104 protein-coding genes and 1 pseudogene (1 of these 105 running past the window's edge) are annotated in these 115,343 nt (G+C 56.7%); 37 read left to right on the top strand and 68 right to left on the bottom strand.

Features of this window, described 5'->3' with window-relative positions; all coding sequences use genetic code 11:
- From GGE09_RS19810 to GGE09_RS19795, 4 genes are all read right to left on the bottom strand, one after another.
- Positions 1-427 carry the start of a polyamine ABC transporter substrate-binding protein gene (locus GGE09_RS19810; RefSeq protein WP_309747927.1) on the bottom strand. The gene continues 599 nt to the left of window position 1, outside the view, so 427 of the gene's 1,026 nt are visible here — the first part of the coding sequence; its start codon is at positions 425-427; its stop codon lies beyond the left edge, outside the window.
- Between the two features lie 511 nt (positions 428-938).
- Positions 939-1,874, bottom strand: coding sequence for a glyoxylate/hydroxypyruvate reductase A (locus GGE09_RS19805; RefSeq protein WP_309747926.1), 936 nt, complete (start codon positions 1,872-1,874; stop codon positions 939-941).
- Positions 1,871-2,317: a type II 3-dehydroquinate dehydratase gene (locus tag GGE09_RS19800; RefSeq protein ID WP_309747925.1), complete on the bottom strand. Its 447-nt coding sequence runs from the start codon at positions 2,315-2,317 to the stop codon at positions 1,871-1,873. The genes GGE09_RS19805 and GGE09_RS19800 overlap by 4 nt, the downstream gene beginning before the upstream one ends.
- A gap of 102 nt (positions 2,318-2,419) precedes the next feature.
- Positions 2,420-3,673, bottom strand: a complete 1,254-nt coding sequence (locus GGE09_RS19795) for an NAD(P)/FAD-dependent oxidoreductase (RefSeq protein WP_309747924.1) — start codon at positions 3,671-3,673, stop codon at positions 2,420-2,422.
- 78 nt (positions 3,674-3,751) lie between these two features.
- On the opposite strand from GGE09_RS19795, the gene GGE09_RS19790 reads away from it, so the two are divergent.
- Positions 3,752-3,916: a hypothetical protein gene (locus GGE09_RS19790; RefSeq protein WP_309747923.1), complete on the top strand. Its 165-nt coding sequence runs from the start codon at positions 3,752-3,754 to the stop codon at positions 3,914-3,916.
- Positions 3,917-3,969: 53 nt separating this feature from the next.
- Here GGE09_RS19790 and GGE09_RS19785 read toward each other — a convergent pair whose 3' ends face one another.
- From GGE09_RS19785 to GGE09_RS19765, 5 genes are all read right to left on the bottom strand, one after another.
- Positions 3,970-4,785, bottom strand: a complete 816-nt coding sequence (locus tag GGE09_RS19785) for an inositol monophosphatase family protein (protein WP_309747922.1) — start codon at positions 4,783-4,785, stop codon at positions 3,970-3,972.
- A gap of 62 nt (positions 4,786-4,847) precedes the next feature.
- Positions 4,848-5,606 (bottom strand): DeoR/GlpR family DNA-binding transcription regulator, encoded by a 759-nt coding sequence (locus GGE09_RS19780; protein WP_309747921.1) that lies wholly within the window; start codon positions 5,604-5,606, stop codon positions 4,848-4,850.
- A 2-nt stretch (positions 5,607-5,608) separates the two neighbouring features.
- On the bottom strand, positions 5,609-7,300 hold the full coding sequence (locus GGE09_RS19775; RefSeq protein WP_309747920.1) for an ABC transporter permease subunit: 1,692 nt from the start codon (positions 7,298-7,300) through the stop codon (positions 5,609-5,611).
- Positions 7,297-8,325: an ABC transporter ATP-binding protein gene (locus tag GGE09_RS19770; RefSeq protein WP_309747919.1), complete on the bottom strand. Its 1,029-nt coding sequence runs from the start codon at positions 8,323-8,325 to the stop codon at positions 7,297-7,299. The genes GGE09_RS19775 and GGE09_RS19770 overlap by 4 nt, the downstream gene beginning before the upstream one ends.
- A gap of 136 nt (positions 8,326-8,461) precedes the next feature.
- Positions 8,462-9,469, bottom strand: coding sequence for an ABC transporter substrate-binding protein (locus tag GGE09_RS19765; protein WP_309747918.1), 1,008 nt, complete (start codon positions 9,467-9,469; stop codon positions 8,462-8,464).
- Between the two features lie 414 nt (positions 9,470-9,883).
- On the opposite strand from GGE09_RS19765, the gene GGE09_RS19760 reads away from it, so the two are divergent.
- On the top strand, positions 9,884-11,179 hold the full coding sequence (locus GGE09_RS19760) for a hydroxymethylglutaryl-CoA reductase, degradative (RefSeq protein WP_309747917.1): 1,296 nt from the start codon (positions 9,884-9,886) through the stop codon (positions 11,177-11,179).
- Between the two features lie 41 nt (positions 11,180-11,220).
- Here GGE09_RS19760 and GGE09_RS19755 read toward each other — a convergent pair whose 3' ends face one another.
- Positions 11,221-11,934, bottom strand: coding sequence for an aspartate/glutamate racemase family protein (locus tag GGE09_RS19755; protein ID WP_309747916.1), 714 nt, complete (start codon positions 11,932-11,934; stop codon positions 11,221-11,223).
- Complete coding sequence (locus GGE09_RS19750) at positions 11,927-12,859, bottom strand: 3-hydroxyacyl-CoA dehydrogenase NAD-binding domain-containing protein (protein ID WP_309747915.1); 933 nt, start codon at positions 12,857-12,859, stop codon at positions 11,927-11,929. The genes GGE09_RS19755 and GGE09_RS19750 overlap by 8 nt, the downstream gene beginning before the upstream one ends.
- Before the next feature lie 176 nt (positions 12,860-13,035).
- Here GGE09_RS19750 and GGE09_RS19745 point away from each other — a divergent pair, with 176 nt between their 5' ends.
- Together GGE09_RS19745 and GGE09_RS19740 are read left to right on the top strand one after the other, a co-directional pair.
- Positions 13,036-14,412 carry a glutamine synthetase family protein gene (locus GGE09_RS19745; protein WP_309747914.1) on the top strand — a complete coding sequence of 459 codons (1,377 nt, stop codon included), beginning with the start codon at positions 13,036-13,038 and terminating at the stop codon, positions 14,410-14,412.
- A 37-nt stretch (positions 14,413-14,449) separates the two neighbouring features.
- Complete coding sequence (locus GGE09_RS19740) at positions 14,450-15,136, top strand: GntR family transcriptional regulator (protein WP_309747913.1); 687 nt, start codon at positions 14,450-14,452, stop codon at positions 15,134-15,136.
- Between the two features lie 24 nt (positions 15,137-15,160).
- Here the strand turns inward: GGE09_RS19740 and GGE09_RS19735 are convergent, their stop codons facing one another.
- Positions 15,161-15,817, bottom strand: a complete 657-nt coding sequence (locus tag GGE09_RS19735) for a GntR family transcriptional regulator (RefSeq protein WP_309747912.1) — start codon at positions 15,815-15,817, stop codon at positions 15,161-15,163.
- Positions 15,818-15,940: 123 nt separating this feature from the next.
- On the opposite strand from GGE09_RS19735, the gene GGE09_RS19730 reads away from it, so the two are divergent.
- The 8 genes from GGE09_RS19730 to GGE09_RS19695 all read left to right on the top strand — a co-directional run bounded on the left by GGE09_RS19730 (position 15,941) and on the right by GGE09_RS19695 (position 22,719).
- Positions 15,941-16,447, top strand: coding sequence for a TRAP transporter small permease (locus tag GGE09_RS19730; RefSeq protein WP_309747911.1), 507 nt, complete (start codon positions 15,941-15,943; stop codon positions 16,445-16,447).
- A gap of 2 nt (positions 16,448-16,449) precedes the next feature.
- Positions 16,450-17,736, top strand: a complete 1,287-nt coding sequence (locus tag GGE09_RS19725; protein WP_309747910.1) for a TRAP transporter large permease — start codon at positions 16,450-16,452, stop codon at positions 17,734-17,736.
- A 19-nt stretch (positions 17,737-17,755) separates the two neighbouring features.
- Positions 17,756-18,769 (top strand): DctP family TRAP transporter solute-binding subunit, encoded by a 1,014-nt coding sequence (locus GGE09_RS19720; RefSeq protein ID WP_309747909.1) that lies wholly within the window; start codon positions 17,756-17,758, stop codon positions 18,767-18,769.
- Positions 18,770-18,790: 21 nt separating this feature from the next.
- The gene (locus GGE09_RS19715) at positions 18,791-19,810 is read left to right on the top strand and encodes a C-terminal binding protein (protein WP_309747908.1); all 1,020 of its coding nucleotides are present in this window, start codon (positions 18,791-18,793) and stop codon (positions 19,808-19,810) included.
- A 28-nt stretch (positions 19,811-19,838) separates the two neighbouring features.
- Positions 19,839-20,489 (top strand): RraA family protein, encoded by a 651-nt coding sequence (locus tag GGE09_RS19710; RefSeq protein WP_309747907.1) that lies wholly within the window; start codon positions 19,839-19,841, stop codon positions 20,487-20,489.
- 68 nt (positions 20,490-20,557) lie between these two features.
- Positions 20,558-21,475 carry a sugar kinase gene (locus tag GGE09_RS19705; protein ID WP_309747906.1) on the top strand — a complete coding sequence of 306 codons (918 nt, stop codon included), beginning with the start codon at positions 20,558-20,560 and terminating at the stop codon, positions 21,473-21,475.
- 3 nt (positions 21,476-21,478) lie between these two features.
- Positions 21,479-22,183, top strand: a complete 705-nt coding sequence (locus GGE09_RS19700) for an SDR family oxidoreductase (RefSeq protein ID WP_309747905.1) — start codon at positions 21,479-21,481, stop codon at positions 22,181-22,183.
- Between the two features lie 11 nt (positions 22,184-22,194).
- On the top strand, positions 22,195-22,719 hold the full coding sequence (locus tag GGE09_RS19695; RefSeq protein ID WP_309747904.1) for a 2,4'-dihydroxyacetophenone dioxygenase family protein: 525 nt from the start codon (positions 22,195-22,197) through the stop codon (positions 22,717-22,719).
- A 52-nt stretch (positions 22,720-22,771) separates the two neighbouring features.
- On the opposite strand, the gene GGE09_RS19690 is transcribed toward GGE09_RS19695, so the two are convergent.
- The 6 genes from GGE09_RS19690 to GGE09_RS19665 form a co-directional block, all read right to left on the bottom strand.
- Positions 22,772-24,619 (bottom strand): AMP-binding protein, encoded by a 1,848-nt coding sequence (locus tag GGE09_RS19690; RefSeq protein WP_309747903.1) that lies wholly within the window; start codon positions 24,617-24,619, stop codon positions 22,772-22,774.
- A gap of 214 nt (positions 24,620-24,833) precedes the next feature.
- Entirely contained in the window at positions 24,834-26,222 is a 1,389-nt protein-coding gene (gene lpdA, locus GGE09_RS19685; protein ID WP_309747902.1) for a dihydrolipoyl dehydrogenase, read from the bottom strand.
- A complete protein-coding gene (locus GGE09_RS19680) occupies positions 26,215-27,531 on the bottom strand; it encodes a dihydrolipoamide acetyltransferase family protein (protein ID WP_309747901.1) in 1,317 nt (438 codons plus the stop codon). The genes lpdA and GGE09_RS19680 overlap by 8 nt, the downstream gene beginning before the upstream one ends.
- Positions 27,532-27,534: 3 nt before the next feature.
- A complete protein-coding gene (locus GGE09_RS19675; protein WP_309747900.1) occupies positions 27,535-28,548 on the bottom strand; it encodes an alpha-ketoacid dehydrogenase subunit beta in 1,014 nt (337 codons plus the stop codon).
- Position 28,549: 1 nt separating this feature from the next.
- Entirely contained in the window at positions 28,550-29,782 is a 1,233-nt protein-coding gene (locus GGE09_RS19670) for a thiamine pyrophosphate-dependent enzyme (RefSeq protein ID WP_309747899.1), read from the bottom strand.
- Positions 29,775-30,002 carry a hypothetical protein gene (locus tag GGE09_RS19665; RefSeq protein WP_309747898.1) on the bottom strand — a complete coding sequence of 76 codons (228 nt, stop codon included), beginning with the start codon at positions 30,000-30,002 and terminating at the stop codon, positions 29,775-29,777. The genes GGE09_RS19670 and GGE09_RS19665 overlap by 8 nt, the downstream gene beginning before the upstream one ends.
- A gap of 127 nt (positions 30,003-30,129) precedes the next feature.
- Here GGE09_RS19665 and GGE09_RS19660 point away from each other — a divergent pair, with 127 nt between their 5' ends.
- Both GGE09_RS19660 and GGE09_RS19655 read left to right on the top strand, forming a co-directional pair.
- Positions 30,130-30,603 (top strand): Lrp/AsnC family transcriptional regulator, encoded by a 474-nt coding sequence (locus tag GGE09_RS19660; protein WP_309747897.1) that lies wholly within the window; start codon positions 30,130-30,132, stop codon positions 30,601-30,603.
- Positions 30,604-30,846: 243 nt separating this feature from the next.
- A complete protein-coding gene (locus tag GGE09_RS19655; RefSeq protein WP_309747896.1) occupies positions 30,847-32,334 on the top strand; it encodes an aldehyde dehydrogenase family protein in 1,488 nt (495 codons plus the stop codon).
- 22 nt (positions 32,335-32,356) lie between these two features.
- On the opposite strand, the gene GGE09_RS19650 is transcribed toward GGE09_RS19655, so the two are convergent.
- From GGE09_RS19650 to GGE09_RS19625, 6 genes are all read right to left on the bottom strand, one after another.
- The gene (locus GGE09_RS19650; RefSeq protein ID WP_309747895.1) at positions 32,357-33,259 is read right to left on the bottom strand and encodes a LysR family transcriptional regulator; all 903 of its coding nucleotides are present in this window, start codon (positions 33,257-33,259) and stop codon (positions 32,357-32,359) included.
- Positions 33,260-33,324: 65 nt separating this feature from the next.
- Positions 33,325-34,818 (bottom strand): sugar ABC transporter ATP-binding protein, encoded by a 1,494-nt coding sequence (locus GGE09_RS19645; protein WP_309747894.1) that lies wholly within the window; start codon positions 34,816-34,818, stop codon positions 33,325-33,327.
- Positions 34,819-34,821: 3 nt separating this feature from the next.
- Positions 34,822-35,913, bottom strand: coding sequence for a hypothetical protein (locus tag GGE09_RS19640; RefSeq protein ID WP_309747893.1), 1,092 nt, complete (start codon positions 35,911-35,913; stop codon positions 34,822-34,824).
- A complete protein-coding gene (locus GGE09_RS19635) occupies positions 35,910-38,024 on the bottom strand; it encodes an ABC transporter permease subunit (protein ID WP_309747892.1) in 2,115 nt (704 codons plus the stop codon). Before GGE09_RS19635 ends, GGE09_RS19640 begins: the two co-directional genes overlap by 4 nt.
- A gap of 11 nt (positions 38,025-38,035) precedes the next feature.
- On the bottom strand, positions 38,036-39,046 hold the full coding sequence (locus GGE09_RS19630; RefSeq protein ID WP_309747891.1) for a sugar ABC transporter substrate-binding protein: 1,011 nt from the start codon (positions 39,044-39,046) through the stop codon (positions 38,036-38,038).
- Positions 39,047-39,091: 45 nt separating this feature from the next.
- Positions 39,092-40,099: an ABC transporter permease gene (locus GGE09_RS19625; RefSeq protein ID WP_309747890.1), complete on the bottom strand. Its 1,008-nt coding sequence runs from the start codon at positions 40,097-40,099 to the stop codon at positions 39,092-39,094.
- 347 nt (positions 40,100-40,446) lie between these two features.
- On the opposite strand from GGE09_RS19625, the gene GGE09_RS19620 reads away from it, so the two are divergent.
- Positions 40,447-41,325, top strand: coding sequence for an NAD(P)-dependent oxidoreductase (locus GGE09_RS19620; RefSeq protein WP_309747889.1), 879 nt, complete (start codon positions 40,447-40,449; stop codon positions 41,323-41,325).
- A gap of 47 nt (positions 41,326-41,372) precedes the next feature.
- On the opposite strand, the gene GGE09_RS19615 is transcribed toward GGE09_RS19620, so the two are convergent.
- The 7 genes from GGE09_RS19615 to GGE09_RS19585 form a co-directional block, all read right to left on the bottom strand.
- Positions 41,373-42,467, bottom strand: a complete 1,095-nt coding sequence (locus GGE09_RS19615; protein ID WP_309747888.1) for an isocitrate/isopropylmalate dehydrogenase family protein — start codon at positions 42,465-42,467, stop codon at positions 41,373-41,375.
- Positions 42,468-42,711: 244 nt separating this feature from the next.
- Positions 42,712-42,954, bottom strand: coding sequence for a LuxR C-terminal-related transcriptional regulator (locus GGE09_RS19610; RefSeq protein ID WP_309747887.1), 243 nt, complete (start codon positions 42,952-42,954; stop codon positions 42,712-42,714).
- Between the two features lie 222 nt (positions 42,955-43,176).
- Complete coding sequence (locus GGE09_RS19605) at positions 43,177-43,410, bottom strand: hypothetical protein (protein ID WP_309747886.1); 234 nt, start codon at positions 43,408-43,410, stop codon at positions 43,177-43,179.
- A gap of 328 nt (positions 43,411-43,738) precedes the next feature.
- Positions 43,739-45,580: an acetyl-CoA hydrolase/transferase C-terminal domain-containing protein gene (locus GGE09_RS19600; protein ID WP_309747885.1), complete on the bottom strand. Its 1,842-nt coding sequence runs from the start codon at positions 45,578-45,580 to the stop codon at positions 43,739-43,741.
- Entirely contained in the window at positions 45,573-47,648 is a 2,076-nt protein-coding gene (locus GGE09_RS19595; protein ID WP_309747884.1) for a 3-hydroxyacyl-CoA dehydrogenase NAD-binding domain-containing protein, read from the bottom strand. Before GGE09_RS19595 ends, GGE09_RS19600 begins: the two co-directional genes overlap by 8 nt.
- A complete protein-coding gene (locus GGE09_RS19590) occupies positions 47,648-48,943 on the bottom strand; it encodes an acetyl-CoA C-acetyltransferase (protein ID WP_309747883.1) in 1,296 nt (431 codons plus the stop codon). The genes GGE09_RS19595 and GGE09_RS19590 overlap by 1 nt, the downstream gene beginning before the upstream one ends.
- On the bottom strand, positions 48,940-51,186 hold the full coding sequence (locus GGE09_RS19585; protein ID WP_309747882.1) for an acyl-CoA dehydrogenase: 2,247 nt from the start codon (positions 51,184-51,186) through the stop codon (positions 48,940-48,942). The genes GGE09_RS19590 and GGE09_RS19585 overlap by 4 nt, the downstream gene beginning before the upstream one ends.
- Before the next feature lie 321 nt (positions 51,187-51,507).
- Here GGE09_RS19585 and GGE09_RS19580 point away from each other — a divergent pair, with 321 nt between their 5' ends.
- The 9 genes from GGE09_RS19580 to GGE09_RS19540 all read left to right on the top strand — a co-directional run bounded on the left by GGE09_RS19580 (position 51,508) and on the right by GGE09_RS19540 (position 59,679).
- Positions 51,508-52,260: an FCD domain-containing protein gene (locus GGE09_RS19580; protein WP_309747881.1), complete on the top strand. Its 753-nt coding sequence runs from the start codon at positions 51,508-51,510 to the stop codon at positions 52,258-52,260.
- Positions 52,257-53,231 carry a D-erythronate dehydrogenase gene (gene denD / locus GGE09_RS19575; RefSeq protein WP_309747880.1) on the top strand — a complete coding sequence of 325 codons (975 nt, stop codon included), beginning with the start codon at positions 52,257-52,259 and terminating at the stop codon, positions 53,229-53,231. Before GGE09_RS19580 ends, denD begins: the two co-directional genes overlap by 4 nt.
- 74 nt (positions 53,232-53,305) lie before the next feature.
- Entirely contained in the window at positions 53,306-54,277 is a 972-nt protein-coding gene (locus tag GGE09_RS19570) for a TRAP transporter substrate-binding protein (RefSeq protein WP_309747879.1), read from the top strand.
- Between the two features lie 72 nt (positions 54,278-54,349).
- Positions 54,350-54,856: a TRAP transporter small permease gene (locus GGE09_RS19565; protein ID WP_309747878.1), complete on the top strand. Its 507-nt coding sequence runs from the start codon at positions 54,350-54,352 to the stop codon at positions 54,854-54,856.
- Entirely contained in the window at positions 54,853-56,133 is a 1,281-nt protein-coding gene (locus tag GGE09_RS19560; protein WP_309747877.1) for a TRAP transporter large permease, read from the top strand. Before GGE09_RS19565 ends, GGE09_RS19560 begins: the two co-directional genes overlap by 4 nt.
- A gap of 3 nt (positions 56,134-56,136) precedes the next feature.
- Positions 56,137-57,021, top strand: coding sequence for an L-threonate dehydrogenase (ltnD, locus tag GGE09_RS19555; RefSeq protein WP_309747876.1), 885 nt, complete (start codon positions 56,137-56,139; stop codon positions 57,019-57,021).
- Positions 57,021-58,256, top strand: coding sequence for a 3-oxo-tetronate kinase (gene otnK, locus GGE09_RS19550; protein ID WP_309747875.1), 1,236 nt, complete (start codon positions 57,021-57,023; stop codon positions 58,254-58,256). Before ltnD ends, otnK begins: the two co-directional genes overlap by 1 nt.
- Positions 58,256-58,903 carry an aldolase gene (locus tag GGE09_RS19545; RefSeq protein WP_309747874.1) on the top strand — a complete coding sequence of 216 codons (648 nt, stop codon included), beginning with the start codon at positions 58,256-58,258 and terminating at the stop codon, positions 58,901-58,903. Before otnK ends, GGE09_RS19545 begins: the two co-directional genes overlap by 1 nt.
- Positions 58,900-59,679, top strand: a complete 780-nt coding sequence (locus GGE09_RS19540) for a TIM barrel protein (protein ID WP_309747873.1) — start codon at positions 58,900-58,902, stop codon at positions 59,677-59,679. The genes GGE09_RS19545 and GGE09_RS19540 overlap by 4 nt, the downstream gene beginning before the upstream one ends.
- Positions 59,680-59,851: 172 nt before the next feature.
- Here the strand turns inward: GGE09_RS19540 and ribB are convergent.
- The 15 genes and pseudogenes from ribB to GGE09_RS19465 all read right to left on the bottom strand — a co-directional run.
- Positions 59,852-60,475: pseudogene (gene ribB / locus GGE09_RS19535) on the bottom strand (3,4-dihydroxy-2-butanone-4-phosphate synthase); the annotation flags it as partial.
- Positions 60,476-60,602: 127 nt separating this feature from the next.
- Positions 60,603-61,292 (bottom strand): GntR family transcriptional regulator, encoded by a 690-nt coding sequence (locus GGE09_RS19530; RefSeq protein ID WP_309747872.1) that lies wholly within the window; start codon positions 61,290-61,292, stop codon positions 60,603-60,605.
- A 73-nt stretch (positions 61,293-61,365) separates the two neighbouring features.
- Entirely contained in the window at positions 61,366-62,076 is a 711-nt protein-coding gene (locus GGE09_RS19525) for a 4-carboxy-4-hydroxy-2-oxoadipate aldolase/oxaloacetate decarboxylase (RefSeq protein WP_309747871.1), read from the bottom strand.
- A 199-nt stretch (positions 62,077-62,275) separates the two neighbouring features.
- Complete coding sequence (locus tag GGE09_RS19520; protein WP_309747870.1) at positions 62,276-63,685, bottom strand: calcium-binding protein; 1,410 nt, start codon at positions 63,683-63,685, stop codon at positions 62,276-62,278.
- 156 nt (positions 63,686-63,841) lie between these two features.
- Complete coding sequence (locus GGE09_RS19515; protein ID WP_309747869.1) at positions 63,842-64,852, bottom strand: amidohydrolase family protein; 1,011 nt, start codon at positions 64,850-64,852, stop codon at positions 63,842-63,844.
- On the bottom strand, positions 64,849-66,474 hold the full coding sequence (locus GGE09_RS19510) for a GMC family oxidoreductase N-terminal domain-containing protein (protein ID WP_309747868.1): 1,626 nt from the start codon (positions 66,472-66,474) through the stop codon (positions 64,849-64,851). Before GGE09_RS19510 ends, GGE09_RS19515 begins: the two co-directional genes overlap by 4 nt.
- 5 nt (positions 66,475-66,479) lie before the next feature.
- Positions 66,480-67,436, bottom strand: coding sequence for a flavin reductase (locus GGE09_RS19505; RefSeq protein WP_309747867.1), 957 nt, complete (start codon positions 67,434-67,436; stop codon positions 66,480-66,482).
- Positions 67,437-67,503: 67 nt separating this feature from the next.
- Entirely contained in the window at positions 67,504-68,814 is a 1,311-nt protein-coding gene (locus tag GGE09_RS19500) for an NtaA/DmoA family FMN-dependent monooxygenase (protein ID WP_309747866.1), read from the bottom strand.
- 184 nt (positions 68,815-68,998) lie between these two features.
- The gene (locus GGE09_RS19495) at positions 68,999-70,285 is read right to left on the bottom strand and encodes a TRAP transporter large permease (protein WP_309747865.1); all 1,287 of its coding nucleotides are present in this window, start codon (positions 70,283-70,285) and stop codon (positions 68,999-69,001) included.
- Positions 70,282-70,794 (bottom strand): TRAP transporter small permease, encoded by a 513-nt coding sequence (locus tag GGE09_RS19490; RefSeq protein WP_309747938.1) that lies wholly within the window; start codon positions 70,792-70,794, stop codon positions 70,282-70,284. The genes GGE09_RS19495 and GGE09_RS19490 overlap by 4 nt, the downstream gene beginning before the upstream one ends.
- 34 nt (positions 70,795-70,828) lie before the next feature.
- Positions 70,829-71,833: a TRAP transporter substrate-binding protein DctP gene (gene dctP / locus GGE09_RS19485; RefSeq protein WP_309747864.1), complete on the bottom strand. Its 1,005-nt coding sequence runs from the start codon at positions 71,831-71,833 to the stop codon at positions 70,829-70,831.
- Positions 71,834-72,184: 351 nt separating this feature from the next.
- Positions 72,185-73,486 (bottom strand): TRAP transporter large permease, encoded by a 1,302-nt coding sequence (locus tag GGE09_RS19480; protein ID WP_309747863.1) that lies wholly within the window; start codon positions 73,484-73,486, stop codon positions 72,185-72,187.
- Complete coding sequence (locus GGE09_RS19475) at positions 73,479-73,967, bottom strand: TRAP transporter small permease (protein ID WP_309747862.1); 489 nt, start codon at positions 73,965-73,967, stop codon at positions 73,479-73,481. Before GGE09_RS19475 ends, GGE09_RS19480 begins: the two co-directional genes overlap by 8 nt.
- 78 nt (positions 73,968-74,045) lie before the next feature.
- On the bottom strand, positions 74,046-75,089 hold the full coding sequence (locus tag GGE09_RS19470; RefSeq protein ID WP_309747861.1) for a TRAP transporter substrate-binding protein: 1,044 nt from the start codon (positions 75,087-75,089) through the stop codon (positions 74,046-74,048).
- A 42-nt stretch (positions 75,090-75,131) separates the two neighbouring features.
- Positions 75,132-77,483, bottom strand: coding sequence for a cytochrome P450/oxidoreductase (locus GGE09_RS19465; protein ID WP_309747860.1), 2,352 nt, complete (start codon positions 77,481-77,483; stop codon positions 75,132-75,134).
- 173 nt (positions 77,484-77,656) lie between these two features.
- On the opposite strand from GGE09_RS19465, the gene GGE09_RS19460 reads away from it, so the two are divergent.
- Entirely contained in the window at positions 77,657-78,334 is a 678-nt protein-coding gene (locus GGE09_RS19460) for a helix-turn-helix domain-containing protein (RefSeq protein WP_309747859.1), read from the top strand.
- Between the two features lie 306 nt (positions 78,335-78,640).
- Positions 78,641-79,504, top strand: coding sequence for a tyrosine-type recombinase/integrase (locus tag GGE09_RS19455; protein ID WP_309747858.1), 864 nt, complete (start codon positions 78,641-78,643; stop codon positions 79,502-79,504).
- Between the two features lie 159 nt (positions 79,505-79,663).
- On the opposite strand, the gene GGE09_RS19450 is transcribed toward GGE09_RS19455, so the two are convergent.
- Positions 79,664-80,656: a ParB/RepB/Spo0J family partition protein gene (locus GGE09_RS19450; RefSeq protein ID WP_309747857.1), complete on the bottom strand. Its 993-nt coding sequence runs from the start codon at positions 80,654-80,656 to the stop codon at positions 79,664-79,666.
- Positions 80,653-81,840, bottom strand: coding sequence for an AAA family ATPase (locus tag GGE09_RS19445; protein WP_309747856.1), 1,188 nt, complete (start codon positions 81,838-81,840; stop codon positions 80,653-80,655). Before GGE09_RS19445 ends, GGE09_RS19450 begins: the two co-directional genes overlap by 4 nt.
- A gap of 631 nt (positions 81,841-82,471) precedes the next feature.
- Between GGE09_RS19445 and GGE09_RS19440 the strand changes: the two genes are divergently transcribed.
- Positions 82,472-83,506 carry a RepB family plasmid replication initiator protein gene (locus tag GGE09_RS19440; protein WP_309747855.1) on the top strand — a complete coding sequence of 345 codons (1,035 nt, stop codon included), beginning with the start codon at positions 82,472-82,474 and terminating at the stop codon, positions 83,504-83,506.
- A gap of 224 nt (positions 83,507-83,730) precedes the next feature.
- Here the strand turns inward: GGE09_RS19440 and GGE09_RS19435 are convergent, their stop codons facing one another.
- Entirely contained in the window at positions 83,731-84,840 is a 1,110-nt protein-coding gene (locus GGE09_RS19435) for a Do family serine endopeptidase (protein WP_309747854.1), read from the bottom strand.
- A gap of 190 nt (positions 84,841-85,030) precedes the next feature.
- On the opposite strand from GGE09_RS19435, the gene GGE09_RS19430 reads away from it, so the two are divergent.
- Positions 85,031-85,702 (top strand): response regulator transcription factor, encoded by a 672-nt coding sequence (locus GGE09_RS19430; RefSeq protein ID WP_309747853.1) that lies wholly within the window; start codon positions 85,031-85,033, stop codon positions 85,700-85,702.
- A complete protein-coding gene (locus GGE09_RS19425) occupies positions 85,699-87,075 on the top strand; it encodes a HAMP domain-containing sensor histidine kinase (protein ID WP_309747852.1) in 1,377 nt (458 codons plus the stop codon). Before GGE09_RS19430 ends, GGE09_RS19425 begins: the two co-directional genes overlap by 4 nt.
- 9 nt (positions 87,076-87,084) lie before the next feature.
- Here the strand turns inward: GGE09_RS19425 and GGE09_RS19420 are convergent, their stop codons facing one another.
- The 15 genes from GGE09_RS19420 to GGE09_RS19350 all read right to left on the bottom strand — a co-directional run bounded on the left by GGE09_RS19420 (position 87,085) and on the right by GGE09_RS19350 (position 103,472).
- Positions 87,085-87,873, bottom strand: a complete 789-nt coding sequence (locus GGE09_RS19420) for a 3-hydroxybutyrate dehydrogenase (protein WP_309747850.1) — start codon at positions 87,871-87,873, stop codon at positions 87,085-87,087.
- A 31-nt stretch (positions 87,874-87,904) separates the two neighbouring features.
- Positions 87,905-89,107 carry a patatin-like phospholipase family protein gene (locus GGE09_RS19415; RefSeq protein WP_309747849.1) on the bottom strand — a complete coding sequence of 401 codons (1,203 nt, stop codon included), beginning with the start codon at positions 89,105-89,107 and terminating at the stop codon, positions 87,905-87,907.
- A 116-nt stretch (positions 89,108-89,223) separates the two neighbouring features.
- Entirely contained in the window at positions 89,224-90,750 is a 1,527-nt protein-coding gene (locus tag GGE09_RS19410; protein ID WP_309747848.1) for an AMP-binding protein, read from the bottom strand.
- A gap of 4 nt (positions 90,751-90,754) precedes the next feature.
- The gene (locus GGE09_RS19405) at positions 90,755-91,927 is read right to left on the bottom strand and encodes a thiolase domain-containing protein (RefSeq protein WP_309747847.1); all 1,173 of its coding nucleotides are present in this window, start codon (positions 91,925-91,927) and stop codon (positions 90,755-90,757) included.
- An 87-nt stretch (positions 91,928-92,014) separates the two neighbouring features.
- On the bottom strand, positions 92,015-92,782 hold the full coding sequence (locus GGE09_RS19400) for an aldolase/citrate lyase family protein (protein ID WP_309747846.1): 768 nt from the start codon (positions 92,780-92,782) through the stop codon (positions 92,015-92,017).
- Positions 92,782-94,332, bottom strand: coding sequence for a hydantoinase B/oxoprolinase family protein (locus GGE09_RS19395; RefSeq protein ID WP_309747845.1), 1,551 nt, complete (start codon positions 94,330-94,332; stop codon positions 92,782-92,784). The genes GGE09_RS19400 and GGE09_RS19395 overlap by 1 nt, the downstream gene beginning before the upstream one ends.
- On the bottom strand, positions 94,329-96,404 hold the full coding sequence (locus GGE09_RS19390; RefSeq protein WP_309747844.1) for a hydantoinase/oxoprolinase family protein: 2,076 nt from the start codon (positions 96,402-96,404) through the stop codon (positions 94,329-94,331). Before GGE09_RS19390 ends, GGE09_RS19395 begins: the two co-directional genes overlap by 4 nt.
- Positions 96,401-97,186 carry an IclR family transcriptional regulator gene (locus tag GGE09_RS19385; RefSeq protein ID WP_309747843.1) on the bottom strand — a complete coding sequence of 262 codons (786 nt, stop codon included), beginning with the start codon at positions 97,184-97,186 and terminating at the stop codon, positions 96,401-96,403. Before GGE09_RS19385 ends, GGE09_RS19390 begins: the two co-directional genes overlap by 4 nt.
- Entirely contained in the window at positions 97,186-98,466 is a 1,281-nt protein-coding gene (locus tag GGE09_RS19380) for a TRAP transporter large permease (protein ID WP_309747842.1), read from the bottom strand. The genes GGE09_RS19385 and GGE09_RS19380 overlap by 1 nt, the downstream gene beginning before the upstream one ends.
- A complete protein-coding gene (locus tag GGE09_RS19375) occupies positions 98,463-99,035 on the bottom strand; it encodes a TRAP transporter small permease subunit (RefSeq protein WP_309747841.1) in 573 nt (190 codons plus the stop codon). The genes GGE09_RS19380 and GGE09_RS19375 overlap by 4 nt, the downstream gene beginning before the upstream one ends.
- Positions 99,036-99,126: 91 nt before the next feature.
- Complete coding sequence (locus GGE09_RS19370; RefSeq protein WP_309747840.1) at positions 99,127-99,492, bottom strand: cupin domain-containing protein; 366 nt, start codon at positions 99,490-99,492, stop codon at positions 99,127-99,129.
- 4 nt (positions 99,493-99,496) lie between these two features.
- On the bottom strand, positions 99,497-100,474 hold the full coding sequence (locus tag GGE09_RS19365) for a TRAP transporter substrate-binding protein (RefSeq protein WP_309747839.1): 978 nt from the start codon (positions 100,472-100,474) through the stop codon (positions 99,497-99,499).
- Between the two features lie 327 nt (positions 100,475-100,801).
- Positions 100,802-101,602, bottom strand: coding sequence for an arginine deiminase family protein (locus GGE09_RS19360; protein WP_309747838.1), 801 nt, complete (start codon positions 101,600-101,602; stop codon positions 100,802-100,804).
- Complete coding sequence (locus GGE09_RS19355) at positions 101,599-102,786, bottom strand: pyridoxal phosphate-dependent aminotransferase (protein WP_309747837.1); 1,188 nt, start codon at positions 102,784-102,786, stop codon at positions 101,599-101,601. Before GGE09_RS19355 ends, GGE09_RS19360 begins: the two co-directional genes overlap by 4 nt.
- A complete protein-coding gene (locus GGE09_RS19350; protein WP_309747836.1) occupies positions 102,783-103,472 on the bottom strand; it encodes a TetR family transcriptional regulator C-terminal domain-containing protein in 690 nt (229 codons plus the stop codon). The genes GGE09_RS19355 and GGE09_RS19350 overlap by 4 nt, the downstream gene beginning before the upstream one ends.
- 87 nt (positions 103,473-103,559) lie before the next feature.
- Here GGE09_RS19350 and GGE09_RS19345 point away from each other — a divergent pair, with 87 nt between their 5' ends.
- The 4 genes from GGE09_RS19345 to GGE09_RS19330 are packed head-to-tail and all read left to right on the top strand — an operon-like array spanning position 103,560 to position 106,698.
- Complete coding sequence (locus GGE09_RS19345) at positions 103,560-104,360, top strand: ATP-binding cassette domain-containing protein (RefSeq protein WP_309747835.1); 801 nt, start codon at positions 103,560-103,562, stop codon at positions 104,358-104,360.
- Positions 104,361-104,389: 29 nt separating this feature from the next.
- The gene (locus GGE09_RS19340) at positions 104,390-105,163 is read left to right on the top strand and encodes a transporter substrate-binding domain-containing protein (protein ID WP_309747834.1); all 774 of its coding nucleotides are present in this window, start codon (positions 104,390-104,392) and stop codon (positions 105,161-105,163) included.
- Between the two features lie 9 nt (positions 105,164-105,172).
- Entirely contained in the window at positions 105,173-105,928 is a 756-nt protein-coding gene (locus GGE09_RS19335; RefSeq protein ID WP_309747833.1) for an ABC transporter permease subunit, read from the top strand.
- Complete coding sequence (locus GGE09_RS19330; protein WP_405048571.1) at positions 105,880-106,698, top strand: ABC transporter permease; 819 nt, start codon at positions 105,880-105,882, stop codon at positions 106,696-106,698. The genes GGE09_RS19335 and GGE09_RS19330 overlap by 49 nt, the downstream gene beginning before the upstream one ends.
- Positions 106,699-106,707: 9 nt before the next feature.
- Here the strand turns inward: GGE09_RS19330 and GGE09_RS19325 are convergent, their stop codons facing one another.
- From GGE09_RS19325 to GGE09_RS19310, 4 genes are read right to left on the bottom strand one after another with little or no spacing between them, the layout of a single operon-like run.
- The gene (locus GGE09_RS19325; protein WP_309747832.1) at positions 106,708-107,763 is read right to left on the bottom strand and encodes a 4-oxalomesaconate tautomerase; all 1,056 of its coding nucleotides are present in this window, start codon (positions 107,761-107,763) and stop codon (positions 106,708-106,710) included.
- Entirely contained in the window at positions 107,756-108,427 is a 672-nt protein-coding gene (locus GGE09_RS19320; RefSeq protein ID WP_309747831.1) for a 4-carboxy-4-hydroxy-2-oxoadipate aldolase/oxaloacetate decarboxylase, read from the bottom strand. The genes GGE09_RS19325 and GGE09_RS19320 overlap by 8 nt, the downstream gene beginning before the upstream one ends.
- The gene (locus GGE09_RS19315; RefSeq protein WP_309747830.1) at positions 108,424-109,377 is read right to left on the bottom strand and encodes a VOC family protein; all 954 of its coding nucleotides are present in this window, start codon (positions 109,375-109,377) and stop codon (positions 108,424-108,426) included. Before GGE09_RS19315 ends, GGE09_RS19320 begins: the two co-directional genes overlap by 4 nt.
- 19 nt (positions 109,378-109,396) lie before the next feature.
- Positions 109,397-110,128 (bottom strand): PIG-L deacetylase family protein, encoded by a 732-nt coding sequence (locus tag GGE09_RS19310; RefSeq protein ID WP_309747829.1) that lies wholly within the window; start codon positions 110,126-110,128, stop codon positions 109,397-109,399.
- Positions 110,129-110,240: 112 nt separating this feature from the next.
- On the opposite strand from GGE09_RS19310, the gene GGE09_RS19305 reads away from it, so the two are divergent.
- The 4 genes from GGE09_RS19305 (at position 110,241) to GGE09_RS19290 (ending at position 114,624) form a co-directional block, all read left to right on the top strand.
- Complete coding sequence (locus GGE09_RS19305) at positions 110,241-111,470, top strand: LysR family transcriptional regulator (protein WP_309747828.1); 1,230 nt, start codon at positions 110,241-110,243, stop codon at positions 111,468-111,470.
- A gap of 107 nt (positions 111,471-111,577) precedes the next feature.
- Positions 111,578-112,597, top strand: a complete 1,020-nt coding sequence (locus tag GGE09_RS19300; RefSeq protein WP_309747827.1) for a TRAP transporter substrate-binding protein — start codon at positions 111,578-111,580, stop codon at positions 112,595-112,597.
- Positions 112,598-112,656: 59 nt separating this feature from the next.
- On the top strand, positions 112,657-113,274 hold the full coding sequence (locus GGE09_RS19295; RefSeq protein ID WP_309747826.1) for a TRAP transporter small permease subunit: 618 nt from the start codon (positions 112,657-112,659) through the stop codon (positions 113,272-113,274).
- 3 nt (positions 113,275-113,277) lie between these two features.
- Positions 113,278-114,624 carry a TRAP transporter large permease gene (locus GGE09_RS19290; RefSeq protein ID WP_309747825.1) on the top strand — a complete coding sequence of 449 codons (1,347 nt, stop codon included), beginning with the start codon at positions 113,278-113,280 and terminating at the stop codon, positions 114,622-114,624.
- The last annotated feature ends 719 nt before the right edge of the window (positions 114,625-115,343 follow it).

Genomic DNA, 115,343 nt, shown 5'->3' with positions numbered 1-115,343 from the left:
TGTCAAAGGTGATGCCTTCAGGCACCGCATCAGGCAAATAGCCGATGGTATAGACATAGGCCCATGCCCCGATATGCGACGGGCTGATGATCGCCTGATCCACAAGGTTAACCGCATTTGGGATCTTGGACATGTCCAACTCTTCGAACAGCCCGTCATTGTGATACAGCCAGCCGATGTGGGATGTGGTGAAGGTCACGTCACTTTCAGGTGCATCACGGTTCAGTTTGGCTTGGTTCAGACGGTCGATGGTGCCGCCTGTGATGAATTCAACTTCCACACCTGTTTCTTCGGTGAATTTTGTGGCGATGGCTTCGTCGATCAGATCGCGAAAGCTGCCGCCCCAGCTGCTGACGACAAGAGTTTCGGCAAATGCGGCGGGGGCAAACATGCCCAAAGCCGCTGCGGTCAAAAGAAGACGTTTCATTTTGGAATTCCCGTTGGTTGAGGTTTTGTGATGCGGCATTTTTCTAAACGCTCGCCGCTTTGAGCCGGACCTTGAAAGCCGGTCCGTTTGATCTTCCGGTCTGGACGCGGTGTCGCCTTGCGGAAAATTCGAAACAGCCACGTGGCTGTGAACACACAAACATCCGAACCCGTTGAAAAAGCCCTGCTCCGCGCTTGGACATCTCTGCACCAAAGGGTCTTTTGGCCAGCCGCTGCTGCCAGCCGCCCTGCCGAAAACCACCGATGTTTTGGTCCCAAGTTCGAATCATGTCTTTCTCTCGTCCGTCCGTTCATTTGCTGTGTCTTGCTCCAAAGAGTGCCTCAGATGGGCAACATTGGATAATCGCAAATTCCAACTCACTACAAAGGTTTTACCATTTTAACGTGGTTAACCTTATGTTATTTAACACAAAAAACCATATTTCAGCCGCACTGCGGAACCCACCGCAACAGACAATGGCACGGGAATGCTCAATCCCCGTGCACACTGCCTAATAGCCGTGCAGTCGTGAAACCTGATTGATCAGCGCCCCGCCGGACTGCACTGCCTTGATGTTCGCCGCAATCTGCGGCGCTGCAGATTTGGGCAGCGCAACCGATGCCAGATGCGGCGTAATCAGCACACCGGGCAGCGTCCAAAGCGGATGATCCGGCGCCAGCGGCTCGGTTTCAAAAACATCAAGCGTGGCCCCCGACAGATGCCCAGATTGCAGAGCCGCGACCAGCGCATCCTCGTCCACGACCTCTCCGCGTGACGCATTTATAAACGCCGCCCCCGGTTTCATCGCAGCAAAAGCAGCCCCGTCCAGACGCCTGCGGGTATTGGGCGTCAACGGCAACATGCTGACCACAATATCCGCCTGCCCCAGCAGATTTTCCAGCGCATCATCGCCGCAATGCACCGTCACCCCTGCCAGATCGCGGGGCCGCGTTGCCCAGCCGTGGGTGTCAAACCCTTGCCGCGCCACTTCGGTTGCAGCCAACCCACCCAGTTCGCCCAGCCCCAGCACCGCCACAGAAATTTCACTGGCCGCACGGGGATGGCGATAGGCCCATTCCCGCCGCGCTTGCGCCGCTTCGAAATGGGGAATTTCACGGGCATGGCGCAGGGTGGCAAACAGCACAAACCCCGCCATCATCTTACCCATTTCAGGGTCCGACAGACGCGTGATTGGCACATCCGGCAAATCGCCCCGCGCCACCAGCCGATCCACCCCTGCCCCCAGATTGATCACCAGCTCCAGATTGGGAAAACGGTCGAAAAACCCCTCTGGCGGCATCCAGACCAGCGCAAACCGCACCGTGTCGGGATCCGTCACCGCATCGGCATTTTCGATCCGCACATCATCGTCCAGATGGGGGGCCAGCGCATCGCGCCATGTTTCAAACGGATCAGGCCCGCTGTAAAAAACCAAAGTATCGGTCATGCTGCGGGCTCTGCGATTAAGGACTGCATCGCCGCCAGCCCCAGCAAATAACCCTGCAACCCCAAACCCGCAATCACACCCGTTGCCGCTTTGGAAATATAGGAATGGCTGCGAAAGGCTTCACGCTTCCAGATATTGCTCATGTGGCATTCAATGATCGGGCCGTCAAAAGCCAGCAGCGCATCCAGAATAGCGATGGATGTATAGGTCAGCCCCGCCGCATTAATCAGCAAACCGTCACAGCTTAATCGCGCCTCTTGAATCCAGTCGATCAACACGCCTTCATGGTTGGATTGGCGAAACTCCAGCGCAAATCCCAACTCTTTGGCACGCGCCACACAGGCCGCTTCGATTTGGGGAAAACTATCCGCCCCATAGGTGCCTTTGGGGTCTAACCCGTAAAGATTGGCGTTCGGGCCGTTCAGAAACATGACGGTTTTCATGAAATTATCCTTATTGATGATCGAAAATTCCGTCCCACACCAGCGCGGGCATGGAACGGTCAGTCTTGGGTCGGCCAAGCAGCGGCACGACCCCTAGTTGGGTCATTTTTCTTTTTGGTAAGCCACATAATTACGCTGCACCCCGATATGGGTGGCAATGTATTTCGCGTCATACCAAGACCCGTAAATAAACGAAGACGCGCGGTTCGTCAGTTCGGGCAGCCCCAGAAAATACACACCTGTTTCCGCAGAAATCCCGCGTTTGTGAAACGGCATACCTTTGTCATCAAAAGCATCCACATCCAGCCAGCTGAAATCAAACTTGAACCCCGTCGCCCAAATGATCGTGCCCACCTGCGCCTCTTTCAGGTCCAGTTCCAAAATCGGGTCGGTCACACAGCTTGGGTCAGGCTGGATATCCCACGCCTCTGGCTCTGGTGGCAGGTCAATGCCGTTGCGCTCCACATAGGCATCCGCCTCGCGCAGAACATCCAGATAGGCGATATCACCCTCTTTGATGTTTTCAGCCAGATCATTCGCAAAGCTGAGCACACCGTCCTTATAGGACTGGGTAATCCCCAGAACCGTGACCCCTTGATGGCCCATATTGCGAAAATCAATGGTTTTGCCACCGTCATAGCCACTGACCGCAAAGGCCACGTGCTTTTTCTTGGCTTGGGTTTTGATTTCATCCCACTTGCCCAGAACACCCAGCCACCACACGTAATCCCGATCGCGGTAAGACCGTGGGGGGCGGTAGTGTTCGCCAATGGACAGATAGACCTTGCGACCCGCGCGCATCAATTCTTCGGCAATCTGCGAACCCGATGCACCCCCGCCCACAACCAGAACCGCACCTTCGGCCAGTTGATCGGGGTTCTTATAGTTGGACGAATGGATTTGGGTGATGCTGGACTCCTCGGGCACGATATTTGGAAAGGCCGGAACCTGAAACGGCCCAGTCGCTGCCACAACCCGCTGTGCTTCGATCTCGCCTTGGGATGTCTTGGCAATAAATCCGGGGCGCCCTGCACATCGTTGAACCGATTTCACTTCCACATTGGTGCGCACGGGGGCCTTAATCATCTTGGCGTAATCTTCAAAATACTGCGCCATCCGTTCCTTCGGCGGAAAGGTTTCAGGCGCCACATCATCAAATTCAAGACCGGGAAAACGGTCGTGCCACGCAGGGCCGTTGGCCACAAGGGAGTCCCATCGCTCCGATCTCCACCGCTCGGCGATGCGATTGCGCTCAAGCACAAGATGGGGAATCCCCATATCCGTCAAATGCTCGCTCATCGCAATTCCGGCCTGCCCGCCGCCAACAATTAGCGTGTCCGTTTTTTCGGCTGTCATATTCAAGTCCTAGGTTTGGGTGTCACATCCAAGGGATCCGGTCGCCCCACATCACAAGGTTTGCGCGCGGGCACCAGCATGGCTGATCTGAAACATATCTGTGCCAAAACTGCGCGTAACGCTGCCAAGAAGAAAGAAGAATTTTCCGTGGTAGAGAATAGGCAAAACTCGCGTCAAGCCATTCTGAAGCCGCGCAAAGGCACGGTTTTTCCACACAGCGCACCGAAAAACGATCCCCGCTAGACCCGAGTTTTTACCGTTTGGATTTTAAAAAATAAGCCTGCGAACAGAACAGCTTACCCGTTCAGAACCGCCAATAGGGATTGATGCAATTCAGGCGTTGCAGCCGCAACAACCGCCCCGTCAGACGACAGATCCAGCGGATTGCCCTGCCAATCTGTCATAATCCCCCCCGCCGCCGAGATCACAGACGTCAGCGCCAGATAGTCATAGGGTTTCAGATCATAATCCACCACCGCATCAATATGCCCCGCCGCCAACAGCGCATGGGGGTAGCAATCATACCCGAACCGCCGCGTCTTCCCCGCCTTCAGCAACCGAGACAGCCGATCAGGGTGCTCTGCGATCAGCTTTTCACCCTCGTTAATATAAAGCGTACAGTCGTCAATTTCGCGTTGGCCTGAAACATTGATCGGCTCGCCATTACAGGTTGCCCCCTGACCGGGCGAACCACAATACAACTCATCCAGCATCGGCATGGAAATAATCCCCGCCACAGGCAGACCGTTTTGCACATAAGCCAACAGCATCCCAAACAGCGGATTGCCCGAGATAAACGAGCGGGTTCCGTCAATCGGGTCAATCACCCAAAGATTGCCATCCAGCCCACCGTCCACGCCGCTTTCTTCACCAAAAATCCCGTCCATCGGGTATTTGGCGGCGATAGCCTGCTTCAGCTCTTGTTCAATCCGCTGGTCAATGACGGTTACAGGACTTTCGTCCTCTTTGAACTCCACAGCATTATGCTGACGAAAATAGGTGCGGGCTGTCTGGCCAGCAGCCTGCGCAAAGACTGCGCCGTCTGCCAGAATTTGACGCAGACAAATGTCGCCTGACGCGGGGGCGGATGGGGGGGCGGTCGGGGTGGTCATAGCTGGTCTCCTGATCGGGCAAGGCAATTGCGTCGGGGCAACGCCGCTTGCTGCCTTGTGGCTTAGATAACGACGGTCGTATTGGTAGTTTCAAACGGGGCAATCTGGTCAGGTCTCGCCTGACTGTCCGTGACCAGTGTGTCGATCTGCGCGGGTTCACAAAACCGCACACGGCTGGTTTCACCCAGCTTGCTGCGATCACACAAAAGCACCGTTTCACGGGCCTGCGCAACCATGGCGCGGGCCACCTCGGCCTCTTTGAATTCAAACGAAAAAGCACCCTCGGCGGCGTCTACGGCCACAGGTGCGATGAACACCTGATCCACATTGAACCGTGCAATTTCCGACAGGGTCATTTCACCATAGGTCGCAGGCACATCCGATACAATCTGCCCGCCCAGCAGGATCAGATCAATGTCAGACCCCGCCGCGCGGATGGTCTGGGCGATGTCAATGGAATTGGTCACCACCATGATCCCCGACAACTTGGCCAGCACCTCGCCGAACACAGTGGTCGTCGTCCCCGCGTCCACCATAATTGAAGAGCCCACAGAAATCAGTGAAACCGCCTTGCGCGCAATATCCTGTTTGGCACGGTGATGGGCACCCTTGCGGGTTTCAAACGGCGCTTCGCTTTCGCGGTGCGGCAGCACTGCCCCGCCGTGGACACGATCCACCAAGCCGCCGCGCTCCAACTCCAGCAGATCGCGGCGCACCGTTTCGCGTGATACATTCAGCAAATCCGCCAGTTCATTCGCGCTGACCTGCCGGCTGCTTTGCAACAGGGTCAAAATCCGTTGATGGCGTTCCTGTGACCACATGTTCAGCCCCCCACAACCACTTTGGGGGACCGTGACATCAGCTTAAGCCCCAGTTTCATCACGCCCAAGGCCAGACAGACCACCGCCATAACGCAAGTGGAAAACGCTGCCGCCTGTGATGTAAGCCCCGCATCATCCAGACGCATGATCGTCACCGCCGCCACATCCAGCTTGGCCGTGGTCAAAAACACCACCGCAGACAGCGTCACCATGGACCGCATGAACAAAAAGAAGAACACCGCAATCAGCATGGGCGCCACAAACGGGGCCACCACAGTCACCGCCGTTCGGCCATACCCCGCGCCAAGCGTGCTTGCGGCTTCCTCTAACGCAGTGGGAAACTGGCGAAACCCTGTCATCACCGTCAAAAACGCCTGTGTGTGATAGTGATAGAAATTGATCACCGCGATCAGCGTCGCCGTACCATACAGCAGATACAACGGCGTCGCAGTGGAATTGAACGTCAGGATATAGGCCAGCCCCAACACAATGCCCGGCACCGCCGCAGGCATCGCCGCCAGAACCTGAACGGCCTGCGCAATCCCGCCTGAAAGTTTGCGCAGACCCAAAGCCATGATGAAAATCAACACAGTCCCCCCTGCCGCCGCGCCCAGTGAAATGGCGATGGTGATCCAAAGCGAGGCATAGCCCCCCGCCAATGTGATATCAAAATGTTTAAAGGTCAGGTCGTGGTTATAAGGCCATAGCTTGACGAAACTGGCATAGATCACCACGCCGATCACCGACAGGATCATTGCCACCACCGCAAAACAAGCCACCGCCATCGGAATATCGCGGTTGGGGTAAAAGCTCGGCACGAACTTTTGCACATTGGTCGCATGCCGCCCCTGTTGGCGCTTCATGGATTGGCGTTCAATATAATAGGAAATCACAGTTGGCAGCAGCAGCATAATGCCCACAACCGCCCCCATGTTAAAATTCCGCAAACCAATCACTTGGGTGTAAATTTCCGTGGCCAGCACCGAATAATCCCCCCCAATCACAGCCGCATTGCCAAAATCGGTTATGGTGATGATAAACACCACAAAAGCACTGTTCAGCAGGGCGAAAAAGATTGCAGGCAGGGTCAGGTCACGGAACTGGCGCATCGGCTTTGCGCCCATCACCTCGGCCGCTTCATAGGTGCGGGCATCGAGCAGTACCAAAGACGCGCCGATGATCATCACCGCTTGTGGCAAAGCATAAAGCGTGTTGGCGATCAGCAGTCCCCAAAACCCGTAAATATCCAACTCCATCCCGATGGCGCGGCTGACCAACCCGTTGCGCCCCAACAGAAAAATCAGCCCCAGCGCCTGCACCAAAGACGGCGCGAGCAGCGGCAAAACGATCACGCCACGGATCAGCCATTTGCCGCGAAACGCACAGCGGTGCAACCCGTGGGCGATGATGAACCCCAGAAAAACACTGACCACCGTGGTGGCAACGCCCATAGTCATGGAATGTTGCGTGGCCCGCCAGAACCCTTTGGACGACAACACCTCGGCGTAATTTCCCAGCCCGTAAGACCCATCGGGCACCGTCAGGGATCGTAAAAATACTACCCCCATCGGATAGAGGAAAAACAGCGTCAGGCCGATCAGCGGGATCGCAATACAGGCCGCCGCCAGCAGCTTGTCACTGTCCAGCCAAAACCCCTTTTTCACTGCGGCTCTTTGGGATGTTGCGACGCTCATTCAGACACCTCGGTGCCGTCATTGGCCACCCAAATGCAATCAGACGGCACAATCTGCAACGAAACCTTTTGGCCCTCTTTGACCCCAAGCGCGCCGTGGGACTCCACCACCAAATCCCCCAAAACACTGTCCAGTTTATACCGCGTCAGATTGCCCAGAAACCCGACCGAGCGCACTGTCGCCGCCCCGTCAGCATCCGCCATAAGCCCGATCTTTTCGGGGCGGATACAGGCATCAAACTGATCATCGGGCGCATCTGGACGGCCTGCCAGCAGCGCGGGCATTTCACGGCGCATCACCTCGGTTGAAACCAGATTGCTGACCCCCATGAAATCCGCCACAAACCGTGTTGCTGGGCGGTGGTACAGGTCTTCGGGCGTGCCCGCCTGCACCACAACACCGTGATTCATACAGATGATTTTATCCGCCAGCGCCAGCGCCTCTTCCTGATCGTGGGTCACCATCAGGGTCGGAATTTTTAACGTGCGTTGCAACTGTTTGATTTCATCGCGCAAACTGCCGCGCACTTTGGCATCGAGCGCAGACAGGGGCTCATCCAGCAACAAAACCCGTGGATCAACCGCAATCGCACGGGCCAGCGCAATGCGTTGCTGCTGCCCACCAGACAACTGCCCCGGAAACTTGTCTGCCAGATGGGGCAGCTTCACGATCTCCAGCAATTCCGCCACCCGCGCGCTGATCTGTGTGGGCGGGGCATTGCGGATTTTCAGCCCGTAGCCGATGTTTTCCGCCACCGTCATACTGGGGAACAGGGAATAGGATTGAAACACGATGCCAAAGCCCCGCTGGCGGGCAGGCAGATCGGTTAAAACTTCATTTTCCAGTGAAACCGTGCCGGAATCAATATCCGTCAAACCCGCAATCAGCCGCAACAACGTGGTCTTGCCACAGCCACTTGGCCCCAGCAGGCAGACGAATTCGCCTTGTTCGATTGAAATAGAAACATCGTCCAACGCGGTGAAAGTGCCAAACCGCTTGGTTACGTTGCTGACGGTAAGATACATGACCGCATGCCTTGAATAAGGGGGTTCGGCACCGCGATTAAACGGGGATTAAACGGGTGCCAAACGGGTATTTAATGAAAGAGAAATCACGCAAACGGGCTGCGGGAACAGCGTGCCCCACAGCCCAAAGGCTTGATTAACGGCCGAATTTTTCGCGCCACTCGGCTTTGATCTCATTCTGGCGACCAGCGGATTCTACAAAATCCACAGGGGCCAGCACCGTCGAAATATCACTTGGCAATCCGGCTTTCACGGCTGTGTCAGACGGCTTTGCCCCCGCCACAGTCACCAACGCCTTATACTGGCTGAACAGCTCGATCGCCTCGGCAGACATGGTCCAGTCGAGGAATTTTTTCGACTCTTCCTGCTGATCACTGCTGGCCAGAATACCGGATGCTTCCAGCTCATAGCCCACGCCCTCGGATGGGAACACCATGGCCAGCGGGTAGCCTTCTTCGATGGATTGCATGGCCGTGAACGCCAGCGAAATACCCACCGTATATTCACCCGTGCGCGCCGATTTACACGGTTTTGACCCCGAAGACGTATATTGCGCCATGTTCGGATCAACCGCTTCCAACTGTTTCCAGCCAGCCTCTAGTCCCAAACCTTGCAAAACCGCATTCACGTGCAAATAACCGGTGCCGGATTCATTTGGATCGGGCATCAGGATTTCGCCTTTGAATTCAGGCGCTGCCAGATCGGCCCAACTGGTGGGCATGGTCAAACCCTTGTCTTCCAGCCGCGCTGTGTTCACACAGAACGCGCCCATATAGCCGATTTGCGCAAACCAGCGATCCTCTGCATCGCGGAATTGCGGGGCCAGCGCCTCGGTCCCTGCAATTTTCACGGGTGCCATCAATTCCAGAACCTGCGGGTCCATCATCGCCGTCACAGCCCAGCCCCAGATCACATCCGCCTGCGGATTGCCTGCTTCCGCCAGCAACCGCGCGCCCAGCTTGCCCGTAGACAGGCGCAGCACGTCGATTTCAAAGTCGGGCATCGCCGCTTTGGCCGCATCCAGATAGATCGCAACCTCTTCTTCTTCTAGTGCCGTATAAACCGTCAAAGACTCTGCATAAGCCGCAGAGGCGGCACAAACCGCCATTACCGAAGCCGTTAATTTCATCATTACATTTTTCATTTTGTTGTTCCCTGTTCGCAAGTTTCGCAGCGCAATCGCAGGGTAATTCCCGCCAAAGCCACGTTTCCCTTCGACTCGAATCACGTAAAGATTTGAGTACATTTATGGTTTAGTGTGTTTTTGTGGTTTTTTGTATAAATAATTTTGAAACCACAATCCCGCCCCCCATTTCAGGACAAATTTGGGCAGAGCTTCAAAACAAGGACTAAAAAAAGGGCAGAACCCAAACCAAATTCCCGACTGGATATAACGGGGCAGACTGTTTACGGTTTTTCAACCTTGGCCAAAATCGGATACGCCGATCCAGAACGACCAAGCCATAATTGGTAAAACAGAATTACTTGGCAAAACCACGCTTCATCCGCAGGGCGGATTGGGATCAGCCACACATCAATGCAAGAGGAAGCTTTGAACATGACAGACCATAAAAAACCGATGCGCGCGCGGATTGAAAACATGCGAAACATGACACCCGCCGAGCGGCGCGCAGCCGTTTGCGCAGCGGCCCATCTGGATCAAGCCGACAATGCCACCCTTGCAGGCGCCGATATTCTGCCGCTGGATGTGGCCAACGGCATGATCGAAAACGTGATCGGCAAATTCGAACTGCCCATGGGCGTGGCGACCAATTTTGTGGTCAACGGCAAAGATTATCTGGTGCCCATGGTGGTCGAAGAACCCTCTGTCGTCGCGGCGGCATCTTATATGGCAAAGCTGGTGGCGCAAAACGGGGGGTTCACGGCCCACGCCGAACAACCGATCATGCGCGCCCAGATCCAGATTCTGCATCTGTCCGACCCGTTTGGCGCCAAACAACGGCTGCTGGAACAGCGAAACGCCTTGATCGAAAAGGCCAATTCCCGTGACAAAGTGCTGATCGGCCTTGGCGGCGGCTGCAAAGACATAGAGGTTCATATCTTTGAACAAAGCCCCATCGGCCCGATGGCGGTGCTGCATCTTTTGGTGGATGTGCGCGACGCCATGGGGGCGAATACGGTGAATACGATGGCCGAAATGCTGGCGCCGGATGTGGAACGGATCACAGGGGGCACAGTACGGTTGCGGATTTTATCCAACCTTGCCGATCTGCGCATTGTGCGTGCAAAAGCCGAACTTGATCCAGCCACGCTTGACACAAAAACCCTGAAAGGCCGCGATGTGTGCAAAGGCATCGTCGAGGCCTGTGCCCTGGCGATCATTGACCCCTACCGCGCCGCGACCCACAACAAAGGCATCATGAACGGCATTGATCCCGTGGTTCTGGCCACCGGCAACGACTGGCGCGCGATCGAGGCTGGCGCCCATGCCTATGCGGCGCGTAACGGTCGGTACACATCACTGACCCGCTGGGAAATTTCCACCACGGGCAATTTGGTCGGCACCATCGAATTGCCCATGTCCTTGGGTCTTGTGGGCGGGGCCACCAAAACCCATCCAGCAGCACAGGCCGCGCTGCGGATGCTAAACGTCGAAAGTTCAGGCGAGCTGGCCGAAATCACCGCAGCCGTTGGCTTGGCCCAGAACATGGCCGCCCTGCGCGCCCTGTCAACCGAGGGAATCCAGCGCGGCCACATGACCCTGCACGCCCGCAATATCGCCATCACAGCAGGGGCAAGCGGCCCCGACATTGACCGCATCGCCAAAGCCCTAGCCGACAGCGGTGATGTCAGCGTCGATAACGCTAAAACCTTAATTTCAGGTAAAAAATAAACCACTTTAGCGGCCCCGTAGACCACAGCAGCAGCCGACTATTAGGTGCCCTGCGGCAAAACCAACCGCCGCAGGGCGCGCACGGCACTGTCAGGGGTGGTGAAAATCGGGCCCTCCACATGGGGCATCAAAGCGGTCGCAGCGCGGGCAAGGCTGAACTGACCAAGCACAATCGCATCTTGGGGTCCCAGATTTTTACAAGCTTCCAAAACCAAAGCATCATGCCCCGCCCCGTCGCCCGCTTTCAGCGCCCGAAGCGCCCCGTCGGCAAGGATCGGAGTGATGGAAATGCTTTGCCCCCGCGCCGCCGCCATCTGTTCCAACTCATGGGTCAGGGCGGGCAGGGACGGCGGATAGGTCACCACCAAAGCGATCCGCGACCCAGCCTCTAGCGCCTCGGCAAAGGCGGCTTCATTGGGGCGCAACACAGGGATCGACAGGTCTGCTTTCACCCCGTCAATGGCAGGGCCAAAGGCCGAACAGGTGAATAAAACCGCGCGGGTATCCCCCTGCCCCGTGCCTGTGCCTGCATCTGCCCCTGTACCTGTGGCCGCATAGCGCCCCAGCGTCAAAAACCGCTGCTTCATCGCATCGTCCAGCCGCCCCGCCGCCAGCAAATCCGCTGACAAAGACGCATCCAACAAATCAGCGCCCCGCGCTTCGGGCCAAAGACGGGCGAAGGCATCGCGGATCGGTGCCACCGATTCTTCCAGCGCATGGATCAGGGCAATTCGGGGGGCAAAATTTTCAGACATAAGGCGCATCCTTTCGGGCCTGCAAAGCGGCAATCAAAGCGGTGTCGCGGGTGGCTTCCAACTCACAGATACTGCGCCCCGCTGCTGCGCGGGTTACACCGGCCACCAGTTCGGCCTGCACGTCTGCACTTAGCGACGGGTTTCCCAAAGCCGCCCACCGCCGTTCCTGACTGGGGCCAAGATGGGCTAGATAGCCTGCCATACCACCATCCCCGCCGCCTAGATGATAGGACATATGCGCCCCCAAAACCGACCAGCGCAGCCCCGGCCCGTTGACCAGCGCAGCGTCAATCGCTTCCACATCGGCAATACCGTCCTGCACCATAAACACCGCCTCGCGCCACAAAGCCGAGGCAAGGCGGTTGGCAATATGCCCCGTGGCGTCTTTGTTCAGGCGCACCGGAACCCGCTCAGCGGCCCGATAAATCTGCTCAGCCCGCGAAATGCGAACCGGATCAGTGCCAAAGATTTCGACCAAAGGCACCAGATGGGGCGGGTTGAACGGATGGGCCGTGATCAGCCGCGACGGGTCTTGTAATCCGGGGCTTAAATCCGACCATGTCAAAGCCGATGTGGACGAAGCCAGCACCGCTTCCCCGTTCATCAACGGCTCAACCTCGGCATATAACTGATGTTTTAGCGCGGCATTTTCGGGGGCGTTTTCCTGTATCAAATCTGCGCCGCGTACCGCATCTGCCAAGCTGTCACACAGGGTCAATCGGCCCGGCAGCCCCACATCAGGCGCCACTTGCCCCATTTGTGCCGCAGGCCCAGCCATCCGCGCCGCGACCTCGGCCAATGCCTCTGGCTTTGGGTCCCAGATGCGAATATTCGCGCCATGATGCTGAAACAGCGCCGCCCAGCTTGCCCCGATGAGCCCCGCCCCCAGAATCGCGATCTCGTATTTTTCGGCGGTTTGCGGCATGGCACTCTCGTATTTTTGCGATCGCAGTTTTTGTAATCTTGATCAAGATTGAAAGTAAACGGATTCTTCGGGCCATGATGGAACAAAACAAAATTTATTAAAGCATCCCGCAAAAATCTATGCCATCTACAAAATGCAAAATTCCGCGATCACAAAATACTCCCCGAGACATCACCATGACGCCCCAATCCCCCAGCCTGCCGCACGCCCCCCTGTCCGAGGCCCAAGCCTTCCTTGACGCCTATCCAGAGGTGCAGGCCATCGACATTGTGCTCAGCGATCTTCATGGGGTCGGGCGGGGCAAGATTATCCGCCGCCATGAACTGCAAAGCCTGTTCACATCCGGGCGCGGCATGCCCGCCTCGCTTTTTGCACAGGATGTTTCGGGCCATGACGTCGAAGGCGCAATCGCAACCATGCAGGACGGCGGCGGCGACAGTATTTGCTGGCCGATACCAAACACACTGGGATTTCAAACCGCCACAGGGCGCGGGATGGTTTTGCTACAGCTTGAAGATGCGCAGGGCACCCCCTGCCCGCTGGATCCGCGCACCGCACTGATGCAACAGATCAACCGCGCCACCGCATTGGGCCTGACCCCGATGGGCGCGCTGGAACTGGAATTTTATCTGGTGGACAAAGAGCGAGACGCCGATGGCCGCCCCCAGCCGGCCCGCGCCCCGATGACAGGGCGGCGGCTGTCAGGCACAAACTGTATGTCCGTGGATGAACTGGACGAAATGGCCCCGTTTTTCGATGCGGTCTATGACGGTGCCGCGGCGCTGGATTTGCCGATGGAAAGCCTGATTTCCGAATATGCCGTCGGCCAGTTCGAACTGACCCTGCGCTACCGCACGCTGGCGCAAGCGGCGGATGACATCGTGCGCTCCAAACGGCTGTTGCGCACCACCGCGCGGCGGTTCGGGATGGAGGCCTGTTTCATGTCCAAGCCCTTTTCCCAAAGCGCGGGATCGGGGATGCACCTGCATCTGTCGTTAAACGATCCTTCAGGCGTCAATGTGTTTGGCGACACTGAAACGGGGGAAACCGCGCAAACCATGCTGCACGCCATCGGCGGTATTCGCAAAACCATGGCCGATTCCATGCTGGCGCTCGCCCCTGTGTTAAACAGTTGGCGGCGCTTTGCGGGCACGGTCTATTCCCCCGCCACAAACACTTGGGGCACCGAAGATCGCAACGTCGCCCTGCGCATTCCCAACGGCAGCGCAAAATCCCGCCATTTTGAACATCGTGTGGCGGGCGTGGACACCAACCCCTACCTTGTGGCGGCAATCGTTCTGGGCGCAGCACTCGACGGCATAGAAAACGCCACAGACCCCGGCCCGCAAGGTGCAGACACCCCGTCAAACCACCCCGCAATGCCAGAGGGCTGGCTGGATGCCATTGACCGGTTCGAAGCCTCGGACGCGATGAAATCCTTACTGGGTGCACCCCTGCACCAAATCTTTTGCGCCGTTAAACGTGGCGAATACACCGCCTTGGCCGTAGAAGTAACGGAACTGGAATGGCAACTTTACGGGACAACCCTATGATCAAACGGCGCGAATTCCGCCGAAAAAGGGCGCTGACGTGACGCAACCCCCGTTGATTGGCCTTGGCCCCATCCAAACCCAACCCCTGCACGAAGTCGTGTACGAACGGTTGCGCCATGCCTTGATGTCCGGCCAGATTGCACCCGGGCGTAAACTGACCTCGCGCAAACTGGCCAAGGAACTGGGCACCAGCGATATGCCCGTGCGCTCTGCCCTGCTGCGGCTACAGGCGCTTCAGGCGCTGCACCAACTGGACAACGGTTCAATGATCCTTCCCGCCATGACCCGAGAGCGGTTTTCCGACCTGATGACAACACGGCTGATCTGCGAGCCGACCGCCGCGCGCCGCGCCGCATCCCGCATGACCCCCGCCGCATTGCTGAACCTGCGCCAGGTGGCACTAGCGCTGACAAGTGCTGCACAGGATCAGGACATCGACGCCTATCTGTTGCACAATCACGACTTTAAATTCGGCCTCTATGCCGCCTGCGGTTCACCGTCACTCTTGTTCCTGATTGAAACGTTATGGCTGCAAGTCGGCCCCTTTCTGCGCCAGTTCAGCGGGCAGTTCGACAATGATCTCAGGGGTATTTTGGAACTGGATTACCACGACGAAATCGTCGAGCGCCTGAATGGCAAAGACAGCAACGGCGTGGCCGAATTGCTGGAACGCGACATCCGCGACGGTTATAGCTTCTTGATGGAACACGGCCAGTTTGAATAGCTAAGGGTGCTAAACCCACCCCGCTCACGCCTCAATCGCAACTTCCCAATAAGACCCTTCCTTTCGGTCGATATGCAGGCGCAAAATTTCCAAAGCCGCCGCCGCATCGCCCTTTGCAACCGCTTCGGTCATGGCAATATGTTCGTGATAGGATTTGGTCATATGGTCTGGATGACGGCCTAAACGGTTGCGCAAAGCGGCCATTTTTTGGGAAATGGTCTGATAGGCCTCATCCAGAAACCTATTGCCCGAGCTGTTAAAAAACTGCTGGTGAAACTCCGTGTCCAGCGCCAGATAGGCAGACACCTCGCCCGCCGCGCGCACTTTGGTCATTTTATCGACGCAAGCAGACAGCGCCGCATGCAGCCCTTTGGGGTTTTCGCGCAAGGCAAACCCCAAAGCCGCCGTTTCCAGACAGACCCGCGCATCACACAGCTTGGCCAGTTCATCCGCTTCAAAGTTGAACACATAGGTGCCGCGCTGGGGCTCAACGATCACCATGCCCTCCATTTCCAACCGGTTAATCGCCTCGCGCACAGGTGTACGGCTGACTTCCAGTTGTTTGGCAACTCGGGCTTCGGACAAGTGACTGCCAAGATCCAATTCCCCCGAAATGATCCACTCCCGCAGGGTTTCTGTCACCAATTCGGTTAATGATTTTGGCCTGTTAAACGATTTCATAAGACTCTCCTCATCCCCGTCATACCCCCATCCAAGCTGGCATACAATGTGTCACTTTACAACTAGCATACTGTATGCCAGTATTCACTGGAATCAGGTCTGAGCGTTCTGGGAGGAGCATTCATGAAGAAGGTCGAACACATCATCGTCGCGGTGAATCACGCCGTGGTGGCAGGCTTGCTGGCGATCACCTTTGCCATTGTGTTTATGAATGTGGTGGGGCGCTACGGTTTTGGAATTTCTTTTTCCTGGGTCGAGGAAGCCGCCCGTCACCTGATGATCCTTGCGTCCTTCTGCGGCGCAGGTCTGGCCCTGCGCGAAGGGCGGCTTGTGACCATCGGCATCGTATCCGACATGCTGCCAGAGCGGTTTTCCGTGATGCTTCGCTGGGCCGTCGTGCTGGTGATGTTCGCCTTTATGGTCGTGATGTGCTGGCTTGGCGTGCAATTTGTGCAGTTCGGCTGGAATAAGGAAACCATGGCCACCGGCATCCCCCGCGGCATTCCCTATATGTCGATCCCCATCGGCTGCGGCCTGTTCCTGATCCAACTGTGCTTTTTCGCCAAAAGGTTCGTCGCCCGCGACTTTGAATATGACGCAGGCACCCCCCCAACAGGCGAGGCGTCCTGATCATGGCAAAAACTCTGATAATCCTGTTTTTCGCCACCCTGATCCTCAGCGTGCCTGTGGCCTTTACCATGGGCATCGCCGGAATGGTGGCGATCTATGTGGATGGCACGTTGAACCCGTTGATTGCCGTGCAACGGATGTTTGCAGGCATTGACAGCTTTCCCCTGATGGCCGTGCCGTTCTTTATTCTGTGTTCCGAACTGATGACCGCCTGCGGGCTGACCAAGGCCCTGTTGCGCTTTGCAAACGCACTGGTCGGGCACCTGCGCGGCGGGCTCGGACATGTGAATATTCTGGTCTCTATGTTGTTTGCAGGGATCAGCGGCTCGGCCTTGGCAGATGCGGCGGGGCCCTCGGCAATCGTGATGCGGATGATGCGCGAAGCAGGCTACGAAAAGAATTACGCAGGCGCTTTATCTGCTGCAACGGCCACAATCGGGCCGATTATCCCACCTTCGATCCTTGCGGTGATCTTTGCCATTTCCACCAAAGGCGTCACCGTTGGCGGGCTGTTTCTGGCAGGCATCCTGCCGGGGATACTGCTGGGGCTGGCGCTGGCCGTTGCCAACCATATTGTGTCCACCAAATACGGCTACCGTGGCAGCGACACCCGCGCCAGTTGGACCGAGCTGCGCAGCGCCAGTCTGGCCGCCCTGCCCGCTTTGGTGATGCCTGCAATCATTCTGGGCGGCATCCTGTTTGGCATCTTCACCCCGACCGAGGCCGGCGCCGTAGCCTCTGCATATGCGCTGCTTCTGGGGGTTGTATTGCGGGCTTTCACCCTGCGCGGGCTGTATGATGCTTTTGCACGGGCCGCAATTGTGACCTCTTCGGTGTTTCTGATCGTGGCCATGGCGTCGATCTTTGCCTGGCTTTTGACCTATCTGCAAATTCCGCAGGAACTGGCCAAATCCATCACCCAGATCACCGATAACAAACTGGCCATCCTGTTCATTCTGGCAGGCTTCGCACTGGTCTGCGGCCTGTTCATAGACACATTGCCCGCGCTGATCATCCTGACGCCAATCCTTGGGCCAATCGCCTATTCCGCAGGCATCGACCCGCTGCAATTCGGCATGATGCTGGTGCTGAACCTGACCATCGGCATGGTCACCCCGCCTGTGGGGCCGGTTCTGTTCGTGATCGCAACCGTGGGACAGCTGCGCATCGAATCCCTGTCCCGCGCCATTTTACCGCTGCTTCTGGCGGAACTTATTGTGCTTCTGTTGGTGATTACCATCCCCGGCATCAGCACTTTCGTACCCAACTTCTTTGGGTTTGCTAACTGACATGTATGGGAGGAACCACATGAAAATCGTATCAAAAGCATTGGCGACCACAGCACTGGTTGCATTGATCGCAGGCGCTAACGGGGCCGCTGCGAAAGATCTGAAATACGCCCACTTTCAAGCCGCCGATCTTAGCGCGCCAAAACATGCCGCGGCACTGGCCTTTGAAAGCTGCCTTGAAGGCAAAACATCCGGCGCTATCGACGTGCAAGTTTTCCCGTCTTCGCAACTGGGCAGCGGCTCTGAGATAATGGAAGGCCTTGAACTGGGCACCGTGCAAATGGCCGTGATCCATGACGGCCCGATTTCAGCCGCCTATAAACCCTTCTCTGTGCTGGCAATGCCCTATCTGTTTGACGATCAGGCTATGGCTTGGTCGGTGATGGACGGCGAATTTGGCAAAGCCATGGCCGATGACATGCTGGCCCAAACCGGCATTCGCATGCTGGGCGTGGCCGATAACGGCGTGCGCAATTTCACCAATAACGTGCGCCCTGTGTCTGAACCAAAAGACATGGAAGGCCTGAAAATGCGGGTCATGACCTCGCCTGTCTGGGTCGCGCTGGTAGAAAGCCTCGGGGCCTCTGCCACACCTGTATCCTGGCCTGAATTACCCGGCGCGTTGCAACAGGGTGTTGTGGATGGTCAGGAAAACGGCGTGACAAATATTGTCGATGCCTCGCTCTATCAGAACCAGAAATACGTGTCGTTGGACGGCCATGTGTTCAGCTGGCACGCCTATCTGGTGTCAGACGCGTTTTACCAAGGTCTGACCGGCGACGAGCAGAAAAGCCTGCTGCAATGCACTGAAATCGCAAAAACAATCCACCGTGGCATGACCGCAGCCCAAGACGCGAACGCAACCGCGATCCTGTCGGAAAAAGGCATGGAGGTGATTCAGGTCAGCCCCGCACAAAAAGCCATGTTCCGCGATGTGGCCCAGCCCGCTGTGCGCGAATTCATCGTCAGCGAAATCGGTGAGGATTGGCCAAACAAACTTGACGCCGCAGTCGCCGCCTACCGCGCGCAATAAACCAAACTCAGGGACCGCATCATGGACAATACCACCCCCAAAACCGTCGCCATTCTGGAACCGGGCTATGCCAGCTATCTGACCGAACGCACCGTTCTGGCAGATCAGGCCGTGACCCTTGTTCCTGTGACGATGGATGCGGATGCGGTCCCTGCTTTGCAGAAACTTGACCCCGTTGCCCTGCTGGTGCGCGAACGGGATGTCACAGCGGCACTCCTTGCTGCCTGCCCGAACCTGAAACTCGTCGTCCGCTACGGTGTGGGCGTCGATAACATTGATCTGGATGCCGCAACCAAACGGAGCATCTACGTGGCCAATGTGCCCGATTATGGCGCTGAAATCGAAGTCAGCGAACACGCCCTTGCGCTGTACCTCGCGGTGCAACGCCGCGTGGTGCTGCGCGATCAACAACTGCGCGCAGGGGGCTGGGGCATCGGTCAGGCCGCCACAATCCCAAGCCGCGAAAACGCCGTTCTCGGCCTGATCGGCTGTGGCCGCATCGGTCTGGAAACCGCCCGCAAATTTCGGGTCTTCGGCTTTGACAAAGTCATGGCTTTTGATCCGTTCCTGAACCCTGACACTGCAAAAGCCGCCAATGTGGACTTGGTTGATCTGGAAACCCTGTGCAAAACCGCCGATGTGATCAACCTGCACGCCCCTTTGACACCCCAAACCCATCACATCGTCGATGCCGCCCATATCGCCTTGATGAAACCCACCACAATTCTGGTGAATGTGGCCCGTGGCGGCCTGCTGGACGAAGCCGCTTTGGCCCAAGCCCTGCATGAAGGTCGCTTGTTCGGCGCGGGCATCGACGTCTTTGAACAAGAACCCGTCGCCCCGGACAATCCACTGTTAACCGCCCCGAACACCACCCTTTCGGATCATACCGCGTGGTATTCCGAACGCTCGGTCAAGGTCTTGCAACAAAACGCCGCCTATGAGGTCCGGCGGGTGTTGCAGGGCAACGCACCGCTGAACTGGGTGAACCCTTGGCCGGGGGCGGACACCCAAAAGCAGCGCCTAGAAAAATCTTCCTAACACACTGAAAAACATAAAGGATAATTCCATGACCCTAGATGAATTAATCGCAGGCTTCCGCGACGTTGCCACCGCCTCTGCTGCGGATGCCGTAGACAAAGTGGCAGGGCGCACCGGCTTTCTGCCCGCGCATTTCAAGCCACGGATCAACGACAAAAAGATCGTCGGCCCCGCCGTCACCGTACTCGAAGGCCCCACCGAAGAGTTCGTCCCCCCGCAACACGCCCTTGATGCCATCGACGAGGCCGAAGCAGGCTCCGTCATCGTGATTTCCACCAATGGCACCACCGATGTGGCGCTTTGGGGCGGGCTGATGACAGCAGGCGCCATCGCCAACAAACACGAAGCCGCCGTATTGGACGGGGGCCTGCGCGATCTGGTTGAAATCAAACGGGATTTCGACTTTCAGGTGTTTTCCCGCTGCGTGTCACCGGGCACAACCTTGGGGCGGATCAAGACCCTTGCCGCCAATGTAGAAGTCGCCATGGGCGATGTGATTGTGCGCCCGGGTGACATCATCATGGGCGATGTGGACGGGCTGGTCTGCATCCCGCGCGACCACGCCGAAGAGATCTTGGTGATGGCCCGCGAAATCGACCAGCGCGAAGCCGAACAAGCCAGCCTGATCATCGCCAGCGGCTCGCTGCGCGAAGGTCTGGCAAAATACGGGCGCATCTAAAGCCAACCCAACCGGCCGCGCCATAAGGTGCGGCCGACCCCAATGCCGACCATCAAGAAAGACATACAATGACCCCCGAAATTCTGTGCTTTGGCGAACCTTTGTTGGAATTCAACCAGCAACCAGATGGCAACTACCTGCCCGGACACGGGGGCGATACGTCCAATTGCGCAATTGCGGCGGCCCGCCAAGGGGCGCGGGTCGGTTATCTGACCCATGTGGGCGCGGACCCGTTTGGCACCTCTTTTATGGATTTATGGCAGGCCGAGGGCGTGGATACCTCTTGCGTCAAACAGGTCAGCGACGCGCCAACGGGGATATATTTTGTCACCCACGGCGCGGATGGTCATGAATTCAGTTACTTTCGCGCAGGATCAGCCGCCAGCCGGATCACCCCAGAAGACCTGCCAACCAGCGCCCTGAAAACCGCAAAAATCCTGCATGTTTCAGGGATCAGTCAGGCCATTTCCGACAGCGCAGCGGACGCTGTATTTGCGGCGATTGATTGCGTGAAACAGGCAGGCGGACAGGTGTCTTTTGACACCAACCTACGCCTGAAACTCTGGCCGCTGGATCGTGCGCGCGCCACCATTCACGCCGCCATGGCGCGCTGTGACATTGCCCTTCCCGGCCTTGACGATGCCGCCCATCTGACGGGCTTGAATGATCCGGACGCCATCGCCGATTTCTACCTCACACTTGGCGCGGGGGTGGTTGCCCTGACACTCGGATCAGAAGGCACCTTGGTCGCGACCCCAAACGATCGCCGCCGGATCAAAGGCCGACAGGTCAAAGCCGTTGATGCCACCGCCGCAGGCGACACATTTGACGGCGCGTTTCTGGCGCGGATTGTGGCAGGGGACTCCCCGTTTGACGCCGCCCGCTACGCCAATGCCGCCGCCGCCCTGTCTACCCAAGGATACGGCGCAGTCGCCCCGATGCCACATTCAGATGCAGTTCACGCATTCCTACAAACCGGAGACTAAGACATGAAACACGCTGTTATTATTGGCGGAACCCGCGGGATCGGCGCAGGCATTGCCCAGACCCTGCACGCCAAAGGCTGGCGCCTGACCGTCACAGGCGTGACTCAGGCCGAGGTGGACGCCTTTGCCCCGCACAACCCCGATATCACCTGCGCGGTTCTGGACGTGCGCGACACCGCAGCCGTGAACGGCTTTTTCGCCCAAATCCCCCGGCTCGACGGTTTGGTCAATTGCGCAGGCATCCTAATGCGCGGCGCGGAATACGATATTGAAACCTTTGAAAAGGTCATCGACATCAACCTGACAGGCAGTATGCGCACCAGCCTCGCGGCCCAGCCCTTGTTAAAAGCCTCAAAGGGGGCAATTGTGAACACGGCCTCTATGCTCAGCTATTTTGGCGGGCCTTTGGTGCCGGCCTATTCCGCATCTAAAGGCGGCGTGGCGCAACTGACCAAGGCACTGGCAGGCAAATGGGCCGCAGACGGCATCCGCGTCAACGCTGTGGCACCAGGCTGGATTGAAACGGAAATGACCGATGATCTGCGCGCCGATGCCACCCGAAACGGCCCGATTCTGGCACGCACCCCGCTTGATCGCTGGGGCAAACCAACCGAGGTGGGCGCGCTGGCGGCGTGGCTGCTTTCGGATGACGCATCTTTCGTCACTGGCAGTGTTTACCCTGTCGATGGCGGCTATTCAGCAATGTAAGGACGACCAAAATGACAAAAGAAACATCTGACGACCGTTTGATGCCCTATCAACTGCCCTTCCCCGCCGATGCGCAAGAAGAGATCGTGATCCCCGACGCCATTGCGCTGGATGAACGGGTCTGGGTGCCACAAGCTGAAAACGTCTGGTTTCGCCCGCTGTGCCTCAACCGCTCGCAGGGTTACTGGATGAACCTACTGCGGGTGCGCAAATCCGGCGTGCTGTCGCGCCACCGCCATCCCCAACCCGTGCACGGCTATGTTCTGAAAGGCCGCTGGCATTATCTGGAACACGACTGGGAGGCCCGCGAAGGCGGCTATGTTTATGAACCTCCGGGCGAAACCCACACCCTTGTTGTACCTGATGATGTGGACGAAATGATCACCCATTTTCAGGTCAACGGCGTGATGTTATATGTGGACCCTTATGGCGCAATTCAGGGCTATGAAGACGTGTTCACCAAAATCGACATGTGCCGCAAACACTATGCCGAGGTGGGATTGGGCGCGGATTTCACCGATCAGTTCATCCGCTAGACATCCCTAAAAACAGCAGCGCGCCTGACCTTTGGTGCGCTGTTAAATCGGTTCACTGCTGCGCGACGATTTCAAGCGTGATTGGCATCCCCGCAAGCGCGTCCTTCACCCGTGCCAAATGGGTCGAGGGCACCGCCACGCGGGTTTCCAATGTCTCGCTGATACTGATCCCCAAGGCATCACTCCCAACCCCGAGATCCAACACCGCCTTGGTAATCGCCCAATCCATCGCAATGCGGCGCAACGCGGGTTTGAAAATTTTGCCCACAGGGGTCACCGGCATCACATCTATCAGGCCAATGCGTTTGGGCAGGGCAACGGGGTCCTCCAGCCTGCCCCGCAGAAAGGCGATCAGCGCCTCTCCAGTCACCTCCCCGTCACCCGTACCACCCCCGCGCAGGGTCACAAATGCTACGGGCAATTCCCCCGCATAAGCATCAGGCATCCCGATAGCGGCGGCATTTTCCACCTGATCATGGGCCAGCAAAGCATCCTCAATCATCTGCGGGTCGATGTTATGGGCACCGCGAATGATCACGTCTTTCTTGCGCCCCGTCACAAACAAATGCCCCTGCGCGTCCATCCGCCCCAGATCGCCACTGACCAACCAGCCCCCCGCCAAAAACGTCCCCGCATCGCGCGCGGGATCAGTGTAGCCCGGTGAAACATTCGGCCCCCGCAACGCGATAAGTCCGGTTTGATCCGGCCCCAACCGTTTGGAAGGATCCGCTTCACCGTCAGTTTCCCCCAAAATCGCCAGCTCGCAAAACGGCAGGCGCACCCCGCAAGACATCGGCAAACGCGGCGCGTGGACAGGTTCAACCGATATGGTCCCCGAGGTTTCCGTCATCCCGAAAATATTGCGCACCCCCTTGCCGGTTCTGCGTTCGGCCAGTGCCGCCAGTTCAGGCGGCAAGGGCGAACCACCAGTCAAAAGCCAGCGCAGCGACGAAATATCCCCGTCGATTTTGATACCAGTCAACGTGGCAAGGATCGTCGGCACCACCCCGATCACAGTGACCTTATGGCGTTCGACCTGTTGCCAGATCCCCTGCATAAACGGCTGGTTTCGCATCCCCAAACGACCCGGCATGATCGTCGTCCCACCCGCAGAAATCGTAGCCAACCCATAGACAAAAGCCCCCGCCACATGAAACAGCGGAAAGCCGTTCACCACCACATCACCACGCCCCAAATCATGCATCAAGGCACAGGACCGCCCCACATGAGACTCGTTTCGCCGCGTGTGTTGCACCAACTTGGGCGCGCCCGTTGTCCCGCCTGTGTGGTAAAGCGCGGCCAATGTGTCCGCGTCCCCGTCTGGCGTGATCTCTGGGCCTTGGGCATGATCGCGCAGCAGGTCTTCGAACACACCGTTCCCCGCAGACACATCCGCCCCCGGCTCCACATCACAAGCCAAAACCGGCAGATCAATTCCCTCGGCGCGCAGTGCAGGGATCAGGTCTGTCCAATAGTCGATTTCAGGATTGGGCCCCGTCACAACCAGAACCGACCCATGGGCGGCGCGGATCAGTGCGGCGATATGGGCGGGGTTTAACATCGGGTTGATCGGGCAGGCATGCCCCACCCCCTGCGCGCCCCACAGCGCGGTTTGCGCGGATGCAGAATGCTGCGCCAACAAGATTACGCCGCGCCCCGCCACCACGCCAAATGCCTGAAACACCCGCGCGGCAGCCATCACCTGCGCCGCGAAATCCCCATAGGTCAGCACCACGTCTTTGGGCGGATCAGCCACATCCGCCAGATAGCGGATCGCCACCCCCTCTGGATGGGCCTGCGCTGTGCTGTGCAAAATTTCCCACGGGCTTTGATCGGGATAAACGGCATCATAGCCCTGCTGTTCCAAGGCCTCTACATCGGCAAGCGTGCGCAGCTTCATGGGGTGGTCTCCTCTTCGCCAGTCACCTTTGGGCGGGTGGGCCGCTAGATTGGCGCTGAAAACCGTCCGCGCGGGGCATTCTATGTCCATCGCCCCCTTTATACGAGCGGGTCATACTGGCAGGGAAAAGCGGCCTTCCGTGACACTGATGGATATCAAACAATTCTTCGGACGCAAGAAAAACTTGGGGGGTATGCCACAGCGCCGCCCCCGTTCACCCGTGGTTCGCCATACCAACCCCTTTCAGAGCTGCCTCTTGAAAGGCCTCGCTGACAGTGGGATGGGCGTGGATGGTTGCGGCCACATCTTCAAGACGCAGGCCCGCCTCAATCCCCAAGGCAAAACCGGATACCAACTCAGAAACCCCCGGCCCTGTGGCCTGAACGCCAAGGATCACATGGTCCTTGTCACGGGCAATAATCCGCACAAACCCCTCGGCGTCATCCAGCGTCAACGCCCGACCATTGGCCCGAAAGGGAAACTCGGTGCTGACAGTTTTTGTTTCTGGCGGAACCTCGGCGGGCAGCAGGCCAACGCTGACGATTTCAGGATCGGTGAAACACACCGCAGGCACACAGATCCGGTCCCAAGCGTCAGGGATACCCGCCACCACATGGGCCACCACCTCGGCTTGTGCCATGGCGCGGTGGGCCAGCATCAGACCGGGCGTCACATCGCCGATGGCATAAACCCCCCGCATGGATGTCTGGCAGCGGTCGTCCACTTCGATCAACGAACCGGATTGGCGCAACTGTAATTCTTCCAGCCCCAGCCCGTCCGTTTGTGGCACCCGCCCGACCGTGACCAACACGTTGTCAAAGGCCAGCGTTTCGCGCCCATCCTCTGTTTCCAGCGTCAAATCACCCGCGCCGTCATCCCAGCCCGTCACCCGCGCGCCCAGTTTCAACGCAATACCAAGCCCGTCCAACCTGCGCCGCACAGGCCGCGTGAGCTTGTCATCGAATTGCGGCAGGATGGTCTGCCCCGCCTCGATCATAGTGACCTGACAGCCCAGTTTGGCAAAGGCCGTCCCCAGTTCCAGCCCGATATACCCCGCACCAATCACACCCAACCGCTTTGGCAAATCTTCCAGCGCCAGTGCGGCGGTTGAATCCAGAACCTTGCCCCCCAACGCCAGCCCACCCAGTTCTACAGGGCGCGATCCCGTGGCGATCACAATGTTTTCCGCACGGATCACCGTTGTGCCGGTTTCCCCTGTAACCTCGACCGTTTTGCCATCGCGAAACCGGGCCCAGCCCTTCAGACTTTTGACGCCACTGCGTTCCAAAAGGCCGGTGACACCCGCACATAACTGCGTCACCACCCCGTTGCGCCACGCGCTTGCCTCGGCCCAGTTCAGGCGCGGCTCTGACACATAAACCCCGTGCCCGTCGCCCCGCGCCTGCCGCTGTGCGCCGTGAAACGCCTGCGCCGTGTGGATCAGCGCCTTTGACGGAATGCACCCCACATTCAGACAAGTTCCCCCCACGCGGTTGCCTTCAACCAAAATGGTATCCACCCCCAAACGCGCCGCCCGAGACGCACAGACATAGCCCCCCGGACCGCCGCCGATCACCAGTAATTTGCACGTCAGATCAGTCATTGCCCAACTCCATAAACATCATTGCAGGGGTCTCTAGTAGGGTCTTCAGCTTTTGCACAAACTCGGCAGCGACCCAGCCATCCACCACGCGATGATCAAAACTGCACGACAGGTTCATCATGCGGCGTGGCACAAAAGTATTGCCGTTCCACACGGGGCGCACGGCGATTTTATTGACGCCGACAATGGCCACCTCGGGGGCGTTGATAATCGGGGTCGTCGCAATCGCCCCCAAAGGCCCAAGCGAGGTCACGGTGATCGTCGATCCAGACAGTTCATCCGGTAAAACACGGCGATTGCGCGCCGCTTGCGACAGACGCTTGATGCCAGCGGCCACCTCCCACAGGGTCAGCGCCTCGGTGTGGCGCAAAACCGGCACCATCAGCCCGCTGTCGGTTTGCGTCGCCACCCCGCAATGCACCCCGTGGTGCCGCGTGATCGTGCCCGCCGCATCGTCATAATGGGCGTTGATTTCAGGGTGATCCACCACCGCTTCACACAGAGCGCGCAGTAAAAGCGGCAACAACGTCAGCCGCCCACGGGTTTCGCCAAAGCGGGCATTCAGCTTGGCACGCAGGTCTTCCAACGCCTCGACCTCAACCTCTTCGATGATGGAAAAATGCGGGATCTCCCGCTTGGCCAAGGCCATCCGCTCTGCAATTTTCCGCCGCACCCCCGTGACGCGGATATCCTCAACCCCCAAGCGCGGCCCCTTGCCGCTCATGGATGGCGCCGCTCCCCCGTGGGCTACAAAAGACTCCAGATCTTCGTGCAAAATCCGCCCCGCAGGGCCAGTGCCCCGCACCTGCCGCAGGTCCACACCCAGCCCGATCGCCCGCCCCCGAACCGAGGGTGCAGCCAGCGGCCGCCCCGTCGCCCCGCGCGCTTGCAAAGGCGAAGACACTGGCACAGCCTGCGCTGGCTTTTTCACCGCCGCGGCAGGGGAAGCAGGCTTTGGCTCTGGCGGCGTTTCAACTGCAACTTTTGACTCTTTTGCCGCCTGCTCGGACGGCGCAGGCGTTGCATCAGGTGCTGCGATGGTAGGTGCGGCGGTAGCTGTGGCGGTTTCATCCGTTTCAATGCGGATCAAATCACTGCCAATGGCCATCACCGCGCCCTGCTCTGCGCCAAGCCAGACCACTTTGCCACTGACAGCCGCCGGAATTTCCACCGTGGCCTTATCGGTTGTCACCTCGCAAATGGCATCATCCTCGCGGATTATATCGCCCAGTTTGACCAGCCAAACCGCTATTTCTGCTTCTGCAATGCCTTCACCAATATCGGGCAGTCTGAATGTATGTTCCGTCATCGCCTAAGCCTCCAACACAGATTGAATGGCCCGTTTGACCCGCGCTGGACCGGGAAAATAATCCCACTCCTGCGCGTGGGGATAAGGCGTGTCCCAGCCCGCAACCCGCATCACTGGCGCTTCAAGACTGTAAAAACACTCCGCCTGAATAAGCGCGGCAATTTCCGCGCCATACCCGGACGTCAACGTCGCTTCGTGCAACACAATACACCGTCCGGTCTTTTTAACCGAGGCCGCCAGCGTTTCCAGATCCAGCGGCAAAAGCGTGCGCAGGTCGATCACTTCCACATCCGCGCCGCTGTCTTCAACCGCCGCCAAAGCCACATGAACCATGGTGCCATAGGTGATCAGCGTCACCGCATCCCCTGCGCGCACCACATTGGCCTTGCCCAAAGGCACTTCGTAATACCCCGCCGCAACCTCGCCCAGTTCATGTTTACTCCATGATTTTGACGGGCGGTCGAAATACCCGTCAAACGGACCGTTATACAGGCGCTTGGGTTCCAGAAATACCACAGGATCAGGGTCTGCAATCGCAGCCAGCAACAGACCCTTGGCGTCCTGCGGATTGGAGGGAACAACCGTTTTCAGACCCGCCACATGGGTGAACAAGGCTTCGGGGCTCTGGCTGTGCGTTTGCGCCCCGAAAATACCACCCCCCGTAGGCATACGCACCACCATCGGGCAGGTAAATTCCCCAGCCGAGCGATACCGCAACCGCGCGGCCTCGGATACCAACTGGTCGTAGCCGGGGTACATATAATCGGCAAATTGTATTTCCACACAAGGCTTTAGCCCATAGGCCGCCATGCCAACCGCTGTACCGATAATCCCCAATTCGCTGATCGGCGTATCAAAACACCGCTGCACCCCAAAGCGTTTTTGCAAGCCCGCCGTGCAGCGGAACACACCGCCGAAATAGCCCACATCCTCGCCCATAACCACCACATCAGGGTCGGCTTCCATAGCCACAGCATGGGCGTCGCGGATCGCCTCGATCATTGTCATACGTGGCATTTCAATACCCCACTTCATGGCGTTGGCGCAGCAGATGGGGCGGCATTTCCGCATAAACATCTTCAAACATATCGCGCGGACTGGGATGTTTGCCCGAATGCAGCGTGCCGATGGACTCGGCCTGTTTCTGGGCTGCTATCACCTCGGCCAGAATCTCTGCCTCGGCTTGCACATGACGCTCTTCGGACCACAGACCCTTGTAGATCAAATGGGCCTTTAACCGCAGAATCGGATCGCCCAAAGGCCAGGCCGACCCTTCTTCTTTCGGGCGATAGGCCGCCGGATCATCCGATGTCGAATGCCCCCCCGCGCGGTAGGTCACATATTCAACCAGCGTCGGGCCAAGGTCGCGCCGCGCCCGTTCCACGGCCCACTGCGCCGCCGCATGAACCGCCAGATAATCATTCCCGTCCACCCGCAAGGCAGGCAGGCCAAAGCCGTGGGCCCGCGCCGCAAACGTGCCAGCACCGCCCCGCGCAATGCCCTGAAACGTGGAAATTGCCCATTGGTTGTTCACAATATTCAGGATCACCGGCGACTTATAGGTTGACGCAAAAACCAACGCCCCGTGAAAGTCGCTTTCCGCCGTTGATCCATCGCCAATCCACGCCGCTGACAACTTGCGATCCCCTTTGATCGCCGCCGCCATCGCCCAACCCACAGCCTGCACATATTGCGTTGCCAAATTCCCCGAGATCGAAAAAAACCCGTGCTCTTTAGAGCTGTAAAACACCGGCAACTGACGCCCCTTCACTGGATCATCGTCGTTGGAATAGACCTGACACATCATCTTGACCATCGGATACCCCGAGGCGATCAACAGCCCCGCCTGCCGATAGGTCGGGAAATTCATATCCCCCTTGCGCAGCGCCTTTTGAAACGCACAAGCCACCGCCTCTTCGCCCAGATGCTGCATGTAAAAAGAGGTTTTCCCCTGCCGCTGCGCCGTCAACATCCGCGCATCATAGGCCCGCAACGTCATCATATGGCGCAGGCCCTCTAACAGTGCGTCATCCGTCAATGTATCCGCCCAAGGCCCCACTGCCGCGCCTTCCCGATTGAGCACGCGAATGATCGAAAACGCCAGATCCCGCATGTCCTCGGGGTTGTCACCGGGATCAGGACGGCGCACCGCACCAGCGTCAGGAATATCCACATCGGAAAAATCCGGGTCATCGCCGGGGCGCAGCGCAGGTTCAGGCACATGAAGGCGGGGATCGCATTCTTCAAACATCGACATAATCCTTTGTCAGGTCTAAATGCAGACCAATTCTATGGGTAAAATTATCCAGCTTTTGCGGATTGTTTTCCTCCAGTGCGAAGGTCAGAACAAAGCTGGCATTATCCGCCCGTTCAAACTGCAACTGGCTGAAATTCATGTTCATACGCCGCGCGGTATCCATAACCTTTGCGGCGGCATCCAATGGGTCCAAACACCTGTATCTGCCATGCATTTATCACTCCTCCTGCGGATAGAATAATCCAAGCGTCGCAAAATTATCTTTTGATTATTCTTGTGGTAAAAGATTTTGTGAAATATTCATCTGACTTGGACGAAATTTGCAAAAGAATACCCTGACAATGGCCAGCGACAGAATTGACGAAATCGACCACCGAATCCTGCGCGCCCTGACTCGTGACGGGCGGATTTCGAACACACAGCTGGCCCAGCAGGTCGGCCTGTCCCCAAGCCCCTGCTGGCAACGGGTGCGCCGGCTGGAACAACAGGGCATCATCAGCGAATACCGGGCCATTCTGGATCAAACCAAATTAGGCGCGGCTGAAATTGTTCTGATCGAAGTTGTGCTGGATCGTCACGACGATGAAGCCCTGGAAATCTTTGGCCGCGACATGCAAAAAATGCCCGAGGTGCTGGAAGTCCACCTGACCACAGGCGAGTATGACTACCTGATCAAAGTGGCCGTCGACGGCACCCGTGGCTACGAAGAGTTTCTGCGAAAAAAACTGTACCGCGTGCCCGGAATACGGCACTCTCGGTCCAGTTTTGTGCTGCGAAGTTTGAAAAACGTGCAGGCTTATTTGCCAGAGGATTGACCCGCAGCGAAACGGCCATTTCCCTAAGGGTATTCACGTTCAGGCGGGCCTGATGCAGGGGCCCTCAGAGTGGGCATTTTTTCAGGGCGGCCAGTATCAAGGCTGAATTGACCCCTGTTTAACGGTTCCAGCGCAAACTTTTTTTCTGAACAGACAATCAGAATTTCCACCTTGAGCCAGCAAGGCACACAGGGCATGAAAAACGCCTTACGTGTCAGACCCCGACAAAAGACAGGATAACAAATGACCGACTGGAAAGCCCGCGCGGCAGCGCTTTATGACGGCAGTTTTCGCCCGATGTTTATTGACGGCGCATGGTGCAAAGGACGTTCCGGCAAGGTCATAGAGGCGCGCAATCCCGCCAATGGTGATTTGCTTGCCACGGTTCCGCAGGGCGATGCAGTTGACATGGACGCCGCCGTTGCCGCTGCACGCAAGGCATTCTTGGGACCGTGGTCCAAGTTCACACCCTTTGAACGGCAAGCGCTGTTGCTGCGTATTGCAGAAGCGTTCGAACAAAACTGGGAAGACCTATGCCTGTCAGATACGCTGGATATGGGGATGCCGATCCAGCGGACCCTTGGCAACAGCCGCAGGGTTCTGGGGATGCTGCGGTTTTATGCAGGTCAGGCGGTTACAATTCACGGTCAAACGATTCAAAATTCGTTTCCCGGTGAAATCTATTCATCCACGGTTCGTGAACCCATCGGGGTTGTCGGTGCTATTATTCCGTGGAATGCGCCGATAGCGGGATCAATCTGGAAAATCGCGCCTGCCATCGCAACAGGGTGTACGGTGGTTTTGAAACCGTCAGAAGAAGCGTCATTAACTGTGCTGATGATTGCAAAGATCATGCAAGAGGCAGGTTTACCAGACGGGGTCTTGAATGTGGTCACCGGTTTGGGCACCGAAGCAGGCGCTGCATTGGCCCAACATCCCGGTGTTGATAAAATCGTCTTTACCGGCTCCACCGCAACAGGTCAGGCAATCGCACGTGCTGCGACGGGTAATCTAAAGCATGTTTCCCTTGAACTGGGCGGAAAATCCCCTGTGATCGTTTGCCGTGATGCTGATATTGATCAGGCTGTACCAGTGGCGGCCATGTCGGTTTTTGCCAACTCGGGGCAGATTTGTATCGCTGGCTCCCGCCTGTTTGTCGCCCGCGAAATTCACGATGAATTTATGCGCCGTGTGGCGGACTATGCTTCCAACCTAAAGATAGGTCAGGGCATTGAAACGGATACCGATATAGGCCCGATCATTTCAGCACGCCAGGCCGACCGGATCGCGGGGTATCTTGCAGCAGGACCAAATGAAGGCGCCAAAGTTCTGGCAGGGGGTAACCGTGCTGATAGCCCCGCGTTGCAGGGCGGGCACTATATACAGCCTACCGTTTTTGGCGATGTAACCGATGACATGTCCATTGCCCGCGAAGAAATCTTCGGGCCCGTCATTTCTGCCCTGCCATTTGACACCCTTGATGAAGTTGTGGAACGCGCGAATGCTACGCCTTACGGTCTGGCTGCGGGCATCTTTTCTACCCACCTTGGCACAGCCCATAAGCTGGCCCATCGGATCAAGGCCGGGTCGGTCTGGGTAAACATGTACCACGCCATCGACCCCGTGGTGCCCTTTGGCGGGGTTAAAATGTCAGGTTACGGGCGCGAAGGCGGAATCGAACATATGCAGGAATATCTGGACACCAAAGCAATCTGGATCAACACAGATTGAATTCAAAGGCGGCTATAGCTGTTTAAAGGCTTTGACGCAGTTCTGTTCGGATCAGTTCTATAAGCTGTTCCGAATAGTTATGTTGCACATATCCACGCGCCGTGATGATGCCAACGGCGCGTTCAGCATCGGTATCTTCTAAGGGTATCACCCGAAAATCTGCCTTGGGCAACATCGGGATGGCAATATAAGGCACCACAGCCACCCCCAAACCCGCCGCGGCAAGCGCCACTGCGGTATAAGCATATTGCACTTCGTATTGAACATTCAGGGCAATATCCGATTCTGCAACGATCCGGTCGATCAACCCGCGCGCGGCTGTTTGTGTATCCAGCAGGATCAGGGGGAATTGCGCAATGTCGGCCAATGCAAGTGTTGTCGCACCATCATCATATTCCGCAGGCATACATACAGCGAACCGGTCCTGAAGGATCGGCTCAAAATGGAATTCGGACATATTTGGCACTTCGGGCCCGATATAAAGTTCGACAGTCTGTTCTTGCAGCATCGCCAATGCGCCCGTGGGCGGGGTTTCTTTTACATCAACAACCGAGCGGGGATAGCGCAGCTTGAATGTTGCCAGAATATTGCCCAGTCGGGTTGCTGATAACGTGGGCGCACAGCCGATGCTGACGTGGCTGCGCCGATGTGCCGCCGCCTCTGACAGGCGATCAAGCGCATCCTGCACATCTGCCATTGCATTACTGACCTGTTCGAAAAGCATGCTGCCAATCGGGGTCAGGTTTGCAGACTGGGGTGTACGCCGGAACAAGCTGACGCCAACCTGTTCTTCCAGATCACGTATTTGCATGGATATAGCTGACGGCGACCGGTTGCTTTCTTCTGCGGCCCGTCGAAAGCTGCCATGTTCTGCCGCAAGCAGAAAAGTCTGCAACAGCTTCAGATTTACGTTATGCGCGCTCATGATCTTCCTGACTTTCCGCCTGACACCCCGAAGTTCAGATAAGGAACCTGCGCAACCTTTGCCCGTTAGTGGACAGCGGCGAACATGATCTTATCTTCAGAGGCATCGGACAAGCTCATTTCTTCAACGATCCGCCCGCGCTTGGCAACAAGAATACGATCAGAAACGGACATGATTTCGGGCAGATAAGAGGATATCACCACCACAGCAAGCCCCTGATCCGCAAGATCCTGTATCAGCTGGTGAATTTCTACGATAGCACCGACATCCACGCCCCGCGTTGGTTCGTCAAAAATAATCAGCTTGGGTTCTTGTATCAAAGATTTCGCAATCACCACTTTTTGCTGATTACCCCCGGACAGTTCGATCATACGCGCTTTGTCCGAAATAGACTTAAGGTGCAGCTTTTCGCCCCATTCCTTTGCAAGTTCAGCAGCCCGCCCGATGGAAACAGGCGTGACCGGATTGCTGCCTTTGGACAGCTCACTTAGCAAAAGGTTTTGGCCAACGGTCATGGTTTCATAAAAACCGTCGTGTTTACGATCCTCGGTGACATAAACGATGCCATCGCGCATTGCAGGGCGCGGCACACGGTAGCGCACGGGTTTGCCGTTCAAACGTATTTCCCCACCATGCATAAAATCGCGCTTCATTACACCTGACACGATCTTGGCCATTTCGGTACGTCCAGCGCCCACAAGACCAAATATTCCAGTAACCTGCCCGCCAAATGCTGAAAAAGAAGAATTGCGCACCATCCCTGCACAAGACAGGTTTTCAACGCTTAAAACTTTTTCCCCATAGGGGCGCGGCGTACGCTTAACCGAGCCGTGCAATGTTTCGGTCAGGTTGCGCCCGACCATTGCCTGAACCAAAGTTTCACGGGTGAAATCACGGGCAGGACCAGATGCTACCAACTCTCCGTCACGTAAAACAGTGATCCGGTCGGATACGTCCAAGGCTTCTTCCAATGCGTGGCTGATGAAAATAATCGCCACACCTTGCGCCTTTAGGCGGTCAATCAGATTAAAGAAATGGCGTTTTTCTTCGGGGGTCAGGGTTGCTGTTGGTTCGTCGAAAATGATGACGCGAGCCTTGTGGTGCACCGCACGTGCGATTTCCACCATTTGTTTTTGTGCCGCGCCCAGCGTTGAAACCTGTGCTGTCGGATCTACCTGAAATCCCATACCTACAAGGAATTGCCGGGCGTCAATGTAAAGCCCGCGCAAGCGGTTGAACATTTTTTCATCACCCAGAAAAATATTCTGCGCTACAGTCATCGCAGGGACCAGATTTGTTTCCTGAAACACCATTGCCACGCCGTTGCCCAAGGCCTCGGCTGGCGAATTGAAATTCATCTCAGCACCATCAAACAACATTTTGCCCGCATTCAAGCGATACACGCCAGCCATGACTTTGGTCAGGGTCGACTTACCAGCACCGTTTTCCCCTAACAGCGCATGGGTTTCGCCCTTGCGCAGTGTGAAATTCACATTCTGGAACGCATTCAAGCCGCCAAAGGACTTGGTCGCGTTTTGCATTTCAATAATGTTATCCATGTCTCAGCCCTCTCGTGCAACATCGGCCAGCCGCAGGATGCGCCCCGCACCTTTTGCGGCAACATAAAGCTCGTCGCCCCGTTCGCTGGTTGAAACACAACCATGCATCGCGCCATCTGCGCGCGAATGAAAACTACGCAATGGCCGCATCTTAGGATCACATTGCGCCACCAGCCCGTAAGATCGGGTCAAAGCATAGGCCTTCATGACCCCCATTTGTTTCAGCTGGCTTCCCTGCATCGGTTCGCGGAAGGAAAGACCTGATCCCAACGCGGGCGCCATCCATAACGGTTCGGGAACTTCGGCCAGCATGCGGTTGCGGTATTCATCTTCGGTCAGAATGAATTCGACCAACTGGTTTCGGATTGAATAAAAGCTAAGCCAGAACCCTGCATCTACGGCCGGTGTGATCCGCGCGGGATAGGCAGGCAGATGTTCAAGCACCACTTCGCTTTTACCTGTGGACAGATCCACAGACAGCACCCGATGGCGCCAGCTTTCTGTAAGATAAATCTTTTGCGATCCCGTTAGTGCAATGCCCGATGCCCACGCCAGATCACTTAGAACCTGCGATGTAGTTCCCTGCGCCAGATCCAGTTTCCATAGGCTGCCACGACGGCCTTTTTCCATCAGATCCCTGCGCCAGTTGGCAGCAGGGTTTCGATCGGACCCTTGTGTGACCAGCAATGTGTTGGCGTCCAAAAATGCCAAGGATGTGGGGTAATCGGGGCCTTTTTCGCCGACCCCGCCAAACACACGACCATCGTGTGGCCCGCCCCTGATCACAACGCCCTGACCTTCAATACCTATGGCCAGCATACCTTTGCCGCCCGCCATAGCCGAAATCTCGGCTGGAAAGGTATCTATGGTTTCATGGGCAGTTTCGCCCCTGCCAAACCGCAACAGCGTATTGCCTGACGAACAGAATAACCCCTTTTCAGTGGAAACAAGGTTATCCACGCCCTCTATTTCCGCAAACACTTCGGCGGTATCAAGGGCTGTATTTGGCATCAGCGGGCCATCAAGGATCGGCACAGTAATTGCAGCTTCACCACGCCCCAAACGGCGGTTTATAAAACGTCGGATCGCAGTCATTCAGGCTTCCTCCAATAGGTGTCCACCCCACACCAGTTCTGATCGGCATCGGGCAGTTTCAGCGTGCCCATGCGGTTGTTAAAGATACCGCACAGGTAAAGCGTGCCCTTATGCTCGCGCATCGAAGTAATCATCGGATGCTTGTGTCCGCCTTCATCCCAAAGGCTTTCAAGAATTTCGCCCTTTTCGTTGAATTTAAGCACGCAACCTGTGTTCAGGTTTGGCATCAGCCACGCATCTTCGGATACACGCCGCGCCATGCGGCGGCGAAAGCCCGGCAATTCCAACGACAGATCCAATGCCGGTGTCCGCGACCCCATCAGAGCCAGCCAATAGGTGCCATCAGACGCACGGTTGATGTTATCTGGATATCCGGGCAGCCCTTCGATGACCCGCTCAACAGTGCCCTTTTTGGGGCCCGCATAATAATAACGGTTGATCCGACAAGCCCAGCTTTCTGCGAACAGAACGGATTCACCATCATAAGATGTGCAGACACCATTCGGGAAAATCAGGTTACTTTTTAGCGTTTTAGTCGTCTTGGTCTTTGGATCGAAACAGATCAAGCGACCATTTCCACGACTTTCCAGCGCATCTGCATACCAGTCGTGCATTTCAAAGCGTTTGGTGGCCTCTGAAAAAATGATCCGACCGTCAGGAAGAATATCACAGTCATCCGCCAACTTCATTACCGCGTCATCAGCGACCGAAGTCCAACTTCTGTTGGTTTCTGCGGTTTGCAAGCTGACTGTGCCATCTGGCGTAATCTGATACAGCCCCATGCCTCCGACGCAGACAGACATGTTACCCTCGGCGTCAAACAACATCCCCATCGGGGCCCCGCCGATATGCGCAAAAACTTCATGTTCAGTGTAATTTGGTGGGAACCAGCGCAGGATGTCACCGTGCCGACTGCCCGTGTAAAGATTGTCGTCACGGTCAAATATCACATCTTCAGCACCGTCCAGAACGCCCAAACCGATCACACCCACATCGCGCAAACGATCGTTTGGTTTCATTGGGCCGTCATCCGTGGAAATCGCAGGAGGCATCTTGTTGTAAGTCGGCGAAATATAAACCGCACGTAGCAATTTGTGCCGGTTCTTGACCCAGCGCACATCCAAAAACACAGCAACAACCAGAATAAGCCCAAGCAACAGCGCGTTCACCGGACCGGGAATGCCAAGCGATAGCAAAGAGTTCGACAACAACAGTACAAAAACCGTACCCATCAGCGCCTTTGAAACAGATCCGCGACCACCGCCCAGCGAAATGCCGCCCAGCACGGTTGCCGTTAAGGCCTGTAATTCAAGCCCAGAACCAATATCCGAAGCCGCCGAGCCGATCCGCGCTGAAAACAGAAACGCCGCCAAGGCCACGAAAAACGAGCATAACACATAGGCCGAAAACACCGTCCAACGCACATTAATGCCTGCGTTATGCGCAGAGCGCCGCGCACCGCCAACAGCCATCAAACGCCATCCGTACCGACCGCGTGATAGAACGATGTGCAGGGCAAGCGATATAGCCGCCATCATCAAAAATGAAACAGGCAGCCCCCAGACCAGCCCTATTCCCAAGAATTCGAACACGCCGGATTCAGGGTAGTTCATGACGATATCTGTCGAAATCTCGGGGAAGACAATATCAAAGATCGAGCGGAAAATGATCAAAGTAACCAGCGTGGTCAGAAAGGCGCGCATCCGTAAGATGCCCACCAAAAACCCGTTGATCGCACCACAGGCCACACCAACACCAAGCGTCGCAAGCAGCCCAAGACCTAGGCTCGCCCCCTCGACGTTCATCATATAAAGTGCTGTGGTAACTGTAAGCGCGAAGGTGGAACCGACCGAAAGATCAATCCCACCCGAAATCATCACGATGGACAATCCCAGCACGATAAGCCCCAACTCTGCCACCTGACCGGATAGAATGGAAATGGTCCCGAACTCAAAAAAGCGGGGCACAATCGACCCGAATACGGCGATGATCAAAGCAAGTGCAAAGAACGGAATCGCGCTATCGGCCCATTTTTTGTTCAGGATTTCGCCCATAACGTGATCGGGCAATAGCCGATACCGCCACCGGACGATGGATTGAGAGAGGCTCATCTGCAGTGTCCTTACTTCAGTTGATCAATGGTCCAACAGTTCCGACCTGTGGCGTTGTCTTTATCAACGCGCGTGATCGGCCCGAAAAATACAGTCGCTTCAGAACCGGCCGGGCGTTCGGGATGCTGCAAGAACTCGGAAATCTGCTGCGCTGCAATTTCGGCCTGAATGGGTGCGTTAAAATTGTAAACGACGTCCAGCATGCCTTTTTCAATACTTTCGCAAGCCGTCGCCGCGCCAGCACCGTTGGTTACGATTGTCACCTGATCCTGTTTGCCAGCGGCTACAACGGCAGCACCAGCGCCCACTTCGGCATTGTCCCAGATGCCCATGATCCCGCAAAGGTCAGGATGCTGTTGCAGCACCGTTTCGGTGATCTGGCGGGCTTTTTCACTGTCGTAATCGGCGGGTTGATCCGAAACCAGTTCCAACTCTGGGTTTTCTGCCAGAACTTGATCCAGTCCTTCGCGCATATAAATATTTGCAGCGCCGGTCTGAACCCCTGCCAACCAGACAATTTTCTTCGAAGGCGCGCCCTCTGCAAGACAGGTCTTGGCCAGTTCTCCAGCTTCAAGACGTCCCATCTCGATCCAGTCGTTACCAACATAGCTGTCGGTCTGGGTGATGGATTGCATGTTGATTTGCAGAATTTTGATGCCAGCAGCCTGCGCTTGTTTCAGTGCGCGTGCATAGGTCTGAACATCGGGGTTCTGTACGATCAACACATCGGGTTTGTCCGCAATAGCGCCTTGCAGTGCACGGATACCTGCTGCTGTATCCATATTCGGGTCACGGACCTGAAAATCAAAACCGTAACGTTCTGCATGTCTTTCCCAAACGGCAGTCCATGCTTGGTTAAGGTCCATTCCCTGTGACAGCGGAATAAAGATAACCCGTTTACCTTCCAGAGCGCTTAAATAGGCAGCGCGGCCCACTTGTTCTATGTCCCGTGCCGAAACAGCACCAGTCAAAGCCGTAGTTGCAACCAGCGCAGCCATAGCCACTTTCTTGAAATTCATCATTTGGTTTCCTCCCTTGATGATTTTTGGTTCAGTTGTAATTTTGTGTTAAATATCACCGCTCTGGGACGTCTGTTCATCCCGTGGGTTGATCACCGCATCAAATGCAAGTGCGGCCAGCAGGATCACACTTTTGATGAGGTTTTGGCTTGTGTAGCTGAAGTTCATGATCGTCATTCCGTTGATCAGGATGCCAACCAAAATTGTACCGACCAACACGTTGCGCACACCGCCTTGCCCGCCCGATAGGCTGATGCCGCCCAGCACAACAACAAGCAAAACATCGTAGATCAAAGTTGAATTATACAGCCGCGTGTTGATGCCCGACACAAGTCCAGTCAACAGAATACCCGCGCCATAAGCGATCAGCGCAGAGATCATATATTGCATAATAACTACCGTCCGCGAGGGAAGGCCCGATGTACGCGCAGTCGCCGGATTGTCGCCAGAAGCATAGATAAAACGGCCAAAGCGGGTAAATTGCAAAAACAGCGCGACAAGTGCCGCAACCAGTGCAAAAACAATTACCGATACGGGCACGCCGAATAAAATGCCGGACCCGATATACGTCAGCCAGTCGATCCCGCTGGGGGCGTAAAGAACATCAGAATTGAACGCAACGCGGCCACCGCCATAAACCACCGAAGCCATTGCAAGTGTCGCAAAAATCGGTGGCACCTCGGCAACCGCAATTAGAATGCCGGTTATCAATCCACAAATAGCAACCAGCGCAGCCCCGATTAGGATGGCTTCACCGAATGCAAACCCCTGTGTTGAAAGCCAAATCGCAAACGCGACGCCAACCACCATCACTGCGACCATTGTCAGGTCAATACCGCGACCAACAACAACAAAGCCCATACCGACGGCGAGAATGCCAAGTATTGACACGTTTTTAAGCAAAGCAAGGATATTGCCCTGTGTCAGAAACTTGTCCAACACCAAAGAAAAAACCACAAAAAGAGCCACGGCAATCGTAGTGACCACGCCTTCCTGTGTGATCTTGAAAGAACCGCCTGCGCGGCCTGATGTCCTGTCCTGTTGTGCCGAACTCATGTAGCCTCCCTTTGCATCGGCCACAGGCGTACCCCCTGACCAATACGGTCAGATGCGACGACGATAACAAATGCATTCTCCTCAAACGGGCCTCAAAGGCCCTCCGCCTCCAAACGGATTCTCGAACCGCAACTGATGCTTGTGGTTCGGTATGCTTCACAATGGCAGAGAAGGTGAAAGGACAGCAATTTTGATTTTCTGATGGCCCGTGCAGAAAATGACGTCACAGTAACACGTCCTGTGCTTTTCCATCGGGACATGGTCGAATACGCTTATCCAAAGCGTTTGGACCGCTGATGGTTTAAACGCCCCAGACAAGGACCGTCGTGGTCGGTGAGGAGAGTATAATGAACGTCGGAATTATCGGAGTCGGGCTGATGGGCCACGGCATTGCGCGCAATGTGTTGGCACGGGGCGGTTTTGCGCTGCATTTTTTGGATCACCCGGGAAACCAGCCGGTGGACGAAATTAAAAAACTAGGCGCAAAGCCCTGTGAAACCCCTGCCGAAATTGCTGCTGCTAGTGATGTTGTGATCCTTTGCGTCACGGGTTCGGCGCAGGTCGAATCCATTATTACGGGCGAAAACGGCCTCCTTGCGGGGCTAAAACCCGGTACAGTGATTGTGGATTGTTCCACCGCCTTGCCGGAATCCACGGTGCGTATGGGCAAGGTCGTCAATGAAGCTGGCGGGGATTACATAGATGCCCCGATGACGCGAACCGCCCAACACGCACATGAAGGCAAGTTAAACTTGTTGGTCGGCGGTGACATCGCAGTTCTGGACAAAGTACGGCCAATACTTTCTTCCTTTACCGAAATGGTCACGCATGTAGGGGCGCTTGGTCACGGCCATCGCCTTAAATTGTTGCACAACTATGTGTCTATCGGATTTATGACCCTCCTGGCGGAAGCCGCTGCACAATCGGCTGATGCAGGTGTTGATCCCGAAGTCTTTGTTGACGTTTTAGCCAACGGCGGTGGGGCCAGTGCGGCGCTACAGCGCCTTGCACCCTTTATCACTGATGGTAATCGCGATGGGCTGCCGTTCTTTGTGAGCAATGCACAAAAGGACATAGATTATTATCGCGCCATGTCCGGTGAAGCAGGCGCACAGCAGATCATTGCAGATGGTGTCGCCAGTGCCATTGGCACCGCAGTAGATGCTGGCGAAGGTCAGGCCTATGTACCAGAATTGGTCCGTATCTTTAGCAAGAGCGCAAACTGATCCGCGCTACTGCTTAGCCTGAATTGGCCTGACCTGCACCCAGCGGGTCAGGCCGGTTCTGCCAAACTGTCACACAATTGACGCGCGACTTCTGTGGTGCTGGCCGATCCGCCAAGATCAGAGTTAAGACACCCCCCCGCCAATGCCCCAACAGACACTTGCCGAATGCGTTCTGCTGCTTGGGACAGTCGCGGATCTGAATGGCGATCTGCCAGCCAATCCAGCATCGACGCCGCCGATAAAACCATACCATAGGGGTTTGCAATTCCCTTGCCCGCGATATCAGGGGCCGAACCGTGGGACGGCTGGAACAATCCGTTTTCTTCCCCGACTTCGCCGGATGGGGCCATGCCAAGCCCGCCAATAGTCGCCGCCGCCAGATCCGATAGAATATCACCGAACATATTCTCGGTCACAATGACATTGTAATGTTCGGGCCGTAGCACCATATACATCGACATTGCATCAACGATTGCATATTCGGTTTCAATATCCGGATAGTTTTGCGCCACTTCGTCAAAAACCGATCTGAAAAATGCATAGCTGCGCAGCACATTGGCCTTGTCGCAACAGGTCACCCGCCGCACGCCGTCCTCTGGCGCTCCATTTGAAGCCTGTGCAAGCCTAAAGGCTTTGTGAACAATCCGTTCAATGCCTGCGCGTGTCTGAACAAGCGTATCCACGGCTACGTCCCCACGCAACAAAGAGCCCGCGCCGCGCGCCGCATAAAGCCCTTCGCTGTTCTCACGTACAATCACATAGTCAATTGATCCGGGTTTGGCGCGACTAAGTGCGCTCTCAACGCCTTCGTACAGGCGGATTGGTCGAATATTGGCAAATAGATCCAATTCAAACCGCGTGCGCAGAGAAAAATCGACTCCGACTTCAGTGCCATCTGGATGAACAACCCCAGGCAAACCAGCAGCCCCATGTAGAATAGCATCTGCTTGCGCACAGGCATGTCTGGTTTCTTCTGGCAGGCTTTCACCTGTTTTTAGGAAATGTGACGCACCTGCCGGATACTCGGCAAAACAAAGCAAGTCAGGCCCCAATGCCGCCTTCAGGACTTCGATTGAAACCGCGCAAATTTCAGGGCCGATTCCGTCCCCATGCACAACGGCAATTTCATAACTGTCTTTCATGTTTTCACGTCTCCCTTGGATAACAACCAGCGCAGTAAATCTGTGATCGCCCGTTTCAGGCCCGACACACCAATCACAAGCGCCCTATGGTTGTACAAGCAGGGAACAGTCCTTGGATGCCAGTCTGATTATCTGAACACAGCATTAGTTTTCCTTGTCAGCACAGATTGTCTGGACAGTGTTGGGGTCACAATATGGCGGATTTCCCCGCAATAAACACCGCTTCGGTGTTCGAAGATGCATTTTACTTCCGGTAGATTTTATGGATATGGTTTCCCACTGTGCCAACAGTAATTGCCATCTGACTGGCAATTTCGCCCCGTTTGTAGCCCTTTGCGATCAGTCCCAGAACCTCACTCTCGCGCTCGGCCAACAGGTCTTTGCCTTCTTGGGTCGCTGTATCGCCCCTGACGATAGTTAGCAGATAATGGGCAATCTGCGGGCTGATCGGCGCGCCGCCTTCAAGCACAATTTCAATTTCTTTCACAACGCCACTCCGCCGCCGCTGCCGCGCGGATTACGTCGATGCCTGACCCGTCGGGCAGTCTTAAATCTGTCAAAAGAAAATCAGGTCGGTGATGGGTCAGCATAGACAGGGCTTCGGCCATTGTCTGGCTGCTGCCAATCACCTGAAGCGACTGGGAAAAATCGCGAACAATTCATTCAGCCCCGACACCCCGAAACCTGAAACCTGAAACATCAGTCCCCTTTAATCGGTTTTTAACTTTTCAAGCTCGTCGACCACCGATTGAAGATGAGGCCGTTCCCCGCCGTCCATACCTTCATTTGAGGCGCGAAGAAGGGCTTCTTCGTTTAACTTCCACGCTTGCAAAATTTCCCGTTTTTGATCGGATGTCCATGTGTCGTCAGCCACGACGTCCTTGGGTGTTTCGTAGTGTTTCTCAGGCGTGAGGCAAATGTCTTTTAGTGCAGCATCATCCATTTTAAACGTCCTCCTTATATGTGTCTGACGCGGGGTCTCTCCTATCAAAAACGGCATTCATGCCCACGCGCTCTATTGCATAAAAGTATAACGCGCAGAATGGAGTTTGGTTCCAAACCTACGAACATAAGCGGCAAGCAGACGGCGTTTATAATGACAAGTAATGTGAACTCCACTCCCCAGCGGTTCAGCGTGGCAGGAGGGATTTCAAGACCACGCAACGCCCTTTAAGCACCCGAAAAACTGGCAAATATTGCCGGTGTGGAACAGGGTGTTGCTGTACATATTCCGCTAGGGTGCATGCTCTGAGCGGGCAGATCGGCGCGAACTAAGACTGTTCGCTCACTTGGCGCAATGCACCGCGCAGGGCACGGGATTGCAAGGGGTCCGACAGACGCGATTCTGGCGCATATCCCATCCGTTTCAGTGCGGCATGTTCTTGCGGGTGGGGGGGCATGTTGAACGACGCGAGTATTAAGCCCATTAGTTTTCGTTTGCTGCTGATCGCATCGCCCAGACAAGCCAGCGCGGGCAACAGGGCTTTCTCTGTTTCGTCAAAATCAGTACCAAGCGGAAAGTCCGGCAACAAGGTTTTGCGGAACGGTTTAACCCAGTGCCCCAGCGCGTCCGGCGTATTGCGCCTGTGTGCATCTGGAACATGCCAGTCTGGTGCCAGTTTTCCGGCTGATTTTGCTTTTTGGGTCAGATCGCCCTGAAATCTGCTGTCAGCGATACAGATCAGGCGTTTGATGACCTGTTCGTCGGTTTCTCCACGCAGATAGGCGGCACCGTATTCTGTAACGACCACATCCCGCATGTGCCGTGGGACGGTTGTCAGGGGCAGTTGCCAGACAATGTTTGATGTAACTGCCCCACCGCTGATGCGGGTTGCGGGCAGAGTTAAAATAGCTTGCGCATTTTCCAGCGCGAAAGCCTGTTCAAAAAAGTTGAATTGCCCGCCAACACCGCTGACCACCTGTCCGAGCTTTGCAGAGTCTGACATGGCATCCCCCAACAGACTGACCTGCATCGCGCCGTTCACAAAGCGTGCGTCTTTACGGGCGGCGCGTTTGGCGGTTTCGTCCCCGTAAAGCGCGTTGGTAAAGCTGACGGGCTTCATCTGGATTTTGGCGCGTTCGCTTGCGGGCATGTTGCGCAGGCGTTCATACATATCGCGTGCTTCAACGAAGAACCCCGCATGAATCACGGCACCGTCCACTTCGCGTTTTAAAACGCCGCCTTGCATAAGCGCCAGCAAGCCACCGACCAGCATTTCAGTAACCGCGTAAAGACCCGTGTCAAAGGGCACGGTTTCATCGCCGGTCAACGGGAACGGGGCGGCGGTAAACACATCATCCAGTTTTTGTTGGTCGCGCAACAGGATCGCATTTGCCACCGCATCACCAATCGCACCAATCCCGATTTGCAGCGTCCCCCCGTCGCGCACCAGCCGTGACACATGCAGGCCGATCGCGTGCTGGGCGTCTGATACAGGGCGGCGAACGGCTGAAAACAGATCAATTTGTTGTGCAGGTTCCAACACCATCCCAAAGGCGTCTGCCGTAAGAACGGCATCCCCGTCCATAAAGGGCAAGGCATCATTCAATTCTGCAACAGCAAGGAAATCCATCTTGCCTGCCGCACGCATTGCGAAAAGATCGGCGGATATATCCGTATTACACGACATACTAAACCGCGTGCCGTCACGGGGCATCAATTGCGCAAGCAGATTGGGGCGTTGGGCAACCAGCACATCGCGGGCATATGTGTAATTGGCGGCGATGTAATGGCGCTGTGCGTATTCATTTCCCAGCCAATTGCCCGCCTGAAAGAAAAACTCTGACACTGTAATATTATCGGGCAGCGCAGCGTTCCTGATTTTTTCGGCATAGATCAGTGGCGGCATGGTCCCGAACAACCGGTCCATCGCGGGTTCCAGAAACCGTTTTTCCATATCGGTTTCTGGCACGGGTCGTTGCAAGGTCAAGGCGGTGAATATTTTCAACGTTAAGGATTTATCGTTCAGCGCAGCACGGGTCAGGGCGTTGACCAGTGTCACAGGTTTCCCAAGCCCAAGCGGCAGGGCAAGGCGGATTTCGCCGCCAAGCTGCTGGAAAAGCGCGCGCGCCAATGCATCGGCATCGCTATAGACCTGTGGGTTTTCAGCCAAGGGCAGACCATCCTTTGTCTGGTGTAAAGCGCGGTCCGTGATCGTTCGCCAATCTTTGCAGGGTTTCCGTAACATCGCTGATCCCGCGGGCACGGGCATAGTGTATCGGCCCGCCGCGGAACGGGGCCCATCCGGTTGCAAAGATCAACGCGCCGTCGATTTGGTCTTCGCCATGTGCGATCCCTTCGCGCAAGATTTCCACGCAGGCGTTCAGCATCGGTAGAATGAGTCTGTCTGTCAAATCGGCAGGAGCCTGTTCCAGATCCGCATCAGGGCGCGGGGTGCCTTCTGACCAGTCGTAAAAACCCGCGCCGGTTTTTTTGCCCAATTTGCCGCTGTCAACACGGCGACGCAGATCGTCACTGATTGGTGGCATCGGCGTATCCAGACTTTCGGACAGGCTTTCTGCCACATGCAAGCCCACATCAAGCCCAACCTGATCGGCCAGCGCAACTGGGCCCATCGGCATCCCGAATTGAATTGCAGCAGTGTCGATCACACGTTTATCGACACCCTCATCCATCAAGACCATCGCTTCCAGCATGTAGGGCACCAACGCGCGGTTAACAACAAAGCCCGGATAATCCGCTATGGGCGCCGGAAGTTTGCCTGTCGAACCACAAAACGCCGCAAGGCGTTGTGCCGTTTTCTTGCTGGTGGCAGTCCCGCTAATGACTTCGACAAGGTCGATTTGTGACACAGGGTTAAAGAAATGCAAACCGGCAAAAGACTCTTTGTCGGGGGCAAATCCGGCCAGTTCATCCACAGACAGGCTGGATGTATTGGTTGCAAGTATGGCGCCTTTTTTCAGCTTGCCTTTCAGCCCTTGATAGATCTTTTCCTTCAGTTCTTTTTGTTCGCTTGCCGCTTCGATCACCAGATCCGCGCGTTCCAGACCATATCCCTGTGGATCGGGCATCAAACGGTCCAGCGCATCGCGGGTCTGGAGTGTGCTAAGGTGTTTATTTTTGCAAATTTGCACGGCGCGATTGATTGCCTTGCCCAAAGGGTCCGTTTCAATATCGCCCAGCGTGACCCGCTTGCCTTTGATCGCGGCTGCGGTTGCGATTTCAGCGCCCATTGCACCTGCGCCAATCACATGGACATGGTTGATACCATCATCTCCGCGCCCAGCCTGCTTCAGCTTTTGGCGCAGAAAGAAAACCCGCCGCAGGTTCTTGGATGTTTCGGTTTGCAGCAGTTTTGCAAAGCTTTCGATTTCACCCTTTTGCATTGCCTTAGGGTCATCACCGTGTTCTTCCCACAGATCAATCAGCGCATAAGGCGCAGGATAATGCTGTTCCGGCGCTTTCTTTGCGGCTTCCTTGCGCATCTGCCCCGCCGCAAGGGTGCGCGCCTGATCCAGCCCGAAGGTGCGTGATGTCAAGCCCGGCTGGTGCTTGTTAATCTTGCCTTCAATCACGGCCGCCACAGCGCCGTCTATGTGGCGTTCTTCGACCACAAGATCGACAATCCCCAGGGATTTAGCCCGTTTGGTATGGGCGGTTTTTCCTGTCAGCATCATGGTCATTGCGTCTGTCCCACCGATCAGGGCTGGCAGGCGAACCGTGCCACCAAGCCCGGGATGAAGCCCAAGTTGGACTTCGGGAAACCCGAAAGAGGCCCCTGTTACGCCAATGCGGAAATCACAGGCCAGCGCCAGTTCGAAACCAGCCCCCAGTGCCGCACCGTGGACGATGCAAATCGTCGGGCAATTTAAGGCTTCGATCCGGTCCAGAACACCATGGGCCTGCTTCAAAAGATCCGCCGCTCCTTCATCTGTCATGGCTTCAAAGCCGCTGATGTCCGCCCCCGCCGCAAAACCGGATTCTTTGGCAGAGCGGATCACAAGCGCACTGGGAAGATCGGCTTCAAGCGCTTTGATATGGCTGTCCAAGGTGCGGATTACGTCTTGTGAAATGGTGTTCGTGCTTGTGTCTTGTTTGTCTAGTACCAGCCAAACCACACCCGCATCATCGCGGCCTGTTCGCCAGATCCCGTCCGATTCACCGACAGGACCAAGTTCAAGTTTCGTTTCACCAAGGAACTCAAGTACATGTCCGGTCATCACACTGCCTCCAATAACATTGCGCCGCCCAAGCCACCGCCGATACATTCTGTGGCGATGCCCCGTTTGCCGCCGCGCTGTTTCATTGCGTTTGCCAGATGCAACACAATACGGTTGCCGCTGGTGCCAACGGGATGGCCAAGGGAAATCGCGCCGCCATCCACGTTCAGTTTGTCACGATCAATCCGGCCAAAGGCGGTATCATATCCTAACACCTCGCGACAGAAATCATCGTCATTCCATGCAGCAAGGCAGGATAGAACCTGAGCGGCAAAAGCTTCGTTCAATTCCCACAGGTCTATATCTTCGTTATTCAAATTGTGACGCTGCAAAATCGGTGTTGTGCTTAAGACTGGGCCAAGCCCCATTATAGATGGATCAAGCCCCGCCCATTCGCTGTCGGTGATTTCTGCAAGCGGCTTCAGCCCGTGCAATTCAACGGCTTTTTCCGAAGCAAGAATGCACCAGCTTGCGCCATCCGTGATCTGGCTTGAATTCCCTGCGGTCACTTTGCCATAGGGTGGTTCAAACACGGGTTTAGGTTTGGACAGACCGTCCAGATCACTGTCAGGGCGTAGTCCGGTATCCTGATCGTAAACCGTTCCGTCCCGATCAAAAGCGGGCATCATTTCCTCTTTCAGGCGCCCTTCGGTATGGGCGGCTGCAAGCCGGTGATGACTTTGCATCGCATAGGTATCAGCAGTTTTGCGATCTATGCCGAAACGATGCGCCAGCACTTCGGCAGTTTGCCCCATAGACAGGCTTGTTATCGGATCCGTTAACCCCCGTTCCAGACCGACAACCGGTTTGAAAAATTCGGGCCGTAGCCCTGCCATGGCTTTCGCCTGATCAAGCGGCCCTTTTGCCGCGTTCATCCTGCCAAACCATTCCACCGCCGAAGAGCGCAGGGTCAGGGGTGCATGGCTCAACGCCTCGGTGCCGCCTGCAAGGATCATCTGATGATCGCCGGAACGTATGTAACGGTAGGCGGTATCGATGCTTTGCATGCCAGAGCCGCAGTTGATTTGCGTGGAAAACGCAACGGTTTCTTCGGGCAATCCAAGGCGTAATCCTGCAACGCGGGCGGGGTTCATTTCATCAGCGATGACATTCACGCAGCCAAGGATCACCAGATCAAATGCGGCGCGATCAAAGGGTTGGCGCGCCAAAAGTGGTCTGCCGCATTGAACTGCCAGATCTACGGGCGTGAACGGACCGGGGCCACTGCGGGCTTTCAGGAACGGGGTGCGGGCGCCATCTACAAGGAAAACGCGCTGGGTTTTTCGGGTATTCATTCTGCGGCCTCTTGTGTGGGGTGTTTGGGTTCAGGGGCGGGGAACAGGGCGGCCAACTCGTCGGGGGTATAATCATCCACCGCAACCACCTGATCCACCAAGGTTTGCATCGCGTGGATTTCAGAAAGTTCTGCATCGCTTAGAATGCCAGCCGTCAACGCCTGCTGGGGCGTTTTGCCTGCATCGCGCAGCCGTTTCATAACCGGTGCCATTTCTACAACTTTGGCATAGCAGCTATTCAGAACATCCACGCCGTTACGCTGGCATCCTTTGTGCAGATCGCCGGTAATGCGGTCCCGTGTGGCAGATGGTTCGTACAGCAGGTCACTACATTGCACGGTAAGTCTGTCATCGGGTTTTCGGGTTGTCGCGCCGGGTAATGTTAACATGCGCAACACCACTGCGGCCCAGCGGGCAGGCAGGTTCGCAATCACACTATCCAGTGCGGATTGGATATTATGCAAAGCGTTTTGTGCGGCGTATTGCAGAACGGGCAGATCGGCGTCCTGCCGACCTTCGTCATCCCACCGTTTCAAGGCTGCTGACAGAATATACATTTCGGACAGAATATCACCCATCCGCCCCGAGATCATTTCCTCGCGCTTCAGCGCACCGCCCAAAGTCAGGAACAGAAAGTCTGCGGTCAGCGCATAGGCGGCGGACCAGCGTGACAGTTGTCGGTAAATCGGTGTGGCTTTGCCCGCATCAGGGGCAGGCGCAAACCGCCCGCCTGTCAGGGCACGACCCCATGCACGGAACAGGGTTTTCGTTGTATGACCGACATGGGCCCAAAGGCTTTTGTCGAACATTTCAAGGGATTTATCGGGGTCTTTTTCCTGTAGCGCCAACATATTATCAAGCATATGCGGGTGCGCACGAATAGAACCCTGTCCGAAAATTATCAGACTGCGGGTCACGATATTCGCGCCTTCAACGGTAATGCCGATGGGAACTGCGCGGTACAGCGGCAATAAATAATTCGAAGGCCCGTCAATCACCGCCTTACCGGAATGCACATCCATCGCATCATTGATTGCACTGCGCATTTTATAGGTGGCATGGGCCTTCATGATAGCAGAAATAACAGACAGGGCGCGCCCTTCATCAAGGCCGGCGCAGGTCAGGTGCCGTGCGGCATCCATCGCATAGGCATCTGCGGCAAGCCCGCCCAATCTGGACTGGATGCCGCCGAATTTGCCGATAGGCAAATTGAACTGCTGACGGATGCGCGCATAGGCCCCCGTGGTATGGGCCGAAAGCGCGATGGCAGCGCAGCCCATAGATGGCAGCGAGATCCCACGGCCAGCGGCAAGGGCACTCATCAACATCATCCAGCCTTTGCCGGCATATTCAGGACCACCGATAATGTGGTCCAGTGGAATAAAAACATCTTTGCCGGTTGTGGGGCCGTTCATAAACATGGTCGAGGATGGTATGTGCCGCCGTCCTGTTTCCACCCCGTCCAGATCAGTTGGAACCAAGGCGCAGGTGATGCCGATGTCCTGTGTTTCCCCGATCAGCCCGTCCGGATCACGCAGTTTAAAAGCAAGGCCAAGCACAGTACACACAGGTGACAGTGTAATATAGCGTTTCGCCCAGTTCAGACGAATGCCAAGGACTTCTTCACCCTTCCATTGGCCGTTGCAGATCACCCCGTCATCAACCATCGCCCCCGCATCTGAACCGGCCTCTGCGCTGGTCAGCCCGAATGCGGGCAATTCACGCCCGTCGGCAAGGCGGGGAAGCCAGTAATCCTTTTGATCATCTGTCCCAAACTGGTGCAGCAATTCACCTGGCCCCAGAGAGTTGGGCACCATCACCGTGACGGCCGCAGCAACAGAACGGGTCGAAATGAACCGTACAATTTCTGAATGGGCAAAGGCGGAAAAGGCCAGTCCGCCATGGGATTTTGGTATGATCATCCCAAAGAATTTATGATCTCGCAGGAACTGCCAGACCTCTGGCGGCAGATCAGCGGTTTCCTGATTGATTTTCCAATCGTCAATCATGTCGCACAAATCCTGAACAGGGCCATCAAAAAAGGCTTGTTCTTCGGGGGACAGTGTTGGTTTTTTTATCGCGTGCAGTTTTGACCAGTCGGGATTGCCGGAAAACAATTCCGCCTCCCACCAAACCTCTCCGGCGTTCAGGGCCTCGCTTTCAGTTTCGGACAGGGCAGGTAATACGCCTTTTGCCCAAGCGTGGATCGGTTTGGTGACGAAACGTTTGCGAAAACTTGTCATGACTCTCCCTTTCCTGAAACCAACGCAGCAGGGGCTTTAAAGTTCCAAGTTTCTGAAACCGGCAGGAAGACGGGTCATGGCTGATGGGGGGGCTACCTGTGTATTACGGGCTGGATTTCCTTGCCTAAGCGGATTGGTCTCAGGGTTGGTCACGGGGCTATTCGCAAGGATGAACTGGGGGATAGCTTGGTCGTGGGGTAGCTAATTTTTGTTGTTTTCCAGTCCGCAGAATTTTGCTTTGAAACCCTATTGACTTGCATTTGGTCTAGTGGTCTAACCACCAGACCAGTTGTCTGAGTCTGGTGTTCTGGGAGGACATACATGAGCGACCACGCTCTCTTGGCGGTGCAGGGTGCCCCGTTGGAAAAGGTAACGCACCGGTCCGTTAAGGACGAGGTGGCGGAACGTTTTGCAACGCTGATCGTATCGGGCGTTCTGAACGTGGGCGACACACTACCAAGCGAACGTGATCTGGCCGCAACCATGGGCGTAAGCCGCGAAACCATCCGCGGTGCGCTGTTGATCCTGTCTACCAAAGGTATCGTTTCAGTTGTGCAGGGTGCGCGCACCAAAGTGGCATCCGATGACGTGGGCGATCTTGGGTTGCCATCGCTGCTGAACCGTCGTGTTACAGAATATTCGCTGGATGACGTCCACGAAGGACGCCTGATGGCCGAACGACAGGTGGCTGTTCTGGCGGCGCAACGGACAGAGCCGGGCATGCTGAACGAACTGGAACATCTGATAGATGTACAAATGGCCGCAATCAACGATCCGGTGCGGTTCCTGATCGCGGACAGGGCATTTCACACGGCAATTTATCATGCCTGCGGGAATGCGGTTCTCTCTGATCTTGCCACCACACTTTACTCGTATCAGCTGGATCACCGTCGCCGTGCAATCGCAGAACCAGGCGCCATTGCGCAAAGCATTGCGGATCACCGCGTTATCCTGTCGGCCCTGAAAGCAGGTGACGCCAAAGCGCTGGCCGAGGGGCTGGGCGTTCATGAACAACGTATTTACGACAGTACCCGTGCGGTGCTGGCGGAAACAACCAAGAAGGCAACAGAATGAAAGTTACAATCATCGGCGCGGCGGGCATGATTGGCCGCAAACTGGCAGAAACCATCGCAAAAACTGGCAAGCTGGGTGGTCAGGGCGTTGACGCGCTGACATTGGTTGATGTGGTTGCACCCGATGTTGCAACAGATTTCAACGGGCCGCGCGTTTCCGTTGCTGGCGACCTCACAGAAGCGGGCACTGCGGCCAAGCTGGTTGCTGACAGACCGGATGTTATCGTACATCTGGCCGCCATCGTATCGGGAGAAGCCGAGGCGGATATGAACAAAGGGTATCGCGTCAATCTGGATGGCACCCGCGCCCTGCTGGAGTCCATCGCAGCGCAAAATGACTATTGCCCTCGGGTGATTTATGCGTCGTCGCTGGCGGTTTTTGGTGCGCCGTTCCCTGCAAAAATCCCTGATGAATTCCACCTGACACCCCTGACAAGCTACGGCACCCAGAAAGCGATGGGCGAATTGCTGCTGAACGATTATTCGCGGCGCGGTATTCTGGATGGCATCGGGATCCGTTTCCCCACGATCTGCATCCGCCCCGGCAAGCCGAACAAGGCGGCTTCGGGCTTTTTCTCGGGTATTCTGCGCGAACCGCTTAACGGCCAAGAGGCAATCCTTCCGGTGACGGATGACGTACGCCACTGGTTTGCCAGCCCCCGCGCCGCAGTCGGATACATCGACCATGCGGCAACGATGGATACAGCCCCGCTCGGGGCGCAACGTTGCATGACGATGCCCGGGGTAAGTGCAACCGTGGCCGAACAGATCGAGGCCCTTCGCGCCATCGCAGGGGATGACGCCGTGGCGCTGATCCGCCGCATCCCCGATGAAACAATTGCCAGCATCGTCGCGGGCTGGCCACGCGATTTTGAAACCACACGCGCCCTGAAAATGGGCTTCCGTGCCGAGAATTCTTTCGAAGAGATCATTAGGATCTATCTGGAAGATGAGATGGGCCAACCGGCCTGATTGGGAGGGGCACGTAAGCATTTCGCTGCGTGTCAGAAAGACCCTAAGACTTTAATACTATTGGAGGAACAACCATGAAACACACAGTATTCGCAATGGCGAGCGCCCTTGCAGCCCTCAGCTTTGCACCCGCACAGGCAGAGCAATCTATCGTGATCGGCCATGCCCTGTCACCCACGTCCCATTACGGCGTCGGTGCAGATGCCTTTATCGCCAAACTTGAAGAACTTTCAGGTGGCGAATTCACCGGAACCCAAGCCCCCGCAGGTCAGCTAGGCGGCGAACGGGATATGATCGAAGGGCTGCAAATCGGCTCTATGGATATGGTGATCACGTCCACTGGCCCGCTTGGCAACTTTGTCCCGGAAGTTTTCGCACTGGACCTGCCGTTTTTGTTCCGTGGATACGATCACGCCCGTAAAGTGCTGGATGGTGAAATCGGTCAGGAATTGCTGGCAAAAATCGGGGAAAACCAGCTTGTCGGTCTGGCATGGACAGAAAACGGTTTCCGCCACGTGACGAACTCCAAACATGCCGTGAAAACACCTGCCGATCTGGACGGGCTGAAACTGCGGACGATGGAAAACAAGGTTCACATGGAAGCATTTTCCGGCATGGGCGCATCCCCGACCCCGATGGCTTTCCCCGAACTGTTCACAGCGCTGCAACAAGGTGTTGTTGACGGTCAGGAAAACCCTGTGACTGTGATTACATCTTCCAAATTCTGGGAAGTGCAGGATTACGTTTCCCTGACGGGCCACGTTTATTCTCCGGCTATTGTTCTGGCTTCCCCGATCCTGATGGACGGTTTGACAGACGAACAAAAAGGCTGGTTCTACGAAGCTGCCAAAGCGTCTGCTGCGGCGACGCGGGCCGAAGTAAACCGTCTGGAAGAAGCAGGTGTAGAGCAGCTGCGTGAACATGGCATGGAAGTCATTACAGACATCGACAAAGCCCCCTTCGCCAAGCTGGCAGAGCCTGCTTATGCGGTTTACACTGACAAATACGGCACCGATCTGGTGACACGTATCCAAAACGTCGAGTAAGCGTTACTCACGGCAGGTGCGTATCAACAGCGCGCCTGCCTTTCCCTTCCTACATATTCATGAGGCACCCACATGCGCTTTTTCCTGCGCCTCGAAGACTTCACGACCGGGGTAGCGCTGAGGCTCTCCATTACTTTCCTGCTGATCGCAGCCGGTCTTGCCCTGTATCAGGTGATCACCCGTTTTGCCTTTGGCGCACCGTCAACATGGTCCGAGGTTATTACCCGCTCGGCGATGATCTGGTCTGTGTTTCTGGGGGTGGCCGTTGCTTTTAAACATGGCGCGATGATTTCGGTTGATATGATTCAGAACACCTTGCCGCCGCGCCTGGGTCTGGCGCTTTATGTGGTGGCAAGTCTGGGGTCGTTGATTTTCTTTTCCTTCCTGTTTTGGCAGGGCTATCTGATGACCCTGCGCGTCATCCCGCAAAGTCTTTCGGCCTTGGAAATTTCCATCGCATGGGTTTATGCGGCACTGCCGACTGGATCAGTTTTTATTCTTCTGGCTGTTCTGGCCTCTATCATTCGCGCGGTCCAAGGGGACTGGCTGAAAGCACGCAATAAGGAGGACGCACTGTGAACAGCGCACTCGGTCTTTCGCTCGCAATCCTGTTCGTTCTTGGTGTTCCGATTGCGGTTTCCATCGGGCTTGCATCTGTCATTGGCATTCAGGCAGATGGCCGCTTGCCCCTGCTGCTTATTGCGCAACGTATGTTTACAGGCATCGACAGCTTCCCGCTGATGGCGATCCCTTTGTTTATTCTGGCAGGCAACCTGATGTCTGCGGGGGGGATTTCCCACCGTCTGGTGGAACTGGCCAAATCGCTGGTCGGGGGCATTCAGGGGGGGCTTGCCTGTACATGTGTGCTGACCTGTATGCTGTTTGCTTCGGTGTCCGGATCTTCTGTCGCGACCACCTTTGCGATTGGCGCAATTCTTATTCCTGCGATGGTAAAACACAACTACCCCAAACCGCTGGCAGCTTCTATTCAGGCCTCTTCCGCTGAATTGGGTGTGCTCATTCCGCCTTCGATCCCGTTGATCCTCTACGGCGTGTCTACAGATACATCTATCGGAAAACTGTTTGTTGCTGGTCTTGGGCCTGGCGTGGTTGTTGCCGGATCTCTTATCGTGCTTGTGATGGTGATTTGTCGTCTGCGCGGGATCGGTAAAGACGACGGGATGGACCGCTCTAGTCCGGGTGCGGCGCTGCTTGCTGCGCTGCCCGCGATGCTGGTGCCTGTGGTGATCCTTGGCGGTATTTATTCGGGTATTTTCACCCCGACCGAAGCCAGCGCTGCCGCTGTGGCTGCCGCGCTGATCGTTGGCATGGGGCTGTATAAAGAGCTGAAATTTTCCGAGTTGCCGGAGATTTTGAAAAAGACGGTGATTTCAACCTCTGCGATCATGATCATCATTTCGGCCGCGTCGCTGTTTTCTTTCCTGATTACACGCTCCGGTCTGCCAAATGAAATAGCCCAGTGGTTCAAGGAAATCTTCGAGAGCCGGATCGCCTTTCTTCTGGCAGTAAATATCCTGCTGCTGATCGTTGGCATGTTCATCGAAACCTCGGCGGCGATCCTCGTGCTGGCCCCAATCCTGACGCCTATCGCGCTAAGCTATGGGGTTGATCCAGTGCATTTCGGTCTGATCATCGTGGTGAATCTTGCGCTTGGGATGATTACACCGCCACTTGGTGTGAACTTGTTCGCGGCCTGTTCGGTGGCGCAGTTGCGGGTGGAAAAGATCATTCCCCAACTGATCTGGTTTGTGCTGACGGTTTTCGCGGCCCTGATGGTTATCACCTATGTTCCGGCGATTACGCTGTGGCCGGTTGAATGGATATTTGGAGGCTAACGGATGTTGATTGATTGTGTAGGTCTTGGCTCGATGGGGCTGGGAATGGCGAAAAGCCTTGTTCGTGCGGGCTTTGAAGTGCGCGGATTTGATCCGGCGGCGGCGCAGGTTGACCTGCTGTGCGACGCAGGCGGAAAACCACGGACGCAAGGCGACGCGCCCGCAGATGTGGTGGTGTGTACGGTGCTGAATGCGGATCAAACCCGCAGGGCACTGTTCGGGGAAAACGGCGCAGCAGCGCGGTTGCGCACGGGCGGGGTAATTGTTTCTTGTGCGACCGTGGCACCGGCCTTTGCCAGTCAAATGGAAGCAAAGGCAACAGACCTTGGGCTGCTTTATCTGGATGCGCCCATTTCCGGGGGTGCAATCAAAGCGGCACAAGGGCGGTTATCCATCATGGCGTCCGGTTCCAAGGCCGCTTTCGCAGGCGCAGAAGCCGTGCTCGGCGCGATGGCCGAAACCGTTCACCGGCTGGGGGATCACGCTGGTCCCGGTTCTGCCATGAAAGCGGTGAACCAACTTCTTGCGGGGGTGCATATCGCCGCAATGGGCGAAGCGATGGCCTTTGGGGCATCACAGGGGTTGGACCCTGCGCAGATTGTGGATGTTGTTTCTGTTTCCGCAGGCACATCGTGGATGTTCGAAAACCGTGGTCCCCATGTGGTACAAGGCGATTACACGCCCCATTCCAAAGTGGACATCTGGCTAAAGGATCTGGGCATCGTCGGTGAAATTGCTGCCGCCGCGGATTTGCCTGTGCCGATTTCTGCCAATGCGCTGGAACAATTCACCGCCGCCTCTGCTGCGGGGCTGGGCGATGAAGACGACGCAGCCATTGCGAAATTCTTTGCCCGTCAGGGCGGCATCAAACTTTTGGGGGATAATTGATGTTACTGGGATGTATCGGAGATGATTTCACAGGATCAAGCGATCTGGCGAATACGCTGGCCAAATCCGGTATGCGCACAGTTCAGTACAGCGGCGTCCCAACCGAACCCGCAAGTGCAGACGTTCAGGCGGGTGTCGTCGCGCTGAAATCCCGTTCGATCGCCCCTCAGGACGCAATCCGCCAGTCACTAGAGGCTTTGGCCTGGCTGCAAGCCCAAGGGTGCCAGCAGATATTCTTTAAATATTGTTCCACCTTTGACAGCACAGCGAAAGGCAATATCGGCCCCGTTGCCGATGCGTTGGCGGATGCTTTGGATGCCCATAACGTTATCATCTGCCCCGCGTTTCCGGGGGCGGGGCGGTCAGTCTATCAGGGATATTTGTTCGTCAAAGATGTTCTGCTGAACGAAAGCGGCATGGAAAACCACCCTTTGACCCCGATGAAAGATGCCAACCTGCGCCGTTTGATGGCGGCGCAAAGCAAAAACAACGTGGGGCATGTTTCGGCCGAGTCGGTCTTTAACGGGGCAGATGCCATCCGCGAAACCATGGCGGCTGAACAATCCGCAGGCCACCGTATGTTGATCGTTGATGCGCTGCGTGACAGCGACCTGATGGAAATCGGCGCAGCGGCGAAAGGTTTGCCGCTGATCACAGGCGGTTCAGGCGTTGCACTGGGACTGGCGGCCAATTTCGGCATCGCACCCGCACAAGTGCCGTGGACCGTACAAAACGGCAAGGCAGCCATCCTGTCGGGGTCCTGTTCTGTCGCAACACGCGGGCAGATCGCTTATCATATAGCCCGTCACCCCAGCCTGAAAATTGATCCAGCCGATGTTATCAGCGGCGCACAAACACCGCAAGAAACGGCGCAGTGGTTGTTCGAGACAAAGGGCCTGCCCCTAGCCTATAGTTCCGCAGATCCAACGGATGTGGCAGCGGTACAGGAAAAATTCGGCAGCGAAAAGGCGGCCAATGCGCTCGAAACCTTCTTCGGTCAAACCGCCGTCTGCCTTGCAAAACTGGGTGTATCGCGCATCCTGACCGCAGGGGGGGAAACATCCGGCGCCGTAGTTGAGGCGCTCGACTTCAAAACCTTGGAAATCGGACCAGAGATTGATCCCGGCGTACCGGCCCTGCGTGCAAGTGAACATCTGGTTATTGCGCTGAAATCAGGTAACTTCGGGACCGAGGATTACTTCGAAAAAGCTGCAAGTGTGTTGGGACAGGATTGATGCAGGAAAACGCGCTCCGCGAACACATCTGCCTGCTGGCAAAATCCATATTTGATCGCGGTCTGACTGGCGGCAGCACTGGTAATATTTCTGCACGCACGGATGACGGCGGCTTGTTGGTATCCCCCACAGGCACCAGTTTCGGTCGGCTTGACCCCGCCCGCCTGTCACGTTTTGATGCCAGCGGCGCCCTGATCGACGGGGATCCACCGACCAAGGAAATGCCCCTGCACAAAGCGTTTTATGACACACGCAGTTCAGCGGGCGCGGTGGTGCATTTGCACAGTTGCCATTCGGTCGCCCTGTCGATGTTGCCCGATACCGACCCCGAAAACTTCCTGCCGCCGCTGACACCCTATGGTATCATGAAGCTGGGAAAGGTGCGGCTGTTGCCGTACTTTATGCCAGGCGATCCGATGATGGGCGAAGCAGTTCGCGGCCTTGCGGGTAAACGCAGTGCGGTGATGCTCGCCAATCACGGTCCGGTCGTGGCCGGTAAGGATGTAGAGGCTGCCTGTAACGCAATCGAGGAACTGGAAGACACCGCACGGCTCGCCCTTATGCTGCGGGGAATGAATGCACGGGCACTAAGTGATACGCAGGTGCAGGCGCTGGTGACCAAATTTGATGTAGAGTGGGATGAATGACAAAGTTTTCTGCCAATCTGGGATTTCTGTTCACCGAACTTGACCTCCCCCAAGCGATCCACGCAGCAAAAGCCGCAGGATTTGACGCGGTGGAATGTCATTTCCCCTATGAAACACCACCAGAACAGATGAAAGCAGCTTTGGGGGAAACCGGCCTGCGGATGCTGGGATTGAATACATGGCCGGGGAACCGCGAAGCAGGTGATTTCGGACTGGCCGCATTGCCCGATCGTATTCCCGAGGCCCGCGCCGAAATCGCCCGCGCTGTGGAATATGCAGCAGCGGCAGGGGTAGATGCGGTACACGTGATGGCGGGGCGCACAGATTCTGGCACCGCGGCTGAAGACTGTTTTCGCTCCAATTTAAACCATGCCTGTGATCTGGCCGCTAAACACGGAATTAATGTGTTGATCGAACCCATCAACACCCGCGATGTGGCGGGCTATCACCTGTCCACCACGGATCACGCGGAACGGATTGTTGACGCGCTGGCGCGACCCAATCTGAAAATCATGTTTGACTGCTATCACATGCAGATCATGCAGGGCGATCTGGCGAAAAATCTGGAACGGCTTTTGCCAAAGATCGGCCATATCCAAATAGCCGCCGTCCCCGACCGTGCCGAACCGGATCACGGCGAAGTGGATTACCGCTGGCTTTTAGCACACATCGCTGCGCTGGGGTATCAGGGCATCATTGGTGCGGAATACCACCCGAAAGACACAACAACCGGCGGTCTGGGCTGGATGGATGATCTAAAGAACGACCGCTGCTGACTGACATCGACAGCGCATACGCTCGTGGATCGTCGCCAACTCAAGCGCCGCAAGTTTGAACGGCATGTGCGGCACCGTCACATTGTTCCCAACGGCTGATGGATTATTCAGCTCTGCTCCCTTAAGCGGTCAACGTACAAAAGCAGGCTTATTTGCCAGAAGATTGACCCGCTTGATAGGCAATCAGATCACAAATCTTGCCGATCTTCAGCCCGTGCAAGCGCGCATAGGGTACCAAATCATCCAGCCGCGCCATGGTGCCGTCAGGGTTCATGATTTCACAGATCACCCCCGCAGGCGAGCGCCCTGCCATACGGCTGACATCCACGGCGGCCTCGGTATGGCCCGCGCGGGTTTGCAAACCGCCGTCTTTGGCCCGCAGCGGGAAAATATGACCTGGTGAAATCAGGTCACCGGGGCAAGCATCCTGCGCAATCGCCGCTGCAATGGTGCGCGCGCGATCATGGGCAGAAATACCCGTAGTCACCCCCTCTTTAGCCTCGATCGAAACGGTAAAGGCCGTCTGATGCGGGCAGGCATTCGTGGGGGTCATCGGCGGCAGTTCTAGGCGATCCACCACCCTCCCATCCAGCGCCAGACAGATCAGCCCGCAACCCTCGCGGGCCATGAAATTGATCGCGGCGGCATCAGCGGCATCCGCAGGAATAACCAGATCCCCCTCATTTTCGCGCCCCTCGTCATCCACCAGAATGAACATCCGTCCGGCAACCGCTTCGGCAATAATCTGCTCGGGGCCAACGATCACATCCGCCTCGGTGATATTCAAAGTAATCATGTTCATTTCAGACCCTCGTTCATCCCTGCCCGCCTGTAACAAGCGGATTTTTTCAATCTAGTATTTCACTTGTATACCAGATAAAATTGCACAGAGTCAACGCCCCCCGGTCGCCATAGGTTCTGACCTAACTTAACTGATCGAACAGATATTTTTCGCTAAGATCATACAACTCTGTCAAGGCCTTACAGGCCATATCCGCATCGCCTTCGGCAGCGGCACGCACCACGGCGATGTGCTGTTTCAGGGCTACAATCAAACCGGGTTTACCCAGTTGCAAATGCCAGAATCGCCGTACCAGCGCATGGACGGGTTGCATGGCATCAGTCAGAAACCGATTGGACGCCGCCAGATCAATTTCGCGGTCAAATTCACTATCCAGGGCAATGTATTGCGTCAGGTCGCCCGCCTCGGCGCAGGCCTCCATTTGATCGGCATATTGCGCGAATTTGGCCCGCTGGTCTTGGGTTGCACGATCGGTGCCACGGCGGATCAAACGGATTTCAACGCCACGGCGAAACTCGATCAATTGCAACTGGCTTTTCAGGTCTATTTCCGTCACCACAATCCCGCGCCGCGGCAGGATTGCCACCAGATATTCGCGCTCCAGACGGCGCAAAGCCTCGCGGATCGGGGTCCGGCTGAGGCCAAGGGACGCCCCCAACGAATTTTCCGACATCAACGTACCGGGCGGAATTTCCAGCGACACGATCTGATCCTTGATCGCGTTATACGCAGTGATCGCCAAACCCTCTAGATCCTTGTTCGGAGAGGTCAAAATTGAAGTCGATTGAATCACTGCGGTTACCCCGTTCAAAGAAATGCGTCCCTTTGTATACCAACAGTTCACCAGAACGCCAAGCGGCACGTTTTCCCACGCCTGTGCAGGCCTAAGCCTCCTGCGGCCAAGACCCGTCCACGAATTCTACTCCGGCCTTAATCAACTCCGCCTCAAGCCCGAGAATATTATACATAGAATTGCCAGCCTCCAGTTCCGTACGAAACTCTTGCTCTTTGGCAAGCCGCGCCTCGGCGTTGTCCAACGCAGCGCCAAGGTCTTTTGGCGACACCACCAAAACCCCGTCCCCATCCGCAACAATCAGATCGCCCGGGTACACCGTAACCCCTGCAACCACCATGGGAACATTCACTGATCCGGGCCCGCGTTTTTCGGGATGGGACACCGAAACAGCCGTGGAAAAAACCGGAAAACCCATCTCGCGCAGGCGGTCACTGTCCCGCGCGGCACCGTCGATAACCGCGCCTGCAAGCCCCTTTGTCTGGGCATAATGGGTAATCACATCGCCCCATAAAGCCCCCTGCGCACTGCCCCCGTTGGTGGCCACAACCACATCGCCCGCCTCGGCCAGATTTGCCGCGACATGCAGCATCAGATTATCACCGGGGTAGTTGAACGAGGTCACAGCCTGCCCGCAAATCCGCGCGCCCTGAAACATCGGGCGCATGGCCACTGACATCAAAGACTGCCGCCCTACGATGGCCCCCAGACCTTCGTGCAAATCGGCCACACTGATCAGACGGGCGCGCTCTATGAGCTGCGGATCAATACGCGGGATTTGGTTGTAAATGATTGGTTTCATGGGTCTATTCGTCTTTCTTTGAAGCAAAGGATGCCGGTTCGAAGGTGTAAAAAAACGGCCCGCAACCAACTTGTATACCGAAAGAATACTAATAAATTTCAAACGCAGTCAAGACCCTGCTGCCACAGCAGAAACAACGTCAAAAGCAATATAAATTCGGGGGCAAAGGGCCAGTTGCGGGCTTTGGGTTTTTGCCCCGTCAGCCGATTTCAATCACAGATAAATCAAACTCTGCATCATGGCCCCGAATGCTCAGAACCCCCTGACCGTAATCCACCGTATGTTCATAGCGCCCACGGGACAGGGCCTCTGTTTCAATTACCAGAGAGTCCGTATCAGTAAGCCCGATAAACACAATTTTATCGGCTTCAAAAGACGGCCGCTGCGGATCGTCTGCCATGTTAAATCTGCTGATCCTGTCATAGCCCTGATCTACCCCTTGGGGTTTGGCGTTGAACACAAAACTATCCGATCCAGCCCCGCCGCGCATATAGTCGTCACCGCCAGCCCCGCGCAGAACATCGTGACCTGCATCGCCGATCAAGACATCATCGCCACCGCCGCCGTAAATCCGGTCATTCCCAGAGCCGCCGTAGAGTCTATCCCTCTCCTCGCCTCCTTTCAAAACGTCCTTCTGGCTACCCCCGAAAATCGTGTCCTCGCCCCTGCGGCCAAACAATGTGTCACGGCCTGCTTCCCCGAAAATGGAATAATCATAGGCACCCCCAAACACCAAATCATCTCCGCCAGCCGCATAGATCGTTGGAAAGACTCGGCTTTCAATTTTTGAACCGTAAATCACGTCATCCCCGTCAGAGGTTGTAACCGAATATATATTCTCCATTTCAACCGTACGCTGGTACGTTTCGCCTTCGATACTGCGCTGCCAATTGGCTTCACCCGCGTCGAGATCAACAAAAATATCCGCATCGACCTTTTCGATGGTCAGCGCGAAATCATACTGGCCGTAGCCAATCCCTGTCACATTATCCGTAACATCCCGTTCCAGATCGCTTCCGGACAGAAATATTTTGCGCCCCACCAACAGGTCATCACCCTGCCCGCCCCGCGCGTAGCCAGAAAAATAGTCACCGGTCGTTTCAAAACCAATGTCGCCGCCCAAAAGACTCAGAAAGGCGTCATACCCCGCATCGCTGCTGGTCAGATTGGTATCACGGGTAGGGCTTTCAGGAAGCACGATCTGCGCCGCCGCATTGAACAGATCGTCCATCTGCACGGTTAATGTTTCGTCGAGGGTCATAGAAATCAACCTGCCTTCGTCCTCTGGTAGGTTGTTTGCATGTTTGGCAGGAATGCGTGCCATAATTTCAATGCTGGTCACACGGCCGGAATAGGTGCCATCCGCATTCCGTTTCAGCCCTGCCCCTTCAAACACAAGATCATACCTATGTTCGGGACTAACCAGTTTTGGCGAAAACTTCTCAAAGACAAGCTGCGTTGCGCCCGTTTCCGAAACCTCTGGCTGAACACCGTTTCGAAGCCCCCGCACAACCCCGTCTTGGAAACTGATCTTGTCGGGATACCACAATGAAAAAAAGGGGTAGCCGATTTGATTGAAAAGCGCGGTTTGGTCGATAATTGATGCCATTGCTGAACGTCCTAAAAATGTTTTTCGCCTAAAAATCGGGTATAGTTAGGGGCAGCATAGGATAGGTTCCTTACATCTGTCACACCAAAAATAGCCAGAGTTGGCGGCATATCCCGCGCACCCCGCGCGTCCACCTATTGGAAACCGCGCAGGGCTTTAGGGTTTCGGCACATCAATCCCATAGGTGCGGGCCGCCGTATCCCAATAAAGTTCCGATTTCTCGGTATCGGAAAAATCCGCAGTGGTCTTCTTTAGCGCATTCCACAACGGCACATACCCGCAGGAATGTCCGTCGGCTGGAAAGTTGCTCTCCATCATGGCGCGCTCCACGCCAAAGGCCTCGATCCCCGCCAGAACAAAAGGACGCCACGCCGCCGCAAGCTGGTCACTGCTGGCAACCCCTGTACCCGCGTCAAACCCGAACCCCCAGAACGGCATCCCGAACCCGCCAATTTTAGCCGAAACATTGGGCCGCTTTGCCAGTTCTTGCAGCGCCCCCTGCCACTTTGCGAACAGATCAGCCCGCTGCGCAGGGGCCAGACCCAGCCCCATGGCAAAACCCAGATGGTTCAGAATAATCGGCGTGTTCGGAAAGGCATCTGCCAGCGCCGTCAACTCGGGCAATTGGGTGTGAAACACCGCCGCATCAAAGCTAAGCCCCCGCGCTGCAATTGCGCCAAACCCCGCATGAAACGCCGCTGTTTCCATCATCCCCGCTTGGGGCGGATCAAACATAAAAGCATTTGGCGCGGGGTCGGGATGCCACAGGGTCACCTGACGAATGCCGCGAAACCGCTCTGGCGCGGCAGCCTGATGGGCATCAAGCGTTTCACCCACCCGCGCCCCCAAAGTCAAATCCGCAAACCCCACAATCGCCGCATTCACACGGCACGGCCCGTATTGCCCGCTTGCGCTCATGGCGGCGATGCCATTGGCAAATTCCACCTCGCCCACGGGGCGGATCGGCTCGGGGCCATCAGCGCGCATAAAGGCACGGCTTTCCACATAGACCGTGGACAGAACACGGTGCCCAAGGGCAATGTCCGCGCTCAATTCGTCTAGCAAATACCGTGCGGCGGGGCGGTCAAACAAATGGTGATGGGCGTCAATGATCGGCAGATCCGGTTCAAAAACCGGCTCCTGCGCACCGTGAAATCGCTTCTTCATGACAGGCCTCCTGTAGTGGCATCTTCCAGTATCAGCGCAGCGGCTTTTTCCCCGATCATCAGGGCAGGCGCATGCAGGGCTGCATTTGGCAGGCGGGGCATGATCGCATTATCCGCCACCCGCAGCCCCTCAACGCCGCGCACCCGCAGGCGCAAATCCAAGACAGCATCCTGCGCAGGCCCCATCGCGCAGGTTCCGCATTGATGATAGGACGTGCCCGCCCCCTTGCGGATCGCCGCCACCAGATCCGCATGGCTTACAACATCCCGCCCCGGTGCCATTTCACTACGGATGTATTTCGCGATGCTCGGCTGGCGCATCACCGCGCGCATCCGGTCCACCCCTTTGGCCAGAATGTGAATGTCGCGCGGATCACTAAAATAGCCCGTATCCACCTGCGGGTTGACCAGCGGATCCGCCGAATGCAACGAGACCTGCCCCCGACTGAACGGCGTACCTTGATAAATCGTCAGCCCGAACCCCTGTTGTTTCGGCAGTAAATCCCACAGCCCCTGCCCCCCACTGGGCGGCAGGGCAGACAGGAAAACCACCTGCATATCCGCCAGTTCCAAATCAGGATCACTGCGAAAAAATCCCCCGACCGACGCGAAACTTTCCGACAGCACCCCCCTGCGCCCGACCGCATAAGACACCGCCGCCCGCGCTATCCCAAAAGGCGACATGTGATTGCGCGCCGTCACAGGGGCGCTACATTGCCATTGGGGCCGAAAACATGGATGGTTTTGCAGGTTTTTCCCCACCTGCGCAGAGTCCGCCACGATCTTGATCCCCTGTGCGGCTAAATCATCCGCAGGGCCAACCCCCGAATGCAACAACAGCGCAGGGCTGTTGATCGCGCCGCCGGATAAAATCACCTCGGCCTCCGCATGGATGCACGTCACCCTGCGTCCGATCTGCACCTCAACCCCGATGGCGCGGGCCTTATCAAATAACACCCGCCGCACCCGCGCGTTTTTGCGGATGGTCAGGTTTGGTAATTTCTGCGCAGGCCCCAGAAAAACCCGCGACGCGCTTTGCCGCACCCCGCGATCAATGTTCACATCATACCAGCCCAGCCCTTGGGGATGGTTGGCGTTCAAATCCTCCACAATCGGCAGGCCGCTGTCTTTGGCAGCTTCAAGGAAAGCATCACAAATCGGCAAATCAGGCTTGGCTTTACGCAACTTCAAAGGCCCGTCCGCCCCGTGCCACGCCCCTGCACCGCGAAAATTAGACTCTGATTTCAGGAAATACGGTAGCAGATCGTCAAAGCCCCAGCCCGCACAGCCCATCGCAGCCCAAGCATCATATTCGCTGGAATGCCCCCGCGCATAAACCATGCCATTCATACTGCTGGACCCGCCCATGACGCGCCCCTGCAACAGGGTCATCTTGCGATTGTGCAGCGCAGGGATCGGCTGGGTTTCAAAGTTCCAATTGTATTTGGCAAAAGTCCCTGCCGCAAATCCAAGACCGGGCACCCGCAAAAACGGGTCGCGATCACCGCCGCCTGCCTCTAACAGCAGCACCCGCGCGTCTGATCCCGTGGCCAGCCGTGCCGCAACCACACTGCCCGCCGCCCCTGCCCCGACAACAATGTAATCATACCCCTCTGCCACCATCAGATTTATCCCTGTGTTTCCACAATCTTGGCCAGCACCCGCAGGGTCGTGTCCAAATCCGCGCTGGAAATATCTTGAAACAACAACCGCTCGCTTTCACGGGCGTGGTCCACAATCGCATCCAACCGCGTTTCTCCGGCGGGGGTCAGATGAACCTTTTCGCTGGCATCCACAGTCAACAGCCCCAAACCGACCACTGCACGCAACACCTCTTGGCAGGAATGCAAGTCGAGGAACAATTCATGGGTCAGCTTATCAAGGCTGCGTTCGGGATAGGTGCGCACCGCCTGCAACAACCGCGCCTCCATCAAAGACAATCCCAGCCCCGCAGATTTCCGCCCCTTTTCCAGACGGGCCGCGATGGTGCTATAGGCCCGCACCATGCCAATCGACAGCAGGTTTTCTTCCAGCCGCGGCGCCGTGCCCCCAAGTGCGCTTTCGGTAAAAACACGGGTCGCGGGGTGATCCACAGACACCGCGTAACGACCCTTGGCAAACAACAGCGGCTGGCGATCAAAGCGGCGGAAATGATCCACCTGCCCCACAAGGATCAGATGGTCGCCCCCGTCATAGGTGGTGGCCAGCCCGCATTCAAAACTGGCCGTGGTATCCGGCAGCAAAGGCGCGCCACCCAGACCAGGTGTCCACTCAAGGTCTTTGAACTTGTCAGGGCCGGATTTGGCAAACCGCTGGGACATATCCATCTGGTCATCCGACAGGATATTCACCGCAAAATGGCTGCATTTTTCAAAGGCGGGGAAACTCTTGCTGTCATATTTGATCGACCATAACACCAGCGGCGGATCCAAAGACACCGATGCAAATGAATTTGAAGTCAAACCATATGTCACCCCGTCAACACAGGTGGTGATCACCGCAACCCCCGTTGCAAACTCGCCCAATGTGCGGCGAAACCCGTCTGGAACGGTGCCGGGGTTGCCTTCTTCAACTGGATTTTTCATCAAACTTTCCCTCATAGATATGCCGCGCTCTGCCCCCGTTTGCAGGGGACAGAAGACCAGCGCAGGCTTAGGACATCAGGTTTTCACGCAGGGTGCTGCCCGCATATTCACTGCGCAAAAGACCGCGTTTGCGCAGGATCGGCACAACACCATCGACAAATTCATCAATCATGCCGGGTTTGGTGGGCGCGCTCAGGTTAAACCCGTAGCCACCACTTTCACGCCACAGCTCTTCCAGTTTATCGGCAATCTGTTCTGGTCCGCCCACCAACTGGGGCATTCCCATAGACAGACCAATCTGAATCGCCGCCTCGCGCACCGTGACCGGTTTGCCAGAGCCGCCCTCCATCTGGGACAGGGCCTGCGCCATGCCTCGCGACGCATTGGTTTGCAATTCTTCAAGCGGCTGATCCAGATCCAGCGTGCTGCAATCCACCCCCAGTGGCGCGGACAACCGGCTTAACCCCGCTTCCAACGGCATCCGTTCGCGCAGATCCGCAAGACGCTGTTTCGCCTCGGCCTCGGTGCTGCCGATCACATATTGCGTGCCAAACAGAATACCAATCGGGTCTTTACCCTGTTCAATCGCCGCCGCGTCAAACCGTTCACGGAATTTGCGCATGGCGGTGATGTTGGGCTGGATCGCAAAAATCGCATCCGCATGATCCACCGCAAAGGCCATGCCGCGCCCCGAAGACCCCGCCTGAAAAATCACCGGACGCCCGCCTTGGGGCGATGGCATGGTGGGCGAGACCGCCTCACATTTGAAATATTTACCCTCGTGTTTGACCTTTTTGATCTTGGAGGGATCACCAAAAATTCCTGCCTCGCGGTCCATTGGCAGGGCACCCGGTTCAAAACTGTCCCACAGCGCGTAGCAGACTTCCATAAATTCATCCGCCACATCATAGCGTTCGTCATGACCCATCAAGGGCTGCCCCAGCGCCTTGTGCTCGGCCTGCATATGGCCCGTCACCACATTCCACGCCACACGCCCGCCCGTGATGTAATCCAGCGTCGAAAGACGGCGGTACACAATATACGGATGCGAACCCGCTACTGAAATCGTGATCCCAACCCCCAGATTTTTCGTCGCCGCCGCCATGGCTGCCGCCACAGGCGAAGGATCATGGGTCGGCCAGACCACACCATATTTGATCGGCGTTTCAGGCCCGCCTTTATACTGATCGGACGCCGCAGGCGTATCCGCGAAAAACGCCGCATCAAAGCCGCCACGTTCCAGCGTGCGGGCAATATGCTGCCAGTGTTCAAACCCGCCCATTCCGGCAAGCTGTTGGTCATTCTCACTGGCCCAGCTTAATGCGGTATGTGTGATTGGCGAATGAAAAAACATGTGAACAAGATGCATGTGGTTCATAATTTCTCTCCCTTTTTCGGCGCGGACAGGGTGTTGTTCCCTCTGCGCTTTTCTTTGATGTAAACTTGTATACCAGATGTATATCAAGTAATTTTTCCGCCAAACGCAAGGGCCTGTTTTTGCAAAAGACCACTCAGTTTTTCCGTTTGACGGCGTTTTAAGCGCCCCAAGGGCGGCGTCAGTCCTAATCCATAAAGAGCGCAGGCAAAGTCAGCGAAATCGCCGGAATATAGGTCACCAGCCCGACCACAGCCAATTCGACCAGCACCAGAATCCACAGACTTTTGACAATCTTGCCAAAAGGCACCTCACTGATCGCAGCGGCAGTAAACAAGGTGTAACCAAAAGGCGGAGTCATCAGCCCAACCCCAAGATTTACAATCAGCATGATGCCCAAATGGACTGGATCAATGCCCAATTGCGCGCCCAACTGCACCAGAAACCCTGAAAACACGATCATGATCGCGATAGTGTCCATCAACATCCCCACCAGCAGCAGGAACAGGTTCAACAACAACAGGATCAGAATGCGATTGTCGGTGATATTAACGATAGACTCCGCCACCCGCTCTGCCAGTTGTTCATAGGCTACGATCCAGCCGAACACCGTCGCAATGGAAATCACAAAAGCAATAGACGCCGATGTATTAACCGAGCGCAGGATAATCCCCGACAGCATATGCCACTTTAATTCGCCGTGCAGGAACAACCCCACCAACAGGCCATAAGTGATCCCGATCACCCCTGCCTCGGTTGGGGTAAACACGCCGCCATAAATCCCGCCAAGAATAATCACAGGGGCCAGAAGCGCCCATTTTGCATCCCATGTGGCCAGTCCGAATTCCCGCAGGCTCGCCCGTGTATCCACACGCGGAATATCGGCCCAGCGGGCGTGAATATTACACACAAGGACCAGCGCAGCGGTCATCAAGACCCCCGGCAAAATCCCTGCGAAAAACATCCGTGGCACCGAAGTATTTGAAATCACACCCCAAATCACCATCGGAATAGAGGGCGGGATCAGAATCCCAATCGGACCATAAGCCGCCGCCAAAGCTGCCGCAAAACTGCGTTTGTAGCCGCGCTTTTCCATCTCGGGGATCATCAACTTGCCAATGGCCGCAGTGGTCGCAGGGGCCGATCCCGAAATCGCGCCAAACATCATCGCGGATAAAACCGCCACCATGCCCACCCCGCCCCGAAACCGCCGCGCCACCACCATGGCCAGCTTCACCAGACGGTTTGACAACCCGCCCGTGTGCATCAAATCCCCTGCGATAATGAAACAAGGCAGCGCCAGCAGCGCAAAAACGTCGATGCCCGCCACCATCTGCTGCACTGTCACAACCGGATCAACCCCGATCGCAACAAGCGCCGCAATACTGACCAACCCAATGGCAAACGCATAAGGTACACCCAACAGCAACAAAAACGCCGAGCCGCCCAAAAGAATCCAGTCAACCAAAGTCATTTCACGGCATCCTGTCCCAGATCAGCGCCCGCAGATGTGGTCAGCATCCGCGCAATATGGGCCAGCACATGCAGTGCAATCAGCCCGCCAGACACGGGAACCGAACTATACAGGAACCCCGCAGGATAGCCGATCGCCGCCGAGGTATTGTCCCAAACCAGATCCGCCAGCCGCCAACCGTTGTAGATCAGAAAAACGCCAAAGCCCCCGACCAGAACATGGATGAAAACCTCAAGCGTTTTACGCGCTCGACCGTCCAGCAAATCCAGCACAAAGGTCAGGCGCAGATGCTCTTGGGTGCGCACACCGTAACTGGCCGACAACAGTGTCGCCCAGACGAACAGGAACGTGGACAGTTCCTCGGACCATGACAAAGGCGCGTTCAAAAGATACCGGAATATCACCTGCAACAGCAGCGCCGTTATAAACCCCGCCGCCAGCGTCACCACCAGCGCGGCGGACATACGGGCGAGCCAGAAGCTCGCCCTGTCCAGACTGTTCACCACCATATTCACATCAGCACCCTCCCCGGTCCTGTTGATCTTAATCGCTTAGGGCCGCAAGCCACGCGTCCAACCGCTCAGAACCGATTTTGTCACGGTACCCTTCGTAAACCGGCTGCATCGCCTCGCGAAAGGGAGCGGGTTCGGTGACGTCATTGATTTCAATCCGGCCCGCAGCACGCAACCCGTCCAGAATTTCCCCTTCAAGCCCCGCACTGCGCGTACGCTGCACCCCGCAAGCGGATTTAGCCGCCGCTTTCAACGCGGTTTTCTGACTGTCCGACAACCGCCCGTACGAGGCTTTGGAAATCATCACAGGCGCAACCGAATAGACGTGTTTGGTCAGGGACATATAACTGGCGATCTCGTCCAGATTGGCCGCAGCGACCACCCAAGCCGGCACTTCCAGACCGTCAATCGCACCCTGCTGGAACGCCGTGATTGTATCCCCCCAGGCCATCGGAACCGGATTGCCGCCAAGATTTTCAAACATCCCGATGAAAATCGGGCTTTGCATCACGCGGTATTTCGCGCCCACAACATCCTCTTTTGATGTGACAGGACGTATATTGTTTAGCATGTGGCGATAGCCGGATTCGCAATAAGCCAGCCCGACGATGCCCTTGGAGTCCAGCTCTGCCAGCAGATCATCCCCAAGCGCACTGTCCAGAACCTTGGCCGCTTTATCCTGATCGGCGTATAAAAACGGCAGATCATTCACCACAAATTGCGGCACCACATTTGCGATCACCGAATTGGTCACAATTGCCATATCCAGCGTCCCAAGCTGCATACCCTGCATCATTTCCTTTTCATCGCCCAACTGGCGATTGGGAAAGAATGAAACGTCAAACTCCCCCGGTGCCGCCGCCTCTAGCGCCTTTTTCAGTTCCAGATAGGCGATTTTATAAACGTCATTATCCGAATCAGATGTGGCCGATCCCATGCGCAATTTGATCGGCTCGGCAAAGCTGGCCGTCGCCAAAAGTCCAACCGCAACTGCGGCGGCAAGGGTCTTGGATGCCCGTGTAAATACTGTATTCATTGTCTTCCTCCCGACTGTTGAAAGCGCGCGTTTCAGGGCAAATGGATCCCCCTCGATCCCTTCTCTTTGCCACAAAACCCTCTGCACTCGACTTGTACTCTTACTGTATACAAGATGATTTTCAACAGATATTTTACCCCCGCAAAAGGCTATCTGGAAAATCTAAAGCCTGAAACATCAGGCTGGACGGTCGGGGGATTTTGGGAAAACGGTTAGAAAAAAGCACTTAGGCCTGAATTCCACCCACCGCAGCAGATAAAAATCAAATCGCAAGGTTCTCACGCAAAAAGCCGCAGCGCAGATAAGGGACCCCCCTGCCCGCGCTGCGGCTCTTAGCTTTTTGCAAAGCTCTTAAAACGCCTGCGCAGGCAACCACAGGGCCAGTGCTGGGAAAAGCACCAGCACCGCAAGCCGCAGAATATCAGCCACGATAAAGGGGAAAATACCTTTGATTACTGTGCTTTGCGGCACATCTTCGGCGGCGGCCTGAACCACGAACAGGTTCATGCCAATGGGCGGCGTAATCAGCCCGATCTCGGCGACGGTCACCACTACAATGCCAAACCAGATCAGATTGAAATCCAGTTCCAGCGCCAAAGGCACAAACAACGGTACGGTCAGCAGGATCATCGACATGGAATCCATGAAACAACCCAGCACGATATAAAAGATCAGAATCAGCACCATCACAGACAGCGGGCTCAGCCCCGAAGACCGGATTTGTTCAATCAACAACTGCGGCAGCCCGGTGTTTTCAAGGAAGAAGTTAAACAGCGCCGCGCCGATCAGAATGAAAAAGATCATCCCCGTCAGTCCAGCCGTTTCAAACACTGCCGCACCCAAAGTGGTTCTGTTCAACTGTCCCGAAAACAACGCCAATAGGAACGCACCAACGGCACCAACGGCCGCGGCTTCCGTCGGGGAAAACCAGCCCAGATAGATCCCGCCGATCACCAGCAGGAATAGCAGCAACACTTGCCAGACTTCACGCAGATACTTGAACCGCTCGGGCCAGCCTGTGCGCTCTGACAATGGGGCAACATCCGGTTTAATGCGCACAATCACCATAATCGCCGCCGCATAGAATAACGCGCCCAGAACACCGGGGATCAGCGCTGCAATGAACAACTGCCCGATGGAACTTTGGGTCAACAACCCATAGATCACCAGCAGCACGGACGGCGGGATCAAAACCCCGAGCGTCCCCCCCGCAGCGACCGTCGCCGTGGACAAGGACGGATCATAACCATGCCGTTTCATTTCCGGCAAAGCCACACGCCCGATGGTGGCAACCGTGGCCAAAGATGACCCGCAGATCGCCCCGAAAAACGCACTCGCCCCAACAGTGGTAATCGCCAACCCGCCGCGCCGATGCCCGATAAACGAATTAATCGCCGCAAACAAAGACCGCGACAGCCCCGCGTGGGATGCAAAAACCCCCATCATAACGAACAGCGGAATAACCGAAAACGAATAGGGAAACAGGGATTCAAACGGGCTGGATCCAAGGATATAACTAACCCCCATCCAACCATTCAGATACCAATACCCCAAAGCCCCGATCACCCCCATGGAAATCGCCACAGGCACCCCAAACGCAATCAGCGCCAAAGCCGCGATAAAGCCGAACAGACCCAAAAACGCATCACTCATGGTTCATCTCCCCTTTGAGTGTCGAGAAAAGACCCGCAAGGATCGCAATCAAAGACGCCGCCATCCCCGCCAGCAGCGGATACCAATACCAGGCAATCGGAATGCCAAGCTGTTGGGACTTATCCCCAAACATGGTGCGGGTTTCAAAGGTGCGGAACCCTTGCCACAGCATCAGGCTGACCAGCCCAAGCGCCAGAACCGCCGCAAAAATCCGCAGCGGAACCCTTAGGGGCAACGGTAAAATATCCAGCAGAAAATCAACGCTGACATGAGCCGCCGTCATAAACGCAAAAGGAATAACCAGCCATGCGCCGGTCACCACGAACAGTTGCACCAGATCAACCACGCCGCGGATCGGAAAACCAACCTTGCGCCCGATAACATCTACCACCGTGACAATCGCCGCCGCGCCGTAGGATAACACCCCCAGCACCGCCAAGGCGTTCACCAACACCCGCGCCAAATTCACAATCTGTCCCACCGCTTTCCCCTTCGTTCATAAAATGCCCCGACCCAAAGGTTAACTCGGGTCGGGGCACAGATCACAGACGCACGCGCCTTAGTCTTTATGGGCCGCCTCATAGGCCGCAATCTTGTCTTTCATCGCTTGATAGATTTCATCGGCATTTTCAACGCCGGACTCTTTCACCGATTGCAAATAAGATGCCATCATCGGCTCAAGTGCGGTTTCCCAACGGGCCCGTTCCTCGGGTGACAGTTCGGTGATTTCATGCCCCGCATCAATCGCGTCCTGACGGGCTGGCGCATCCCAAGCATCCCACCAGTCGCCAAATTTCGCGACCAGATCAGCGCCGGAATATTTGTCGATACAGGCCTGCGCCGTGTCGGACAGGTTGTCATAAGACCGCTGGTTCATCACATAAAAGAACGACACCGTATAAGCGCCCAGATCAAGGTGATAGTTCAGCACCTCGTTCAGGCCGAAACTTTTCACCGGATCCCACGGGAACACCGTCCCGTCGATCACGCCCCGTTGCAGGCTTTCATACACTTCACCGGGCGGCAAGCCCTGTGGATCGGCACCCAGATAGGACAGCATTTCAGAAACCGCAGGGCTTGGCGTGCGAATCCGCAGACCCGCCATGTCTTCCATTGTGGTAACTTTTTTCTTGTTGGTGTGCAGCAAACCACCGTTATGGGCGTGCAGCGCCAAAACTTTCAGGCCTTTGTATTCTTCGGACAAATACTCTGGCAGCATCTCCCAAAGCACCGTGCTGGCCGCGCCCGCATCATCGGTCAGGAACGGCATGTCAATCAAAGACGTGCGCGGGAACCGACCGCGCGGAATCCCGTGCAGACCGTGGGCGATGTCAACAACACCCGCCATGACCTGTTCCTGCTGGCGGGCCACATTGCCCAATTGCGTCCCTGCGGGCGAGATTTCAAACTGCACTTCGCCGTTGGTGCATTCCGTAACCTGCTCGGCCCAAGGCGCGATGAAATCGGTGTGAATGCCGTGAACAGCAGGCAAATAGTGGCTGATTTTCAGCGTGGTCTCTGCCTGTGCAACACTGGCCGCAGCCGCGCTGACCAATGTGGCCACAACGGCAGCACTGGTTTTTAGTTTAGGGGTGATAGACATGGTTTTTCCTCTCCAGATTAATCGTATTTTAAGTGTTAAACATCACAATGACAGCTTGATTTTCTGGCCCGCTTTGGCCCGTGAAACACAGCTCATCATCCGTTTGCTTTCGGCCCGTTCCGTGCGCGTCAAAACCACATCACGGTGGTCGATTTCGCCCTCCAGAACCGCAACCTCACAAGACCCGCACAGCCCTTCGCGGCAATCGCAGCCAATATCAATACCCGCCGCAAGGATCACATCCAAAAGCGTTTCATCCGCCGCAACCTGTAAGGTCATGCCAGAATCCGCAAGTTCGACCTCAAAGGCGGTTTCCTTTTCGGGGTCCAACCCCGTGGTGTTGCTGCTGAAATGTTCGAAATGATAGCTGCCCTCGGGCAAATCCGCCGTCAAAGTCTCCAGCGCGTCCAGCAACCGTTGCGGGCCACAGGAATAAATTTGCGCCGCTTCTGGCAGGTCGGAAACCAGCCCCGCCAAATCCAGCTTATCCCCCTGATCCGCAGGATACACCGTCACCGCATCCCCGTGATCCCGCGCAATCCGGTCCAGAAACGCCATCGTTTCCCTGCCCCGCCCCGCATAATGCAGCGCATAGCTTTTGCCCAAGGCTTTCAACCGGTCCGCCATAGCAATAATCGGCGTAATCCCGATGCCGCCCGCAACCAACACATAATGGGGCGCAGTTTCATCCAGTTGGAACAGGTTCGACGGCCCGCGCAATTTAATTTCAGCGCCCTGAACCAGCGTGTCATGAATATGACAAGACCCGCCCCGCCCTGCGTCTTCACGCAGGATCGCCACTTGAAAACGGCCATCTTGGGGATCACCACACAGGGAATACTTGCGATCAAAATCCCCGACACACAGTTCGATATGCGCGCCCGCGCTCCATTTGGGCATGGCGCGGCCCTTACAATCTTCCAGCGTCAGACCCAGAATACCATTCGCCTCTTGGCGCAGGTCAACCACACGCACTTTGCGCGCAATATCGCGCCGTGCAGGCGCCCCCACAGGGAAATCCACCTGCGCCTGCAAGGTTTCCGCTTTCAGCCGTTCGGGGTTCTGCGCAGGATCCCATTCGACCCACAGATGATCCGGCCCCCGAAACGAGGTGTTGGGTAAATAGGTATACTCCTGCTCTGCCAGTTGCAGATGCGGCAGGCGGCGGGTGACCTCTTCCAGAAAAGTGCGCATTTCCATCCGCCCGATGTTCTTGCCCATACATTGATGGGCGCCATAGCCGAACGTCAGATGATCCACCGCATTGTCACGGTAAATGTCAAAGGTGTCGCCGTCTTCAAAATGCCGCTCGTCCTGATTGCCAGAGGCCTGCACCACCAGAATTTTCGCCCCCTCGGGCAGATCCACCCCGCCCACCGTAGCAGGCCCTGTAGTCTGACGCCGCCAGGCTACAATCGACCCTGCATAGCGCAAACATTCCTCAACCGCATTGGGGATCAGGGATGGATCGGCGCAAATATCATCCCAAGCCTCGCGGTGGGTCAGCAAGGTCTTGAACATATTGGCAGACGCCAATGATGTGGTTTCATGGGCAGCCACAATGATCGCCATCATCATGGAATGCACATAGCTGTCGGTGACGATTTCAGGGATTTCAGCATTCAGGCGAATGGTGTGATGCATCCAGCCCGTGCCATCTTTTTGGGCGCGCATCTTTTCAATAACCTGCCCCGCATATTGCCAGAACTGACCCACATCATGTGCCACCTCAACCTGCTTTTCATCCGACGGCTTGCCCCAGGTGTTCACCGAATGGGCCACCGAAAACGTGCGCAGCGTTTCAATTTCATCTTCGGGCACACCCAGAAAGGTTAAGGCCACCACCAGCGGAACCTCATACAGCATCGCATCCACCAGATCGACGCGCCCCTCATCTATCATCGCATCAATCTTTTCCCGCGTCAGACGGCGCACCATGTCTTGATGCACTTCCAGATTGGCAGGGCTGAAATGATCCAGCAACGCACGGCGGCGCTCCATATGGGCAGGCTCGTCCTCATTCACCATGGTCCGCGCCATGGCGTAATCATAGCCCTTCAGAATCTCCACCGCCTCTGGCGTGGCAGGGGTGATTTTTTCCAGAACATTTTTCGGGGAATACAGAATATTATCGCGAAACACCGCCTTGATGTCATCATAGCGGGTCACCACCCAATACCCCAGTTTGGGCGCGTAAAACACTGGCAACTGGTCGCGCGACCAACGCAAAGCCTCGGCAGGGTCCAATTGATAAGGGCCTTCAAACGCATCAAAACCACGGGCCAAATCCGCAGGATCTCCCATTGGGCAGCCCGCCGCCGCGGCGCTCTTCACCGATCCTGAAAACGGACAGGTTTCAGTTTTAGATGTATCGCCGCCGATTGCCTGAGCCATCCGGTCGCCTCCTCTCGATCATGATGCTGGAATTTCCTGATACGTAACTAATAATGAACATGCAATAACTATTATCGTTACACATTGTGCAAACATCCCTATAGTAACAGTTGCCCCACGGCCCAAATTGCTTAACAGGTCACTGGCACAAGGCAGCAAGAGGAGACATCGGCGTGAGCGGGAAACTACAAACTTTGGAACGGGGCATCGAAGCCCTGCTGCTGATCGCCCACACCCCCGAGGGCATGAAGGTTTCAGACCTAACCGCACGACTGGGCCTGCACCGCGCCGTTGCCTATCGCATCGTCGCAACGCTGGTCGATATGTCCATGGTCCGCCGATTGGAAGACGGAAGAATCGTGCTTGGCGCGGCGGCCTATCTGCTGGGCGCGCGCACCGCTGACACCGTTCGCGAAATGGCCCGCCCCGTGCTTGAAACACTTGCCGAGCAAACCAGCGCAACCGCGTTTCTGTCACTGGCACAGGGCGACGAATGTGTGGTGTCCTTGACGGCGGAACCCCGCGAGGCGTCAATCAACATCCACTACCGCGTTGGCACCCGCCACCCGATCACCCGTGGTGCTGCGGGCATCGCAATTCTGGCCACCCGCCCCGAAACCCATGACGAATCCGAAGACATCCGCTTCGCCCGCGCCAACGGCTTCAGCCTGACCCGTGGCCAGTTGCACAAAGGCGCCATCGGCCTGTCCAGCGCCGTGGTCTTCCAAAACGCAGCCTTCGCAGGTCTGGAATTTTCCGTAGGGGTTGTGGCGCTCGAAGAACTGGACATCCCCAAAGCCCAAGTCGCCGTTCCCGCAGCCGCAAAAGCCTTGGCCGAAAGCCTGATCTAACCGCATCCCTACCATCAGGGGGCACGCGGCCTAGCTCCCTTTCTGAAGACTGTACACCGAAACCCAAAGCGAACCGGAAACTGTTGCAAGCCAGCGACGGGCACAGGTTTCTGGTTGATTCCGCGCACAACTCTCTGTGAATTGACCCCGAAATAAGGTAGGTGATACCTCTGGCAACTGCAAAGTCTGTGGATAAACTGCGGCGCTTTCAATCTAGTTAAGCGCATAAATCCGCCGTATATTGCAGCTTTCACAAACGTCCAATAAATTTGCATGAAGTCGTTTCTTCGGTATAGTTGAAAAACCATGAAACACACCGCAAAAAACACACAAACCAACCACACCGCAGCCCCGCTCGAAAACACCCGCGCGGCCTATCGGGCGGATTGGGCCCATTACACCAGTTGGTGCCGCCGCTGCGGGGCCACTCCGATTCCACCGGACGCGGGTTTGATCGCACAATATCTTACAAGTTGCGCCGCTCCGCAGGACGGCACACCGGCTTTTGCTGTCAGCACCATTGAACGCCGCCTTGCCGGGCTGCTGTGGCAGTTTGCCCAACGGGGCGTTCCGCTGGATCGAAACGCCAGCGCCTTGGCACCTGTTTTGGCAGACATACGCCGCCAAAACACCCGCCCGCCAAAACAGAAAGCTGCCCTGCAACCCGATGACATTTCAGCAATGGTTGCCACGCTGTCCTACTCTCTGCGGGACTTGCGCGATCGGGCGATTTTGCTGCTCGGGTTTGCGGGCGGTCTACGCCGCTCCGAAATCACGGCCATTGATGTGAACCGCGATGACACCGCCGACGGTAAAGGTTGGTTGACGATCAGCGGGGCACAACTGATCCTGACGTTTCACGAAAAAACCGAACCGCGCAAGATCGAGATTACGCGGGGGCCGACGGATGAGGCCTGCCCCGTTCACGCGGTGGAGCAATGGCTGCGCTATGCCAAGATCAGTTCTGGCCCGCTTTTCCAGCGGGTCACACGGGACAATTTGAAACCCACAGGCGCGCGCCTGTCTGACAAACATGTGGTGCGCCTGATCAAACGCACCGTGCGCGATGGGGGCATTCGAAGTGACCTGCCCGAGGCAGAAAGACTTGCCTTGTTTTCCGGACACAGCTTTCGGGATGGCGCGTCAAACTTGTCTGCCGATGGTTCTTAGATTTCAGTTAAAGTAGAAAATTTTGCGCGGTTGGCCCCGTCGCTTTGACCAAAAAAAGGCTGCATACCGATCCGGTTGCAGCCCATTTTTTAAAAAATTGCCACATGGCAATTTCCAGTTCTTGCCCGGTTCTTGCCCGGTTCTTGCCATGTGGCAATTTTATTTTTGTGCCGCTTCGGCCTCTTCCAAAATCTGCTCAAACACTGCCCGCAAAGCTGTAGCAGACAGATCAGCGTCATACTCCAGAACGACCTTACGACCAGACTTTCGCATCGCCACACGCCCTTTTTCGGACAGACCACCAAACACCCGATCAGGCGTTTTGGGGGATTTTGGTACAGCGACAGAGGCTTTTAATTTATTCAACACTTGCGCGCCGTCCAGCAACACGCCCTGCCCCGCCCGCATTTTGCGCTGATATTCGGTGATCATTGCAGCGGCTTGCAGAATGGTTTTCTGTCCGGCTTCATCCCCCATCAAAGGCTTTAACTGACGCGCATGTAATTCCTTAATATCGCGGATAGAGGCATAGGCCTGGACGATTTCATCAGGCAATTTCGCCAGCTGCAAGTAGCGAGACAACCACCCCTCTGAAACCTCAAGCCGTTGAGCCATCAGTTTTTGTTTGCCCCCATAATACTGGCGAACTGCCGAGACGTAATCCCGTGCCCGCTCGTAATCGGAAATATCTTCCCGGTCGCGGTTTTCAATATCTGCCAGACGAAAGGCTTCTTCATCCGTCAGTTCACGGACCTCAATCAAGTAGCGGAATTGCGGGTAGTTGTGGGCGTTCAGCCAGGACACGGCAAAGTGCCGACGTGCGCCGCAGATGACCTCATATTCTGCGGAATCACCTGCAGGCAGGCGGCGTACGATTGCAGGAAATTCCTGTTGGCCTTGGGACCGGATCCCGTCAATCAAGTCGCGGCAGTTGTCTTCGGTCAGCAAATCATAGGCGCGGTTGTGTTGGTCCCACATACGACAAACGCTGGCGTCGACCCAGCGCAGAGTTTTTTCTTCCCGCTCGCCCGATTCTGACAGGGCGTTGGAGCGTTTTAAAAACCGTGTGCCACCGCGATCTTTGGGATTGGCGTCAGCCTCCCCAAGTCCGCTTAGGACATCGTCAAAAACCGCATCGTGTCGCTTGCTCATAGAATGCCTTCCTTTCGCAGATCGGCGTGATGGCTGGGCCAGGTTTTGCGCACCAGCAGTTCCACTTCGCGGCCCACCGCATCCAGATAGGTGCGGCACCGCTTGTGGGTTTCACTGCGGGTGGCCGCCCCCGTCAGTTCATACACAGTGCTTAGATTGGCCGTGGCGTTGTCGATTTCGGCGCTGTCCTTCAGAATGGATTGTAGCATGTCTTGCGGGAACACCGCATCCATCATCCGCTTGATGGCCTGATGGGCAGATTTGTTGTCATTCATCTTTGTCGTTAAAATCTTAACAAATGAATACTCTCGCGCGCCGCCATGTTCAGCCAGTTCCGCGAGGGTCGAGCCCATCATTTTCAGGAAGTGCGCTGTGGAACCGAAATCAATGTTGTTGGGCGGGGCAGGGATCAGCAATGCATTGGCGGCGCGCAGAACTGACAGTGAAATCATCCCAAGAGCTGGCGGCGGGTCCAGCAGGATAATGTCAAACTGATCGGAAATCGTGGCGATGCCTTCGCGCAGACGATCCAGAATAAAGCCCTGTTCGCGCACCATGCGGGCGGCGAATTCATATTCTGCATCATACAAGCCAAGGTTGGACGGGATCAATGCGATGCCCGGCCAATAAGTTGCACGCAGGGCGTAGTGCAGGGATTTGGGGCCGCCGTGACGGAAGAAAGGGTAAAGCGTGTCTTCGTCTTCTTGCACATCAACATCGGGGTTCAGTCCGAAAATTGAGGTGGTCGAGCCTTGGCTGTCACAGTCAATTACGCAGACGCGATAGCCTTTGAGAGCGAAATATTGCGCGAGGTGGCAGACTACGGTGGATTTTCCCACGCCGCCTTTGAAGTTTTGCACAGCCAACACGGTTGCGGGATCTTCGGGCGCGCGGTGGGGCAGGGTGCCAAACACGCTGCGCATGGTGTTCACTTCGGCCAGAGAATAGCCGGTGCGCCGGTTAGTGACCGGGTCTTTGACAGGATCGGGCAGGCGGCCGTCACCTTCGGCGTCACGGATCAGCTTTTCAGAGCGTCCGACCATTTCTGCGGCGGATCTGACGTTGAAACGGATATCGAGCGATTTTTCTGTGCCTGGTGAAAATACACGGTCGCGCAGGCGGTTTATGACAGTGCTGGCGCGGTTGGACAGGTTGTCTAGCTCGTTTAATGTGATGGGCTGCATCGGGAACCTCTGGTGTTATGATTGGGCGAATCATGGACCCCTTGGGCGATGCCGTAAAGTTGTATTTTTTGCTGAAAGCCCCGAAAAAAGCGGAAATCGCGAATAAATGCTTTGAAGGGCAAATATTGGTAGGGCTTCGCTGAATTATCGAACTTGGCTGTGTAGAATGCCCTGAAACCCGTCAGAAATACCCAAGATGTTTGGTTTGGCGTGAAATAAGAGTCTGGGAGACTCTTAAACCCAATAAAAACAAATTTAAAAACCCTGCTCTATTCTAAATTCTAGATTCATATGTTCATGGAAGGTAACGTATTGTTTTTAAAGGGTAAACTGTTGTTTGGCTTACATAAAGGGTGCTAAAACATACTTTCTGGGACGGTTCGGGATACATATGGGGATGGGTAAACTTACATTTCGGGTGGCCCTTAAAGCTTACGTATCGGGTGCGGTAAAAAGGGCTTAAAACCCCTTGAAAAGAGCCTTATACATCAATCCCTTGCGAATCGTCTGGCGAATCATCCGGGTTCTAAACCTTACATTTTGGGTGCGGCCTCTTTTTATTGACTTCAGCTTGCGCTTGAAAACTTACGTTTGTTGCAATACAAATGTAAGAAAACAATGTAGGCCACGTATGAGCAGTGAGAGCAAAGCATACCGTACTATTGAAGCGCGGCCAAACGCCGAAAGTCTGATCAAACCGGGGGAGTTGGTGGATCTGGTAGAGGTAACGCCGCTGACGCTGGCGGACCGACGGATTTACAATCAGTTGCTGGAAAATGCTTGGGATGCGATCGACAAGCCTGTGACCCATATTATCCCGAAATCCATGCTGCGGGGCACCCATAATTCCAATGACAGGGTCGGGGAATCGCTGGAACGGTTGATGGCGGCGATTGTTAAGATTGAAGTCACCCGTGACGGAGAGCCTGCAATCCAGCGGGTGCAACTGCTGGGAGGTAACGTGGAAACCCTGCGCAGTGACGGGTTGCTGGAATATGAAATCCCCGCGCGGCTGCGCAAGATCATCCATAATTCCAATGTTTTTGCGCGGTTACAGCGCGAAGTTATGTTTGCGCTGACGTCTAAATATTCGCTGACATTGTATGAAATGGTGCAAAAACGGGGGAATTTGCGGTGGAAATCATCAGAGAAATTCTCGCTTGAAGGATTGCGCGGGGTTTTGGGGGTGCCAAAGGGCAAACTGTCCAGTTGGTCAAACCTGAAACTGCGCGCGATTGATCCTTCGGTGGCCGAAGTGAATGCGCTGTCGGATTATATGGTTGAGGTCGTTCCGGTGAAAACCGGACGCTCTGTGACCCATGTGGAATTGCGTTGGTGGCGTAAGGACGGCGAGGCGTCAGGCAAGGCGGAACGGGCCATGTCGTTTTCCAGTGTCGGACGCCGCGCCAAGGCAGAGGGGCGCACGGATGAGATGGCGGCACCAAAATCAACAGAGCTGAAACCGCGTCCTGCCTGGCTGGATAAACGGGGCAGTGCGCTGCGCACAGAAACCTATGAAACCGCGCGGATGCGGTATCCCGGTTATGATATTTACCATATTGAAGGGGAATGGCGGTCTTGGGCCGAGGGGAAAGAGACCCCTGAAAACGCGGATCGCGCGTTTCTGGCATTTTTCCGGAAATTTGCCGAGGCCAATCCGATTTAAACCCGTTACATGAATTTCGCCGTGTAATCGGTTGGTTTACAAAACAATCCCAATAATAAATGCCATGCACCGGTGCAGCAATACTCCGGTGCATGGCCTCCCCGAGGGCTGAGGGCGCATCTGCCTCAATTTGGGGCGAGGCAGATGTTCGGGGAGATGCGGCATCCTTTGGCGGGCTGACTGTTTACCAGACCAAAGGATGCGTGGCGCGGGGTAGGGCGCGGTTATGCGTCCTGTTTTGGAAGATGCCCAAGGGTGACTTCCAACTCTACCTCTGCGCCTTTGCGCAACAGTGTGACGTGTTGTTTGGTTTCAGGGTCTGTGCCTGCCACCACGCGGGGCAGATCGCGCAGGGTGTCGATGGACTGGCCCGCAAAAGACAACACGATGTCGCCCGCTTTGAAGCCTGCTTTTGCGGCAGGGCTGTCAGGCTGGACGGATTCGATCACAGCGCCTTTGGGGGTGTCATAGCCCAGCACGGCGGCGACTTCTTCGCTCATCGGTTTGATTTGCACGCCCAGCCAGCCGCGATCAATGCTGCCGTCATCGGCCAGATCGGCCACCACGGATTTCACCATATCGGCAGGCACCGCAAATCCGATCCCGACAGAGCCGCCATCAGGCGAGAATATCGCCGTATTCATGCCGATCACTTCACCGTCGGAATTAAACAGCGGGCCGCCAGAGTTGCCTTTGTTGATCGCCGCATCGGTCTGGATGTAATTGTCAAACGGGCCGGAATGGATATCGCGGGATTTGGCGGAAATGATCCCTGTGGTGACGGTGCCGCCAAGCCCGAAAGGGTTGCCAACGGCGATGGCTTCATCCCCGACGCGGATGCTGTCAGAGCTGCCGAATTTCACCGCTTGCAGGGATTCGCCTGTGGTGATGCGCAGCAGGGCCACGTCTGTCATCGGGTCGCGGCCCACGACCGTGGCGTCAAAGCTGCGTCCATCGGACAGTTTCACCTTTACCTCGGTTGCGCCGTCCACCACGTGATTGTTGGTGACGATGTCGCCTTCAGCGCTGATGATAAAGCCGGAACCGACGCCCGTTCTGGGGCCGTTTTGTTGGGGGATTTGCATCTGACCGCCAAAGCGTTGCTGGAATTGTTGCAGCATTTGGGATTCAGCGGATGCGGGCATGGCTTTTTCGGTGACTTCGATGAAAACCACGCTGGGGGTAACGGAATCCACCAGATCGGCGTAGCCCCCTGCGGGCACGGCAAAGGCGGCGGATGTGGGCAGGGCGATGGCCCCTGCGGATGCAATTGTAGCCGCCATCAAAGCGGCGGTCAGTTTGCTTTTGGTGCGGTTTGTTAAGGTCGGTGTCATTGGAATCTCTCCGTTTGTCGATGACTATGGAGTGAAGATGGGGCAGGGAGCTAAGGGCGAGTTTGCAGTGGCTATACAAATTTGTAATCTTTCCGGGAATGCATTTCGTCTTAGTGTTGAATGGCAGTAGGGTAGCCCCCTAAGGGCAAGTGCCGCTTTCAGGCTGGCGCGTAAAACATTGGAACATCTGATGAAAATTCTTGTGATCGAAGATGATGCTACCACGGGGGATTATGTGGCCCATGGTCTGCGTGAAGAGGGTCATCTGGTTGATCTGCTGACCAACGGGCGGGCCGGGCTGATACAGGCGAGCACGGCGGATTACGATATTCTGGTGATTGACCGGATGCTGCCAGAGTTGGACGGCCTGTCGATTGTTAAGACTTTGCGGGGTGCGAAAAACCTGACGCCGGTGCTGTTTTTGACCTCGCTTGGGGGGGTGGATGACCGGATTGACGGGCTGAATGCGGGGGCGGATGATTATCTGATCAAGCCTTTTGCCTTTGGTGAATTGTCCGCGCGGGTGGCGGCACTGGCGCGGCGGCCCCAGTTGAAAGAGCAGGAAAATGCCCTGCGGGCGGGGGATTTGACGATGGATTTGATCCGCCGCAAAGTCACACGGGGGGCCGTTGAAATTGATCTGCTGCCCCGTGAATTTGCCCTGTTGGAACATCTGTTGCGGCGCAAGAACCGTGTGCAGACGCGGACCATGTTGCTGGAGGCGGTTTGGGATATCAGCTTTGATCCACAAACAAATGTGGTGGAAACCCATGTCAGCCGGTTGCGGGCCAAGGTGGATAAACCTTTTGACACTGACCTGATTAAAACCGTGCGCGGCGCGGGTTACCGGATTGAGGAATGACGCGGCGCAGCATGGGATACGGCAGTTTGCTGCGGTCTTCGCCGCTGCGGTTGACCGTGGGGTTGGTGGTGCTGTTTGCGCTGGTCAGTTTGATCAGTTTGGGCGCGTCCTATCTGGTGATCCGCGACACGATGGATCAGTCCATGCGGGCGGATTTGACCCAAGAGCTGGCGGGATTTCAGGCGGCCCCCACCGCGCGGGCGGTTGCGCTTTTGGTCAAGGCCGAGGCGGCTGTGACCAGAAGCGAGCGGCGGATTTTAAGTTATAATGCGCCGGACGGGCGGCATTATGGCAACGGCTATCTGGCGCTGACGGGGGACGGATTTCGCATTCTGTCCCTGTCCGAGGATAAGGAACTGTCCGAATGGCCCTATCTGGCGATCAGCCGTCCGTTGCATGGCGGGCAGTTGACCATTGCGATCAGCCGCGAACAGATTGGCGATCTGAGTGAGTTGTTTTTAAACATTCTTTTGCTGAGCGTTTTGCCCACCGTGGCCATTGGTCTGACGGCGGGGTTGATGATTGCGCGCCGGGCGGCGCGGCGGATCGGGGCGATCAGTGACACACTGGACAAGCTGACCGAGGGGGATTTGACCGCGCGGGTGCCCAACCTTTCGGGGCGGGTGGATGATCTTTCGTCCATTGCCACGCAGGTGGACCGGATGGCCCATGCGCAGCAGTCGTCTGTTGCGGCGCTAAAGCAGGTTTCTGCGGATATTGCCCATGATCTGAAAACCCCGATCCAGCGGGTGGCGGTGATGTTGAACCAAGCCCGTGAAATGCCCGATGTACCGCCGCGCCTAGAGGATCTGATGACCCGTGCGGGGCAGGAAACCGACGGGATCGTGGCGACGTTTCAATCCTTGCTGCAAATCGCGCAGATCGAAGGGGGCAGCCCGAAGGCGCGGTTCAAGCCTGTGGATTTAAGCCAGCTTGCCGCCACATTTGTAGAGGTCTACGAGCCTGCGGCAGAGGAATCCGGCCATCGTTTAAGGGTGGCCAGCGCGATGACGGATGGCGCGTTGGTTCAGGGGGAAAAGGGGCTGTTGGGGCAGGTTCTGGCCAATTTGATTGAAAACGCCTTGCGCCACACGCCAGCGGGCACGCCGATTGACGTGTCTGTGGCGCGCAGCGGGGCTGACGTGGTGTTGACGGTGGCGGATCGGGGCGCGGGTATCCCGCCAGAGGAGCGGGAAAACGTATTGCGCCGTTTGTATCGGCTGGAACAAAGCCGCACCACGTCTGGCAGTGGTTTGGGGCTTAGTCTGGTGGCGGTGATCGCTGAATTACATGATGCACGGCTGGAGTTGGATTCAAACGCACCAGGGTTGGTGGTGCGTTTGATTTTTCCCGCAGTCCAAGGGGCAGTCTAAGGGGCGGTTTTATTCCATGAACCAGCCGTGGCTAACCACAAGGGACTGGCCTGTCAGGGCGTTGGTGGGGAAGGCGGCGAACATATGGGCGACCTCGGCCACGTCCTCGACAGTGGTGAATTCCTGATCGACGGTGTTGCCAAGCATGATTTTATTGACCACGTCTTCTTCGGAAATGCCCAGTTCTTTGGCCTGTTCGGGGATTTGTTTTTCCACCAAGGGGGTTTTTACAAAGCCCGGGCAGATCACGTTTGAGCGCACGCCGTGGGCTGCGCCCTCTTTTGCGATCACGCGGGACAGGCCCAGCAACCCGTGTTTGGCGGTGACATAAGCGGATTTCAGCGGCGAGGCCTCTTTGGAGTGGACCGAGCCCATCATGATGATCGACCCAGAGCCCGCTTTATACATGTGGGGCAGGCAGGCCTTGGTGGTCAGGAATGCGCCGTCCAGATGGATCGACAGCATTTTTTTCCACTCGGCGTAGGGGTAGTCTTCCATTTTATGGACGATCTGGATGCCCGCGTTGGATACCAGCACGTCGATTTGCCCCCATGTATCAATGACCTTTGCGATGCCTGCGTTTACTGCGTCTTCGTCGGTGACATCCATGTCGATGCCGATGGCTTCGCCCGGGTATTCTTTGGTCAGTTTGGCGGCGGTTTCTTTGGCCGCGTCAAGGTTCAGATCCGCGATGACGACTTTTGCGCCGTCTGCCATGTAGCGCCGTGCGATGGTTTCGCCGATGCCTCTGGCCGATCCGGTGATAATGCAGACTTTGTCTTTTAATGTCAGGGTCATATCCGTTCCTTTCGGGTCTTATGGTCTTGGGTTATTTGGACTTTTTAACGTCCTGCGCCAGATCGAATATCTTGACCCGATCTGTGTTGGCGTGGCGGGTTTTCCATTCAGGATGGTTCAGGGTTTGGGTCACATCGGCCTGCCCTGCGGCCCAGCGGTCCTGCATGGAATTGCGAGAGAATTCATAATCCTTTGATCCGCTTTCATATTGGGCCTGACGGTAAATCAGATGCACAATTGCGATATCGGGTTCGGTTTCATGGCACAATAGCGCACGGGCGTCGGGATCATCGCGCAGGGCGGCGGGCAGCTTTTCGTACAGGCGTTTTGCGGCCTCGCGGGATTGGTGCAGGCGTTGCATCATTTCGGTGTTGAACCGTGTGCGGCTGGAAAAGCGGATGTCTTTTGTGCGGGCTTCGATATCCCAGACAGTTTCTGGCACTTTGCCCCGCGCGTTGAACAGGTCGATTTGAAAGATGCACAGGGGCGTGTTGTCTTCGGGGTGGTCGAGTACGTATTTCAGCGGGGTGTTGGACACCAAGCCGCCGTCCCAATAAAATTCCCCGTCGATTTCAATGGCGGGAAAGCCCGGCGGCAGGGCGCCGCTGGCCATGATGTGTTCGGGGCGGATGGTTTGGCGGGTATTGTCAAACCATGTCATATTCCCCGTGGCCACATTCACCGCGCCGATGCTGAGGCGGGTTTTGCCCGAATTCAGCAGGTTGAAATCCACCAGATCCAGCAGGGTTTCGCGCAATTCGGATGTGTCATAAAAACTGGCGGCCCCGTCTGCGCCCGGCATCATAAAGGGTGCGGGGGGGAAGCGGGGTTTGAAAAATCCGGGCGCCCCTGTGATGGCGGTGGCCGCAGCGCTGATGTTGTTAAAAACCGCATGGGCGGTGTTGAACTGCAAGGGCGTCAGGTAGGCGGTGTTTTCGGTGATCCGTGTCCAGAATTCGCGCAGACGTTCGACGCCGATTTCAGGCGGATTGCCTGCGATAATTGCCCCGTTGATTGCGCCGATGGAAATGCCAGCGACCCAATCGGGGTGATAGCCCTGCTGGTCGAGAATTTGCACCGCGCCGCCTTGATACGACCCAAGTGCGCCGCCGCCTTGCAGCACAAGAACCGTGCGTTCGGGGGTGTGGGGTTTTGATTTTTTCGGTTTTGGGGTTTTTGGTTTTGAGGTTTGGGGGGCAGGCTTTTTAAGGTCTGTTGAGGGTGTCTTGCTCATGGGTATGTGCCTTCTTTCCTTACAGAACAGATAAGTCAGATCGGCGCGATGGTTAAGGTGGGTTACGCCATTGTGATCAGTCCGGTGTGATCGGTCAGGTCACAATGCGCCCTGTTTCAGGTTTTTGCAGCCATAAAAGCCAGCCGCAGGTCGGTTTTTAGCACCTTGCCATAGCTGTTCTTGGGCAGTTCGGTCAGGATTTCATAGCGTTTGGGTTTTTTGAACGATGCGATCTGGCGTTTGCACCAGTCATCTAGGGTGGCTGTTTCGCAGGTTTTTCCGTTGTGAAACACCACGCAGGCCACGACGATTTCGCCCCAGTCGGGGTCTGGGGTGCCTATGACGGAAACCTCGAACACATCGGGGTGGGTGAGCAGGGCCTCTTCGACCTCGCGCGGGTAGATGTTGGTGCCGCCTGAAATAATCACGTCTTTGGAGCGGTCGGTCAGGGTTAAAAACCCGTCTGCGTCAAGGGTGCCCAGATCGCCGGTTTTTAACCAGCCGTTGACTATGGTGTCGGACGTGGCTTTGGGGTTGTCCCAATAGCCTGCCATGACGCTGTCGCCGCGCAGGATGATTTCGCCGACTTCGCCCAAAGGCACATCGTTCATTTGGGTATCAACCGTGCGCAGGGTGACGCAGGATTGGGCAAACCCGACAGAGCCGCGGCGGGCGTCCGCGTTGGGGTGGCTGGTGTCGGCCACCAGATCGCGGGGCAGGGCGGTGATGGTCATCGGGCTTTCGCCCTGACCGTAGATTTGCACGAATTTCGGGCCGAATACTGACAGGGCGGTTTTGATATCGGCCAGATACATCGGACCGCCGCCATAGATGATCGTGCGGATGCCGCTGCCGTCATAGCCTGCGGTTTTGGAGTATTCCACCAGCCGTTTGATCATGGTGGGGGCGGCGAAAAACACCAGATTGCCCAAGGATTGGCCGAGTTTGGCGATTTCCTGGGGATCGAACCCTTTGGATGCGGGGATCACATGGCAGGCCCCTGCGCGCACGAATTGAAAGTTGTACAGCCCCGCGCCGTGGGACATTGGCGCGGCATAAAGCGAGGTGTCGCTGGCGTGGACGCTATCCACATCAAGCGCATAGCAACTGGCCATCATGCGGATGTTTTTATGGGTGATGACAACGCCTTTGGGCCGCCCTGTGGTGCCTGATGTGTAAAACAGCCAAGCGGGGTCATCGTCTGACAGGGGCAGGGGCTGAGTGTATGCGTTGTGGGACAGAGTGGTTAATTCTGCGGATCGGATGCCGATTTCAGGGCAGGGCAGCGAGATGGTTTCAGGGTCTGAAAACACGTGGCCTGTGTCTGTGATCACCAGATCAGCCTTGGCGTTGGTGATGATCCAAGCGGCTTCTTGGGGGTGTAGTTTGTGGTTGATGGGCACGATGACCGCGCCGATCCACAACACCCCGTACAGGATTTCCAGATATTCGGCGCAGTTTTTGGCGAACAGGGCGACGCGGTCGCCTTGGGTGATGCCGTGGGTCTGCGCCAGATGCTGGCCTATGGCACAGCTTTGCTTTGCAAAGGTGCCATAGGTTGCGTGTAAATCCTCGCCCAAACGAATTGCGGGTTGGTCGGGCCTTATGCGCGACGTTTGGTGCAGCCAATGGGCGAGGTTCATGGGGTCAGGCCTTTACGGTTTCCAAAACAGAGACGTAATTGGCCACAGCCGAGCCGCCCATGTTAAAGATCAGGCCCAGTTTTGCGCCCTGTTTCTGGATGCCGCCTGCCTGGCCTGTAAGCTGGCGATAAGACAGCGCGTGCATGGATACGCCGGTTGCGCCAACAGGGTGGCCTTTGGCTTTCAGCCCGCCTGACAGGTTCACGGGCAGTGCGCCGTCCGCATAGACCGTGCCATCGGCGATGGCCTCTGCGCCTTTGCCTTGGTCGGTCAGGCCCATGGCTTCGTAGGTCAGCAGTTCGGCAATGGTGAAACAGTCGTGGACCTCGGCGAAGTCCATGTCTTTTACGGTGGTGCCTGACTGGTCAAATGCCATGTTGAACGCCCGTGCGGGGCCTTCAAATTTCAGGAAGTCGCGGGATGACATGGGCAATGTGTCGCTGACGTGAACGGCGGCGCGAAAGCCTGCAACTTTGGAAAAATTCACGGCGTTTTCGGCGGTGGTCATCACAATTGCGGCTGCGCCATCGGTCACAAGCGAACAGTCGGTCAGGCGCAAAGGCGGCGCGATTTCGGGGTTGCGGTTGGTGATCTGGCTGCACTCTTCAAAGGTGAACGGTTTTTGCATTTGTGCCAGCGGGTTGTTCATGGCGTTCATGTGGTTCTTGGAAGCAATATGCGCCATGGCGTCCAGCGGGTTGGAATAACGGCTGGAATAGTCTTTGGCGGCGATGGCAAAGACCTGCGGAAAGCTAAGCGCGGCTTCGGCTGGGTCGTTTTGATAGCCTGCACCCGCAAGGGCTGTGGTGATATCGGCTGTGGGGCGGTGGGTCATTTTTTCAACGCCGACCACCAGCACGGTTTTTGCTTTGCCCGCCTGAATTGCGTTCATGCCTGCGTGAATGGCCGCTGACCCTGATGCACAGGCGTTTTCGGCGCGCATGGCGGGTTTGAAGCGGAATTCGGGGAAGGCTTGCAGGATCAGGGATGATGCAAAGCCGTCACTGACCATGCCAGAATTGAAATGCCCCAGAAACAGCGCGTCGATGTCGGCGGGATCAAGGCCGGATTCGTCGATTGCTTCGCGGGTGGCTTGGATGATCAGGTCTTCGAGATTTTGGTCGAGACGGCCGAATTTGGTGTGGCCGCTGCCAACGATACAGATGTCTTGTGTCATGGTTTTCTCCTCATTTGGCGGGACTATGGCAAGTTGGCTGCGTGCTGTCACTGGCAAAAAGGGCGGTATTTTTGATGTGCCGCATGGTTACGAACTGTGTCTGAATTGTTGCAGCGCTGCCTTTGCGGCCCCTAACAAAAAGGCTTGGTCGCTTCCGATGACAAACAGGTTTGCGCCTGCGGATTGCCATTTTTGGCTGTCGGCGGGGTTGCCAAGGAACAGGCCTGCGGTGGTTTTTGCGGCGACCCCTGCTTTGATTGTGCGCTTGCACAGGTCGGTGATTTCGGGTGCTGTCGGGTCCGTAAGGCCAAGGGAAACCGTCAGGTCTACGGGGCCAAGCAGCAGGGCATCAACCCCGTCCACAGCCGCGATTTCGGCGGCGTTTTGCACGGCGGTGCGGTCCTCGATCTGGCAGATCAGCACGGTTTCTTCGGGGGCTTGGGCCAGATGCCCTGCGATGCCCCGTGTGCCGTAATCGGCCCCTGCGGTGGAGGGTGAAAAGCCGAGCCCGTTCGGGCCGTAGCGGGTGGCGGCGACCAAGGCGCGTGCCATGTCGGCGTCGCGCACTTGGGGGGCCATGATGCCCGCCGCGCCTGCATCCAGAACCGTGGCGATCCAGCCGCCATCGGTTGCAGGCACGCGCACCACCAGTGGCAGGTTGGCCGCGCGCGCCGCCATAGCCATTCGCGCCACATCTGCACGATCAAAGGCGGCGTGTTCGGCGTCCAGTATCACAAAGTCAAAGCCAGCGTGGCCCAGCAGTTCCACGTTGGCTGGGTCACTGGATTTCACGAAGCTGCCGACCAGAGTGGCTCTGGTCCGCAGGTGTTTGGCGAAAGTGGCGCGGATTGACATCACGCTGCCCCGTAGCCACCGCCGCCCGGCGTGACCATCATCACCTCGTCGTCGGGCTGCATTTCCTTTTTGCGGGTGTCGCTGACGGATTCCCCGTTGATTTTAAAGCTGCCAGCCGCGCCGTCAGACCCGCCGAGCAGACCCTCGGGGCCTGAAGTGAGGCGGGACGGGATGGTGTTGAGCAGCCAAGGGCGATCCGTGCGCATTTTATAGCCGATCCGTTGGCCGTCCCCGCCCGGTTGTTTGCCCGCGCCACCTGTGCCGTGTTCCAATTCCTTGCAGGTAAAGGCGATGGGGTAGGAGGCTTCGAGCACTTCGACGGGAACCGCCGAAACACCTGTGGGGTAGCAAACGGCGGAAATGCCGGGTTTTGTGGCCCGCGCGCCCATGCCGCCGGAATAGTTGAACATGGATGATGTGAAGGGTTTGCCATTCGCATCGCGGCCTTGGATTTGTACGGTCCAGACAGCGCCTGATCCTTCGGCGACCACCGCGTCAGGCACCACTTGGGCCAATGCCTTGAGGATCGGGAAGGGCACATACATGCCGACCACATGGCGGGCGTTCACGGGCGAGGGGTATTTCGCGTTGACCACACAGTCTTCGGGCAGTTTCAGTTTGATCGGCATCAGCGATCCCGCGTTATTGGGCAGATCGGGGTTCAATGTGGATCGCACCGCAAAGGTGGCATAGGCGTGGGTATAGGCGGGGACCACGTTGATGCCCATGGCGCTGGGGCCGGAGGTGCCTTCGAAGTCGATTTCGATTTCACCTTTTTCCGCGTCCACCGTTACAGCGGTTTTCAGCTCGATCACCTCGCCGCCCGGAACGTCAAATTTGGACGATCCGTGATAGGTGCCTGCGGGCAGTTTGCGGATTGCATCGCGGGTGGCGCTTTCGGATTTGGTGATGATGGCTTCGGACAGTTCGGAAATATCATCCAGTTTATAGCGGTCACACAGGGCGTTCAGCCGTTCTGATGCGATCATGCCCGAAGACACTTGCGCCCCCAGATCCCCCATCAGCGCATCGGGCGTGCGCACGTTGCGTTTGATGATCTGGAACAGGGTCTCGTTCGGGCGGCCTTCTTCATAAAGCTTCATTGTGGGGATCCACAGGCCCTCTTCGTGGATGTCGCGTGCGCCTGACCCGATGCCATAGCCGCCGATATCCGAATGGTGGATGGTGGACCCCGCATAGGCGATGATGCGGCCGTTGCGGAAAATCGGCGACAGGACGGTGATGTCAAAGAAGTGGCCCGCAGACATCCAAGGATCATTGGTGATCAGCACATCGCCGGGTTTCAGGCTGGCGGGATCATAGTCTTTCAACAGGTTACGCGCGGCGGCGGCCAGTGAGTTGATGTGTCCGGGCGTGCCTGTGACGGCTTGGGCCACCATGCGGGCCTGTTCGTCAAACAACCCGTTGGCCAGATCGCCCGCTTCACGCACGATGGGGCTAAAGGCGATGCGTTGCAGGGCGCGGGCCTGTTCACTGACGATGCCGACCATATTGCTCCAGAGGATTTGCAGTTCTACGCCGTCCATCATTTCTCTCCCGATTTTTCTGCAACGAGGCTTCCGCTCTCGTGGTAAGTGACTGTCCAGCCGTCCAGAACGAAGATGGTGGTTTCTCGTTCTTCGATAATGACCGGGCCTTTAATGCTGTCGTTTGCGGTGATTGCGTCCCGTGCCCAGACAGGGACGTCTTGGGCCACGCCGCGAATGTGGACGGGGCGGGATTTGCCGGGTTTGGCAGGGGTGTCTGCGGCGGATTTGCGCGCGCTGCGGTCTGGTTGGATGCCAGATGCGGTGACCAGCCAGTTGACGGTTTCGATTTTCATCCCGTCCAGTTTAAGCCCGTATTGGCGCAGGTATTCTGCTTCGAACAGGGCTGTGATTGCGGCGCTGTCGTGGGTTTCGCGCGGGTCATGATCCAGCGTGATGCGGACTTCGGATTGTTGGCCGAGGTAGCGCATTTCAAGGGCGAAGGCGAAGTGGAAGTCGGTTTCGCGGATGCCTGCCTCGGACAGGGCCTCGGCGCCTTCGGCGGTCATGGTGTTCAGCAGGGTGTCAACCGCATCCCAGTCGAGGGTTTCCAGCGGGGTGACATGGCTGCGCACCAGATCAATTTGCGCAGGTGTGACCAATGTGCCGAATGCCGACAGAACAGAGGCTAGCGGGGGGTAGATTACCTTGGTGCTGGAGGTCAGTTCGGCCACCATACAGGCGTGCACCGGACCCGCGCCGCCAAAGGCCAAGAGCGGCATACCGCGGTAATCAATGCCCCGTTCGGTGGCATGGGTGCGGGTTGCGGCGGCCATTTGTTCGCAGACAACTTCAAACACGCCCCAAGCGGCTTGGTGGCGGGGCAGGGACAGCGCGTCGCCAAGGCGGTCAAAGGCGGCTTGGGATGCAGACAGGTCCAGCGCCATATCACCGCCAAGGAAATTGTCGGCGTCCAGCACACCCAGCACCAGATCGGCGTCGGTGACACAAGGGTCGGTGCCGCCGCGCCCGTAACAGGCGGGGCCGGGCATGGACCCTGCACTTTCAGGGCCGATTTTCAGCAGACCCAGATCATCAACCGATGCGATAGACCCGCCGCCCGCGCCGATTTCGATCATGTCGATGGACGGCACGGTGATGGGCATTCCGGAACCGGGTTTAAAGCGGTAGCGGCGGTCTACTTCGAAGGTGCCAGTGACAAGGGGTTCGTGGTTTTGCACAAGGCAGGCCTTGGCGGTGGTGCCGCCCATATCAAAGGAAATCAGGTCGGGGATGTCAAAAATCCTGCTGAAATAGCAGGCGACCAATGCGCCTGCGGCGGGGCCGCTTTCGATCATGCGCACGGGCATGGTGCTGGCCCGTTCCGCGCCGATCACGCCGCCGTTGGACAGCATGATCAGGGGCTGTTGGTTAAAGCCGCGGGTTTTCAGTTCTGCGATCAGCGCGGTCAGATAGGGGCGGGTGATCGGCACGGTATAGGCGTTGATCGCCACGGTAGAGGCCCGCAGGTATTCGCGCATTTGGGGTGCGATGATCGACGACAGCGACACATAGATGTCAGGGGCTTCTTCGGCAAAGACGCGGCGGACCTCCTCTTCGTTTGCGCCATTGCGGTAGGAGTTGAGGAAACACACAGCCACGGAAACGATGCCTTTTTCACGGCACTGGCGGATCACATCGCGCACGGCGTCTGCGTCAATAGGGGTGCCAACAGAGCCGTCTGCGAAAGTGCGTTCTTTCAGGGTGAAGGTGCGTTCGGACGGGATCAGCGGTTCGGCGAATTCGATCTGCGGGTCGTACATATCGTAGCGGTGCTCTTCGCGGATATAGAGAACATCGCGGAAACCTTCGGTCAGGATCAGGGCCACAGGGGGGCCTTTGCGTTCGATCAATGCGTTGGTGACAACGGTGGTGGCGTGGACAACCACATCGTCTACGTCTTTTGCTGTCAGGCCAGCGCGGCCCAGCACCAGATCGACGCCTGTAAAGAACCCGTCGAGCAGATTGTCGTGGGTTGTCAGGGTTTTATCCACATAGCTTTCCCCGTCCGAAGACAGAAGGACTGCATCGGTAAAGGTTCCGCCAATGTCAATTGCAAGAGAATGTCGGGTCATACGGGATACTCCAGATAGCCTAAATTGTTTGATACTTCGCGCGCGGCATTCAGCGCGGCGGTTACGATTGTGGTGTCAGGGGTGGGTTCGATGTGCTGGACGGAACCGACCACTGTGATGGTGGCGATAAAGCGGCCTTCATTATCGAAAACCGGGGCTGCAACGGCGTTGACGCCGGGCAGGATTTCTTGCGGTGCGACGGCCCAGCCTTTGGCGCGGGTCTGGGCGATTTCTGCGATCAATGCGTCGCGGTCTATGCCTGCCAGACTGGGATCATTGTCTGCCAGCATCTGGTTGAAACGGGCCAGCAGGCTGGTGCTGCCCCATGCCAAAGCCACCTTGCCCTGTGCCGAGGAATGCAGCGGCAGCAAAGCCCCCGGTCGGGTGACGATCTGAACGGGGGTTTCCACGCGCACAATGTCAATCACTCGCATGCCGTTGTGTTCGGGGATCGACAGTGTGACGGTTTGTTGCAGCGTGTCGCGCAAGGCGGCCATGATCGGGCGGGCCACAACTGTAAGCTGGGTGCCATCGGCAATGGCCTGTCCCAGATGGAACAGTTTCAGGGTCAAAAGATAGCGTTCGGTGGCGGGGTCCTGACGCACATAGCCCAGTTGCACCAGCGTTTGCAGATAGCGGTGGGTGCGGGCGCGGGGCATCCCCAGATTGGCGGCAATATCGGTGACGCGGGAGGGTTCGGTGTGTTTCGCCATTTCTTCGAGCACGGCAAAAGCGGCCACAGTGGATTGGTTGGTGCGATTTGAATCGGTGGTGGGGGGCATCAGTTTCCGCCTAATAGGGTCGGCAAGCCGAGGGTGAGAATTGGGACGAAAGCCACCAGCAACAGAACCAGCAGGCACAGGCCGATCATTGGCAGGATGGCCAGCGCGACTTTTTCCAGTGGTTCTTTACTGATGGCAGCGACGATGAACAGGCACAGGCCTACGGGCGGGGTGATCATGCCGATCATCAGGTTCAGCACCACCATGACGCCGAATTGCACGGGGTCGATGTGCAGCAGGGGGAAGACCTCGTTCAGGATCGGCATGGCAAGCACTAGCGCGGCGAGCGGTTCCAGAAACAGGCCGAGCAGCAGCAACACTATGTTTAGCAGCAGGATCAGGATCCACGGTTGGTCACTGACTTCGCGCATTCCGCTGGCAATGGCGCGGGGGATGTTTTCAATGCCCAGAATGAAAGAGGTCATAGAGGCAACGGCCACAATCAGCATCACCCCCGCGGTCATGGTTGCGGTTTCGTAAAAAGCGTTGGCGATTTTTGACGGAGTCAGGGTGCGGTACAGGAACAGGCCGATCAGCAGGGCGTACAATGCGGCGACGGCTGCGGCCTCGGTCGGTGTGAAAATGCCGCTGCGGATGCCGCCAACGATGATGACGGGCAACATCAAAGCGGGCAGGGCGCGGACGGTCAGGCCAAGGCGTTCGGTTTTGGCAACGGGGTCGGGCATCGGGTGGTCTTCGACCCGTGCGCGCCACAGTGTATAAAGGATCAGCAGTCCGCACAGGGTAAAGGCGGGGACGATGCCAGCCAGAAACAGGCTGGAAATCGAAGTGCTGGTCAGCACGCCGTAGAGGATCAGCGCAAGGGATGGTGGCACCAGCGGGCCAAGGATAGACCCCGCAGCGGTGAGTGCAGCGGCGTATTCGGCGCGGTATCCATCGCGGCGCATGGCGGGGATCATTACCGAGCCGATGGCAGAGGCTTCGGCGGTGGCGGCCCCCGATACGCCTGAAAACATCATGGAGGCCAGCACGTTGACCATGGCCAACCCGCCTTTGACGCGGCCCACCAGCATTTGAGCAAAGCGCACGATCTGGCGGGTCAGATCGGCGGAATTCATCAGGTTGCCTGCAAGGATAAAAAACGGGATGGTCAGCAGCACAAAGTTGTCGATGCCTGCGATCATCTTTTGGGGAAAGCCGATCATCAGCTGCCATTGGTCATTGACCAGCAGATAGGCAACCGAGGCGAGGCCGAGCGAGAAGGCAACCGGAACGCCGATGACCAGAAAGACGATAAAGGCGAGAAGATAAAGGATCATGGGGCCACCGAAGGGTCTGTGTGCGTGAGCACTTGGGCCAGGGTTTGACCTGTGGGAATGGCGCGCAGGCACATCAGGATGTCACCGATCAGGCGCAGGCCGACCAGTGCCATGCCAAGGGGCAGCGCCACATAGACCCAATAGATCACGGGGGCATCCGGGGCGGCGTCGCCGAACAGGTCTTCAAGGATGAAGCGCAGGGCGGGGATTTTGGAATTGCCTGCCAGATCGGCGAATTTCAGGCCGTACCAGACCAAAAGCCCGCAAAGTGCCAAAGATAACAAAGCGCAGATTGCGCCGAGTACCAGCGCGGGGATGCGGGGCAGGGTGAGCGAGAGAAAGCTGAGGGCGGCGACTTCTCCCCGTTCATAGGCAAGCGCGATGCCAAGGAAGGACAGCCAGATCAGCATGTAGCGGCACATTTCCTCGGCCCAGAGCAGGGAGGAGTTGAAGCCGTAGCGCATGACGATCTGGGTGGTCATCAGCACCAGAAGCGCGGCGATCAGGGTGATCAGCAGCCAGCGGATGGCGGCGCGCAGGGCGGTCTGGGCAGGCATGAGAAAGGTCATTCCCCGAATCCCTTTTGTGGCGGAGGTTATTTAATATGGCGGGTCTGGATAGGGTCGGCTGGCCCGCAGGTGTTTTGGGCCAGCCCGCGTTTTAGGTGAAGTCTGCTTCCTGATAGTCGGTCAGATGCAGATAATCGGGCCGTGCAGGGGCAAAGACATCAAGGTTCACGGCGGTTTCATCGCCCAATGCTTCGCCGCAGTGGACAACATCGGGGGGGATGCGGACAACCTCGCCCGCGCCGACCTCGATCACTTCGTCGCCGATTTCAAAGCGCACGCGCCCTGACAGGATATAGGCGAGCTGTTCGAACGGGTGGGAATGGGGTTTCTTTTCCATGCCCGGTTCCAGCCAGTTCATTACCATGATGGCCCCGTCGCCCCGAAAGGCAGTGCGCGATACGCCGGGGCGCACATCTTCGCGGGGCAGTTCGGTCCAGCGGTAGACGTTGGTTGTCATCGGATCAGTTCCCCGCGCGAAAGGCGTCGGTGATCTTGGCGACCAGCGGTTCTTTGGCTGTCCATGTTTCGACCACGGGGGCGGTTTTACCCTGCATGGTTTCCAGATCGGACAGATCGGTGATGGTGACGCCGTGGTCTTTCAGAAAGGCGGTTGTGTCGGCTTCCTGACTGGCGGCAAGGGCATAAGCCTCGGCGGTGGTTTCACGGCCTGCGGCATCTACGGCGGCTTTTTGATCGTCGCTGAGGCTGTCATAGACCGCGCCTGACAGCATGATCACACCCGGCCAGAAGTAGTGGCCTGTCAGGGTGACGTTTTGGGCCGCGTCATACAGGCTTTCGGATTGAACCGAGGACAGGTTGATTTCAACCGCGTCGATTGTGCCGGTTTCCAGTGCGGAATAGACTTCGCCGTAGGCCATGCCGATGGGGTTCACGCCGATGGCTTCCCATGTGGCCTTGTGCAGCGGAATTGGCACGATACGGGTTTTCAGGCCTGCGAAATCGGCGGTGGAGCCGACGGGGGTTTTGGCGAGGAAGTGGCGCAGGCCAGCTTCGACGAAGCCGACACCTTTGATGGATTTTTCATCCAGCGTGGCCAGCAGTTCATCGCCCAGATCGGATGTCAGCACGCCTGACATCTGGTCGTAGCTGGACACCACAAACGGCAGTTGCAGCGCGTCAAAGCCGCCGGTTCCCAGCACCAGAGGCAGGGTGGCGGATGACACCAGCGCGCCGTTTATCAGGCCGATTTGCAGACCTTCGAGCAGTTGTTTGTCATCGCCAAGCTGGCGGTCGCCGTAAACTTCGACCTTGACCGCGCCATTGGTTTTTTCGGCGACTTTATCGGCAAAGATTTGCAGGCCGTCCTGAAAAATATGTTTGGACGAGGCGGCGTGCCCCATCTTGATTGTCACGTCCTGTGCCACTGCGGACAGGGGCAATGCGCAAGCCAAAGCCGCTGTAATAATAAAATGCTTCATCGTAGTCCTCCCATGGTGTTTCGATAAGCGAAACAAGCTATACGATAGTGAGACAGATTCGATTTTCTGTCAAGACGCAGGAGACCGGACGCAGAAAAGCCGCCTTTTCGGGGGCGGCTGGATCGGTTTAGGGTGGGGAAAATTATAAGCCTGTCAGCAAGTTAGGGCAGACAGGGCCGTGTCCCTGCGGGCGCGGTGGCTGGCAAGGAAAACGGGGGGTATTTAAAAGTGTGGAAATTTTTTTCTGGCGAGTCGGTTTGATTCAGCCGTGGATGCAGAGGAAATACCCCTGCATCCTTGCGTTGAGTGGCCTTGTGGCCTGTGAATTTAGGCGGGACGCGTGGCTGAGAAGCGCAGGGACAGGCAGGACATGCCGCCGTCCAGTTTGGCGCATTCACGGTTGTCCACTTGCACAATGTTAAAGCCTGCTTTGTCCAGCATTTCGGCGGTGCGTGGAAACCCTGCGGGGCAGATGACGTATTGGTTAAAGCGGATGCTGTTGGCGGCGGCCTCTTCGCCCTCGGCTGTGTGCAGAACGCGGTAGCCTTCAAAGCAGCCGGATGCGTCCAGCCGTTTGGTGGACAGGATGGTTTCCCCGTCCAGCAGGGAGCAATCGGTTTTGAAATGCAGCACGCCTTCGGGGGTGAACACCTCGCGCAGGGAATGGCCCCAGTCGGCGACGATTTCGCGCAGTTCAGCGACACCTGCGGCATCGGTGCGATCGGATCGGCCCACAAGGATTTCGCGCCCTGTGACCAGAATATCGCCACCTTCCACGTGGCCGTTCCCGCTGATCTGGCGCACATCGTCGTAAACACTGCGCAGGGCGGGTTCCATTTCGCCGACTTCACCCATGCGCGAAGGGGCACCCGGGCGCATCAGGATCGCGCCTTTGGGCAGGCAGAGCGCGGTGTCCTCGACAAAGACGCCATCGGGGAAGGCGTCCAGCGGGGGCAGTTCGATCACGGTTGCGCCGGTTTCTTTCAGAGTGGCAACGTAATGGGCGTGGGCGGCCAGCATTTTATCCAGATCAGGGGTGCCGACATCCTGCGCGCGCAACCCGTCGATGATGCTGGGGGCCGGGCGGCGGGTGATGGCGTGGGAGAATTCAAAGGTCGGGTCGGTCATGCGGTTTCCATCTGTAAAGCGTGGGCGTGTTGGATGATGCGGTCACAGGCGCTGTCAAAGGCGGTGTCATCGACGGTCAGGGCAACGCGCACCCAATTTGTAAGGGATGCGCCAAAGGATGCGCCCGGCATCACCGCAACGCCGCCGTGTTCCAGCAGGTGCAGCGCGTATTCTGCGCCGTTCATGCCTGTGGCCGACACATTTATCAGCGCGAACATGCCAGCGTCTGGTTGATGGACGGTCAGCGCGGTGTCTGTTGTCAGACGTTTTTCCAGATGTTGGGCGCGTTTGGCAAAGCGTTGGCACATGCCGCGCGCCACGGGGGAACCATCGCGGATGGCCTGTTCGGTCATATCGGCGATGAAGGGCTGGTTGCCGAACAGCATGGTTTCGGCCAGCGGCAACAGCGCGGTGGTAAAGGCTTGTGGGCCGATGCACCAACCGCTGCGAAACCCCGGGGCGGCGTGGGATTTGGAGATGGACGAGGCCACAATCACGCGGTCTGCCAGTTCGGGCAGGGACAGGGGGGAGGTAAAGGGTTTGCCGTCAAAAATCAGGTCTTCGTAGACTTCGTCAGAGATGATCCACAGATCATGTTTGATCGCCAGTGCGCCGATGGCTTTGATGTCATCTGCGGTCAGGATTGACCCTGTTGGATTGTGCGGCGTGTTCAGGAAAATCACGCGGGACTGGGGGGTGATGCGGCTTTCGATGTCGCTTGCCTGCATGCGGAACCCGTGTTCGGGGCGTAGGGGAACGGGGACCATTTTGGCACCCGTGGCGCGGATCACGCCTTCATAGGTGGCATACATCGGGTCGCCGACCAGAACCTCGTCGCCCGATTGCACAAGGCCGGTCATCACCGCATAAAGCGATGTTTGGGTGCCCGGAAAACACATCACCTGATCGGGGGTGATGGGGCGTCCGTTGCGTTGGGAGTAGCGTTCGGCCAAGGCCGCGCGCAGGCCCGGTTCGCCTTCGCCGCTGGAATAGCCTGTGCGGTGGCGGGCCAATGCGTCGATGGCGGCAGTCACCAAGGTTTCGGGGGTTGGCACATCGGGCTCGCCGATGGTCAGTTCGATGATGTCACGGCCCTGCCGCCCCAAAGCGCGGGCTTTGTTGTGGATTTCCCACTTTGCGCCGCCAAGGCCTGCAAGCCGTTCTGTTATCGCTGCAAATTTCATAGCTGACCTTTCGGTGTCTGTGTGTGAGTCGGGGTCGAAGTAAGGGTCTGGTCCAACAGGGGCAGCCCAATGATCGCGCCAACGGATTTCAGCCCGATTTGCGCCAGTTCATCTGTGTCAAAGGTTTCCGGCAATGCGCCGCCTTCCATCCACAGCCCGTCAATCACCGCGTTACATGCGATGGCCATCTGGCGCAGGTCTTTGGGGCAGGGCGGCGTATGGGGGGCGGATTCTAACAGGGCGTCCCTGATCAGGATTTCAAGACGGTTGCGGAAATCATAATAGGTTTGCTGGTGCATCTGGCGCATGGCCGCATCGGTGCGGATGCTGCTGATAAAACTGGCCCATAGTGTGACAGATCGTGTGTCCATCACCGGAGAGGTCAGGCCTGCCGTGATAAAGGTCACCAGCCGTGATGTGGCAGAAATGCCGTCTTGCGCTGCGGGGGCGGCGGTCAGTTCGGTCATCTGGTTCATATGGCGTTCATAGGCGGCGCTGATCAGCTCTTCTTTGGTTGAGAAATAATGCCGGATCAGGCCTTGGGTCACGTCGGCGCGTTTGGCGATTGCCCGCACGGTGGCCCCCGCCACGCCCTGTTCCGAAATCAGCGCAAGGGCGGACTCGATCAGCGCGTCTTTACGCTGGGTCGCGGGCTCTCTTTTGAATTTGGGGCGCGGGTCGGTCAATGGGGGGCTCTGGATTCGGGTAATTATACGCTTGCATAATTACTTTAATCTGGCATTACTACAAGTCAGGAATTAAGGGGACAAGCAATGAGCTTGGATGTGAACCTCAAGGATGATGCGGAACAAGGCGTGCCGGATGAAGCCATCCGGATCACTGATCTGCACAAATCCTTTGGGACACTGGAAGTCCTGAAAGGGGTTTCTTTGACGGCCCGTAAAGGGGATGTCGTTGCCATCATCGGGGGCAGCGGATCGGGGAAATCCACCTTGTTGCGCTGCATCAACTTTCTGGAAACGCCAACATCGGGCCAGATCACCGTGGGCGGCGAAGAGGTTCTGATGCGCCCTGACGGATCGCCTGCAAACCGCCGCCAGTTGGAACGTATCCGCACCAAGCTGGCTATGGTGTTTCAGGCGTTTAATCTGTGGACCCACCGCACATTGCTGGAAAACGTGATCGAGGTTCCGGTGCATGTTCTGAAAACCCCCAAAGCCGAGGCTATTGAGAAAGCCAAGGTTTTGCTGGATCGTGTGGGTCTGGGCGATAAGGCGGATACGTTTCCGTCCTATCTGTCAGGGGGCCAGCAACAGCGCGCTGCGATTGCGCGGGCTTTGGCGGTTGATCCCAATGTGATGTTGTTTGACGAACCCACCAGCGCACTGGACCCAGAACTGGTCGGCGAGGTGTTGACCGTGATCCGCGATCTGGCCGCCGAGGGGCGCACCATGTTGTTGGTGACACATGAAATGAAATTCGCCCGCGAAGTGGCGACCCATATCATCTATCTGTTCGAGGGACGGATTGAAGAACAAGGCCCTCCGGCTGATGTTTTTGGCAATCCGAAATCCCCCCGACTACAGCAGTTTTTAAAAACCGTAGGCTGGTAAAAACCAGCCAATCCAAAAGGGAGACTACCATGACTATCAAAACACTTATGACTGCGGCCTTTACCGCAGCGGTTCTGGGCGCTGGCGCTGTGGCGGCTGATCCGGTGAAAATCGGCATTGCCGCCGAACCCTATCCTCCGTTTGCATCTGTGGATGCGGCGGGCACATGGAACGGCTGGGAGGTGGACATCATCAACGCGGTCTGTGCGGCTGAAAAGATGGATTGTGTCATTACGCCTGTGGCGTGGGACGGGATCATTCCATCCCTGACAGCAGGCACCATTGATGCGATCATGGCGTCTATGTCGATCACCGAAGAGCGTCAGAAAACCATTGATTTCAGCGATGCCTATTACGACACGCCAACCGTGATCGTTGCGGATAAGTCGTCTGACATTGAGCCGAATGCGGCGTCTTTGAAGGGCAAAATCATCGGGGTTCAGGCGTCGACTGTGCACCAAGCCTATGTGAATGCGCACTTTAGCGATGCGGGCGAAATCCGCGTGTATCAAACACAGGACGAAGCCAATCAGGATCTGGTTGCGGGCCGTATTGATGCCACACAGGCAGACAGCATTGCGATGGCAGATTTTGTCGGCTCGGATGGCGGGGCCTGTTGTGAAATCAAAGGCTCGGTACCGGATGACACGGCGATCCTGGGTCTGGGTGTTGGCGCTGGTGTGCGTAAAGGCGACGATGCGCTGCGTGAACAGTTGAACGCGGGGATCAAGACGATTCTGGACAATGGCACCCACGCCGAGATCACGGCTAAATACTTCAAAACCAGCATCTATAAGAAATAAGACGCGGGTTTGGACGCTTTGATACAGTCGCTCGGTCTGACCGCGAGCTTTGAATTGTTGTCGCTCAGCCCTCCGGGGTGGGGCGGCAACCTTTTGCGCGGGCTGATCAATTCCTTACAGATCGCCTTTGGGGCCTTTGGTCTGGGGTTGCTGATCGGGCTGTTCGGAGCGTACGGCAAATTATATGGCGGGGTGGTCGTGCGCGACCTTCTCGCCATTTATACGACTGTTATACGGGCGGTGCCGGAATTGGTGCTGATCCTGATTCTTTATTATGTGGGGACCGATCTGATCAATCAGGCGTCCCAGTTTATGGGCTACGGGCGGGTTGAAATCAGCGGCGTGGTGGCGGGGATTTGGGTGTTGGGCATCGTCCAAGGGGCCTATTCCACCGAGGTTCTACGCGGTGCGATCCAAGCGGTGCCCAAAGGCCAGATCGAGGCGGCGCGGTCCTACGGGATGCCGGCCTTTATGGTGATGCGGCGGGTCACGATCCCTGCGATGATGTCTTTTGCGGTGCCGGGACTGGCCAATCTGTGGCTGATCGCCACCAAAGACACGGCCCTGCTGGCGATTGTCGGCTTTAGCGAGTTGACGCTTGAAACCAAACAGGCCGCCGCCAGCACGCGGGCCTATTTCACCTTTTTCCTAGCGGCTGCGGCGCTTTATATGATTGTGACCCTGCTGTCAGGGGTGGTGTTTGCGCGGATTGAAAAATGGGCGCGGCGCGGGCAGCCGTCATTGCGGGCGGGGCAAAGCCGATGACCCTGCGCGATTTGTTCCAACCCCACCGCATTGTGCTGATGGCGTTGTTTGTGGCTTTTGTGATTTGGTGCGCGCTGTCGTTGCGCTGGGACTGGATACCGCAATACACGCCACTTGCGATTGAAGGCCTGTGGCGCACCGTCTGGATTTTGATCGTCACAACCATTTTGGGGTTTCTGCTGGCGATTCCGCTGGGGTTGGCGCAGGCCATCGGGCCTTGGTACCTTTCCGCCCCTGCGCGGGTGTTTTGCACGGTGATCCGTGGCACGCCGTTGCTGTTGCAAATCTGGTTGCTGTATTACGGGCTGGGGTCGCTGTTCCCGCAAATTCCGTGGATCAGGGGCAGTGATCTGTGGCCCTATCTGCGCCAAGCATGGCCTTATGCCGTGCTGGCGCTGACCCTGTCTTATGCGGGATACGAGGGCGAGGTGATGCGGGGTGCGTTTTCCAGTGTGAACAAAGGCCAGCTAGAGGCGGCGAATGCCTTTGGGATGCCCCGTTTCACCATGTTCCGCCGTGTCTGGTTGCCCCAAGCGATCCGCAATGTGCTGCCCACGCTGGGCGGAGAGACAATTTTGCAGCTGAAGGCCACGCCTTTGGTGGCGACGATTACAGTGGTGGAAATCTATTCGGTGTCGTCGCGGGTGCGATCGGACATGCTGATCGTCTATGAACCGCTGCTGTTGCTGGCGCTGTTCTATCTGATTATCGCGGGTGTTATCACCCTGCTATTCCGCCGCTTTGAAAACGCCGGACCTGCTGCGCGTTAGGGGGTTGGGCTAAGGCGCAAAAATTATCCCGTCCATCAGTTTACGGGCCGTGCGCAAAACCTCGGTGCGGGTGATTTCGCCGTTTTCCAAGTGCCCGATCACCGTCATTTCGCCGCTGGGGTGTTCAATACTCAGGGTCTGGACCGCCCCGTCAGACCGCGCTGCCAGATCATAGGCCACGGTGCCTTTGGTCAGGCAGGCGGTGGCCACGCTGACCGCCCCCAAGACGCCGATGGTTTTGTGACAGCGGTGGGGGATAAAGCTGCGGGTGGATATGGCGCCGCCTGCGCGGGGGGCGCTGATCAGGGTCAGTTTGGGGACAGATTTTTCTGTCACATCGCCCAAGTTCATCAGCGGCCCTGCCAGCAGGCGGATGGATTCAAGGCAGGTTTTCAACGGTTGGTTTGCGTCCAGCTCGGACGGGGATTCCTGCCCTGTGAGGCCCAGATCGGCGGCGCGGATCACCACGCAGGGCATGCCGTTGTCGATTAAGGTGACGGGTGTGCCGTTGATTGTGTCGGTGGTGTTTGCTGTGGGGAACAACGCGCCGCAGCTTGATCCCGCGGTATCGCGAAACGCCAGCGGGATCGGGGCGGCGGTGTTTGGCACGCCGTCGATTTGCGCGGTGCCTGTGTAATCCACCTTGCGGTTCGGTGTGTTGACCCGCGCGGTGGCGATCTGGCCTGTGTTTTCCATAAAGATCGTCACGGGGGTTTCGCCGTCTTGGGCTGCGACCAGACCCCGTTCAAGGGCGAAGGGGCCGATGCCCGCCAGGATATTGCCGCAGTTTTGGGCGTCCGTGACGATGGGTTGATCCACAAACACCTGCAAAAACAGATAGTCCACGTCGATGCCTGCGCGGGTTGATGGCCGAACCACCGCCACCTTTGAGGTCAGCGGATCAGCCCCGCCCATGCCGTCAATCTGGCGCGGATCAGGCGACCCCATGGCCCCCAGCAGAAAGGCATCCCGCGCGGCGGGGTCTTGGGGCAGGTCGCTTGCAAGGAAATAGCCGCCTTTTGACGTGCCGCCCCGCATCCACATGACCCGCACGCCATCAGACATATTTCAGGCCCTTTTCCGCCAGCCTGCCGCGCATGTCATAGATATCCAGCCCCAATTCGCCACTGGCAAGGCGCAGGCGTTTGGCTTCTTCGGCGTCCAGACGGGTTTGGGCCTTGGTCATGACTGTTTCAGCCGTGTCGCGTGGCACCACGCAGACGCCGTCATCATCGGCGACGATCACATCGCCCGCTTGCACCATTGCGCCTGCGCAGACGATGGGGACATTCACCGCGCCGATGGTTTCTTTGACGGTGCCTTGGGCGGAAACGGCGGTGGACCAGACGTGAAATCCCATCTGGCGCAGATCGCGGGTGTCGCGCACGCCGGCATCAATAATCAGTGCTGAACAGCCCCGCGCCATGGCCGAGGTGGCCAGAAGATCGCCGAAATAGCCCATGTCACAAGGTGAAGTCGGGGCCAGCACAAGGATATCGCCCGCTTGTAATTGTTCGATCGCCACATGGATCATCCAGTTGTCACCCGGCGGGGCCGAGATGGTGACGGCAGACCCCGCAATTGCCATATCCTGCTGGATGGGCCGCATGTTGGCCGCCATCAACCCGCTGCGGCCTTGGGATTCATGCACTGTGGCCACACCCGCCGCGCCAAGCCGTGCGATCAGGGCGGGGTCGGTCCGTTTGATGTTTTGAATGACGCTGCTCATGATTTGGCCTGTGTGGGCGGGGTGCCGTGGGTGTGGAAGGTGTCGATGGTTTTTAGCCCCCAAGCCTGACCTTTCTTGCGGTCGGTTTCGGTCCAGCAGACCGGTTCCCAATCGGGCGCAAGGATCAGGCGCGCGCCAGCGTTGGCCAGTTCCACGCGGTTGCCAGCGGGTTCCCAGACATACAGAAAAAACGTGCCTTGTATGGCGTGTTTATGGGGGCCTGTTTCGATGTGGACGCCGTTTTCAAGGAAAATATCGGCGGCGCGCAGGATGTCTTCGCGCTGGTCGGTGGCATAGGTGACGTGGTGCAGGCGGGCATCGGCGTCGCCGTGTTCCTCGGTGCAGGCCAGATCGTAGGTTTTGTTGTTTACGGTGAACCAGCAGCCGCCGATCCGTCCGTTGTCCAGTTGGATATATTCGGTGACGCGGCTGCCCAGACAGGTTTGCATAAAGTCGCGAAAGACGCTGACGTCGCTGGCCAACAGGTTCAAATGGTCAATCCGGCGGGGGGCCGCGCCTGTATAACGGCTGGCGAGGTTTTTCAGCGCGGGGGTGTCATCGGGGGCAGGGGTGTAGCGGTTGGTGTCCCAGTAGATTTCAAAAATATGGCCGAACGGGTCTTCAAAGCGAAAGGCGCGGCCGTGGCCTTGATCGCCGTCCACCCAGCCGTGGGTTTTATAGCCGCTCTGTTCAATGACTTTGACGCGGCGGGCCAAAGCATCAGGGCTGGCGACGCGATACCCGATGTGGCCGACCCCTGTGGTGTGGTGGCGGGTCAGTTTCAGGGAGTGGTATTCATAATCCTCCCACGCCCGCAAATAGGCGCTGGTGTCGTCTTGGCCCGACAGTTTCAGCCCGTATACATCGGTAAAGAATGCAAGGCTGTCTTCAAAGCGGTCGGTGTAGATTTCTACATGGCCGAGATGTGCGATGTCGTGACAATTTTCCATATTGTTCCCCCAATTCTGCTTAAAGTTCGTCAACGGTGCGCGGAAAGACCGACTGGAAGCCTTCGGCGTATTGTGCCGCCCGTCCGCCTGACATGCCGCCCGAGTTGCGGCGGAAGTGGTTGCCGCGGTTTTGGGCCACATTTGTATAGTAGTCCCACAGATGTTGCTGGCCTTCCATGCATTCAATGGCGGCGCGTTTGTTATCCCAGACTTCGGTGATGTCGAGGAAGGTATCGGGTTTCCAGCCCATTTGTTCGGTTTGATGGGGTTCAAACAGATATAACTGCGGCGCGCCGAGCACTTTTTCACCGGGGTTATGGCCCCAGGCTTGGGCGATCATGCGGCAGGTCAGGGCAAAGTCTGTGGTGCGCATATGGTCGGTGTTATATGGGTCGTATTGCGAGTGGCTCATCATAAACGACGGCTGCACGGCGCGGATGATATCCACCACGCGGTCTTGGGACTCGCGGCCCAGATCCAGCGGGTAATCCCCTAGGTCCAGAAACTGAATATCATGCACGTTCAGGGCTTTGGCGGCGTTTTCAGCCTCGGTGCGGCGGATGGATTTTACTTGGTCTAGGGTTTTACCCTCTTTCCACAGACGGGCGGATTCGCCCCGTTCGCCGTAAGACAGGCAGGCGACGGTGACCTGATAGCCCAGTTTTTGATGCAGGGCGATGGCACCGCCGCAGCGCCACACAAAATCTGCCGCATGGGCAGAAATAATCAGGGCTGTTTTTTGGTCCGACATGGGGATTTCCTTAGCTCAAACAGGTTGGGCGCAGGATGACGGGTCGGCTTTCGGATTGCCATTTCAATCCCAGAGTCGCAGTATTGGATTTGGGTATAGGAGGGGGAGAAAGATGATTGTTCAGGGGGGGCAAATGAACCTGCGCCATTTGCGGGCCTTTGTAGAGGTGTGCAACCATGGTGGCATTTCTGCGGCATCAGGGGCGGTGCATTTATCCCAGCCTGCGATCACCCAAGCCATTGCCAAACTGGAGGAAGGCTTTGGCCTGCCGCTGTTTACCCGCAGCAGCAAGGGGATGTTTGCCACCGCTGCGGCCAAGATTTTGCTGCACCGGGCGCAGCGGGCCTTTGATATGTTAAAGAGTGCCGCGCCCAAGGTTCCGGCCAGCGGGCAGAGCTGCGCGGCGGGGGCCTATGTGGATTTGCTGACCAGCACACAATTGCGCGCGCTGATTGCGGTGGCGGCTTATGGCAATTTTTCGGTGGCAGCGCGGGTCAACGGAGTGTCGCAGCCGTCTTTGTACCGCACGGCAAAAAGCCTTGAGGCTTTGGCGGGGCAGAGTTTCTATATCAAATCCAGTAAAGGTATTGATCTGTCGCCTGCGGCGTTGATTTTGGTGCGGGCCGCGCGGTTGGCCTTTGCCGAGTTGGATCAGGCGATCACCGATATTGCCCATTCCAAAGGGGAAACCACCGGTATTTTGCGTCTGGGCAGTTTGCCTTTGTCCCGTGGGACGATCTTGCCGCCTGCGCTGAACCGGCTGGCGCAAATCTATCCGCGTTTGAATGTGCAGGTCAGTGACGGGTCGTATGACGAGATGTTGCACGGGCTGCGTCACGGGGAAATTGATTTGTTGCTGGGCGCGTTGCGCGATCCGGCACCTGCCCCTGATGTGATTCAGGAACCGCTGTTTGAGGATCATCTGGGGGTGTTTTGCGGCCCCAACCATCCGCTGGTCGGCCAGCCTGTACCCGGTCGGGCTGAACTGGCGGGGTATTCTTGGGTGGTGACGCGGGGGGGCAGCCCGACGCGGGCCCATTTTGACAGGTTTTTCGCCGATCTGGACCTGTCTGATCCGCAGGGCGCGCGCAGGGGGGCGATACTGGAATCAAATGCACTTATTTTGATCCGCGAGTTGTTGCAGGGCAGTGAACGGCTGGCGATGATTTCGGCGAATCAACTGCGTTCAGAGGTGGCGATTGGCGGGTTGCACCAACTGCCGATTGTGCTGAATGACAAGCCGCGCCCGATTGGAATGACCTATCGCGCCGATTGGCAGCCAACCAAAACCCAATCGGAACTGCTGTGCATTTTGCGTGAAACAGCGGTTGCGATGGGCTGAGGATTTTGATCTATACCCAAAACGAATACAGTTATCATCCATCGAATTTACCCGAGATTTAGCGTAGTGCTACGATGGACCACTTAGACATTCCCAGGGAGGATACCATGAACCGGTTTATCAAAACCTCAATGACGGCTTTGGCCTTTGCCAGTGCTGCAACTTTTGCCCAAGCCCAAGAGGTCACGATCCGTGTGCACCACTTTATGTCGGCGAAAGCGCCGCTGCATGCCAATTTTCTGGTGCCTTTTGCGGAACGTGTGGCCAAGGCCAGTGACGGGCGGATCAAGATTGTACCTTATGACAGCATGTCTTTGGGCGGGCGTCCAAGCGATTTGTATGACCAAGCGGCCGATGGCGCTGTTGAAGCTGTGCTGACATTGCCGGGGTATACATCGGGCCGGTTCAACCGTTCCGAAGTATTCGAGCTGCCGTTTATCATGCAGAATTCTGTGGCCACGTCGCAGGCCTATTACGATCTGATCGAAAGCGATCTGCAAGACGGAGAGCTGGCAGATACTAAAATCCTGACCGCTTGGGTACACGGCCCGGGGGTGATCCATTCCGAAGAGCCGATCACCAAGCTGGAAGATCTGGCTGGCAAAGAGATGCGCGGCCCGACCCGTTTGGTGACCGATCTGTTGGGTGAACTGGGCGCGACCCCTGTGGGCATGCCTTTGCCAAAGATCCCCGAGAACCTGTCAAAAGGTGTGATCAGCGGCGCGGTTGTGCCGTGGGAAGTAACCCCGTCGATCAAGCTGGCGGAACTGGTGAACAACCACACTGAACTGGGCGGCGATCGTGCACTTTACACAGCGGTGTTTGTTCTGGCGATGAACTGGGATGTCTATGAAGGTATGCCAGACGATCTGCGTGCTATTCTGGATGCGGAGACAGGCAAAGGTCTGTCTAAATTCGCAGGCGAAGTGATGCGCGATGCGGATGCGTTTGGGCGTTCCAAAGCTGAAGGCAACAACATCATTCAACTGGACGAAGCCGAAGTGGGCCGTTGGATCGACGCGGCCCAACCTGTGTACGACCGCTGGATTGCCCGTGCGTCTGACGAAGGTTTTGACGGTGCGGCTGCGATTGAACAGGCCAAAGGTCTGATCGCAGCAAACCAATAAGCTAACCCGTATGCGGCCCCCAAGCGCGGGGCCGCATACCTTTTGACCGGATTTTTCCCATGACAGTTTTTGAACGCACAGAACGCGGGGTGACAAAGCTCGCCGCTGGATTGGCCTTGCTTGGCGGCATGGGTCTGATCTTTGCGACACTTGTGACCTGCACCAGTATCCTGCTGAAACTGGCAGGGCGCTTGATTGGCAATACCGGTGAAAACCTGACCTGGCTGCGCCCGATCCTTGGCGAAGAGGAACTGGTGACCTACGGTGTAGGCTTCGCGCTGTTTGCAGCCCTGCCATGGGTGATGATCCAGCGCGGCCATATCAAGATCGACGTGTTCGAGCCCAGCTTCGGAGTGCGGTTCAACAAGGTTCTCGACCTGATCGGGGACGCCTTGCTGGCAGCACTGGCCTATCTGATCCTGACCCGCCAGTGGTTCTTGTTGTTTTCCAAGGCGCGCGGATCAAAAGAGTCTCTTGGCTCGCTTCTTCTACAGGGTGATTTTGAGCAGGTGGCGGATCGGATGCGCACCAGTCAGGAATCGCAAATCCTGGGCCTGCCCCTGTGGCCCACCTATATCGTCGCGGAAATCTGCGTGGCGGTGTTTCTGATTGTAGCCCTGTTTTGCGTGTGGCGGCGCGTCAGAGCGTTGTTCCCCGCGCAAACTCTGGAAGTGTAAGCCATGCAAGAATTGATATCCCAATCTTTCACGCCGTTTCAAATCGGTCTGTATAGTTTTCCGGTTCTGCTGATCCTGATCGGCCTGCGTATTCCACTGGCGGCGGCCATGTTTGTGGTCGGCTTGGTCGGCACCTATCTGGTGGCTGGCAATATGCGGATGATGGACAGCCAGTTGAAAACATTCACCTATGGCACGCTGACCAACTATTCCCTTTCGATTATTCCCCTGTTCCTGCTGATGAGCGAATTCGCCACGCGGGGCGGCATGTCTTCGTCCCTGTTCAAAGCGGCCGAGGCGTGGCTGGGCCATTATCGTGGCGGGCTGGCGATGGCGGCGATTGGCGCTTCGGCAGGGTTCGGGGCGGTCTGTGGGTCATCTTTGGCGACGGCGTCGTCCATGGGGCGTGTGGCCCTGCCAGAGCTGGACCGTGCGGGGTATAGCGGGGCTTTGGCCACAGGCGCATTGGCGGCGGGCGGCACCCTTGGCATTTTGATCCCGCCTTCGGTTGTGCTGGTGGTCTATGCCATCCTTGCCGAGGAAAACATTGAAAAACTGTTCACCGCTGCGCTGGTTCCGGGGATTCTGGCGATGCTGGGCTATATGCTGACCGTGTCGATCTATACCCGTCTGGTGCCCGGCAGTGGCAACAGCCTGCCACGGATGCCTTATGGCGCGCGGTTCCGCACCCTGTTCGCGGTCTGGCCGGTTGTGGTGATTTTTGGTCTGGTGATCGGTGGCATTTATACAGGCGCGTTTTCCCCCACCGCTGCTGCGGCTGTGGGCGTGGCAGGCACAGCGGTTGTGGCCATGTCAAAACGCGCCCTGTCGTGGGACGTGCTCAAAGACGCGCTGCTGTCTACGGCGAAAACCTCGGCGATGATTTTCTTCATTATCCTTGCGGCGGGTGTGTTCAATTCCTTTCTGTCTTCGGCGCAGGTGCCCCAGACCCTTGCCAATGTGTTCCTAGAAGCCAACGTCAGCCCGTGGCTGATCCTGATCGGCATGTTGGTGCTGTATCTGGTGCTGGGCACGGTGATGGATTCACTTGCGATGATCTTTCTAACAGTCCCGATTTTTGTGCCGATCGTGACGCAACTGGATTTCGGCATTCCTGCATCAGAGGTGGGCATCTGGTTCGGTATTCTGGTGCTGATGTCGGCTGAAATCGGTCTGATCACGCCGCCTGTGGGGATGAACCTGTTTGTCATCAACGCCATGTCGAAAAACGTCAGCATCCGCGAAACTTATCGCGGGTCGCTGCCCTTTGTGACCTCTGATATCGTGCGGATCGCCTTTCTGGTGGCCTTCCCGTCGATTACTATGGTGCTGGTCCGTCTGTTCTACTGACAGGGGTGAGGGTTAAATTTGTGGGCGCGGTCGGGAAACCCCCTGCCGCGCCCACTGCCGTTTACGGGGTGCAGTGCCTGCGCCTGACGGCACAAAAAGGGCCGCAATAAAGGGGTAAACCACACTCCTATATAGGGGCCTATACGCAGACCCGCGCTGCAAGATCCTAAAGCGGGTGTTTTTCAGACTTAAAAAGCAGCCCTGAGGATGCCGCATAAGCGGCCTTGGCGGGGCTGTTCGGGGAACAGTGACCTGTTGCGGGTTCGGGGCTTTGGCGGGCCTGTGGGGGGGGCGGAACGGTTCGCTGGCCTGTAGGGCAGGTATAACTCGATAGGAAGGGCTGGGGTGGATGGCGGTTCGGGGCGATTGGCGGGGTATCGGATCATGAGAGTGGAAAAGCCGCGTGTCATCCGGTTTTGGATGTTCTGACCGCCCGCTTCCTACTTTTCTGGCGACTCGCTCGTTTTGATTCCCTTGGTTTCGCAATTTTGAAAAGTTTTTGGGTCATTTCGACAGTTTTTTGGGAATCGGAGCGCGCGCGCGTTGTATTTTCGCGCGAGTCGTTTGTGAGTCGGGGGTGACTCGTGAGTTGATTTTGGTTGAAACGGTGTTTTTGGGTGTGTTGGGGGGTATTTTGGGTTGGTTTGGGCGGTTGGGAAATAGAAAGTTTTGGGATTATGTCCTTTAAAATAAGGGGTTTTGAAAATGAATGTAACAAA

The organism is Roseobacter sp. N2S, from assembly GCF_031454055.1.
In the GTDB taxonomy this organism is placed as follows: Bacteria; Pseudomonadota; Alphaproteobacteria; order Rhodobacterales; family Rhodobacteraceae; genus Amylibacter.
Note: the sequence above shows the minus strand (reverse complement) of the source record. Positions and strands in the feature narration are given on the sequence as shown.

Excerpts from the sequence above, each read along its gene's own strand:
- GGE09_RS19725 (WP_309747910.1), top strand. The coding sequence starts at position 16,450 with ATGGCAAAAACTCTGATAATCCTGTTTTTCGCCACCCTGATCCTCAGC.
- GGE09_RS19320 (WP_309747831.1), bottom strand. The coding sequence starts at position 108,427 with ATGAGCAGCGTCATTCAAAACATCAAACGGACCGACCCCGCCCTGATC.
- GGE09_RS19590 (WP_309747883.1), bottom strand. The coding sequence starts at position 48,943 with ATGAATACCCGAAAAACCCAGCGCGTTTTCCTTGTAGATGGCGCCCGC.
- GGE09_RS19495 (WP_309747865.1), bottom strand. The coding sequence starts at position 70,285 with ATGACTTTGGTTGACTGGATTCTTTTGGGCGGCTCGGCGTTTTTGTTG.
- GGE09_RS19625 (WP_309747890.1), bottom strand. The coding sequence starts at position 40,099 with ATGAGTTCGGCACAACAGGACAGGACATCAGGCCGCGCAGGCGGTTCT.
- GGE09_RS19505 (WP_309747867.1), bottom strand. The coding sequence starts at position 67,436 with ATGAAAAATCCAGTTGAAGAAGGCAACCCCGGCACCGTTCCAGACGGG.
- GGE09_RS19390 (WP_309747844.1), bottom strand. The coding sequence starts at position 96,404 with ATGACCCGACATTCTCTTGCAATTGACATTGGCGGAACCTTTACCGAT.
- GGE09_RS19500 (WP_309747866.1), bottom strand. The coding sequence starts at position 68,814 with ATGAACCACATGCATCTTGTTCACATGTTTTTTCATTCGCCAATCACA.
- GGE09_RS19510 (WP_309747868.1), bottom strand. The coding sequence starts at position 66,474 with ATGGTGGCAGAGGGGTATGATTACATTGTTGTCGGGGCAGGGGCGGCG.
- GGE09_RS19375 (WP_309747841.1), bottom strand. The coding sequence starts at position 99,035 with ATGACCTTTCTCATGCCTGCCCAGACCGCCCTGCGCGCCGCCATCCGC.
- GGE09_RS19695 (WP_309747904.1), top strand. The coding sequence starts at position 22,195 with ATGACAAAAGAAACATCTGACGACCGTTTGATGCCCTATCAACTGCCC.
- GGE09_RS19785 (WP_309747922.1), bottom strand. The coding sequence starts at position 4,785 with ATGACCACCCCGACCGCCCCCCCATCCGCCCCCGCGTCAGGCGACATT.
- GGE09_RS19325 (WP_309747832.1), bottom strand. The coding sequence starts at position 107,763 with ATGTCTGATGGCGTGCGGGTCATGTGGATGCGGGGCGGCACGTCAAAA.
- GGE09_RS19445 (WP_309747856.1), bottom strand. The coding sequence starts at position 81,840 with ATGCAGCCCATCACATTAAACGAGCTAGACAACCTGTCCAACCGCGCC.
- ltnD (WP_309747876.1), top strand. The coding sequence starts at position 56,137 with ATGTTGATTGATTGTGTAGGTCTTGGCTCGATGGGGCTGGGAATGGCG.
- GGE09_RS19330 (WP_405048571.1), top strand. The coding sequence starts at position 105,880 with ATGGGCGCGGCGCGGGCAGCCGTCATTGCGGGCGGGGCAAAGCCGATG.
- GGE09_RS19690 (WP_309747903.1), bottom strand. The coding sequence starts at position 24,619 with ATGAAGCTGCGCACGCTTGCCGATGTAGAGGCCTTGGAACAGCAGGGC.
- GGE09_RS19570 (WP_309747879.1), top strand. The coding sequence starts at position 53,306 with ATGAAACACACAGTATTCGCAATGGCGAGCGCCCTTGCAGCCCTCAGC.
- GGE09_RS19660 (WP_309747897.1), top strand. The coding sequence starts at position 30,130 with ATGGCCAGCGACAGAATTGACGAAATCGACCACCGAATCCTGCGCGCC.
- GGE09_RS19705 (WP_309747906.1), top strand. The coding sequence starts at position 20,558 with ATGACCCCCGAAATTCTGTGCTTTGGCGAACCTTTGTTGGAATTCAAC.
- GGE09_RS19525 (WP_309747871.1), bottom strand. The coding sequence starts at position 62,076 with ATGAAACCAATCATTTACAACCAAATCCCGCGTATTGATCCGCAGCTC.
- GGE09_RS19480 (WP_309747863.1), bottom strand. The coding sequence starts at position 73,486 with ATGAGTGATGCGTTTTTGGGTCTGTTCGGCTTTATCGCGGCTTTGGCG.
- GGE09_RS19720 (WP_309747909.1), top strand. The coding sequence starts at position 17,756 with ATGAAAATCGTATCAAAAGCATTGGCGACCACAGCACTGGTTGCATTG.
- GGE09_RS19775 (WP_309747920.1), bottom strand. The coding sequence starts at position 7,300 with ATGAGCGTCGCAACATCCCAAAGAGCCGCAGTGAAAAAGGGGTTTTGG.
- GGE09_RS19670 (WP_309747899.1), bottom strand. The coding sequence starts at position 29,782 with ATGTTTGAAGAATGCGATCCCCGCCTTCATGTGCCTGAACCTGCGCTG.
- GGE09_RS19745 (WP_309747914.1), top strand. The coding sequence starts at position 13,036 with ATGACGCCCCAATCCCCCAGCCTGCCGCACGCCCCCCTGTCCGAGGCC.
- GGE09_RS19710 (WP_309747907.1), top strand. The coding sequence starts at position 19,839 with ATGACCCTAGATGAATTAATCGCAGGCTTCCGCGACGTTGCCACCGCC.
- GGE09_RS19635 (WP_309747892.1), bottom strand. The coding sequence starts at position 38,024 with ATGAGCCTCTCTCAATCCATCGTCCGGTGGCGGTATCGGCTATTGCCC.
- lpdA (WP_309747902.1), bottom strand. The coding sequence starts at position 26,222 with ATGACTGATCTGACGTGCAAATTACTGGTGATCGGCGGCGGTCCGGGG.
- GGE09_RS19355 (WP_309747837.1), bottom strand. The coding sequence starts at position 102,786 with ATGAAATTTGCAGCGATAACAGAACGGCTTGCAGGCCTTGGCGGCGCA.
- GGE09_RS19450 (WP_309747857.1), bottom strand. The coding sequence starts at position 80,656 with ATGAGCAAGCGACACGATGCGGTTTTTGACGATGTCCTAAGCGGACTT.
- GGE09_RS19385 (WP_309747843.1), bottom strand. The coding sequence starts at position 97,186 with ATGCCCCCCACCACCGATTCAAATCGCACCAACCAATCCACTGTGGCC.
- GGE09_RS19800 (WP_309747925.1), bottom strand. The coding sequence starts at position 2,317 with ATGAAAACCGTCATGTTTCTGAACGGCCCGAACGCCAATCTTTACGGG.
- GGE09_RS19290 (WP_309747825.1), top strand. The coding sequence starts at position 113,278 with ATGCAAGAATTGATATCCCAATCTTTCACGCCGTTTCAAATCGGTCTG.
- GGE09_RS19585 (WP_309747882.1), bottom strand. The coding sequence starts at position 51,186 with ATGACAAGTTTTCGCAAACGTTTCGTCACCAAACCGATCCACGCTTGG.
- GGE09_RS19620 (WP_309747889.1), top strand. The coding sequence starts at position 40,447 with ATGAACGTCGGAATTATCGGAGTCGGGCTGATGGGCCACGGCATTGCG.
- GGE09_RS19645 (WP_309747894.1), bottom strand. The coding sequence starts at position 34,818 with ATGGATAACATTATTGAAATGCAAAACGCGACCAAGTCCTTTGGCGGC.
- GGE09_RS19795 (WP_309747924.1), bottom strand. The coding sequence starts at position 3,673 with ATGACAGCCGAAAAAACGGACACGCTAATTGTTGGCGGCGGGCAGGCC.
- GGE09_RS19700 (WP_309747905.1), top strand. The coding sequence starts at position 21,479 with ATGAAACACGCTGTTATTATTGGCGGAACCCGCGGGATCGGCGCAGGC.
- dctP (WP_309747864.1), bottom strand. The coding sequence starts at position 71,833 with ATGAATACAGTATTTACACGGGCATCCAAGACCCTTGCCGCCGCAGTT.
- GGE09_RS19580 (WP_309747881.1), top strand. The coding sequence starts at position 51,508 with ATGAGCGACCACGCTCTCTTGGCGGTGCAGGGTGCCCCGTTGGAAAAG.
- GGE09_RS19615 (WP_309747888.1), bottom strand. The coding sequence starts at position 42,467 with ATGAAAGACAGTTATGAAATTGCCGTTGTGCATGGGGACGGAATCGGC.
- GGE09_RS19415 (WP_309747849.1), bottom strand. The coding sequence starts at position 89,107 with ATGAGCAAGACACCCTCAACAGACCTTAAAAAGCCTGCCCCCCAAACC.
- GGE09_RS19425 (WP_309747852.1), top strand. The coding sequence starts at position 85,699 with ATGACGCGGCGCAGCATGGGATACGGCAGTTTGCTGCGGTCTTCGCCG.
- GGE09_RS19400 (WP_309747846.1), bottom strand. The coding sequence starts at position 92,782 with ATGTCAATCCGCGCCACTTTCGCCAAACACCTGCGGACCAGAGCCACT.
- GGE09_RS19435 (WP_309747854.1), bottom strand. The coding sequence starts at position 84,840 with ATGACACCGACCTTAACAAACCGCACCAAAAGCAAACTGACCGCCGCT.
- GGE09_RS19370 (WP_309747840.1), bottom strand. The coding sequence starts at position 99,492 with ATGACAACCAACGTCTACCGCTGGACCGAACTGCCCCGCGAAGATGTG.
- GGE09_RS19490 (WP_309747938.1), bottom strand. The coding sequence starts at position 70,794 with ATGGTGGTGAACAGTCTGGACAGGGCGAGCTTCTGGCTCGCCCGTATG.
- GGE09_RS19595 (WP_309747884.1), bottom strand. The coding sequence starts at position 47,648 with ATGACCGGACATGTACTTGAGTTCCTTGGTGAAACGAAACTTGAACTT.
- GGE09_RS19715 (WP_309747908.1), top strand. The coding sequence starts at position 18,791 with ATGGACAATACCACCCCCAAAACCGTCGCCATTCTGGAACCGGGCTAT.
- GGE09_RS19735 (WP_309747912.1), bottom strand. The coding sequence starts at position 15,817 with ATGAAATCGTTTAACAGGCCAAAATCATTAACCGAATTGGTGACAGAA.
- GGE09_RS19640 (WP_309747893.1), bottom strand. The coding sequence starts at position 35,913 with ATGACTGCGATCCGACGTTTTATAAACCGCCGTTTGGGGCGTGGTGAA.
- GGE09_RS19765 (WP_309747918.1), bottom strand. The coding sequence starts at position 9,469 with ATGAAAAATGTAATGATGAAATTAACGGCTTCGGTAATGGCGGTTTGT.
- GGE09_RS19790 (WP_309747923.1), top strand. The coding sequence starts at position 3,752 with ATGGCTGATCTGAAACATATCTGTGCCAAAACTGCGCGTAACGCTGCC.
- GGE09_RS19805 (WP_309747926.1), bottom strand. The coding sequence starts at position 1,874 with ATGACCGATACTTTGGTTTTTTACAGCGGGCCTGATCCGTTTGAAACA.
- GGE09_RS19770 (WP_309747919.1), bottom strand. The coding sequence starts at position 8,325 with ATGTATCTTACCGTCAGCAACGTAACCAAGCGGTTTGGCACTTTCACC.
- GGE09_RS19410 (WP_309747848.1), bottom strand. The coding sequence starts at position 90,750 with ATGAACCTCGCCCATTGGCTGCACCAAACGTCGCGCATAAGGCCCGAC.
- GGE09_RS19545 (WP_309747874.1), top strand. The coding sequence starts at position 58,256 with ATGCAGGAAAACGCGCTCCGCGAACACATCTGCCTGCTGGCAAAATCC.
- otnK (WP_309747875.1), top strand. The coding sequence starts at position 57,021 with ATGTTACTGGGATGTATCGGAGATGATTTCACAGGATCAAGCGATCTG.
- GGE09_RS19665 (WP_309747898.1), bottom strand. The coding sequence starts at position 30,002 with ATGCATGGCAGATACAGGTGTTTGGACCCATTGGATGCCGCCGCAAAG.
- GGE09_RS19650 (WP_309747895.1), bottom strand. The coding sequence starts at position 33,259 with ATGAGCGCGCATAACGTAAATCTGAAGCTGTTGCAGACTTTTCTGCTT.
- GGE09_RS19760 (WP_309747917.1), top strand. The coding sequence starts at position 9,884 with ATGACAGACCATAAAAAACCGATGCGCGCGCGGATTGAAAACATGCGA.
- GGE09_RS19380 (WP_309747842.1), bottom strand. The coding sequence starts at position 98,466 with ATGATCCTTTATCTTCTCGCCTTTATCGTCTTTCTGGTCATCGGCGTT.
- GGE09_RS19630 (WP_309747891.1), bottom strand. The coding sequence starts at position 39,046 with ATGATGAATTTCAAGAAAGTGGCTATGGCTGCGCTGGTTGCAACTACG.
- GGE09_RS19440 (WP_309747855.1), top strand. The coding sequence starts at position 82,472 with ATGAGCAGTGAGAGCAAAGCATACCGTACTATTGAAGCGCGGCCAAAC.
- GGE09_RS19520 (WP_309747870.1), bottom strand. The coding sequence starts at position 63,685 with ATGGCATCAATTATCGACCAAACCGCGCTTTTCAATCAAATCGGCTAC.
- GGE09_RS19675 (WP_309747900.1), bottom strand. The coding sequence starts at position 28,548 with ATGCCACGTATGACAATGATCGAGGCGATCCGCGACGCCCATGCTGTG.
- GGE09_RS19430 (WP_309747853.1), top strand. The coding sequence starts at position 85,031 with ATGAAAATTCTTGTGATCGAAGATGATGCTACCACGGGGGATTATGTG.
- GGE09_RS19300 (WP_309747827.1), top strand. The coding sequence starts at position 111,578 with ATGAACCGGTTTATCAAAACCTCAATGACGGCTTTGGCCTTTGCCAGT.
- GGE09_RS19420 (WP_309747850.1), bottom strand. The coding sequence starts at position 87,873 with ATGACCCTGACATTAAAAGACAAAGTCTGCATTATCACCGGATCGGCC.
- GGE09_RS19515 (WP_309747869.1), bottom strand. The coding sequence starts at position 64,852 with ATGAAGAAGCGATTTCACGGTGCGCAGGAGCCGGTTTTTGAACCGGAT.
- GGE09_RS19305 (WP_309747828.1), top strand. The coding sequence starts at position 110,241 with ATGATTGTTCAGGGGGGGCAAATGAACCTGCGCCATTTGCGGGCCTTT.
- GGE09_RS19295 (WP_309747826.1), top strand. The coding sequence starts at position 112,657 with ATGACAGTTTTTGAACGCACAGAACGCGGGGTGACAAAGCTCGCCGCT.
- GGE09_RS19750 (WP_309747915.1), bottom strand. The coding sequence starts at position 12,859 with ATGCCGCAAACCGCCGAAAAATACGAGATCGCGATTCTGGGGGCGGGG.
- GGE09_RS19605 (WP_309747886.1), bottom strand. The coding sequence starts at position 43,410 with ATGGATGATGCTGCACTAAAAGACATTTGCCTCACGCCTGAGAAACAC.
- denD (WP_309747880.1), top strand. The coding sequence starts at position 52,257 with ATGAAAGTTACAATCATCGGCGCGGCGGGCATGATTGGCCGCAAACTG.
- GGE09_RS19405 (WP_309747847.1), bottom strand. The coding sequence starts at position 91,927 with ATGACACAAGACATCTGTATCGTTGGCAGCGGCCACACCAAATTCGGC.
- GGE09_RS19730 (WP_309747911.1), top strand. The coding sequence starts at position 15,941 with ATGAAGAAGGTCGAACACATCATCGTCGCGGTGAATCACGCCGTGGTG.
- GGE09_RS19470 (WP_309747861.1), bottom strand. The coding sequence starts at position 75,089 with ATGTCTATCACCCCTAAACTAAAAACCAGTGCTGCCGTTGTGGCCACA.
- GGE09_RS19310 (WP_309747829.1), bottom strand. The coding sequence starts at position 110,128 with ATGTCGGACCAAAAAACAGCCCTGATTATTTCTGCCCATGCGGCAGAT.
- GGE09_RS19345 (WP_309747835.1), top strand. The coding sequence starts at position 103,560 with ATGAGCTTGGATGTGAACCTCAAGGATGATGCGGAACAAGGCGTGCCG.
- GGE09_RS19465 (WP_309747860.1), bottom strand. The coding sequence starts at position 77,483 with ATGGCTCAGGCAATCGGCGGCGATACATCTAAAACTGAAACCTGTCCG.
- GGE09_RS19395 (WP_309747845.1), bottom strand. The coding sequence starts at position 94,332 with ATGATGGACGGCGTAGAACTGCAAATCCTCTGGAGCAATATGGTCGGC.
- GGE09_RS19680 (WP_309747901.1), bottom strand. The coding sequence starts at position 27,531 with ATGACGGAACATACATTCAGACTGCCCGATATTGGTGAAGGCATTGCA.
- GGE09_RS19565 (WP_309747878.1), top strand. The coding sequence starts at position 54,350 with ATGCGCTTTTTCCTGCGCCTCGAAGACTTCACGACCGGGGTAGCGCTG.
- GGE09_RS19755 (WP_309747916.1), bottom strand. The coding sequence starts at position 11,934 with ATGTCTGAAAATTTTGCCCCCCGAATTGCCCTGATCCATGCGCTGGAA.
- GGE09_RS19360 (WP_309747838.1), bottom strand. The coding sequence starts at position 101,602 with ATGACCGACCCGACCTTTGAATTCTCCCACGCCATCACCCGCCGCCCG.
- GGE09_RS19655 (WP_309747896.1), top strand. The coding sequence starts at position 30,847 with ATGACCGACTGGAAAGCCCGCGCGGCAGCGCTTTATGACGGCAGTTTT.
- GGE09_RS19340 (WP_309747834.1), top strand. The coding sequence starts at position 104,390 with ATGACTATCAAAACACTTATGACTGCGGCCTTTACCGCAGCGGTTCTG.
- GGE09_RS19455 (WP_309747858.1), top strand. The coding sequence starts at position 78,641 with ATGAAACACACCGCAAAAAACACACAAACCAACCACACCGCAGCCCCG.
- GGE09_RS19315 (WP_309747830.1), bottom strand. The coding sequence starts at position 109,377 with ATGGAAAATTGTCACGACATCGCACATCTCGGCCATGTAGAAATCTAC.
- GGE09_RS19365 (WP_309747839.1), bottom strand. The coding sequence starts at position 100,474 with ATGAAGCATTTTATTATTACAGCGGCTTTGGCTTGCGCATTGCCCCTG.
- GGE09_RS19780 (WP_309747921.1), bottom strand. The coding sequence starts at position 5,606 with ATGTGGTCACAGGAACGCCATCAACGGATTTTGACCCTGTTGCAAAGC.
- GGE09_RS19540 (WP_309747873.1), top strand. The coding sequence starts at position 58,900 with ATGACAAAGTTTTCTGCCAATCTGGGATTTCTGTTCACCGAACTTGAC.